The 105,830-nt window shown below is 64.8% G+C and carries 98 protein-coding genes, 3 pseudogenes and 1 riboswitch; of the genes and pseudogenes, 39 read left to right on the forward strand and 62 right to left on the reverse strand.

The window, feature by feature from the left end:
• The 6 genes from LWH48_RS05670 to phnC all read right to left on the reverse strand — a co-directional run.
• On the reverse strand, nt 1-911 hold a 911-nt coding region (locus tag LWH48_RS05670; RefSeq protein ID WP_269816116.1), incomplete at its 3' end, for a transposase.
• A complete protein-coding gene (locus tag LWH48_RS18230) occupies nt 844-1,230 on the reverse strand; it encodes a transposase (RefSeq protein WP_269816117.1) in 387 nt (128 codons plus the stop codon). The genes LWH48_RS05670 and LWH48_RS18230, both read right to left, overlap by 68 nt.
• Before the next feature lie 236 nt (nt 1,231-1,466).
• Complete coding sequence (locus tag LWH48_RS05675) at nt 1,467-2,270, reverse strand: inositol monophosphatase family protein (RefSeq protein WP_232911793.1); 804 nt, start codon at nt 2,268-2,270, stop codon at nt 1,467-1,469.
• A gap of 454 nt (nt 2,271-2,724) precedes the next feature.
• Complete coding sequence (gene phnE, locus LWH48_RS05680; RefSeq protein ID WP_232911794.1) at nt 2,725-3,519, reverse strand: phosphonate ABC transporter, permease protein PhnE; 795 nt, start codon at nt 3,517-3,519, stop codon at nt 2,725-2,727.
• A gap of 59 nt (nt 3,520-3,578) precedes the next feature.
• Complete coding sequence (gene phnD, locus LWH48_RS05685; protein WP_232911795.1) at nt 3,579-4,604, reverse strand: phosphonate ABC transporter substrate-binding protein; 1,026 nt, start codon at nt 4,602-4,604, stop codon at nt 3,579-3,581.
• Between the two features lie 49 nt (nt 4,605-4,653).
• Nucleotides 4,654-5,478 carry a phosphonate ABC transporter ATP-binding protein gene (phnC, locus tag LWH48_RS05690; RefSeq protein WP_232911796.1) on the reverse strand — a complete coding sequence of 275 codons (825 nt, stop codon included), beginning with the start codon at nt 5,476-5,478 and terminating at the stop codon, nt 4,654-4,656.
• 448 nt (nt 5,479-5,926) lie between these two features.
• Between phnC and LWH48_RS05695 the strand changes: the two genes are divergently transcribed.
• The 14 genes and pseudogenes from LWH48_RS05695 (at nt 5,927) to LWH48_RS05765 (ending at nt 17,376) form a co-directional block, all read left to right on the forward strand.
• Nucleotides 5,927-6,964: an IS110 family transposase gene (locus LWH48_RS05695; protein ID WP_232911797.1), complete on the forward strand. Its 1,038-nt coding sequence runs from the start codon at nt 5,927-5,929 to the stop codon at nt 6,962-6,964.
• A 308-nt stretch (nt 6,965-7,272) separates the two neighbouring features.
• On the forward strand, nt 7,273-8,265 hold the full coding sequence (locus LWH48_RS05700; protein ID WP_269816118.1) for an IS30 family transposase: 993 nt from the start codon (nt 7,273-7,275) through the stop codon (nt 8,263-8,265).
• Nucleotides 8,266-8,291: 26 nt separating this feature from the next.
• Nucleotides 8,292-9,059: pseudogene (locus LWH48_RS18430) on the forward strand (TniQ family protein); the annotation flags it as partial.
• Nucleotides 9,060-9,449 (forward strand): hypothetical protein, encoded by a 390-nt coding sequence (locus LWH48_RS18435; RefSeq protein ID WP_232911800.1) that lies wholly within the window; start codon nt 9,060-9,062, stop codon nt 9,447-9,449. It begins immediately after the preceding pseudogene.
• A 132-nt stretch (nt 9,450-9,581) separates the two neighbouring features.
• Complete coding sequence (gene rhtB, locus LWH48_RS05715) at nt 9,582-10,202, forward strand: homoserine/homoserine lactone efflux protein (protein WP_269816119.1); 621 nt, start codon at nt 9,582-9,584, stop codon at nt 10,200-10,202.
• Nucleotides 10,203-10,341: 139 nt separating this feature from the next.
• Entirely contained in the window at nt 10,342-10,959 is a 618-nt protein-coding gene (locus LWH48_RS05720) for a LysE family translocator (protein ID WP_232911801.1), read from the forward strand.
• 356 nt (nt 10,960-11,315) lie between these two features.
• Complete coding sequence (locus tag LWH48_RS05725; RefSeq protein WP_232911802.1) at nt 11,316-11,699, forward strand: hypothetical protein; 384 nt, start codon at nt 11,316-11,318, stop codon at nt 11,697-11,699.
• A 125-nt stretch (nt 11,700-11,824) separates the two neighbouring features.
• Nucleotides 11,825-11,942: riboswitch (TPP riboswitch) on the forward strand.
• Nucleotides 11,943-11,988: 46 nt separating this feature from the next.
• Complete coding sequence (locus LWH48_RS05730; RefSeq protein ID WP_232911803.1) at nt 11,989-12,468, forward strand: NUDIX hydrolase; 480 nt, start codon at nt 11,989-11,991, stop codon at nt 12,466-12,468.
• On the forward strand, nt 12,465-13,262 hold the full coding sequence (gene thiD, locus LWH48_RS05735; protein WP_232911804.1) for a bifunctional hydroxymethylpyrimidine kinase/phosphomethylpyrimidine kinase: 798 nt from the start codon (nt 12,465-12,467) through the stop codon (nt 13,260-13,262). The genes LWH48_RS05730 and thiD overlap by 4 nt, the downstream gene beginning before the upstream one ends.
• A gap of 60 nt (nt 13,263-13,322) precedes the next feature.
• Nucleotides 13,323-14,467, forward strand: a pseudogene (locus LWH48_RS05740) (IS3 family transposase).
• Nucleotides 14,468-14,699: 232 nt separating this feature from the next.
• Nucleotides 14,700-15,227, forward strand: a complete 528-nt coding sequence (locus LWH48_RS05750) for a helix-turn-helix domain-containing protein (RefSeq protein ID WP_232911805.1) — start codon at nt 14,700-14,702, stop codon at nt 15,225-15,227.
• Nucleotides 15,224-15,955, forward strand: coding sequence for an AzlC family ABC transporter permease (locus LWH48_RS05755; RefSeq protein WP_232911806.1), 732 nt, complete (start codon nt 15,224-15,226; stop codon nt 15,953-15,955). The genes LWH48_RS05750 and LWH48_RS05755 overlap by 4 nt, the downstream gene beginning before the upstream one ends.
• Nucleotides 15,948-16,283: an AzlD domain-containing protein gene (locus LWH48_RS05760; protein WP_232911807.1), complete on the forward strand. Its 336-nt coding sequence runs from the start codon at nt 15,948-15,950 to the stop codon at nt 16,281-16,283. The genes LWH48_RS05755 and LWH48_RS05760 overlap by 8 nt, the downstream gene beginning before the upstream one ends.
• A 274-nt stretch (nt 16,284-16,557) precedes the next feature.
• The gene (locus LWH48_RS05765; protein WP_332875615.1) at nt 16,558-17,376 is read left to right on the forward strand and encodes an AraC family transcriptional regulator; all 819 of its coding nucleotides are present in this window, start codon (nt 16,558-16,560) and stop codon (nt 17,374-17,376) included.
• On the opposite strand, the gene LWH48_RS05770 is transcribed toward LWH48_RS05765, so the two are convergent.
• From LWH48_RS05770 to LWH48_RS05785, 4 genes are all read right to left on the reverse strand, one after another.
• Nucleotides 17,335-17,928, reverse strand: coding sequence for a LysE family translocator (locus tag LWH48_RS05770; RefSeq protein ID WP_232911809.1), 594 nt, complete (start codon nt 17,926-17,928; stop codon nt 17,335-17,337). The two genes, LWH48_RS05765 and LWH48_RS05770, sit on opposite strands and share 42 nt — an antisense overlap.
• A 219-nt stretch (nt 17,929-18,147) precedes the next feature.
• Nucleotides 18,148-19,035 (reverse strand): PhzF family phenazine biosynthesis protein, encoded by an 888-nt coding sequence (locus LWH48_RS05775; RefSeq protein ID WP_232911810.1) that lies wholly within the window; start codon nt 19,033-19,035, stop codon nt 18,148-18,150.
• A gap of 186 nt (nt 19,036-19,221) precedes the next feature.
• Entirely contained in the window at nt 19,222-19,881 is a 660-nt protein-coding gene (locus LWH48_RS05780; protein WP_442908298.1) for a TetR/AcrR family transcriptional regulator, read from the reverse strand.
• 27 nt (nt 19,882-19,908) lie between these two features.
• Nucleotides 19,909-20,124 carry a hypothetical protein gene (locus tag LWH48_RS05785; RefSeq protein WP_232911811.1) on the reverse strand — a complete coding sequence of 72 codons (216 nt, stop codon included), beginning with the start codon at nt 20,122-20,124 and terminating at the stop codon, nt 19,909-19,911.
• Between the two features lie 215 nt (nt 20,125-20,339).
• Between LWH48_RS05785 and LWH48_RS05790 the strand changes: the two genes are divergently transcribed.
• The 5 genes from LWH48_RS05790 to LWH48_RS05810 all read left to right on the forward strand — a co-directional run bounded on the left by LWH48_RS05790 (nt 20,340) and on the right by LWH48_RS05810 (nt 25,129).
• Entirely contained in the window at nt 20,340-21,272 is a 933-nt protein-coding gene (locus tag LWH48_RS05790; protein WP_232911812.1) for a 3-keto-5-aminohexanoate cleavage protein, read from the forward strand.
• On the forward strand, nt 21,269-22,225 hold the full coding sequence (locus LWH48_RS05795; protein WP_232911813.1) for an L-carnitine dehydrogenase: 957 nt from the start codon (nt 21,269-21,271) through the stop codon (nt 22,223-22,225). Before LWH48_RS05790 ends, LWH48_RS05795 begins: the two co-directional genes overlap by 4 nt.
• On the forward strand, nt 22,225-22,686 hold the full coding sequence (locus LWH48_RS05800) for a thioesterase family protein (RefSeq protein WP_232911814.1): 462 nt from the start codon (nt 22,225-22,227) through the stop codon (nt 22,684-22,686). Before LWH48_RS05795 ends, LWH48_RS05800 begins: the two co-directional genes overlap by 1 nt.
• Before the next feature lie 140 nt (nt 22,687-22,826).
• Nucleotides 22,827-24,272, forward strand: a complete 1,446-nt coding sequence (locus LWH48_RS05805; RefSeq protein ID WP_232911815.1) for a BCCT family transporter — start codon at nt 22,827-22,829, stop codon at nt 24,270-24,272.
• Nucleotides 24,269-25,129, forward strand: coding sequence for an alpha/beta hydrolase (locus LWH48_RS05810; RefSeq protein ID WP_232911816.1), 861 nt, complete (start codon nt 24,269-24,271; stop codon nt 25,127-25,129). Before LWH48_RS05805 ends, LWH48_RS05810 begins: the two co-directional genes overlap by 4 nt.
• 120 nt (nt 25,130-25,249) lie before the next feature.
• Here LWH48_RS05810 and LWH48_RS05815 read toward each other — a convergent pair whose 3' ends face one another.
• The 12 genes from LWH48_RS05815 to LWH48_RS05870 form a co-directional block, all read right to left on the reverse strand.
• Nucleotides 25,250-26,629 (reverse strand): L-serine ammonia-lyase, encoded by a 1,380-nt coding sequence (locus LWH48_RS05815; RefSeq protein ID WP_232911817.1) that lies wholly within the window; start codon nt 26,627-26,629, stop codon nt 25,250-25,252.
• 48 nt (nt 26,630-26,677) lie between these two features.
• A complete protein-coding gene (gene purU, locus LWH48_RS05820; protein ID WP_161431651.1) occupies nt 26,678-27,544 on the reverse strand; it encodes a formyltetrahydrofolate deformylase in 867 nt (288 codons plus the stop codon).
• Between the two features lie 62 nt (nt 27,545-27,606).
• Nucleotides 27,607-28,257 (reverse strand): sarcosine oxidase subunit gamma, encoded by a 651-nt coding sequence (locus LWH48_RS05825; RefSeq protein ID WP_232911818.1) that lies wholly within the window; start codon nt 28,255-28,257, stop codon nt 27,607-27,609.
• Complete coding sequence (locus LWH48_RS05830; protein ID WP_232911819.1) at nt 28,250-31,288, reverse strand: sarcosine oxidase subunit alpha family protein; 3,039 nt, start codon at nt 31,286-31,288, stop codon at nt 28,250-28,252. Before LWH48_RS05830 ends, LWH48_RS05825 begins: the two co-directional genes overlap by 8 nt.
• On the reverse strand, nt 31,285-31,659 hold the full coding sequence (locus LWH48_RS05835) for a sarcosine oxidase subunit delta (RefSeq protein ID WP_161431654.1): 375 nt from the start codon (nt 31,657-31,659) through the stop codon (nt 31,285-31,287). The genes LWH48_RS05830 and LWH48_RS05835 overlap by 4 nt, the downstream gene beginning before the upstream one ends.
• A gap of 11 nt (nt 31,660-31,670) precedes the next feature.
• The gene (locus tag LWH48_RS05840) at nt 31,671-32,921 is read right to left on the reverse strand and encodes a sarcosine oxidase subunit beta family protein (RefSeq protein WP_232911820.1); all 1,251 of its coding nucleotides are present in this window, start codon (nt 32,919-32,921) and stop codon (nt 31,671-31,673) included.
• A 50-nt stretch (nt 32,922-32,971) separates the two neighbouring features.
• Nucleotides 32,972-34,273: a serine hydroxymethyltransferase gene (glyA, locus tag LWH48_RS05845; protein WP_232911821.1), complete on the reverse strand. Its 1,302-nt coding sequence runs from the start codon at nt 34,271-34,273 to the stop codon at nt 32,972-32,974.
• A gap of 113 nt (nt 34,274-34,386) precedes the next feature.
• A complete protein-coding gene (nhaC, locus tag LWH48_RS05850) occupies nt 34,387-35,901 on the reverse strand; it encodes a Na+/H+ antiporter NhaC (protein WP_232911822.1) in 1,515 nt (504 codons plus the stop codon).
• 202 nt (nt 35,902-36,103) lie between these two features.
• Complete coding sequence (locus LWH48_RS05855; RefSeq protein ID WP_232911823.1) at nt 36,104-37,132, reverse strand: GlxA family transcriptional regulator; 1,029 nt, start codon at nt 37,130-37,132, stop codon at nt 36,104-36,106.
• A gap of 181 nt (nt 37,133-37,313) precedes the next feature.
• The gene (locus LWH48_RS05860; protein WP_232911824.1) at nt 37,314-38,138 is read right to left on the reverse strand and encodes a sodium:solute symporter family transporter; all 825 of its coding nucleotides are present in this window, start codon (nt 38,136-38,138) and stop codon (nt 37,314-37,316) included.
• A 56-nt stretch (nt 38,139-38,194) separates the two neighbouring features.
• Nucleotides 38,195-39,340: an RNA-guided endonuclease InsQ/TnpB family protein gene (locus tag LWH48_RS05865; RefSeq protein ID WP_232911825.1), complete on the reverse strand. Its 1,146-nt coding sequence runs from the start codon at nt 39,338-39,340 to the stop codon at nt 38,195-38,197.
• A gap of 39 nt (nt 39,341-39,379) precedes the next feature.
• A complete protein-coding gene (locus tag LWH48_RS05870) occupies nt 39,380-40,090 on the reverse strand; it encodes a sodium:solute symporter family transporter (RefSeq protein WP_232911826.1) in 711 nt (236 codons plus the stop codon).
• Between the two features lie 268 nt (nt 40,091-40,358).
• On the opposite strand from LWH48_RS05870, the gene LWH48_RS05875 reads away from it, so the two are divergent.
• A complete protein-coding gene (locus LWH48_RS05875) occupies nt 40,359-41,222 on the forward strand; it encodes a LysR family transcriptional regulator (protein ID WP_232911827.1) in 864 nt (287 codons plus the stop codon).
• Nucleotides 41,223-41,338: 116 nt separating this feature from the next.
• On the opposite strand, the gene LWH48_RS05880 is transcribed toward LWH48_RS05875, so the two are convergent.
• From LWH48_RS05880 to LWH48_RS05940, 13 genes are all read right to left on the reverse strand, one after another.
• Nucleotides 41,339-43,027 carry a BCCT family transporter gene (locus LWH48_RS05880; protein WP_232911828.1) on the reverse strand — a complete coding sequence of 563 codons (1,689 nt, stop codon included), beginning with the start codon at nt 43,025-43,027 and terminating at the stop codon, nt 41,339-41,341.
• Nucleotides 43,028-43,110: 83 nt separating this feature from the next.
• Nucleotides 43,111-43,869, reverse strand: a complete 759-nt coding sequence (locus LWH48_RS05885; protein ID WP_232911829.1) for a creatininase — start codon at nt 43,867-43,869, stop codon at nt 43,111-43,113.
• A gap of 66 nt (nt 43,870-43,935) precedes the next feature.
• Nucleotides 43,936-45,144: a M24 family metallopeptidase gene (locus LWH48_RS05890; RefSeq protein WP_232911830.1), complete on the reverse strand. Its 1,209-nt coding sequence runs from the start codon at nt 45,142-45,144 to the stop codon at nt 43,936-43,938.
• Between the two features lie 222 nt (nt 45,145-45,366).
• Nucleotides 45,367-46,344 carry a GlxA family transcriptional regulator gene (locus LWH48_RS05895; RefSeq protein WP_232911831.1) on the reverse strand — a complete coding sequence of 326 codons (978 nt, stop codon included), beginning with the start codon at nt 46,342-46,344 and terminating at the stop codon, nt 45,367-45,369.
• Nucleotides 46,345-46,415: 71 nt separating this feature from the next.
• On the reverse strand, nt 46,416-47,159 hold the full coding sequence (locus LWH48_RS05900) for a Crp/Fnr family transcriptional regulator (protein WP_161431662.1): 744 nt from the start codon (nt 47,157-47,159) through the stop codon (nt 46,416-46,418).
• Nucleotides 47,119-48,369: a molybdopterin molybdotransferase MoeA gene (locus tag LWH48_RS05905; RefSeq protein ID WP_232911832.1), complete on the reverse strand. Its 1,251-nt coding sequence runs from the start codon at nt 48,367-48,369 to the stop codon at nt 47,119-47,121. Before LWH48_RS05905 ends, LWH48_RS05900 begins: the two co-directional genes overlap by 41 nt.
• Nucleotides 48,366-48,971, reverse strand: coding sequence for a molybdenum cofactor biosynthesis protein B (moaB, locus tag LWH48_RS05910; protein WP_232911833.1), 606 nt, complete (start codon nt 48,969-48,971; stop codon nt 48,366-48,368). Before moaB ends, LWH48_RS05905 begins: the two co-directional genes overlap by 4 nt.
• A gap of 104 nt (nt 48,972-49,075) precedes the next feature.
• Nucleotides 49,076-49,900 (reverse strand): peptidylprolyl isomerase, encoded by an 825-nt coding sequence (locus LWH48_RS05915; protein ID WP_232911834.1) that lies wholly within the window; start codon nt 49,898-49,900, stop codon nt 49,076-49,078.
• Between the two features lie 12 nt (nt 49,901-49,912).
• Nucleotides 49,913-50,590 (reverse strand): respiratory nitrate reductase subunit gamma, encoded by a 678-nt coding sequence (narI, locus tag LWH48_RS05920; RefSeq protein ID WP_161431666.1) that lies wholly within the window; start codon nt 50,588-50,590, stop codon nt 49,913-49,915.
• Between the two features lie 13 nt (nt 50,591-50,603).
• Entirely contained in the window at nt 50,604-51,374 is a 771-nt protein-coding gene (narJ, locus tag LWH48_RS05925) for a nitrate reductase molybdenum cofactor assembly chaperone (RefSeq protein WP_232911835.1), read from the reverse strand.
• The gene (gene narH, locus LWH48_RS05930) at nt 51,367-52,950 is read right to left on the reverse strand and encodes a nitrate reductase subunit beta (RefSeq protein ID WP_232911836.1); all 1,584 of its coding nucleotides are present in this window, start codon (nt 52,948-52,950) and stop codon (nt 51,367-51,369) included. The genes narJ and narH overlap by 8 nt, the downstream gene beginning before the upstream one ends.
• Entirely contained in the window at nt 52,947-56,723 is a 3,777-nt protein-coding gene (locus LWH48_RS05935; RefSeq protein ID WP_232911837.1) for a nitrate reductase subunit alpha, read from the reverse strand. Before LWH48_RS05935 ends, narH begins: the two co-directional genes overlap by 4 nt.
• A gap of 209 nt (nt 56,724-56,932) precedes the next feature.
• Entirely contained in the window at nt 56,933-58,207 is a 1,275-nt protein-coding gene (locus LWH48_RS05940; RefSeq protein WP_232911838.1) for an MFS transporter, read from the reverse strand.
• Between the two features lie 156 nt (nt 58,208-58,363).
• On the opposite strand from LWH48_RS05940, the gene LWH48_RS05945 reads away from it, so the two are divergent.
• From LWH48_RS05945 to LWH48_RS05975, 7 genes are all read left to right on the forward strand, one after another.
• Nucleotides 58,364-60,298 (forward strand): type IV pili methyl-accepting chemotaxis transducer N-terminal domain-containing protein, encoded by a 1,935-nt coding sequence (locus LWH48_RS05945; protein ID WP_232911839.1) that lies wholly within the window; start codon nt 58,364-58,366, stop codon nt 60,296-60,298.
• A complete protein-coding gene (gene narL, locus LWH48_RS05950; RefSeq protein ID WP_232911840.1) occupies nt 60,295-60,960 on the forward strand; it encodes a two-component system response regulator NarL in 666 nt (221 codons plus the stop codon). The genes LWH48_RS05945 and narL overlap by 4 nt, the downstream gene beginning before the upstream one ends.
• Nucleotides 60,961-61,250: 290 nt before the next feature.
• Nucleotides 61,251-62,843, forward strand: a complete 1,593-nt coding sequence (locus LWH48_RS05955) for an MFS transporter (protein WP_232911841.1) — start codon at nt 61,251-61,253, stop codon at nt 62,841-62,843.
• Between the two features lie 45 nt (nt 62,844-62,888).
• Entirely contained in the window at nt 62,889-64,202 is a 1,314-nt protein-coding gene (locus tag LWH48_RS05960) for an MFS transporter (RefSeq protein ID WP_232911842.1), read from the forward strand.
• Nucleotides 64,203-64,304: 102 nt separating this feature from the next.
• Nucleotides 64,305-64,766 carry a DUF4870 family protein gene (locus LWH48_RS05965; protein ID WP_232911843.1) on the forward strand — a complete coding sequence of 154 codons (462 nt, stop codon included), beginning with the start codon at nt 64,305-64,307 and terminating at the stop codon, nt 64,764-64,766.
• A complete protein-coding gene (locus LWH48_RS05970; protein WP_232911844.1) occupies nt 64,763-65,332 on the forward strand; it encodes a cytochrome c oxidase subunit 3 family protein in 570 nt (189 codons plus the stop codon). Before LWH48_RS05965 ends, LWH48_RS05970 begins: the two co-directional genes overlap by 4 nt.
• 31 nt (nt 65,333-65,363) lie before the next feature.
• Entirely contained in the window at nt 65,364-65,654 is a 291-nt protein-coding gene (locus LWH48_RS05975; protein WP_161431676.1) for a hypothetical protein, read from the forward strand.
• A 78-nt stretch (nt 65,655-65,732) separates the two neighbouring features.
• On the opposite strand, the gene LWH48_RS05980 is transcribed toward LWH48_RS05975, so the two are convergent.
• From LWH48_RS05980 to LWH48_RS06075, 20 genes and pseudogenes are all read right to left on the reverse strand, one after another.
• The gene (locus tag LWH48_RS05980) at nt 65,733-65,951 is read right to left on the reverse strand and encodes a hypothetical protein (protein ID WP_161431677.1); all 219 of its coding nucleotides are present in this window, start codon (nt 65,949-65,951) and stop codon (nt 65,733-65,735) included.
• Nucleotides 65,952-65,988: 37 nt separating this feature from the next.
• The gene (locus LWH48_RS05985) at nt 65,989-67,935 is read right to left on the reverse strand and encodes a nitric oxide reductase activation protein NorD (RefSeq protein WP_232911845.1); all 1,947 of its coding nucleotides are present in this window, start codon (nt 67,933-67,935) and stop codon (nt 65,989-65,991) included.
• 70 nt (nt 67,936-68,005) lie between these two features.
• On the reverse strand, nt 68,006-68,818 hold the full coding sequence (locus tag LWH48_RS05990; RefSeq protein WP_161431679.1) for a CbbQ/NirQ/NorQ/GpvN family protein: 813 nt from the start codon (nt 68,816-68,818) through the stop codon (nt 68,006-68,008).
• A gap of 55 nt (nt 68,819-68,873) precedes the next feature.
• Nucleotides 68,874-70,229, reverse strand: coding sequence for a cbb3-type cytochrome c oxidase subunit I (locus tag LWH48_RS05995; protein ID WP_232911846.1), 1,356 nt, complete (start codon nt 70,227-70,229; stop codon nt 68,874-68,876).
• Nucleotides 70,230-70,296: 67 nt separating this feature from the next.
• Complete coding sequence (locus LWH48_RS06000) at nt 70,297-70,749, reverse strand: c-type cytochrome (RefSeq protein WP_232911847.1); 453 nt, start codon at nt 70,747-70,749, stop codon at nt 70,297-70,299.
• A gap of 238 nt (nt 70,750-70,987) precedes the next feature.
• Complete coding sequence (locus tag LWH48_RS06005) at nt 70,988-71,716, reverse strand: amino acid ABC transporter ATP-binding protein (protein ID WP_161433050.1); 729 nt, start codon at nt 71,714-71,716, stop codon at nt 70,988-70,990.
• 56 nt (nt 71,717-71,772) lie between these two features.
• The gene (locus LWH48_RS06010) at nt 71,773-72,882 is read right to left on the reverse strand and encodes an amino acid ABC transporter permease (protein ID WP_442908299.1); all 1,110 of its coding nucleotides are present in this window, start codon (nt 72,880-72,882) and stop codon (nt 71,773-71,775) included.
• 1 nt (nt 72,883) lies between these two features.
• Nucleotides 72,884-74,063, reverse strand: a pseudogene (locus tag LWH48_RS06015) (amino acid ABC transporter permease).
• An 81-nt stretch (nt 74,064-74,144) separates the two neighbouring features.
• Nucleotides 74,145-75,173 (reverse strand): amino acid ABC transporter substrate-binding protein, encoded by a 1,029-nt coding sequence (locus tag LWH48_RS06020; protein ID WP_232911848.1) that lies wholly within the window; start codon nt 75,171-75,173, stop codon nt 74,145-74,147.
• A gap of 126 nt (nt 75,174-75,299) precedes the next feature.
• Nucleotides 75,300-75,617, reverse strand: a complete 318-nt coding sequence (locus LWH48_RS06025; RefSeq protein WP_232911849.1) for a carboxymuconolactone decarboxylase family protein — start codon at nt 75,615-75,617, stop codon at nt 75,300-75,302.
• 59 nt (nt 75,618-75,676) lie between these two features.
• Nucleotides 75,677-76,063, reverse strand: coding sequence for a SirB2 family protein (locus tag LWH48_RS06030; RefSeq protein ID WP_232911850.1), 387 nt, complete (start codon nt 76,061-76,063; stop codon nt 75,677-75,679).
• A 21-nt stretch (nt 76,064-76,084) separates the two neighbouring features.
• A complete protein-coding gene (locus LWH48_RS06035; RefSeq protein WP_232911851.1) occupies nt 76,085-77,296 on the reverse strand; it encodes an NnrS family protein in 1,212 nt (403 codons plus the stop codon).
• A gap of 254 nt (nt 77,297-77,550) precedes the next feature.
• The gene (locus LWH48_RS06040; protein ID WP_269816121.1) at nt 77,551-79,110 is read right to left on the reverse strand and encodes a nitrite reductase; all 1,560 of its coding nucleotides are present in this window, start codon (nt 79,108-79,110) and stop codon (nt 77,551-77,553) included.
• 20 nt (nt 79,111-79,130) lie between these two features.
• Entirely contained in the window at nt 79,131-79,967 is an 837-nt protein-coding gene (cobA, locus tag LWH48_RS06045) for a uroporphyrinogen-III C-methyltransferase (RefSeq protein ID WP_161431688.1), read from the reverse strand.
• A 20-nt stretch (nt 79,968-79,987) separates the two neighbouring features.
• A complete protein-coding gene (gene nirJ, locus LWH48_RS06050) occupies nt 79,988-81,205 on the reverse strand; it encodes a heme d1 biosynthesis radical SAM protein NirJ (RefSeq protein WP_232911852.1) in 1,218 nt (405 codons plus the stop codon).
• Between the two features lie 52 nt (nt 81,206-81,257).
• Nucleotides 81,258-81,857 carry a siroheme decarboxylase subunit beta gene (ahbB, locus tag LWH48_RS06055; RefSeq protein ID WP_232911853.1) on the reverse strand — a complete coding sequence of 200 codons (600 nt, stop codon included), beginning with the start codon at nt 81,855-81,857 and terminating at the stop codon, nt 81,258-81,260.
• Nucleotides 81,832-82,290 carry an Lrp/AsnC family transcriptional regulator gene (locus tag LWH48_RS06060; protein WP_232911854.1) on the reverse strand — a complete coding sequence of 153 codons (459 nt, stop codon included), beginning with the start codon at nt 82,288-82,290 and terminating at the stop codon, nt 81,832-81,834. The genes ahbB (LWH48_RS06055) and LWH48_RS06060 overlap by 26 nt, the downstream gene beginning before the upstream one ends.
• Complete coding sequence (gene ahbB / locus LWH48_RS06065) at nt 82,287-82,829, reverse strand: siroheme decarboxylase subunit beta (protein WP_232911855.1); 543 nt, start codon at nt 82,827-82,829, stop codon at nt 82,287-82,289. Before ahbB (LWH48_RS06065) ends, LWH48_RS06060 begins: the two co-directional genes overlap by 4 nt.
• Nucleotides 82,826-83,341 carry an Lrp/AsnC family transcriptional regulator gene (locus LWH48_RS06070; protein WP_232911856.1) on the reverse strand — a complete coding sequence of 172 codons (516 nt, stop codon included), beginning with the start codon at nt 83,339-83,341 and terminating at the stop codon, nt 82,826-82,828. Before LWH48_RS06070 ends, ahbB (LWH48_RS06065) begins: the two co-directional genes overlap by 4 nt.
• A 57-nt stretch (nt 83,342-83,398) precedes the next feature.
• Nucleotides 83,399-85,129: a nitrite reductase gene (locus tag LWH48_RS06075; RefSeq protein WP_023007103.1), complete on the reverse strand. Its 1,731-nt coding sequence runs from the start codon at nt 85,127-85,129 to the stop codon at nt 83,399-83,401.
• Nucleotides 85,130-85,488: 359 nt separating this feature from the next.
• Between LWH48_RS06075 and LWH48_RS06080 the strand changes: the two genes are divergently transcribed.
• Both LWH48_RS06080 and LWH48_RS06085 read left to right on the forward strand, forming a co-directional pair.
• A complete protein-coding gene (locus tag LWH48_RS06080; protein WP_232911857.1) occupies nt 85,489-85,830 on the forward strand; it encodes a c-type cytochrome in 342 nt (113 codons plus the stop codon).
• Nucleotides 85,831-85,857: 27 nt separating this feature from the next.
• On the forward strand, nt 85,858-87,060 hold the full coding sequence (locus tag LWH48_RS06085) for a cytochrome D1 domain-containing protein (RefSeq protein WP_232911858.1): 1,203 nt from the start codon (nt 85,858-85,860) through the stop codon (nt 87,058-87,060).
• A 66-nt stretch (nt 87,061-87,126) separates the two neighbouring features.
• Here LWH48_RS06085 and LWH48_RS06090 read toward each other — a convergent pair whose 3' ends face one another.
• Entirely contained in the window at nt 87,127-88,284 is a 1,158-nt protein-coding gene (locus LWH48_RS06090) for a cytochrome P450 (RefSeq protein WP_232911859.1), read from the reverse strand.
• Nucleotides 88,285-88,382: 98 nt separating this feature from the next.
• Nucleotides 88,383-88,796, reverse strand: a complete 414-nt coding sequence (locus LWH48_RS06095) for a MarR family transcriptional regulator (RefSeq protein ID WP_232911860.1) — start codon at nt 88,794-88,796, stop codon at nt 88,383-88,385.
• 125 nt (nt 88,797-88,921) lie between these two features.
• On the opposite strand from LWH48_RS06095, the gene LWH48_RS06100 reads away from it, so the two are divergent.
• Nucleotides 88,922-89,488: a YIP1 family protein gene (locus LWH48_RS06100; protein WP_232911861.1), complete on the forward strand. Its 567-nt coding sequence runs from the start codon at nt 88,922-88,924 to the stop codon at nt 89,486-89,488.
• Between the two features lie 105 nt (nt 89,489-89,593).
• Nucleotides 89,594-90,763, forward strand: coding sequence for an NO-inducible flavohemoprotein (gene hmpA / locus LWH48_RS06105; protein ID WP_232911862.1), 1,170 nt, complete (start codon nt 89,594-89,596; stop codon nt 90,761-90,763).
• Between the two features lie 82 nt (nt 90,764-90,845).
• Here hmpA and LWH48_RS06110 read toward each other — a convergent pair whose 3' ends face one another.
• From LWH48_RS06110 to LWH48_RS06125, 4 genes are all read right to left on the reverse strand, one after another.
• The gene (locus LWH48_RS06110) at nt 90,846-91,550 is read right to left on the reverse strand and encodes a succinate dehydrogenase iron-sulfur subunit (protein WP_332875616.1); all 705 of its coding nucleotides are present in this window, start codon (nt 91,548-91,550) and stop codon (nt 90,846-90,848) included.
• Nucleotides 91,551-91,671: 121 nt separating this feature from the next.
• The gene (locus tag LWH48_RS06115) at nt 91,672-94,785 is read right to left on the reverse strand and encodes an efflux RND transporter permease subunit (protein WP_232911864.1); all 3,114 of its coding nucleotides are present in this window, start codon (nt 94,783-94,785) and stop codon (nt 91,672-91,674) included.
• Complete coding sequence (locus tag LWH48_RS06120) at nt 94,782-96,185, reverse strand: efflux RND transporter periplasmic adaptor subunit (RefSeq protein ID WP_232911865.1); 1,404 nt, start codon at nt 96,183-96,185, stop codon at nt 94,782-94,784. Before LWH48_RS06120 ends, LWH48_RS06115 begins: the two co-directional genes overlap by 4 nt.
• Entirely contained in the window at nt 96,182-96,799 is a 618-nt protein-coding gene (locus tag LWH48_RS06125) for a TetR/AcrR family transcriptional regulator (RefSeq protein WP_232911866.1), read from the reverse strand. The genes LWH48_RS06120 and LWH48_RS06125 overlap by 4 nt, the downstream gene beginning before the upstream one ends.
• Nucleotides 96,800-97,018: 219 nt before the next feature.
• Here LWH48_RS06125 and LWH48_RS06130 point away from each other — a divergent pair, with 219 nt between their 5' ends.
• Both LWH48_RS06130 and LWH48_RS06135 read left to right on the forward strand, forming a co-directional pair.
• Complete coding sequence (locus LWH48_RS06130; protein ID WP_232911867.1) at nt 97,019-98,221, forward strand: trans-sulfuration enzyme family protein; 1,203 nt, start codon at nt 97,019-97,021, stop codon at nt 98,219-98,221.
• A complete protein-coding gene (locus LWH48_RS06135) occupies nt 98,215-99,270 on the forward strand; it encodes a tellurite resistance/C4-dicarboxylate transporter family protein (RefSeq protein WP_232911868.1) in 1,056 nt (351 codons plus the stop codon). Before LWH48_RS06130 ends, LWH48_RS06135 begins: the two co-directional genes overlap by 7 nt.
• Before the next feature lie 3 nt (nt 99,271-99,273).
• On the opposite strand, the gene norR is transcribed toward LWH48_RS06135, so the two are convergent.
• Nucleotides 99,274-100,797, reverse strand: a complete 1,524-nt coding sequence (gene norR / locus LWH48_RS06140; RefSeq protein WP_232911869.1) for a nitric oxide reductase transcriptional regulator NorR — start codon at nt 100,795-100,797, stop codon at nt 99,274-99,276.
• Between the two features lie 165 nt (nt 100,798-100,962).
• Here norR and ytfE point away from each other — a divergent pair, with 165 nt between their 5' ends.
• The 6 genes from ytfE (at nt 100,963) to LWH48_RS06170 (ending at nt 105,707) form a co-directional block, all read left to right on the forward strand.
• The gene (gene ytfE, locus LWH48_RS06145; RefSeq protein WP_232911870.1) at nt 100,963-101,619 is read left to right on the forward strand and encodes an iron-sulfur cluster repair protein YtfE; all 657 of its coding nucleotides are present in this window, start codon (nt 100,963-100,965) and stop codon (nt 101,617-101,619) included.
• Between the two features lie 60 nt (nt 101,620-101,679).
• Nucleotides 101,680-102,300: a hemerythrin domain-containing protein gene (locus tag LWH48_RS06150; RefSeq protein ID WP_232911871.1), complete on the forward strand. Its 621-nt coding sequence runs from the start codon at nt 101,680-101,682 to the stop codon at nt 102,298-102,300.
• A 68-nt stretch (nt 102,301-102,368) separates the two neighbouring features.
• Nucleotides 102,369-103,364 (forward strand): ubiquinone anaerobic biosynthesis protein UbiU, encoded by a 996-nt coding sequence (ubiU, locus tag LWH48_RS06155; protein WP_023004293.1) that lies wholly within the window; start codon nt 102,369-102,371, stop codon nt 103,362-103,364.
• Between the two features lie 10 nt (nt 103,365-103,374).
• Entirely contained in the window at nt 103,375-104,295 is a 921-nt protein-coding gene (locus LWH48_RS06160) for a U32 family peptidase (RefSeq protein ID WP_232911872.1), read from the forward strand.
• A gap of 5 nt (nt 104,296-104,300) precedes the next feature.
• Nucleotides 104,301-105,041, forward strand: a complete 741-nt coding sequence (locus LWH48_RS06165) for an anaerobic ribonucleoside-triphosphate reductase activating protein (RefSeq protein ID WP_232911873.1) — start codon at nt 104,301-104,303, stop codon at nt 105,039-105,041.
• Between the two features lie 24 nt (nt 105,042-105,065).
• Nucleotides 105,066-105,707: a hypothetical protein gene (locus LWH48_RS06170; protein WP_232911874.1), complete on the forward strand. Its 642-nt coding sequence runs from the start codon at nt 105,066-105,068 to the stop codon at nt 105,705-105,707.
• Nucleotides 105,708-105,830 lie beyond the last annotated feature (123 nt).

Raw genomic sequence — 105,830 nt, forward strand, 5'->3', positions numbered from 1 at the left:
CGCAACTGGACGCCGATCGGTACCGTGTCACTCAACCCGGAGCGGGAGCTCCATGTCACCGTCGCCGAACCAGAAAAGCAGGTGGCGTGAATGATCTCAGAGGCGACAGATTCCTTGACAACTACCGTCGACGAGGGGTGCACGTCGAGCGCCGACTTCACCTCGCCCATATGGGCCTCGGCGCTGCCGCGTTTTGCGGTAAAGCGCCAGGACCTTCTCCGGCGACCAGTCGAACTTGCCGAGGTTGGTGACCAGGAAGAAGGCATGCAGCAGCAGGTCATCGGGGCGTTCCTGCAAGACCAGCACCACGCGTGACGCGGTGCCGGCCAGGAGCTCGCTTGGTACGCCAGATCGTGGCACCACTCGCGAGGCTGTTCGGGTGGCCGGCCCCGTGGCCGCTTCAGAAGTGGCGCCGCCAACTTCTGCAGGCCAGTGTGACTGCGCAGCCGGCCCAGATACTCGATCCCGCGACCTTCCAGAGCCTCCAGCGTCGCGTTGTCGGTGAAACCGGCGTCGATGCGCACGCGAACCTGGGCCCCGCTGCTCTCGTTGAGTCGCAGCACCAGATGCGGGATCCAGGTATCGGCATTCTCGGCCGGGCCAGCGTTGCCCTCGCGCAGCAGGCCGCCGACCATATCGCAGATTTCGGCCAGCGAGGCGGCCAGCGGCGAGTAGATGCGGGCCCAGTAAAGACCATGATAAGCCGACCCGCTCTGGTGGCCATGCACCTCGATCGGCAGGCCGTCGATGTCCAGCGTCAGCTGCTTGGGACGCTCACCGTTCTTCAGCGCGGTCAGGCGCCAGACCACCAGCCGCAGCAGGCCTTCGTTCACAGCATCGATGTTATCGTTGCGCCCGAGGCAGGTCAGCAGCCGCGACAGCGTGGCTTGAGACTGCCGGACCTGGGCCAAAGGGCGTCATCCCCCGTGCATCGCTGCAGGCCAGCTGCCAGAGCGGATCACGGCGCAGCGTGTCGGTATCGCTGAGATCGATCCAGCCCATCGCCCGTTGTAGCACCAGGGTACGCAGCTGGCTGGCCAGAGGGTGGCGGATGCGTAGCGGGTTGCGGAAGTCGACCAGATTGTCTTCCAGTGCCTCGATCACGCCGCTGTTGTCGAGGGCTTCACGCAGCAGCAGAGCGCCGCTGTCGCTGGTGGTGCGCTGGCCGCTCAGCTCGACACGGACAGCGCCGTTGCATGAGGGCGTCCAGGTGGATAGGGTTTCACCCATAGCGGATGGCTCTCTTGGTTCAGGTTCTTGGCGGAACACACTGAATTTTCAAGAGAATACCATCTGCTATCTTCGTTTTCAGGTCGGCCTCATGAATAAGCCGGGGTTATCTGAAAGTTGTGTAGAGCCCCGCTTATAGAGGAAGGACTCTGAATTTTGAGATTAATGAAAGTGGAGAGGGCTTTTTGACGAAAAATGGCTTCTAGACGCACTTTACGCAATGAAGAGTGGTTCGTTTATCCGCAAGGGTTCAAGCACTCGAGCAGTTGCCCATGCCGCGCAGGGTGCGCTGCAAGCAGGCTGCTCCATTGGTCGGGAGTTGGATCACCGTTGAGATCTGTTACCGTGCAGCCTGCCTCTCGCGCAATGACAATTCCTGCGGCGATGTCCCAGAAGTCGAGTCTAGCGCCCTGGGACCAGAATGCATCAAAGCGGCCGAGGCTGGTATAGGCAATTTCAAGTGCTGCAGAGCCCGGGCTGCGAATACCAGCCACCTGGGGCATTAGGGCGGTCAGTTGGTTGAGGGCAGTCGTGTAGTCTCCCTTAGCATGATAGGGTAGGCAGGTGCTTACCAGCATTTCGGAAAGAGGACGGGGGCTCGACATCGTGAGTCGCGTTTCATTGAGAAAGGCCCCAATGCTGTGTCCAGCCCAGAGCATTTCATCAAGTACCGGGTGATAGACAACACCAAGCAGTAGTTCATCTCCCTTGGTGACGGCGATCGATACTGAAAAGTGAGGCACACCGTGCAAAAAGTTATTAGTGCCATCGAGAGGGTCAATAACCACGGTGTAGTCACTGCCCGATCCTTGCGTAGCTCCACTTTCTTCGCCTAAAAAAGCGAATTCGGGAAAATCTCTACTAATGTGTCGGATGATGGCTGCCTCGGCGGCCTTGTCGTAGGAAGTGACGAAGTCGGATGCCCCTTTGTGCTCAAAGGCAACTCGTCCATCTGCCTGATGTCCCTCGCGTAACAATGCTCCGGCTTCATAAGCTGCATGTTTGACCGTTCCCAATATTTTTCCAATATCCTCAAGCATTACGCCTCTCCTTGATAGTTCTGATGATTAATGGTCTGAAGTAGCTCCACTTTTTTCCACCAGACGACGTCGGTAGTTCACACTTCTTCCACTTTATTCCAGCCCAGGCTCTCGATATCCTATCCGAGAATTTTGGCCATGAAACTTATGGTGGCGAAGGCTAAGAGAATCATGCCGTGCTGACGGCGTAATCGCGACGTCGATCAATCACCTGGGCCCCATGACCCTGATGCCGCATGATCATCCTGCCACCAACTCGTCGAACGACCTAGGCATGGTGTGGAGATTGACTGTGAACCGTTTGCACGTGCCATTTGATTGGCAACAGGTCGTCGGGGCCATAATCTACTCGCATCTCATGAGCCATGGGTGTTTGCCAACTCACGATTGCGTGGCGTGCGCAGTATTCGCCTGTACTTGTTCTGAGCTGCCATTAAGGTTGGACGAAAAGGCATCAGATGAAGCGCTTGCGCATCTGTTGCGAGGCCATGTCCAGCAGCGTCACAGAGACGATAATCACCAGCATGATCGTAGCGGTCTCGGTGTACTGGAAACCGCGCATGGTCTCCCATAGCGCCACACCGATCCCGCCACCCCCCACCATGCCGAGCACTGTGGCCGAACGGATATTGGACTCGAATCGATAGAGACTGACTGAGATCCACAGTGGCAGGACCTGGGGAATCAGGCCGAATATGATCTCCTCGATACGCCCCGCACCGGTGACGCGAACACCTTCCATCGGACCAGCGTCGGCAGCTTCGACCGCCTCCGAGAACAGTTTGGCCAATACCCCTGTGGTATGGATGAACAACGCCATGGTGCCGGCAAAGGGCCCGAGGCCGACGGCGACTACGAAAAGCATGGCGAAGACCAATTCGTTGATCGCACGGCAGGCGTCCATCAGTCGGCGCACCGGCTGGTTGATCCACCACGGCGCCAGGTTATCAGAGGAGAGAAGGCCGAACGGGATGGCGAATAGCACCGCCAGCAGGGTGCCCCAGATGGCGATCTGGATCGTCACCAGCATCTGGTCGATGTAGTGCCCAAGGTTGCCGAATCTCGGGGGAAAGAAGTCACCGGTTAGAGTCGTCATATTGCCGGCATTGGCGATCAACTGTCCTGGCGCCATTTCGGCTCCCTGCCAGGCCCAAGAGAGCACTGCGAAGGCAGCGATCCAGCCTAGCAATTGTCGCCAGCTGCGTTTGCTGGCCCGGACCTGGGTGTCGAGCGTGGTGGTCGGGATCATGTGTGGACTCCGAGCAAGTAAGCGATGGGGGCGCAGTTTGCCCCCGATCGATGTAACGGTTACTGAGTCACCATGGCAGTGGAGTTGTCGGTCTGCTCTGCTTCGCGGGCTTCCATACGCTGATTCAGCAATTCGAGCTGGGCGTCTAGCTCAGCCAGACGTGATTGCTTGTCATCGGCATCGAGCGAATCGTCGTCTGCGATCAGAGAACGCTGCCTGAACAATTCTAGCTGCCGGATCGGCAGCAGCTGGTCGTTGTCGGATGCGGCAAAGCCAGACCAGCTCATCGGCTCCAGAGCCGCCTTCTGCTCCGGTGTATCACCGTAGCTCAAAATAAACTGGCGCAGCGCGTCCTTAGTCTCCTGATCCAAATCACTGCGCCAGACCAGCGGGTCGGACGGGATTATTGGGGATTTCCAGATTACCTTGAGCTGGGCGGCTTTATCGGGATGGTTTATTTCCAGGCGCTTCATGCTATCGGTGCTGAAGGTGGCGACATCAACCTGGCCGTTGGCCACGGTCAAGGCGTTGGTCTCGTGGTTGGAGTTTAGCGTGCGCTTGAAGGCCGTTTTGGGGTCGACGTTGTTCTTGGCGAAGACGTAGTATCCTGGCACCAAGTAACCCGACGTGGAGTTTGGGTCGCCGTTGCCGAAGGTCAGCTCGCTCGCGTGTTCGAGTATGTCATTGACCGAGTTGTAGGGACTACTCTTGTTGACGATCATCAAACCCCAGTATCCCTGCGCACCGCTGGTGGCTACTGTTTGGGCGAAGATTTCCCCCCCTGCGCGATCGACCGCTTCCATAGCAGACTTATTGCCGTACCAGGCGAGATCGATCTTGTCGAAACGCATCGCCTGAATCACTGCGGCATAGTCGGTGGCGAAGAAGGGCTCGACTTCGACCCCCAGTGCGTCGGACATGTCGTCCAAGAACGGCTGCCACTGACCGGCTTGGTTCTGGCTCGACTCGGTAGAAGTGATGCCGAAACGCAGCGGCTCGTCGGCGGCCTGGACGAGACCGCTGCTTAATAGACCGAGACTGGCGATCAGCGACAGCGTGGCACGACGAAAACAGATAAGGTTCATGCGGTTCTCCTCAAGAGATGGGTTGGGGTGAGTCAGGGTCGTACGGCGCTCAGCCTAACGCGTGCAGCGGTGCGGCAGGCTCCAGTCGGCTGTTGTGTGAGTTGAGTTCGTCGAGTCCGGCGTTTTCATAGAGCGCTTGCAGACGGGCATCGGTCAGCCCCTCTATCGGGCCGTCGTAATAGAGCCGCCCTTGCTTGAGAGCGATCGCTCGGCGGCAATAGCGGCGTGCCACATCGACCTGATGCAGGGTGACGACAATGGTTCGCCCATCCTCGTGATTGATGCGCTGTAGAATCTCCATCACCTCGCGAGCGCTGCGTGGGTCGAGGGAGGCGATCGGCTCGTCAGCGAAGATCACTTCGGCGTCCTGAACCAGGGTGCGAGCGATGGCGACGCGCTGCATCTGACCGCCGGACAGGGTATTGGCGCGCTGATGCGCCAGACCAACGATGCCAACACGCTCCAACGCCCGCAGGGCCAGATCGCGTTCTTTCTGGTTGAAGCGGCCGGTAAGCGAGCGCCAGCGCGGCATGGCACCAAGGCAACCGATCAAGACATTGGACAGCACGCTGAGGCGACCGACGAGATTGAACTGCTGGAAGATGTAGCCGCTGCGACGGCGCTGATTGCGGCCTGCGGCCAACAAGCGGCCGTAGCGCTGTACGGTCCGGCCTAGCACCTCGACCTGACTGCACGATTGGTGATCGGCACGGCTCAGACCGATAAGATGACGCAATAGTGTCGATTTGCCGGAGCCGGAGGGGCCAATCAGCGTGACCATCTCACCAGCTTCGATGGTGAAATCAATGCCACACAGCGCTGCACGAGGTCCAAAGGATTTGTCAAGCCCCTCTACATGGATGCTGGCAGTCATGCGCTTCGTCTCTTGATTCGGTGTGTTTTCGGCTGGCTCGACGTATTTCTTGGCGTTATGGAATTGGCATCCCATAGCCTCCGGGGACAGCTAATAGCGAACCGCGCTCGGCCAATAATTTAGCTTCCCATTATGACCATGCATGGACAATGCAATGAACTGGTGATGACATTAAGAATTCAGCCGCCCTTGTAGGAATTCAACGGAACTTTATCGTTTCTAGTATGGGGTGAGATAATGGAGTTATCTCTATATAGGGGCACCGCCTCAAGAACCTTAAATGCCTGGATTCATAGAATAACCGCAGCACTTTGGGCCACACGGTAGAGGCAGGAGGGCCAGCGCCGGTACCCTCCCTGCTTTACCAATGGGATGGAGTCCTCCCCACCCTCCCGGCGCCAGTGCGCCAAACTGAGAGGGTGAGGCCCCTGGCAGAGGAGAGCATCCCATGAGCATTTCACGTGTTGGTGTCGATATTGCCAAATCCGTCTTCCATGTCCATGGCGTGGACCGTCACGACCAGGTCGCATGGTGTGGCAAGTACAAGCGCGACAAGTGGCTGGATGCCATCGTCAAACGCGTTCCCGCAGGTGCCGAGATAGGCATGGAAGCCTGCTCTTCATCCCATCACTGGGCACGCGCGCTTCAAGCACGTGGCTATCGCGTCAAGCTGATCGCTGCCCAGTTCGTGAAACCCTACGTCAAGAGCAACAAGAATGACCGGGCGGATGCCGAGGCAATCTGTGAGGCCATGGCGCGTCCTCACATGCGCTTCGTCACCATCAAGACAGTCGCTCAGCAGGACGTGCAGGCGGCGCATCGCATCCGCAGTGAACTGGTCCAGCAACGCACCGCCAAGGCCAACCAGATTCGCGGCCTGGTCAGTGAGTACGGCCTGGTAGCCCCTACCGGTATGGGGCAGTTACGTGCCACCTTGCCGTGCTGGCTGGAGGATGCGGAGAACGGGCTGACGGACGATTTCCGGATCCTGCTGGCAGGCCTCGCAGACGACCTGCGTTACCTCAACGAGCGCATCGCCGCGATGACCGAGCGCATCGAACAGCATGCCCTTACCGACCCAGTAGCCAAGCGCCTGATGACCCTGAGGGGCGTTGGCACGATCACTGCCAGTGCTCTAGCCGGGGCCCTGGGAGATGCCAAGGCCTTCAAATGCGGGCGAGATTTTGCCGCCTCGCTGGGCCTGACGCCGCGCCAACACAGCACCGGCGGGCGCGAGCGCTTGTTGGGAATCAGCAAGCGCGGTGATAGTTATCTGCGCACGTTACTGGTCCATGGTGCCCGAGCGGTGGTGCGCTACACGGGAACAAAGGATGACAACCTGAGCAACTGGCTCCGACATCTGACGGAGCGAAAGCACGTCAACGTGGCAATTGTGGCGTTGGCCAACAAGACGGCTCGAATGGCCTGGGCCATCACGCACCATGATACGTCCTACGATCCTGACATGGCGGCTCAGGCCGCGTAGTCCCGAACTGCTGTACCGAGCCGTTGACACCGTTTCACTTCACTGAGGTCACCACCCGCCACCACGATTGCTGAGCATGCTGGAAGATGGCAAACAGGTCGAACCGACGCCAGGAAACCCCGTTTTGGTCGAAGAGCTTGTAGCTCGCCTCACCAACTGGGACCTGACGTGCGGATAGCCCATTAGGGTCCGATGCCCCTGGCATCACTAGAAAGACCGGATATACGTGTGCAGTCGTACCTTTCAGCCACCGTGCCAGATGCTTGCAAACGGGGAGGACTCCATATACGACCAAAGTGAAGCAGAGCATGGGATACCGACAGCTGACCCAGATCCAACGATACCAGATACACGCCCGCTATGACGTGGGCATGAGCCAGCGGCAGATCGGCAGGGAGCTGGGTCTCCACAGCAGCACGATCAGCCGTGAACTGCGGCGCAACGCCATCTCCGGTGGCTACGATCCCGAGCAGGCCCAGACCCTCAGTGATCGCCGGCGTCGTACCGCCTGGAAACGAACCAAGCGCCTGCCAAGCCTGATTGCTGCAGTTGTCGGCCGGCTGCGTGAGGAGTGGAGCCCACAGCAAATCAGTGGCTTCATCGCGCCCCTGGCAGGCGTAGGCGTCAGTCATCAGTGGATCTACTCCTTGATCTGGGATGACAAGGCACAGGGTGGCGATCTCTGGCGGCATCTCCGCCAGCCCAAACGCCTCAGCAAGCACCGCGCTCAGGCCAAGAGCGCTGGGCTGGGCAAGATCCCTAACCGGGTAGGCATCGAGCACCGCCCGGCTGAGGCTGATGACCGGCGCTTCATCGGCCACTGGGAGGGCGACACCGTAATCCAGGGGCACAAGCAGTCGGGCCTGGTCACGCTGGTCGAGCGTCGTAGTGGCTATCTGCTGGCGGCACGACTGCCCAAGATCTCCGCGGAGCTGACGAGAGCGGCCATGATCCGTCTGTTGAAGCCTCGCCGGGGCGCTGTCCGGACCATCACGCTGGACAATGGCTCGGAATTCGCCGACCACGAAGCCGTGTCCAAGGCGGTGACGGCGGCAACGTACTTCTGTGATCCGTACTGCTCCGGGCAGCGTGGGACCAACGAGAACACGAATGGCCTGATACGGCAGTACTTTCCCAAGGGAACAGACTTCCGCCAGGTCACCGATACGGAGTTGCGCAGGGTGGTCAGGAAGCTGAATGACCGCCCTCGGAAACGGCTCGGCTATCGGACACCGGCACTGGTGTTTCTGGGGGAATACTCAGGAGCCCTGAATACCGCAGGTGCTGCACTTATTGCTTGAATTCAGGCCATTAAGAGGCCCTATCATCATGGCTCCTCCGTGTCGCGGCGTGCTACCAGATGGACGCGCGCGACCTTCTGGAGAATGACCTCGGGCACGGCCAGGTCGATGACCTGGACATCGCACCGCCGCTGTCGCTGCTGTCGCTGCTGTCCCAGCGCAGCGGCATCGAGCTGGACCGGCTGCGTTGCCTGAGCGTGGTCGGTTGGGTGCCGTGGCTGCTGGACAGCCTGGACGACCAGGTTCCGGCAGCGCTGGACACCTATGCGTTCCAGTTCTCGGTACTGCTGCCGAGGCGCACCCGCAAGACAAGAGCGATCAACCGCTGGCGAGCCTGGCTCCCCAGCCAACTGATCCGCCGGGCCTGCCCACTCTGCCTGGACGGTTCGGCGGAACAAGCCATCTTGCTCGCCTGGAAGATGCCCCTGATGCTGAGCTGTCCGCAGCATGGTTGTTGGCTGGATTCCTATTGGGGCGTTCCGGGGCATTATCTTGGCTGGGAGAACGCCGACCCTGCACCTCGCGAAGCCAGCCAAGCGATTACGGCGATGGACCAGCGCAGCTGGCAGGCGCTGACGATGGGCTACGTGGAGCTGCCGCGCCGGCGCCTTCATGCTGGCCTCTGGTTCCGGTTGCTGCGCAGCGTGCTGGATGAGCTGAACACCCCACTCTCATACTGCGGGAGTGATGCTGGCAGCATCCGCTATGTCTGGGAACGCTGTGGCCATCCACTGCGCGCCGGAAAAATCCGATGGCATCCCTTCGAGACTCTTGACCTGGCCGTGCAGCTGTAGATGCTGGAGGCGGCAGCCACCGCCTTTGACCTGCTCGTACCGCAGACTGTGATCCCGCGCGGGGAGCAGGCGGCGTTATTCTTGCCAGCGCTGCAGACTGGCGCCACCAGCGGCCTGCCCGTGAAGGAACGGCAGCAGGAGCCCATTCACGACTGGAAGAGGATGGTCAGGGTGGTCAACGAAGCCTTCACCGAAGCGCGGTACAATCCCGAGACAGCCCGGCCACTGTTCGCGCTGGCGGCCTATGGGAAGCGAGACCCCGACTCCCTCGAGCGTCTGCGTGCCGAGTTTGCCCAGGAAGGCATGCCGCAAGAATTTCTGTCACATTATGAGCCCGATGTACCCTTTGCATGCCGTAAGATAAGTGATTCATTAAGCAGCAAATTTTGACGGCCGTCGTCACCTGGCGAAGTCGGTCAATGACTATAATATCAGACTGGCAATCCAACTGAAAAATAGTACAATAATATCCTGCTTTTACCTGCAAGGTGTCGATCGAACTGTTTTTCAGAGGTGTAATCTATGACATTTTCAATATGGATAACCTTTCTGGTAGCGGCAGTCCTTATCAGTATGTCTCCCGGCGCCGGCGCGGTAAACTCCATGAGTAGCGGGTTGCGCCACGGTGTACGTAAATCTATGCCAACTATTCTTGGGCAACAGTTTGGTTACGGTGTGCAAATCGTGCTGGTCGGTGCTGGGCTGGGGGCTATTGTGGCCTCTTCAAATATCGCACTGTCAGTGATCAAGTGGATGGGAGTGGCCTATCTGGTTTGGTTGGGCATTCAGAAATGGCGAGAGTCACCAGTTGAAGCAACGGGAGAGACCCCGACAGGCATCAGTAAGAAACAGCAGTTCTGGAACGGAGCTCTGGTGAACCTGACTAACCCGAAAGCGACTATTTTTCTGGTCGCTCTGTTTCCCCAGTTTCTTGTGGCAGGGATACCTCATGGCCCACAACTTGCCACCATGGGCGCAACCCTCATTCTGGTGGACATTCTGGTCATGATTGGCTATGCCCTGCTGGCCAGTCAGCTGTTTCGGTTCCTGACTACCCCCTGGCGTCAGCGGCAGATGAACCGGGTATTCGGAGGTCTGTTTGTGACAGCCGCCGTGGCCCTAGCCAGTTTCAAACGCTCTTGATTTCGTTAAAAATTGCAGATTCTGAAAGTCGCTATACAATCAATATCATGGAGAGTCGCAAGGTGTGCGAAGAATGGAATCGTGGTAGTATTTATGCCGAAATTACCTTGAATCATTTTTTCTAATAAGTGGGGATGTCATGCAGTGGGCTGCTTTTTTTATTGCCACGATGGGTTTTGCATTTCTGCCTGGTCCGGCAATGCTGTATACCGCTGCTCAAACAATCGGGCGGGGTAAAAAAGCTGGTTGGTTAGCGGCCGCAGGCGTTCATTTGGGATGTTACGTACATGTGGTCATGGCAGCGCTGGGCTTGGCTCTGCTATTCGCTGCAATACCGGCCGCATATATAACAATGAAAGTCGCTGGTGGTGTTTATTTGCTATGGGTGGGGTTGCGGCTATGGCGAAAAGGCGTTCCTTTGCAAGGGGAAAGCGTTCCGGGAGTCAACACAAAGCGGGTGCTGAGGGATAGTGTTTTGGTAGAAGTTCTCAATCCTAAAACGGCACTCTTCTTCGTTGCATTTTTACCTCAATTTGTTCAGCCAGAAAGTGCTGTGCCTGTTGCCTGGCAGTTGCTATGGTTGGGTATTGCGACTAATCTTCTGTTTTCTATTGCTGACGTTGTTGTAGTGATGTTGGCTAGTCCATTGAGGCGTTGGCTTCAGAGAAAAGGCAATTCTTCTCGGCTTATCCAGCGCATCAGCGGGGGAGTGCTCATGGTGTTAGGGGGAAATACCCTAGCACAAGCAACTCGCTAATGTGGTTGATTATGAACCAAAGCATGAGCAGTTCTTGGCCTCAATAAAGCTATGTTAATCAAGTGTGTATAACGCCACTACCGACGATCACTGCCTGCCCAGCAGTGCGGATCTTTGAAGCCTTATCGTTTCGTTCTGCCTCGGCGAAGGTGAGGCTGGGACGACGCATCTCTATGCCCTTGTTCATGCCGGCCTCTGATTCCGGTTGCTGCGCACCGTGCTGGATGAGCTGAACACCCCACTCTCGTACTGCGGGAGGGGGTCACTTCACCGGCAGCATTCGCTATGTTTGGGAGCACTGTGGCCAGCCGCCACGCGCTGGACAAGACCGATGGCGTCCCTACGCTGGACCGGCGGTGCAGCTGCAAATGCTGGAGGCGGCAGCCACCGCCATCACCATGGTCGAATCGCAGCTCGTAATCCCGCGCGGAGAGCAGGCGATGCTGTTCTGGCCGGAATCGCAGGCCGGCTTCAACAGCGGCCTGCCGGTGAAGGAGCGACAGCAGAAGCCTATTCACAACTGGAAGGAGGTGGTCAGGGCGATCAACGAAGCCTTCACAGAAGCGCGGTACAATCCCGAGACAGCCCGGTCACTGTTCGCGCTGGCGGCCTATGGGAAGCGAGACCCCGGATCCCTGGAGCTTCTGCGCGCGGAGTTTGCCAAGGAGGGCATGCCGCCGGAATTCCTGTCACATTATGAGCCCGATGGACCTTTTGCATGCCGTAAGAAAAGTGACTAATTAAGCAGCAAACTTTGACAGACTCCACCGCCAATACAGCGCTTATCTCGGATCCTCGGCACCTAGCAGTGGGCGCGCTGGCTGGCATGCACTAAACTAACAAGACTCGTTCCTCTGGAACGACCAAATGAACCGAAGGGGCCCCGGCTAGCGGGCTGAGATACTGCCAGGCGTTTTACAACGCAGCTACCCTTTGATCCTGATCCGGGTCATACCGGCGAAGGGACGGATATTCTTCTGCTCGCCGCTTGCTGCTGGATGGCTCTCCTTTGATGAAGGAACCGCCGTCGTGTCTTCCTCGACCAACGATCCTCATGCCGTGGCTCGGCCAGTGGTGGCGACACTTGCGGCCGTGGTCCGCGAGAACCGCATTCTGTTGATACGTCGCTCGAATCCGCCGGACGCGGGGCGATGGGCGTTTCCGGGCGGGAAGATCCGTTTCGGAGAGTCTGCCGCCGACGCAGCGCAACGCGAACTGCTCGAAGAAACCGGCGTTCAGGGCAAACCTGTACAGGTGTTCGATGCAGTCAATGTGTTCGACCAGCGGGCAGACGAAGGCGACGTGCTGCACCAGCACTATATCCTCATTGCCACGCTGTTCGACTGGCACGTCGGCGAGCCGCGTGGCGGCGATGACGCGCTGGACGCGCGCTGGTTCGCCGATGCGGATCTCGATTCGACCGAATTGGCGCAGAGCTTCGACATCGCCGCAGTGGCTCGCCGCGCCTTCCGGCTCGCGCTATCGCTTCGCACGGGAGTCGACTCATGATCGCTAACGTGCTGAGCATTGCTGGCACCGATCCCACAGGGGGCGCCGGCATCCAGGCAGACCTGAAGACATTTTCCGCATTAGGTGCCTATGGCATGAGCGCCATCACGGCCGCGGTGGCGCAGAACACCCAAGGCGTGCGTAGTTTCGTAGCACTGGAGCCCAATTTCATCGCCGACCAGATCGACGCGGTGTTCGATGATGTTCGGGTAGATGCAGTCAAGATCGGCATGGTGGCCAACGCGGGGATAGCCGTGGCCATCGCAGATCGTTTGAGCGGGCGTGCGCAATGCCCGATCGTCCTCGATCCCGTGATGGTTGCAAAGAGCGGGGATCGTCTGTTGGCGCCCGACGCGGTGACTGTCCTTCGTGACACGCTGATACCGCTTTGCACACTGATCACCCCCAATTTGCCGGAAGCCGGTGATTTGCTGCAACAGTCCGAGCCCAAGTCCACGCAAGAAATGCGATTGGCGCTTGAACCACTTCAGGCATTGGGAGCAGACTGGGTGTTACTCAAGGGCGGCCACTTGGATGGACAAAATAGCATCGACCTGCTGCATGGCAAAGGCAGGACGTGTGTACTGGAAGCTCCTCGCATAGTGACGCGTAATACGCATGGCACTGGCTGCACGCTATCAGCCGCCATTATCGCATTGCTGCCGCTCATGGACGTTCCGACTGCCGTGCGCGAGACCAAAGACTACTTGACGGCCGCTTTGGCTGCCGCCGACTCGTTGGAGGTCGGTGATGGCCATGGTCCTGTCCATCACTTCCATGCCATCTGGAATTGAACTGGTCTAATTGGAGCGGACACCCCGGTAAGCCTCATACTGGAGGCATTGGAGGTGTTCATGACCAAGAAGACGCGACGTCGGTACTCCGACGCATTCAAGGCTGAGGCGGTCAACATGGTTCGAGGAGAGGGCTATGCCATCTCCGAGGCTGCCAGGCGGCTGGATATCGATCGCAGCCTGCTGGATCGCTGGTGTCGCCAGCAACGTGATCGGGAGGATGGTGTGACTGACGACCAGGCGGATGAGCGGGATGCCGAGATCAAGAAACTTCGCGAAGAAGTTCGTAAGCTGCGGATTGAAAAGGAAGTTTTAAAAAAGGCCACGGCCTTCTTCGCGAGAGAGTCGAGCTGAGATACCAGTTCATCGAGTCGGAGAAGGCCTCCTTCCCAGTCGTGGTGTTGTGCCGTGTCATGGACGTCAGCCGCAGTGGCTTCTATGCCTGGCGTCAGCGTGAACCCGATGAGCAGCGCCAGTGCCTGCACCGGGAGGTCAAGGACATCCACGATCAGAAACGTGGTAGCTATGGGAGCCGGCGAATGGCCAAGGAACTCCATCGCAGAGGTCATACAGTCGGTCGTTATCAGGCACGTAGCCTGATGCAGGAAGCCGATGTCGCCTGCCGACAGCGTCGCCGCTACCGGCATACGACGGACAGCGACCACGGGTTGCCAGTGGCTCCCAACCTGCTCAAGCGGCAGTTCACGGTGCCTGAGCCCAATCAGGCGTGGGTGGCCGACATTACCGCCATCTGGACCCTGGAAGGCTGGTTGTACCTGGCGGCGGTACTGGACCTCTACGACCGGCAGGTCATCGGCTGGGCCATGGCCGACCATCTGAAGGCGTCACTCACCCTGGACGCCCTGGAGATGGCCATTGGCCGCCGGCGACCTCCCCGGGGCGTGTTACACCACTCAGATCGCGGCAGCCAGTACGCATCTCGTGCGTATCGCGAACGACTGGTTCAGCACGGCTTCCTGGCCTCCATGAGCCGCAAGGGGAACTGTTGGGACAATGCGGTCATGGAGCGCTTCTTCGGTTCTCTGAAGAGCGAATGGCTGGAGGGGCAGCGGTACTGGACCCGCCAGTCAGCGAGGCGCTACGTCGTGACCTATATCTAGATGGAGTACAACAGCTGCCGACTCCACTCGACCCTTGGCTACCACGCGCCGAGGGAGATCGAGAAAATCGCGGAAGCAGCTTAATAAAGTGTCCGCTACGACTTGACCAGAACAGTTTCGGCTGGCTGAAAGAGTTGCGCCGCGTCTGCACCCGTTACGACAAGCTGGCCAGCAGCTTCAAAGCGATGGTATGCCTAGCCTGCATAGACCGCTGCTTGCGTGCTGACTTTTCAGGCAGAACCTAGGGGAGCGGTTGACAGGCCTCTGTTCCTTTTATAGAACGCTCTTTTAAAGGAACAACTCGAGGCCACCCACTATGGACATGCTCTCACTCGGTACCTTGGGCCAGCACCTTCAGGCTCTGCGCCTGGCGCGAGGCCTATCACTGTCGCAATTAGCCGCCGCCGCCGGCATCGCCAAGTCGAACCTGTCACGTCTTGAGCAGGGCAACGGCAACCCCACACTCGACACCATCTGGCGCCTGGCGGTGCAGTTGAAAGTCCCCTTTGGCACTCTAGTAGCACCAATCCGCGTGCCGCTGGGAGAAGACGGCGTGGAGGTGCGCCTGCTTGATCAGGGCCAGGACACGACCCAGGTCGATGCCTACTGGATGCGCTGCGCGCCCCACACTACGCGACACGCCGAGCCCCACACCTCCGGCGCGCGAGAAACCCTTACCCTGATCAGTGGCACCCTAGAGGCCGGGCCGGAGGGTGAGACCCTGCCACTCTCCGCCGGCGACAGCCTCACCTTTGACGCCGACCGGCACCATCTCTACCGAACCGGAGACACCTGGGCCACGTTACTGGTCAGCGTCATCTATCATGAGGAGCCCGCCTCATGAACCTGCAAGCTGCCACCTCGCCGGCCCGCCCTTGGCTGTCCGGCATGCGCGAGGCCATTCCGCTGCTGGGCGGCTATGTGCCGGTGGCCATCTCCTTCGGGCTGGTCGCCACCCAAGCTGGCTTCAATGCCTGGGAGGCAGTGATCATCTCAACGTTATTTTATGCCGGCGCGTCACAGTTCCTGTTCGTCGGCATGATCGCTGCCGGATCTCCGCTGTGGCTGGTGGTGGCAATGACGCTGTTGATCAACCTGCGCCATGTGGTCTACGCCCCCAATCTGGCGCCTTGGCTAACTTCCAGCCGTTGGTGGGGCTGGCTGATGCACACCTTGACCGATCAGGTCTTCGCCCTGGCCCACGCTCGCCTGCCCCAGCTGCCGGAAGCTCAGCGCCTCGGCTGGTTCACCGGTGCCGCCCTGCTGGCCTGGGCGATCTGGGTCGGCGGCACGGCGCTTGGGGCCTTGGCCGGCGGTAAGCTGGTCGCCCGTTGGGCGCTGATGGGCGAGATCCTACCCTTCGCCCTGCCCGCTCTGTTTCTGGTGCTGGTGGCGCCCCGCTTCACCTCCCGGCGCTGGAGCCTGGCGTTGAGCGTTACCATCGCCAGCTCCCTGCTGCTGACGCTCCTGGGTTTGACCAACGCAGCGATTCCCCTCGCCGCCATATGCGGCATGCTGTGTTTCCAGGTCGTGAAATTCGACACTGCCATGCAAGGAGACCACCATGAGTAACGCCCTGTGGATCGCCGTGCTAGCCGCTGCGCTAGGTACCTTGCTGATGCGCCTAATTCCGCTACTGTGGATGCAGCGTCGCCTCAAGCGGCTCGGTGACGACGCCCCCGAGGCCATGCCCCAATGGCTGAGCCTGCTTGGTCCGCTGATGGTCGCCGCTGTGTTTGGAGTCTCGTTGGTGCCGGTGACAGCCGGGCCCCTCGCCTGGTTGGCCACTATCATCGGTATGATAGCGACCCTCGCCGTCTGGTGGCGCACGCGCACCCTGGGCTGGCCGGTCGCAGCCGGGATAGCGACCTACGGGGTGGTCGTGACGTTGTTTGGATAATCTATCATCCATCAGTTGGCCGGACAGTGTGGTTGGCTGTGTGACGCCGATTCGATGGCGTTATGGTCGCTGGTTTCTCATCCAGATTGACGCGCTACAGACCACTCCATTCCATCCGAATTCATGTTGTTATGAAGCCGCCGAATTCGGTTTCACGAAGCGAAAGTTGTTGGCACCTGCTTATTGAAGAATACGGAATGTCGGAGACAAAATATCAGGACAGTTATAATTTATGAGCAGTCAAAGTAAGCCTCTCTTCTGGCGAGAAAGCCGCATGCCCTATGTAGAGTTGCGCAAGGTTGAGGATGGTCGCCAGGTGTGCTACTCCCCTCACAGCCACACCCAGTGGTCGATTGGGGCCATCACCGGGGGTGAAAGTACTTTTCGGTATCGGAACGATCATTATCGGGTGGGTGCTGGCGACCTTGTGCTGATGAATCCGGAGTGGGTCCATGCCTGCAATCCCATCGACAGTCAGCCGTGGGCGTATCTGATGCTGTATGTGGATATCGACTGGCTGACGGATTTGCGGTTTCAGGCGGGTTTACTTCCGGAACGGAAGTGGCAGGACATCCATACGGCAACAGTCTCTAAGCCAATATGGTATGAACGCTATTGCCGCATGGCGGGCTGCCTTCTGGACCCGCAGCGTGAGCTTCTGGAAAAACAGACAGAGACAGTGGGGTTTCTGTCAGACTTGATGCAAGTGTTGGCAACACTACCTGAGATTCAGGATAAAAGGGCACCGCAAGCATTGGTGGTGTTGGCCAATTATCTGGATGATCATGCGGCGGAGGATGTTTCGCTCGATACACTTTGCGAGATTTCCGGTTACAGTGCCGGCCACTTGATTCGTGCGTTCAGGCAGTATTTTGGTCTGACACCCCATGCCTACTTGGTGAACCGGCGTGTTCAACTCGGACGCCGTGAGCTGAAAAACGGCACCCCCATTGTGGAGGCGGCCATGAACGCAGGTTTTGCTGACCAACCGCACTTCCAGCGCACTTTCAAGCGTTTGATGGCCGCAACGCCAAACCAATATCGGAACTCCTCATCCCATCAGCAGATAAATGCAACTGATAGCGAGAAGTAAGGCCAATATACGATTTATAGTGACCAGTATTATAGGTTTATGAACATAGCGGCGCATAAATGCACCGGCATATACCCAGCAGGCGAGTGACAGCCAGCAGATCGGGAGATAAATTATGGCGAATAGCAGGATTTGTTGCAGGTCGTTCGCGCTGGTGTAGGCGCCTATGCCGGAAGCCGAGGCCAGCCAGGCCTTGGGGTTAAGCCACTGCATTAGCGCCCCGGTACCGAAGCCGGGAGCCTTCTCTGTGCCGTTCTCTGGAAGTTGTCCGCTGTCCATGGCCAGTTTTACACTCAGGTACAGTAGGAAGGCTATGCCACCCAATCGCAACAACTTTTCGGCAACAGGCACTACCGTCAGAAGCGAGTAAAGGCCCAATCCCACGGCAATGAACAGCGCAGTAAATCCCAAGGTGGCGCCGGTCACAAAGATCAGGCCTCGGGGAACCGGATAGCGTGTGCCACTGCTTAAGCAAACAAGGTTAACTGGCCCAGGGGATATGGAGCTAGCCAAGGCGTAGGCAGACATGGGTAAAATCAGGGAAAGGCTCATTGATGCTCTCCGCTAAGGTCACACGCAGAGTCTGCCCTGAGCGTCGAACCAGGTATTGAACAAAATTGAGGTTGCGCCGACTATGACTCGGTCTGTTTTCTGGCAATGGCTATGGCCTTCTGGAAGCCGGTATTGATGTGTAGGGATAGGAACGCTGATTGCTCAGCCCCCCAAAAAAACGGATAACTTTCATATTCTTATATCCAATCCCGAGACTCATTAAGGGTTTTTCAACCCGAGATGTAGTGTACCGCTACCGACGATCACTGCTTGTCCAGCGATACGGATCAATGAAGCTTTATCGTTTCGTTCTGCCTCGGCGAAGATGAGGCTGGGACGACGCATTTCTATGCCCTGGTGAATTTTCCATCGATACAGACCAAGACGTGACATGGCTTCTACTAGATATCCTGCCAACGCTGCTGCGGCACTCCCGGTAGCAGGATCTTCACGAACACCGCCTTCTGTCGAGAACATGCGACTGTGTATTGAATGTTCCTGGACGGCAGCCTTGTCGATCACATAGAGATAAATCTGTTCGTAGCCGCTCGGTGATACCCACTCCGACCAGGCTTTGGGCGAGGGTCGGGCCCGGCAGAGAGCTTCCTGTGAATCGAGTTCTATCAGATGGTAAGGGAGTCCACAGGATGCCAGTACTGGTTCGCTAATGACCTCTCCGTCATTGAGGCCAAGCAGTTCCTGTGCGGCTGACTGGTTCAATGTGCTGGCTTGGATGTTTACCGGCGCCGCTGCGGTGAACCTGGCCAAGTTATTGTTGTAGTTCACCACCAAGGCGCCGACACCAGCTTCTAGCGTAAGTGGGCGATCACGCTTGGCCATGTCCAGCTCTGCCAGTAAGTGAGCGGTGCCCACCACTGGATGACCGGCGAAGGGCAGTTCCATGGTCGGCGTAAAGATGCGGATAGGGTAACACGCTGGAGCAATCGCCTCGCCAACGAAGACAGTCTCGGATAGGTTCAATTCGTTGGCTATGGCCTGCATCTTGTTGGAATCTAGTTCGTCGGATTGCGGAAATACTGCGAGCGGGTTTCCAGAAAATGCTCGGTCAGTGAAAGCATCGAGAAGGTAATAATGGTGTTTATTCATTAATCGTCGAGGTCCGTGTGGGTGATTGAAGTGGTCCCAGAAATTCGGGCTAGACGCTAAGCCTGCATCCTTCGGTCACACATAAGCGCTATGTCGGGAAACGTGACAAAGGTAAAATTGCGAATTGGAGCTATCGCTATCCATTGATACAACTCTCTTTTTACCACCAGCTTAACTCTGGTGCCATCAAGGGATCGCCCAGTTCGCCCCGCCTTCATGCGTCAACGGCCGGGTGTCCAGTGCCAGCAATGGCGCAAGCGCCGCCCAGGCATCGTCCACGGCTTCGGAACCGAACAGGTAAGCATTGACTATCATTCCATCCAGCATTATCTGCACGAGGCGAGCCAGGTGCGCATCTGGCTTGCCGCACTGTTCCGCCAAAATTTCCTCGATCAGTCCCCTTACTTCATTTTTGTGCCAACGCGAGAGCAACAGCAAGGAGGCCGGCTCCCGGGCGTGCTCTTCGGTCGCTCTGAGAAACATGCATCCGTGGAACTGCTCGGAGGCGAACCAGCGGGCATGCCAGTCAAAGACGGCACGTAGTCTTTCCTGAATTGTTTCCCGATCCTCCACGGCAGCCTTAAGGGACGCCATGAAGCGCTCATGCCGCTGTTCCAACACCACCTCCACCAGCGCTTCCTTGCTGGCGAAGTGGTTATAGAGCGTCATCTTCGAGACGCCGGCCTCGTCTCGGATTCGATCCACGCCGACTGCCTGATAGCCAAATCGGCTCTTCGACGCCGGGTGTGGAATTCGGGCCACCAGCTCTGTGACACCACTCGACGGAACACTACCTGGCAAATGATCCGAGCAGCCGAACCATACACGTACCTGTAGCTCCCCCACCTAGAGGTACCTGAGCTCCCTATTTTACTAGCGTGTATAGCATGAATAGCATTCTCTAGGTCCTCCTAAGCCCTGAACCGGTATCAACGCCGCCGCCGGCATCACCTGGGCCAGCGCCATGATCAGCAGCAGCCCGCCGCCGACTCCCACCGCTGCGGTGAAGGCCGAGGTGAACACCGAGATCAGGATCAGCAGCAGGTTGATGCCGGCGGAAAGCGGCGAAAGAAGGTCGAGCAGCGTCATCGGGGCTCCCGGCGGGGGTGAATGGCGAAGGGAATGACGCCATAGGGTAGCGAGAGGCCAGCGAGAAATCTCCCCGAGCCTCCTGGTGACAGTGCCAGTCCAGGCCGGCTCCATGAATGACGCATTAAGCCAAACTAATGTCGCTTTGGGTCAATTCTTCCGAGCCAAGGCTGGCCACACTAGGCGGGACAACTCCTCCGCCACAGAGGCAAGACATGAACCGCAACGTGATCCTGACCTGCGCCGTCACCGGCGCCGGCGACACCACCGCCAAGAACCCCAATGTCCCCGTGACCCCGAAGCAGATCGCTGACGACTGCATCGCGGCCGCCAAGGCAGGCGCCAGCGTGGCGCATATCCACGTCCGCGACCCCGAGACCGGCGGCGTCAGCCACTCTGTCGAGCACTTCCGTGAGGTGATGCAGCGGGTGCGCGAGGCGGACGTCGACATCGTCATGAACATCACTGCCGGCGGCGGCGGCGACTGGATCCCCGACGCAGAGGATCCCACCCACGGCGGTCCGGGCAGCGACATCCAGACCCCGCGCCAGCGCCACGAGCCGGTGGGCGAGCTGCTGCCGGAACTCTGCACCCTGGACTGCGGCAGCCTCAACTTCGGCGACATGGTCTACGTGAACCCGGCCGACTGGCTGCGCGAGCACGCCCGCCTGGTGCAGGCCGCCGGCGTCAAGCCGGAGCTCGAGTGCTTCGACCTGGGCCACGTCTGGTTCGCCCGCCAGCTGCAGCAGGAGGGCCTGATCGACGGCGACCCGCTCTACCAGCTCTGCCTGGGCATCCCCTGGGGGGCCGAGGCGGACCCCGAGACCCTGCTGGCGATGCGCAACAAGCTGCCGGAAAACGCCCACTGGGCGGCCTTCGGCATCGGCCGCCAGCAGATGCCCATGGTCGCACAGGCGGTGCTACTGGGCGGCCATGCCCGAGTCGGCCTGGAGGACAACCTCTACCTGAAGAAGGGGGTGCTCGCCACCAACGCCCAACTGGTGGAGCACGCTGTCGGCCTGATCGAGAACCTCGGCTCGCGGGTGATGACGCCGACCGAGACCCGCGCCCAGCTCGGGCTGCGCGACCCGAACACCGGCCATATTGTCGAGAAAGCGATCGAGAACGCCGCAGGGGGTGCAGCATGAGCCAGCAGCTCTCCGTGATCGGCACCGGGGTGATCGGCAACGGCTGGATCGCCCGCGCCCTGGCGCGCGGCTGGGACGTAGTGGCCTTCGACCCGGCCCCCGAAGCCCCGGCGCGTACCCGCGCCTTCGTCGACAATGCCTGGGCCTCGCTCGAGCGCCTGGGCCTGGCCGAGGGCGCTAGCCCCGCACGGCTGACCTTCGTGGATAGCCTCGAGCAGGCGGTGGTCGGCGCCGACCTGATCCAGGAGAACGTGCCGGAGCGCCTGCCCCTCAAGCAGGAGATCCTCGCTGCCATCGATGCCGCGGCGGCACCTGAAGCCATTATTGGCTCGTCGACGTCCGGCTTTAAGCCCAGCGACCTGCAGCAGAATTGCGCCAAGGCACCCGGCCGGGTGATCGTCGCCCACCCCTTCAACCCGGTCTACCTGCTGCCGCTGGTGGAGCTGGTCGGCAGCGCGGCCACCGAGCCCGCGCAGGTCGAGCGTGCCCAGTCGCTCTACCAGGCACTGGGCATGCGCCCGCTGGTGGTGCGCCGCGAGATCGAGGGGCATATCGCCGACCGCCTGATGGAGGCGCTGTGGCGCGAAGCGCTGCACCTGGTCAACGACGGCGTGGCCACCACCGAGGAGATCGACGCCGCCGTGGTCTACGGCTGCGGACTGCGCTGGTCGCTGATGGGCACCTTCCTCACCTTCCACCTGGCCGGTGGCGAGCAGGGCATGCGTCATATGCTCGAGCAGTTCGGCCCGGCGCTGAAGCTGCCCTGGACGAAGCTCGAGGCCCCCGAGCTTACCGACACCCTGATCGACCGGGTCGTCGAGGGCTGCGAGCACCAGGCCGCCGGCCGCCCGGTCGCCGAGCTCGACCGCCGCCGCGATGACTTCCTGGTGGAGCTGCTCGACCTGGTACAGAAGTACTGGCCCGAGGCTGAGGGCCTGGAGGGGCGCATCTGATGGTGATCCTGGAGAGCCGCGTCGCCCCCGAGTGGGTCGACTACAACGGCCACATGAACGACGCCGAATACGCCCGGGTCTTCTCCCTGGGCGTGGAGGCGCTGATGGACCGTATCGGGCTGGATGCCGACGGCCGCGACCGGCACGGGGTTACGATCTACACCCTGGAGACCCACCTCTGCTATCGCCGCGAGGCCCACGAGGAGCAGCCGCTGCGCGTCGCCCTGACCCTGCTGGATCGTGACGCCAAGCGGCTGCACGTCTTCTTCGAGCTTCTCGATGAGGAAGGCAACCTGCTCGCCACCAGCGAGCAGATGCTGATGGGCATGAGCCAGGAGAGCGGCCGCCCCGCACCCTTCCCCGCCGAGATCGAGGCCGTCATCGCCACGCTGCCCCACGCCGCACGGGACGCCTGGCCGACACTCGCCGGGCGCACCATCGGGCTGGCGCCGCGCCGCTAAGCCGACCGTGTCTCACGCGACATCGCCGAGAGCGCCCGGCGTGCGTTCTCGGCGACACCATCATCTCGTTTTCTTCCTGGAGGAAGGCGCCTATCGAAGCCAGCCGAGCTTCACTCCGTCACGAACCTTTAGAGCCGCTTATGAACAAGAACCTCACGACCTCCGTGGCGACCGTCGTCATGGTCATCGCACTGATCGCCTTCGCCGCCCTGGCGCCCGGCCCTTTCGAGTCGTTGTTGACTACCATCCAGACCCGGGTGATAGGCGAGTTCGGCTTCATCTTCACCTATCCGGCTTTCTTCGCCTCACTGCTGTTTGTTGGCATCGCCTTGACACCGCTGGGCCGGCTGCGCTTCGGCGAAGAGTCCCCCGAGTTCTCCACTCTCGCCTGGCTCGGCATGCTGTTCGCCACCGGCATGGGCATCGGCCTGGTTACCTGGGGCGTCCTGGAGCCTCGCTACCACGTGGAAGCCGGCCTGAGCAGGGATCAGGCGCTGCTTTACGCCTTCAATCACTGGGGGCTGCTGGCCTGGGCAGGCTATCTCGCCATCGGCGTGATCTTCGCCCATGCCATGTACAACATGCGGCTCGACAAGCCGGCCGAATCCCTGCTTGGCGGCGGCTTCCTTAGCAAGCTCAACCTGGTCAGCCTGGTGGTCTCAACCGTGATCGGCCTCTCGCTGACCTTCTCCTATGCCGCCGACCCGCTGCAGAAGAGTGCCGCGCAGTTCCTGGGCATCGAGGTCGGCTCGACCACGATCATCGTGGCACTCTCGCTGTTCGCCATCGCCTCCAGCGCCTCGGGGCTCAAGCGCGGCATCAAGTGGCTGAGCAACTACAACGCGCTCCTCGCCTTGGCCCTGATGGCGAGTATCTTCGTGCTGACCGCACCGCTGGAGATTCTCGCCACCTTCGCCCGGCTGATGCCGGACTATGTGCTGCAGTACCCGGCGATGGCCCTGGAGGTCGGCTACAACGACCCCGAGAAAAAGGCCTGGCTGGCCGATTGGCTGTACGCCTTCGAAGCCGCCTGGTACGGCTGGTTCATATTCACCGGAGTGTTCATCGCGCGTATCTCCAAAGGCCGCACGCTGCGCCAGCTGGTGCTCGGCGTGATGCTGGTGCCGAGCCTGTTCTCCTGCTTGTGGTTCACCACCTTCGGAATTGGCGGATTGAACACCGGCGCCGAGGACGTCTTCGCCCTGATGGCCTTTGTGGATGAGCACGGCTTCCTATCGGCGATCCTTGCGCTGAACATTCTGCTGTTCTTCGTCACCAGTGCCGACTCCGCGGGCCTGGTCTGTGAGATGCTCACCGTCCAGCGCTCGCGGGCCTTCTGGATCGTCACCATGGCTGCTCTGGCGGTAGTCATCAACTGGCTGGACGGCGACATCTTCAAGGTCATTCTCTCGCTCATCTCGGTGGCGGCCATTCCGGTTGCCTTCGGCATCTTCGCCCTGGTATCGGCCTTCCTGATACGTTTGAGGCAATACCGCTCGCAGCCATCAACTACTGACTGCGTCGCTATAAACCCACTGGCTTGCCACCACAAGGGCGAATTCCGAACGACAAGGAGGCTCCCGTGAGCGTTGACTTGCCCACGACGCCCGACGATGACGTCTGGCCAATCGGCGACTTCATCGCCCGCTTCGAGGCCGGGCTGGCCAGCATGGACGGCCTCGACTGGCCCGAGGCTCGCGAGCGCTATGATGCGTTATGCAGGACGTTCGCCCCACCCGATCCGTCGGGCATGCATGTCATCGACGAGCGATGCAGCGGCGTTGACGTCCGCCGCTTCGTGTCTGCGGAGGCTCGCTCAGGCAGGGTGCTGTTTGTTCACGGCGGCGGCTTTACCATCGGCTCGGTGCGCAGCCATCACGGCGTCGCTGCCAGCCTCGCCGCGCGCCTGGGTCGCGAGGTGATCAGCGTCGACTACCGCCTGGCCCCCGAGGCGTGCTATGCCGAGATGCTGGCCGACTGCCTTGCCGTGGCCGACGCCTGCGAACCGCTCGCCCTGGTGGGGGACAGTGCCGGTGGTCGGCTGGTACTGGATCTGGCCGTCAAGTTACCCACAGAGGTGCCACTAGGATTGATCTATCCGCCTGTGGATGGAATCGATGGGTCGACTCTGGGCGCATCGGCGCCCTTGCTCTCACGGGAAGAGGTGCTGGGCATCGCCGATTACTGTCCCGAGGCACTCCCCCCCGACACGCAGGCCGAGCCACCCGCGCGACAGATGGAGGTTGTGGCGGTAGCGCATGACCCGCTCACCCGTCCGCTGGAGGCCGCCGTAGCACGTTGGCGGCATGACGGTGCCAGCATCGGCTATCGCTGTGCCGACGTCATGGTTCACGGTGCCCTGCACGCCCATGCGCGACTTCCCGAAATGCACAACGCCTGGCAGGCGTTCTGCCAGGCGCTGAAGGGGCGGCTCGGGGAGTAACGCCGTCGAGCTTACTGGTAGAGGGCGCATACCGCCTCGATGGCGGGCGAGCGTCTCGACAAAGCGCGACTTATTCCTGTCGCAGGCAGACCTTTCTTGCCGACCCAGACCACGCTCCCCTCAACACTCGATCCCGCTGACGGCGAGGCCACCCTTAGAAGTCTCCTTGTACTTCTCCTGCATGTCGGCGCCGGTGTCGCGCATGGTGCGGATCACCTTGTCCAGCGAGATGAAGTGCTGGCCATCGCCGCGCAGGGCCATCTGGGCGGCATTGATCGCCTTCACCGAGGCGATGGCGTTGCGCTCGATGCACGGCACCTGGACGAGGCCGCCTACCGGGTCGCAGGTCAGGCCCAGGTTGTGCTCCAGGCCGATCTCGGCGGCGTTCTCCACCTGATCGATACTGCCGCCCATCACCTCGGTGAGACCGGCGGCGGCCATGGCACAGGCCGAGCCCACCTCGCCCTGGCAGCCCACCTCGGCGCCGGAGATGGAGGCGTTCTTCTTGCACAGGATGCCCACGGCGCCGGCGGCGAGCAGGAAGTCCACCACGTCGCGCTCGCTGGCGCCCTTGCGGAAGTGCATGTAGTAGTGCAGTACCGCCGGGATGATGCCGGCCGCGCCATTGGTGGGGGCGGTGACCATGCGCCCGCCGGCGGCGTTCTCCTCGTTGACCGCCAGGGCGTAGAGGTTGACCCAGTCCATGGCCGACATGGTGGTGGCGATCAGCGAGTCGTCGTCGCTGCTGTCCAGCAGGCGCTGATGCAGCGAGCGGGCGCGACGGCGGACATTGAGCCCGCCGGGCAGCACCCCCTCGGCCTCGAGCCCCTTCTCCACACAAGCCTTCATGGCCTGCCAGATCTCGCAAAGCCCGGTGCGGATCTCTTCCTCGCTGCGCCACGCCTTCTCGTTCGCCAGCATCAGCTCGCTGATCCGCAGCCCGCTCTCGCGACACATGCGCAGCATCTCGTCGCCGGTCTGGAAGTCGTAGGGGATCTCGGTATGGTCGGTGTCCAGCACCCCCTCGGCAGACTGTGCCTCGTCGATCACGAAGCCGCCACCCACCGAGTAGTAGGTGTTGCGATAGAGCTCGCCGGTGTCACCATGGGCAATCAGTCGCATGGCGTTGGGGTGGCGCGGCAGGCTCTCCTCGAGCAGGCGCATATCCCGCGCCCAGACGAAGGGCACGCGGTGGCGGCCGGCCAGACGCAACGTGTCCGAAGTCTTGAGCTCGTCGATGCGCGGGGCGATGACATCGGGATCGATGCGATCGGGACGCTCGCCCATCAGCCCCATGATCACCGCGTGGTCGGTACCGTGGCCGATGCCGGTGGCGGAAAGCGAGCCGTAGAGCTCGACCTCGAGACGCGCGACGTGCTCGGTCAGCTCCCTGGCCTCGAGCTCGGCGACGAAGTTGCAGGCGGCCTGCATCGGACCCACGGTGTGGGAACTGGACGGCCCGACGCCGACCTTGAACAGATCGAAGACGCTGATTGGCATGATGCTATGACCTTGTTGTTGGATTCATCGAGAGGCGCCTGACGGTGCCTATCGATCGAAGACCACGGTGCGTTTGGCGTGCAGGAAGACACGGCGCTCCACGTGCAGGGCCACCGCTCGGGCCAGGGTGAGGCACTCGACGTCACGCCCCTTGGCCACCAGGTCCTCCGGGTAGTCGGCGTGGCTCACCGGCTCCACGCCCTGGGTGATGATCGGCCCCTCGTCCAGGTCATCGTTGATGTAGTGGGCAGTGGCGCCAACCAGCTTGACGCCCTTCTCGTAGGCCTGGTGGTAGGGCCTGGCACCCTTGAAGCCGGGCAGCAGGGAGTGGTGGATATTGATGGCGCGGCCGCTGAGCTTCTCGCACATGTCGCTGGAGAGCACCTGCATGTAGCGGGCCAGGATCACCAGCTCGGCGCCGCTCTCCTGAACCACCTGCCACACCTGCGCCTCCTGCTCGGGCTTGGTCTCGGGGGTGATCGGAAAGTGGTGATAGGGAATGCCGTGCCACTCCGCCAGGTCGGCCAGGTCCGGGTGGTTGGAGACGATGGCGCGTATCTCGATGGGCAGCTGGCCGATGCGATAGCGGTAAAGCAGGTCATTCAGGCAGTGATCCGCCTTGGAGACCATGATCACCACCGGCATGCGCGTGCCGGGGGCGGTGAGTTCGAAGCTCATCTCGAACTCGGCGGCGCGGGCGGCGAACTCGGCCTGGAAGGCCTCGGCGTCGAAGCCTTCAGCCTCCGGCTTGAACTCCGTGCGGATAAAGAAGCGCCCGCTCAGCCGGTCGTCGAAGGAGTGCTGCTCGGTGATGTAGCAGCGGCTCTCCTTGAGGAAACGGGTAACCACGTCCACGGTGCCCAGCCGGCTCGGGCACTGGGCCGCCAGGATCCAGCGATTGTTGTTGTCTTTCATCTCATCTCTCCCGAAAGGGGCCGGCAGATGCCGGCCCTCTCTCTTCTAACAAGCAACAGCTGTTACTCTTCCACGCCGATGGCGTACTCGGCACCGGCATCCAGGATCCAGCGATAGACGTAGTCGGCGAAGCTTCTGCGCAGTACCAGCTCCCAGCGCTCCTCGGTCGGCCGACGCAGGATCAGGTTGGCCTTGGCGAACACCGTGGTCACTCCCTTGCCCACCGGGAAGGCCTCCGGGTGAACGTCATAGGGTGTCGACTTCATCAGGAGCTCCCGTGCCTTCTCGCCCGAGAGCTCGACCAGGGTCTGGCCGCCACTGACATCGACGATGGCATAGTGGGCATCGCCCAGGGCGTCGCGCAGCCGCTGCTCGATGTCGAGCTCCTCGCCACCGGGCACGATCACCAGCCACTCATCCGGCGACAGCCACTGAACGCTGCGCTCGCCGCTGGCATCCAGCGCCAGCCCCAGGGGCTGGCCGGGTAGGCTGATGCCCAGCACCTTGCGCACGGCCTCATCGAGAACGATGGCTCCACCGCGCAGGATCAGATGACCCAGGAAGGCCTGCTCCTTGAGCAGGACCCGGCTGCCGGATGTCGCGGCGGGCACACTGCCCGTGTCGAACGCCACGGACAGCGGTGACTCCATGGGAATCGAGGCGTCCGGATGGGTGTTGAAGGTCGCAACCTTGCCGTAAGTGATATCAGACATGCTGACGCTCTCCCTTGGGATCGATGAATACGGGGCTGACGACCTCGACCTCATGGGCCTGACCGCCCGGCATCGGCACATAGAGCTTCTCGCCCATGCGGTCGCGGCCGCCCTTGATCACTGCCAGGGCAAAGCCGCTCTCCAGGTTCGGGCTGTAATAGCTCGAGGTCACGTGACCCAGCATGTCCATGGGGATGGGCTGGTCCTTGTCGACGACGATATGGGCGCCCTCTTCCAGCACCACCTTCGGGTCGACGGGCTTGAGCCCCACGAACTGCTTGCGGTCCTTGCGCGCCGTATCCGGACGCGTCAGGGCGCGCTTGCCGATCCAGGAGAACGGCTTGTCGTAGCCGATCGCCCAGAACATGCCCAGGTCCTCGGGGGTCACCGAGCCGTCGGTATCCTGACCGGCGATGATCAGCCCCTTCTCGGCACGCAGCACGTGCATGGTCTCGGTGCCGTAGGGCGTCAGGTCATACTTCTTGCCGTGCTCGAACAGGGTCTTCCAGACGTGCATGGCGTAGTTGGCCTGGACGTTGATCTCGTAGGCCAGCTCCCCGGTGAAGGAGATGCGGAACACCCGCGCCGGGACATCGGCCACCTTGCCGTTGCGCCAGTCCATAAACTTGAACTGCTCCTTGTCGAGATCGATATCGGTGATCTCGGACAGCAGCTTGCGCGCATCCGGGCCGGTCACGGTCATGGTCGCCCAGTGATCGGTGACCGAGGTGAAGTACACCTGCAGCTCCGGCCACTCGGTCTGGTGCCACAGCTCCAGCCACTCCATCACGCCGGCGGCGCCGCCGGTGGTGGTGGTCATCAGGAAGTGGTTCTCGCCCAGGCAGCTGGTGGTGCCGTCGTCCATCAGCATGCCGTCGTCCTTGCACATCAGGCCGTAACGCACCCGGCCCGGCGCCAGCTTGGCCCACTTGTTGGTGTAGACACGACCGAGGAACTCCCGGGCGTCCGGTCCCTGGATATCGATCTTGCCCAGGGTGGAGGCATCGAGGATGCCGACGCCGGTACGCACCGCCAGGCTCTCGCGGGCCACCGCCTCGTCCATGGTCTCCAGCTTGCCGTTGACCTTGCGCGGGAAGTACCAGGGACGCTTCCACTGGCCGACATCCTCGAACTCGGCGCCGTTCTCGACATGCCACTGGTGCAGCGCGGTGTAGCGCTCAGGGTCGAACAGCTCGCGGCAATGGCGACCGACGATGGCGCCGAAGGTGACCGGCGTATAGTTGGGCCGGAACACCGTGGTGCCCACCTCGGGAATCGACTTGCCGAGACAGCGCGCGGCGATGGCCATGCCGTTGATGTTGCCGAGCTTGCCCTGGTCGGTGCCGAAGCCCATGGCGGTGTAGCGCTTGACGTGCTCGATGGACTCGAAGCCCTCGCGAGTGGCCAGTTCGATGGCCGCCGCGGTGACGTCGTTCTGCATGTCGACGAACTGCTTGGGCGCACGCAGGGTCGGCTTCTCGTGGGGCACCTGATAGAGGGCACAGGCCTGGCCTTCGCGGATGGCATCGGCCCGGGGCGGCTCGATGGCACTGGCGGACTTGCCCAGCGCGGCAAGGGCCTCGCTCGCCTTGGCCGCTCCATCGGCCAGGCCTCCGGCCAGGTCATGCACGCCACGCGCGCTGCCGGCGGCGTGCACCCCCTTCACCAGGCTGGGCACGAAACCGAGGATCTCATCGTCCCAGGTGGGTCGTGCACCGGTGTGAGAGGCCAGGTGGATCACCGGGCTGTAGCCGCCGGAGCTGGCGATGGTGTCGCACTCCAGGAGCTCGGCCTGACCGGTGACCTTGAAGGCCGCGGCATCGATGGTCGCCACACGGGCGCCGCTGACGCGCTTGTCGCCCTTGGCCTCGAGCACCGCCGCGCCTTCGATGATGCGAATGCCGCGGGCGCGAGCCTGCTCGACCAGCTCGCCATCCGGGTTGCGGCGCGCATCGACGATGGCCACCACCTCGCGGCCGGCCTCATCCCAGTCCAGGGCGGCGCGGTAGGCGTGGTCGTTGCTGACCGAGAGCACCAGCTTGTTGCCCGGCACCACCCCGTAGCGGCGGATATAGGTGGAGACCGCACCGGCCACCAGATTGCCCGGCACATCATTGTTGCCATAGACCAACGGACGCTCATGGGCGCCGGTGGCGAGCAGCACCTGGCCGGCACGCACGCGGTGCATGCGCGAGCGAGTAGGACGGACGCCGTCGATGGTAGGCGCCGTTTCGCCGAGGTGCTCGGTGCGCCGCTCATGCAGGGTCACGAAGTGATGGTCATGGTAGCCATTGGCGGTGGTGCGCGGCAGCAGGGTGACATTGTCGTTCTCGGCCAGCTCGCTGATCACCTGCTCGGCCCACTGGGCGGCGGGGCGGTCGTCGAGCAGCTCGCGGCTGTCGAGCAGCGAGCCCCCCATCTCCTCCTGCTCATCGCACAGGATCACTCGGGCACCCGCCCGGGCGGCTGTCAGCGCGGCGGCCAGACCCGTGGGGCCGGCGCCGACTACCAACAGGTCGCAATGCTGGTTGAGGTGGTCGTAGCTGTCGGGATCGTTTTCCATCGGGCTGCGACCCAGACCCGCTCCCTTGCGGATGTACTTCTCGTAGGTCATCCACATGGAGGCCGGAGCCATGAAGGTCTTGTAGTAGAAACCCGGCGGCATGAAGCGCCCGCCCAGCTTGCCGACCAGGCTCATGACATCACGCTGCACGTTGGGCCAGCCGTTGGTGCTCTGCGCCGTGAGGCCCTCGAACAGCGCCTGCTGGGTGGCACGCACGTTGGGCACCTGGGCCGCCTCGGTGCTGCCCAGCTGGACCAGCGCATTGGGCTCCTCGGCGCCGGCGGCGACGATGCCCCGGGGCCGCGAGTACTTGAAGCTGCGGTTGACGAGATCCACCCCGTTGGCCAGCAGTGCCGAGGCCAGGGTGTCACCGGCATGGCCCTGATAGCGCTTGCCGTTGAAGGTGAAGCTCAGGGTGCGGGCGCGATCGATGCGTCCACCCTGGCGAAGACGATTAACCTGACTCATGCCTTGACTCCTTCCTGACCTGCGACCACTCCCGCCTCGTCGGCGACGTTCACGGCAGCCCCCTGCTCGGCGGACTTGCCCTCGGGGTGCTCGGCGCTGAAGCGAGGCTGCTCACCCATTCGGTAGGTCTCGAGGATCTCGTAGCTCGCCGAATTGCGTGTAATGTTGAAGAACTTGCGGCAGCCGATCGCGTGCACCCACAGCTCATGGTGGATACCCCGCGGGTTGTCACGGAAGAACAGGTAAGCCCCCCACTGCTCATCGGTGCAGGACTCGGGGTCCTCGGGACGGGCGATATGCGCCTGGCCCTTGGGGTGGAACTCCTCTTCATCGCGGTATTCGTCGCAATAAGGGCAATGGATATAGAACATCGTATTTCTCCTTAGTGCGCGACGCCGGCGGCGCCATGTTCATCGATCAGGGCGCCGGTGTTGAAGCGGTCGATGGAGAACGGCGCAGCGATGGGGTGCATCTCGCCCTTGGCGAGGCTCGCCGCGAACACATGCCCGGAGCCGGGTGTCGCCTTGAAGCCACCGGTGCCCCAGCCGCAGTTGAAGAACAGCCCCTTGACCTTGGTCTTGGAGAGGATCGGACAGGCATCCGCACAGGTGTCGACGATGCCGCCCCACTGACGGTTCATGCGCACCCGCGAGAAGATCGGGAACATCTCGACGATGGCCTGCAGGGTGTGCTCCACGGTGGAGTAGCTGCCGCGCTGGCCGTAGCCCAGGTAACCGTCGATACCGGCGCCGATGACCAGGTCACCCTTGTCGGTCTGGCTGATATAGCCATGCACGTGGTTGGACATCACCACGGTATCGAGCACCGGCTTGAGCGGCTCGGAGACCAGCGCCTGCAACGGATGCGACTCCAGCGGTAGCGTGAGGCCAGCCATCTTGGCCACCACGCCGGAGTTGCCCGCCGTGACACAGCCGATGGTCTTGGATTCGATATCGCCGCGATTGGTATGCACGCCATACACCTGGCCATCGCGAATCTTGAAGCCGGTGACCTCGGTATTCTGCAGGATATCCACCCCCAGGGCGTCCGCCGCCCGGGCGTAGCCCCAGGCCACCGCATCGTGGCGCGCGACGCCGGCACTCTTCTGCCAGGAGGCCCCAAGGATCGGATAGCGGGCACGCTTGGAGGTGTCGATGACCGGCACGATCTCCTTGATCTGGTCGGGGTAGATCACCTCACTGTCGACACCGTTCAGCCGGTTGGCATGCACTCGACGCTGGATGTCACGCATGTCCTGCAGGGTGTGCCCCAGGTTCATAACGCCACGCTGGGAGAACATCACGTTGTAGTTGAGGTCCTGGGACAGCCCCTTCCACAGATCCAGCGAGTGGTCATAGAGACGTGCCGCCTCGTCCCACAGATAGTTGGAGCGCACGATGGTGGTGTTGCGCGCGGTATTGCCGCCCCCCAGCCAGCCCTTCTCCAGCACTGCCACGTTGGTGATGCCGTGGTTCTTGGCCAGATAGTAGGCGGTGGCCAGGCCGTGGCCGCCGCCGCCGACGACGATCACGTCGTACTGCTTCTTGGGCGTGGGGTTGCGCCACTGGCGCTGCCAGTTCTCGTGGTGGCTGAGCGCATGTTTCGCCAGCCCGAAGCCTGAATAGCGTTGCATCTTGTTCCTCCTCGGCCGGCCCCGCCTGGCGGGGCCGATCCTTTGCGGGTTCAGGCGGTAGCGGTTTCGCGTACCGCAGCCGGGGCGGCATCGCCGTAGACCGGATGGCGCTCGCAGAGGGCGGCGACCTTCTCGCGCACCTCGGCCTCTACGGCGTCGGTGTTGCCCTGCTCGGCCAGCACATCAAGGATGTCGCAGATCCAGCCCGCCAGGTCGCCGCACTCGCTCTCGTCGAAGCCGCGGGTGGTGACCGCCGGGGTGCCGATACGCAACCCAGAGGTGACGAAGGGGCTCTGCGGGTCGTTGGGCACGGCGTTCTTGTTGACGGTGATATGGGCGCGGCCGAGTGCTGCATCTGCGTCCTTGCCGGTGACTCCCTGCTTGATCAGCGAGACCAGGAAGAGATGGTCGTCGGTGCCGCCGGAGACGACGTCATAGCCACGCTCCAGGAAGACATCGGCCATGGCGCGGGCGTTGTCGATGACACACCGCTGGTACTGCACGAACTCCTGGCTCATGGCCTCCTTGAAGGCCACCGCCTTGGCGGCGATGACATGCATCAGCGGGCCGCCCTGCTGACCGGGGAAGACCGCGCCGTTGAGCTTCTTGTAGAGATCGGCATCGCCGGTGGCGGAGAGGATCAGGCCGCCGCGCGGGCCACGCAGGGTCTTGTGGGTGGTGGTGGTGACCACATGGGCGTGGGGCAGCGGGCTCGGGTAGTGGCCGGCGGCGACCAGGCCTGCCACGTGGGCCATGTCGACCATCAGCCAGGCGCCTACCTCGTCGGCGATGGTGCGGAAACGACGCCAGTCGACGACGCGGGCATAGGCGGAGAAGCCGGCGATGATCATCTTCGGCTTGTGGCTCTTCGCCAGACGCTCGACCTCGGCGTAGTCGATCTCGCCGGTCTCCGGGTTCAGGCCGTACTGCACGGCGTGGTAGTGCTTGCCGGAGAAGTTCGGCGCCGCCCCATGGGTCAGGTGGCCACCGTGGGCCAGGCTCATGCCCAGCACGGTATCGCCGGGCTTGACCAGGGCCATGAAGGCCGCGGCGTTGGCCTGGGCGCCGGAGTGGGGCTGGACGTTGGCGTAGTCGGCACCGAACAGGTCGCAGGCGCGGTCGATGGCCAGTTGCTCCACCACGTCGACGTGTTCGCAGCCGCCGTAGTAGCGCTTGCCCGGGTAGCCTTCGGCATACTTGTTGGTGAGCTGGGTGCCCTGAGCCTCCATCACCGCACGGCTGGCGTAGTTCTCGGAGGCGATCAGCTCGACGTGGGCCTCCTGGCGGGCCACCTCGTCGGCGATGGCGGCGGCGACCTGGGAATCGTAGCTGGTGAGAGAGGCGTGATTCATGAGTTTCTCCTGTTGTTGTCGCTCATTGTTCGTTTTTCAAAACCCCATGACCGGAATCTATCGGTACGCCTGTCATGGGGAAAATTTGAAATCCCAATGTCCGGATAAGGCGCTCAGTTGACCCGGTAAATGTCCGCGTTGAAGCGCTCGCTCTGCTTGCCCCAGGAGTCGAACTCCATGACCTCTTCCCCTTGCTCGGCCCAGGACTGCTTTTCCTTGTCACTCGCCAGGGGCGAGAACCATCCGGTCCATCCATAGAGGATGCCGATCAGGGGGGAGAGCCAGCAGGCGAAGGCCAGGGGGATGTAGAGAAGGTCAACAGGGTTTCCGCTATAGACACCGAGCCCCAGCGAGGTGATGACCACGGCGCCGCCGGCATTCCACGGCACCAGCGGGGAGACCAGAGTGCCGCCCTCCTCGGTGGCACGGGACAGGTTGAGCATCGAGTAGCCCATGCCACGATAGGCCGGCCCGAACATGCGCCCCGTCAACGCGATGGAGAGGTAGGGGTCACCGGCGACCACGTTGGTCACCATGGAACTGCCGATCGCCGAGGTCTGCAGGCCACCGAAGCTCCTGATGCGCTTGACGACCGCATCGAGGATCGCCCGCATGGACCCCGTGCTTTCCAGGACGCCACCGAAGGAGAGGGCGATCAGCAGCAGGGTAATTACCCAGGTCATGGACTGGATGCCGCCGCGATTGAGCAGCCCGTCGATCTCTGCCACCCCTGTCGCGATCTCGTAACCGGAGAAGGCGTAGGCGAAGAGGTGCTTCACCTCGGCCCCCTGGAAGCCCATGGCCGCCAGGCCACCCAGGATGACGCCGGCAAACAGCACCGGAATCGCCGGCAAGCGCATCACGGCCATGCCGATGACCAGCACGACCGGCAGCACCGTCCACCAGGAGAGCATGAAGTGTTCGGACAAGCCGTTGTTGATGGAAGCGATCCGGGCGAGGGAAGCCGACTCGTCGCCCACCAGGTTGAAGCCGGCCAGCAGGTAGATCACCAGGGCGATCAGCATGGCGGGCAGGGTGGTGGGGGCCAGGTTGCGAATGTGATCGAAGAGATTCACGCCGGTGACCGCTGGCGCCAGATTGGTGGTATCCGACAGCGGGGAGACCTTGTCGCCGAAGAAGGCGCCCGAGACCACGGCGCCGGCTGTCCAGTAGACTGGGATGTCGAACCCGGCGCCGATCCCCATCAGGGCCAGGCCCACCGTGCCGACGGTGCCCCAGGAGGTGCCGAGTGACACGGACACGACGGCACACAGCAGGGCCGCCGCCGCCAGGAAGAACTGGGGGCTGATCAGTTCGAGGCCGAAGTAGATCAGCGAGGGTACCGTGCCGCTGGCGATCCACACGCCGGTCAGCATGCCGACCAGGATCAGGATACCGATGGCCGGCAGGCCAACGCTGACCACATGCAGCATGCCCTCCTCCATGTCCTTCCAGGAGGTGCCGTTCAAGCGCCCGACCAGGGCGGCAAACCCGATGCCCAGTACCAGAGGGACGTGCGGGGTAAAGGTATCAAACACGAACAGCTGGATACCCAGCACGATAAAAGTCAAAAGAATGGGCAGCAGGGCCCATTGCAGCCCGATGCGGGGCTTGGTTGTGTCCATCATCTCGCCTTCTCCGGATGGTTATTCTTGTCGGCGGCTCGCAGCAGGCATCACGACGGCCGCCACCGCTAGCCATTAATAGCCAATGGAGGCGAGATATAATTGAACGTATGCGACATGATCCAAGAACGAAGTCACCGAAACGGCATCGAATCGGTGCTTCAAGGAGCCGAATCACCCTTTAGTCGTACAGATATGGCGGGCATCAGGCGTCGCTGATATGCAGGAAGAAGGGGTCGACCGGATCGCTTCCCGGCGAAGCGGCTCGCTTGCGCATTTCCGACGGCGTGGCACCGAAGGTGCTGCGGAAGTGGCGCGAGAAGTGGGCAGTATCGGCGAAACCGCAGCGTTCGCCGATCTCGGTGATGCTCTTGCCGGTGTAGTGAAGCAGCCAGAGGCCATAGCGCAGGCGCAGCTCCCTGGCGAACTTCTGGGGACCGACGCCCAGGGTCGCTCGGAAGCGGCGCTCCAGGTGGCGACGCGAAGTGCCGACCCGCTCGGCCAGCACCTCCATTGGTATCGCCTCCCCCAGGTGTTGCTCGAGCACGGTGATGGCACGCCGCACCAGGCGGTCCTCGATCTTGCCGAACACCACCGGCTGGGGCTGTGGGTGGGTTCCCGCCCGCGCCTCATCGAGGAGCATGATGTTGAGGCTCTTCATGGCCCAGGCCTTGCCGAGGTGGCGCTCGACCAGGTACGCCGCCAGGTCGGCCGCTGCCGCGCCGCCGGCACAGGTGAGGCGATCCCCATCATCGATGAACAGCCGATCGGCCACCGGCTCGATGGCCGGGAAACGCTGGGCCATGTCGCGATGGTGGTACCAGCTAACGCAGCAGCGCCTCCCCTTCATCACCCCGGCCTGGATCAGGGCGAACACGCCGGTACACAGCCCCACCAGCGTCACCCCGGCCTCGGTTGCCTGGCGCAGGTAGGCCAGGGCCGCGGTGTCACGCGGATCACCCTCGTGCTGGACGCCTCCGACGACCACCAGATAGTCGAACTCGGCGGGATCCCGGAACCGCTCGCAGGGAGAGATGGCGGCACCGCTGCTGGAGAGCACCGACTCGCCGGCGCTGCTCATGAAGGTCCAGTGGCAGCGCACCTGGCGGCTACGATCCCCCTCATCGGCCGCCAGGCGCAGGCAGTCGACGAAGGCGGCGAATGGCATCAACGTGAAGCGATGCAGCAGGACGAAGCCGACCGAGAGGGGTTCGTCCTCCAAGTGTGTGCTCATTAACTTTGTCCGGATCTGGGTGGCGAAACAAGCCGCCAGGATGATCAAGGCCCAGGCTCCACTCTACCCCGCCAGGTCCTGAGGCAACCATCCAGTCGGCCCGTCCCGCATCTACACCTACACCACAAACAGCGGCGCCCGCAGACTCTGCGGGCGCCGCCATGGTATCGAACAAACGGGCTTAGGAGTGCACCGCCGAGCCATTGAACCGGGAACGGGGCGTCACCAGCGATACCCCCACATAGCAGATCGAGGATACCACACAGCCTGTCAGCGGCCCGATCAACCAGCCCACATCGGCGAACAGCATCATGTAGCCGCTGGTGCCGAAGCCAGCCAGCATGGCAACCAGGGCGCCCCAGGCGCTACCCTGCCAGAAGGTGGAGATAAATACCGGACCGATCATACTGGCCAGCAGGGTGCCGGTGCCGAGGATGCCCAGCCAGGAGAGCATGAAGGGCGGCGCGTAGAGCATCATCAACAAGGCGACGATACCCAGGACCACGACGGCCAGACGATTGACCCACAGCACCAGCCGCTGGCTATGGAGAAGGTTGCTGAACAGGGCAAGCCGCAGATCATGGGAAGTCGCCGAGGCCACGGTATGCAGCAGCGAGTTCGCAGTGGACTTTATGGCGAACAGGATAAACAGGGTGATAAAGCCCTGAAGTGCCGGATGCATGAAGTGTTCGAGATAGGCCGGCATGGCATTGTCAGGGTCGGCCAGGTCCGGCATCTGTGCCCGCATATAGAGGCCGACAAGCGGCACCAGGCTCAACAGGGCCCCCAGGATCGCCACATAGACGCCCGCCTTGTGCAGCTTGACGTCCGGCTTGAAGGCCAGGAAGCGTATTGCCATGAACGGCAGGACCGCGGCGAACAGGAAGGCATAGGGCAGCACCAGGAACACCGTCGCCGTGCTGTCGCCATAATGGGCCCCGGTGGTAGGATTCAGAAGCTCAGGATCGATGGCGTTGAGGGAGGTCTCCCAGGTTCCGAGATCCACCGAGGTAAAGATCTGGATCTTGACTGCCCCCGCCCTGAAGGACGGAGATTCCCAATTCACCGAGAATCGGACACGGAAGCTGGCTCCATGCCGCTTACATTCTCTCCAAGGGCTAACACCGCCAGCCCGGCGGCTTTGATGTTGACCGCGGCGTTGATATCGCGGTCGTGTTCGGCTGCGCATTCGGGGCACATCCAGGCACGAACCTGCAACGGCATCTCGGGCATCACATGCCCGCAGCCGGAACAGCGCTTGCTGGAGGGATACCACGGGTCGATCGCCGACACCTGCCGGCCCGCCCAGGCTGCTTTGTACTCCAGCTGCCGGACGAACTCGCCCCAGCCGGCATCGCTGATCGATTTGGCCAGCGAGCGGTTGTGCAGCATGTTCTTCACCTTGAGGGACTCGACGCAGATCACTTGGTTCTCGTTGACAATCTGGCGGGACAGCTTGTGCAAGCGGTCCATCCGGCAATCGGAGATTTTGGCGTGAAGGCGAGCGACCTTCTGCCTGGCCTTGGCACGGTTCTTCGAGCCGAGCATCTTCTTGCTCAGCCGACGTTGGGCCTTGGCCAGACGGGTCGCGTACTTCGCCGTGTGGCGGGGATTGCCGATTCGATGCCCGTCGCTGGTGACGAACAAGTCTTTCAAACCGAGGTCGATGCCCACCATTTTCGCGGTCACGGGCAGCGACTCGGCGTCGAACTCGCACAGGCACGCGACGAAGTAGCGGCCTGCCGAGTCCTTGGACACGGTGATGGTAGTCGGTTCGCTGGGCAGCTCGCGACTCCAACGCACCGGGAGCGGCTCCTTGCACTTGGCAATAAACAGCTTTCCGTCACGGTACTTGAACGCCGAGCGCGTAAATTCCGCCGACTGGCGGTGCCGCTTGCTCTTGAAGTTCGGGTACTTGGCACGACCCTCAAAAAAGTTCTTGAAGGCCGTCTGTTGGTGGCGAAGGCACTGCTGAAGTGGCACCGAGCTGACCTCGTTGAGAAACGCGGTCTCGCTGGACTTCTTCATCCGCGACAGCTCAGCGTTCGCGGCCACATAGCCAATTCTTTCGCGCCGCTCATGGAAGACATCGGTGCGGTAGCGAAGCACCGCGTTGTAGACGAAACGCACACAGCCAAACGTCCGAGCAAGAAGCTGTTCTTGCTCAGGCGTCGGATAGAAGCGGTATCGGTAAGCGCGTTTTGTCATACGCATACTGTATAAACAACCATGCACAGATAGCAACCATCAAAGAAGGAGGCAGCGAGAACAGGGTCGTCCTTGCGGACGACGCGCTATCCCTCCCGGCACTAGAAGTACCGGGTATCTCGCGCAAAACCTGATGATGATCACGGCCGCAAGTGCCATGCCGCAGACCATCACCGTATCGGTCCAGGCCACCGCGGCCAGGCCGCCCAGCATGGTATAGATGATGATTACCGATACCATCAGGAAGGCGCTCTGGTTGAGCTCGATGCCCAGCCAGCTGGCACCCAGGAGACCCACGGCCTTGATCTGACTGGTCAGGAAGACCAACAGCAGCAGGATGGTGATGAACCCCGCCACCCCCTGCAGCGCCCGCCCCATGGCACCGCCGCCATGGCTCTGGGCGATATACTCGGGAATGGTGTTGCTGCCCATCTCGATTGCCCGGCGCTGCAGGAATCGCGCAAAGTAGAGCACCGCGATCATCATTGCCGGGGCGAAGAAGAAGTTGCCCAGCACCTCGATGGCACCGAACTGGTAGGTGACGCCGGGTGACCCCATGAAGCCCCAGCCGCTGAAACCGGTGGCGACGATGGTACCGGCCGCAACGAAGGCACCCAACGAACGCCCCGCGACCAGAAATCCCCCTTCGTCGCTCTTGTTCATGTATTTCGAGGAGAGAAAGCCGAGGTAGATCAGCAGGCCGAAGGTGAGGATCAATAGCCCCCAGTTGAACATCTTGTAGGCATCCATGGTCACTTCCTCACCTGCTGAGCCGCCGACTTTCTCTTCAGCTCCCTGCGGAGATAGGCGGCCCCGGAGTGAATTAACATATAGCATGTCAATATAAGAAAAGTGGTCAATACCCAGGAATTCATCTGCTTAGCCTCTTGTTTTTGACTTGCCATAAAGGAGGGACTGGATCGTTGTTTTTAAGCCAGCATTACCAAGGTATTTCAGATAAAGTAGAGCGCCAATTTGTAAAGCTGATGTCCCGATCAAATAATGAAATGGCCCTGCAATGACCAATATTCCCACTGACCTGTTGAGGACCTTCGTCACCATCAAGGACCTGGGCGGCTTTACCAGCGCGGGCGAGCTGCTGGGCCGGTCTCAGCCGGCCATCAGCCTGCAGGTCAAGAAGCTGGAAGAGATCCTCGACACCAAGATCTTCCTCAGGGGCTCCAGCCTGGAGCTGACCGAGGATGGCGAATATCTCTACCGTGCCGCCAGGCAGATGCTGGAGATCAATGACCAGATCATCGCCAAGGTAAGGGGTGACAACATTTCGGGTAAGGTACGCCTCGGCATCCCCAACGACTTCGAGCTGGCGTTCCTGGCCAAGGCGCTGAGAAACCTGTCGCGGGTCTACCCCAATATCATCGTCGAGGTGGATTGCGAGATCAGCAAGGTGATACTACAGCGCTATCAGAAGGGACATTACGACATCGCCCTGGCCATGGAGCGGGCCAAGGCGAGCGAGGACAGGGACGCGCGGGACTACCGACTCGAGAGCCTCGAGTGGGTCTTCAAGGAGGGCTATCAGGCCAGCTGCGACGACGAGCCGATTCCCCTGATCGCCTACCCCCAGGGGTGTGTCTATCGCTCGATCATGGAGGAGGCACTGCAGGCCCAGCAGCACCCCTATCGCTTCATGTACACCAGCACCAGCCTGCTCGGCATCTTCTCCGCCGTGGAAGAGGGGCTCGGCATCACCGCCATGGCACGCTCCGTCATACCGGACCATCTCAGGCATGCCGAAAGCACGGCGGCCCTGCCGGCCCTGGAGCGCGTCTGCATCGGCCTCTACTACAAGGAAGCCGAGCTCAACATCGCCTCGCGCCACGTGCTGGACTTCCTGAGATCCGGGATCGCCAACCTGTAAGCGGCGACCGGCGCAACGCAAGCAGGCCTGCCGGTCAGGGGGATGACCGGCAGGCCTGCTGTCTTAAGTGAGCACGCCGCCTCGAGCGTGCCCCCTGGCGGGTGGGGACAGGGCCGTCAGGTGCCTGAAACGCTGGGCTTCAGGTTGTCGCCGGAGACTGCCTGTACCTCCCCTTCGCCGTCGACCTCGAGTTTCACATTGGGGTCGGGATCATTGACCACCTTCTCGAGTTCCCTGGTCGCCTGGTCGCGATTGAGCAGGCGGCGAATGGTGTTGATGATCATCAGCAGGATCACGATGGAGAACGGGAAGGCGCCGATGATGGTGCCGGTCTGGACCGTATCGACCACTCCACTGCCACCGAGGGTCAGCAGCACCGTGGCCACGGCGCCGATGCTGAGCACCAGCACCACGCGGAACCAGGCACCCGCCCGCTTGGGCGCCGAGACGAAGTCCGCCAGGGCGTAGGTACCGGCGTCCAGGGAGGTCACGTAGTAGGTCGCCACCAGCACCGTCGCCACCACCAGCAGCAGGCTGCCCACCACCGGGATGGATTCCAGCATGGCGAAGAGGCCGCTGGCGACATCCGCATTCACCGCATCGGTGATGCCGCGTCCGCTCTTGTCGTCGTAGTAGATGGCCGCGGAGCCCAGCACACCGATCCACAGCATCACGATCAGGGAGGGGATCACGGTGACGCCGATGACGAACTCGCGCAGCGTACGCCCCCGGGAGATACGGGCGATGAAGCCGGCCACGAAGGGCGAGAAGGCGATCACCCAGCACCAGATGAACACCGTCCACCAGCCATTCCAGCTCTGCTGCCAGGAGGTCAGCGGCTCGGCGGTGCTCGGTGCATCCGTCCAGAAGCTCATGGGCACGAAGTTGGCGAAGTAGGAGCCGAAGGTCTGGGTGACATTGGAGATGATGAACAGCGTGGGGCCGAAGATGAAGGCGGCCACCACCAGCACGACGCTGAGGATGGAGTTCGTCTCGCTGATCAGGCGCATCCCCTTGCTGATGCCGAAGAACGCCGAGATCGCGGCGGCGGTACCGAGGCCCACGATGACGAACAGCCAGATGGTCGGCCCGGAGGTCACGCCGGTGAATGACGTCAGGCCCGCAGTAAACTGCATGGCGGCGAAGGCGAAGGAGGTGGAGAGGCCCAGGATAGTCGCCATGATCGCCAGCAGTTCCACCACCACGCCGGCTCCGCCCCGCGCCCAGCGCGGCAGCAGGTCCACCGTCGCCTCGCGGAAGGTCAGGGTCTTGCCCAGGTTGTGGTGAGAATAGGCGAGACACACCGCGACGACGCAGTACATGGCCCAGGCGGTGAAGCCCCAGTGGAAATAGGCCCAGACGATGCCGCCGCCCGCCACGTTGCCTTCCATCGCCTGGAAGACCGGACTCTCGTCACGCAGCATGATCGGCTCGGCCACCGACCAGAAGATCAGGCCGATGCCCTGGCCACAGGCGAAGAGCATGGAGTACCAGGCGAAGTTGCTGTATTCGGGTTTCGCCTTGGGGCCACCCAGCCTGACCCGGTTGCCCACCTTGCTGAATACCAGCCAGCCGCACACCGCCACGGCGAACAGCGAGTAGAGGATGAACAGCCAGGTGAAGCCACCCGTGACATAGGTGCGCAGGTCGAAGATGACCGAGGCGACGCCATCGGGGTTGCGCAGCACCATCACGATCAGCGCGATGATGGCGATGGGCGGGGCAAACTGGATGACCAGTCGCCCGACGGGGGGCAGGTCTCGCCCCGTGAATCGCGGGACCGCGACCGGTTCTTTCTTAGGCATCTTTGTACCTCACTATTGTTGTACTTGGCATCGTCCTTGATATCTCGGGCCCCGAGGCTCTCTCGAGGCGCCTGACCAGTGATTCAGTTCAAGTGCGATACGATTCCCGAGATGCACTCTTCAAGGATCAGCTCCCCCTTTTCGGCCGTTGCCTTCAGCGGCGATGAGAGGGTGCCGGAGGGCGCCACCCAGCTCGGGTCAGGAGGAAAGACGTCGTAGGGAGGGAAGCTGGCCGGTTCCACGTCGACGGCCTTGGACATGTCGACGAGTTCGGGATGAATCTTCAGCATGATCGAGGTTTCCAGCACCCCACCATGCTCCACGGCCCAGCCGGTGAAGCCATCCGGGAATACCTTGGCAACGGTCTCGTCGCTGATGAAGTCCCAGTAGGAGAGCAGGTAGATCCTGATCGAGATTCCCTCCGCCCGGCACTTGTTGACCAGCCGGTCGGCCGCCTCGCAGAGGTGCATGGAGTTCTCGAAGTGGCCGTTGATCAGGATGAATTCACGGTTGCCGTGATTGACATAGGCCTGCAGCACATCGAAGACATAGTTCTCGAGTGAAGCCCCCGAGACACAGGTCGTTCCCGGGAAGAAGTTGCCGCCGCCGGACTTCACCTGTGACTTGTAGCCGTAGCTGATGGGGGGTGCGACCAGCATGTTGTCGCCGCGCGACGCCACCTGCTCGCCGATATGGCTGGGGATCAGCACATCGGGATTGAGCGACATGTGTGGGCCATGCTGCTCGATGGCACCCACCGGCAGGATGATCCGGCACTGCCCATCTTCAGTCAGGGCCTTGTAGGTCATCCAGTCCAGGTTCTCTATCTTGACACTGTTCATCTCGTTGCTCCCGGCACGCTATCGTCAAGAAAGGGGGAGCCAAGCTCCCCCTTTATATTCAACATCTTACTTGATGATATTGTGCTCCGGGCCATACGGGAAGCCGGTGATGTTCTCGGCCCCGTGCTCGTTGACCACCAGAATGTCGTGCTCGCGATAGCCGCCGGCACCCGGCTGGCCTTCCGGCACCATGATCATCGGCTCCATGGAGACCACCATGTTGGGCTCGAGCACGGTCTCGATATCCTCGCGCAGCTCCAGGCCCGCCTCGCGGCCGTAGTAGTGGCTCAGGGTGCCGAATGAGTGGCCGTAGCCGAAGGTGCGGTACTTGAGCAGGTCATGCTTGGCGAAGATCTCGTTGAGCTCGTGGGCGATGTCGCAGCAGCGCACACCGGGCTTGATCAGCTCCTGGCCGCGGCGGTGGACCTCGCAGTTCACTTCCCACAGGCGCAGGTGCTCATCGGAGGCGTGACCGAGGAACAGGGTACGCTCCAGGGCGGTGTAGTAGCCGGAGATCATCGGGAAGGTGTTGAGGCTGAGGATATCGCCGGGCTGAACGCGGCGGCTGGTCACCGGGTTGTGGGCACCGTCGGTGTTGATACCGGACTGGAACCATACCCAGGTGTCCATCAGTTCGCTGTTGGGGTAGGTCTTGGCGATCTCGCGCACCATGGCTGCCTGACCGGCCAGCGACACCTCGTACTCCGGCACGCCGGCGTAGATCGCATCGCGCACGGCCACACCACCCACGTCGGCGATGCGTGCGCCCTGGCGGATCAGCGCGATCTCCTCGTCGGACTTGATCATGCGCATCTTCATGGTGGGCGCGCCGGCATCGACCAGTTCCACGTCGCCCAGCACATCCACCAGCTTCTGCTTGTTCTGCAGCGTCATGTGGTCGAACTCGACCGCGACCCGGCGCTTGCCTTCGCACAGCTGCTTGACGGCCTTGAAGAAGTTGTCCTTCTGCCAGTCGGTGTAGACGATATTGTCGCCCAGGCGGTTGCGACGATAGGGCTGGCCGCCGTCGATGTTGGCGGTCACCGTGGTGAAGCGATCCTGGGTCACCACCAGGCCGTAGTCGCGGCCGAACTTGCAGTAGACGAAGTCACTGAAGTAGTTGATGTTGTGGTAGGAGGTCAGCACCACCGCATCGACATCGTTCTGGGCCATGTAGTCGCGCAGGCGCGCCAGGCGGCCCTGCATCTCGGCGTCGGAGAAGGTCGGGACGACCTTGTCGCCGTTGGGAATCTCGATCAGTGACGGCAGTTGCATGTTGTTGTCTCCTCTGGGTCCGTGGGATCGACTCACCAGCCGGGGCGTCCGCGGCCCTGTCGGTGTCGGCCGCTCTCCCCTTCACTTGTCAGTGTTGTGTCGACTGCTGGTGATTCGAATATGGCCAGAGGCACCCCGCGGGACCAATGACTAGTGCAAATGCATGCATTGGCGCGGTCAATACGCTTTTATTTCAGTAAGTTATATTTTCGACAAATGCCGTCAGGGGCGGTGACCCGCGCGCCGCCGCGCCTCCCCAGGCGGATAACCGTAGCGCTCGCGGAAGGCGCGGGAGAAGCTGGTGCCGGAGGCGAAGCCGCAGGCCAGGCCGATGGCGAGCACCTCCATGTCGGTCTCGGTCAGCAGGTGATAGGCGCGCTCCAGGCGCAGGCCGAGGTACCAGCGGCGCGGCGTGGTGGAGAGATGCTGCTCGAACAGCCGCTGCAGCTGGCGGGGCGAGACCCCGCAGCGCGCGGCGATCTCCGCCAGCGGCAGCGGCGCTTCCAGGTAGCGCTCCATCAGCGCCACCGCCTGTACCAGACGGCGGTTGTGGGTGCCCAGGCGACGGGCCAGCGTCATGCGCTGCTGGTCGCTGCGGCTGCGCAGGCGCTCGTGGATCAGCTGTTCGGAGACATCCACGGCCAGTCGGGTGCCGTGGCGGCGGGCGATCACTTCCAGCGCCATGTCCATGGCGGCGGCCCCACCGGCACAGGAGAAGCGCCGCGGACCGAGCTCGAACAGTTCATCGCTGGTGGGGATGGCGGGAAAGCGCTCGTGGAAGGCGGGCAGGCTCTCCCAGTGAAGGGTGACCCGCTCCCCCTCCAGCAGGCCGGCGGCGGCGAGCAGGAAGCAGCCGGTATCGAGCCCGCCCAGGGTGCAGCCGGCCTGGTCCAGGCGGTGCAGCCAGGCCATGAGCGGCCGGGTAAGCAGCGCCTCGGGCGCGAAGCCGCTGCATACCGCCAGCGAGGGAAGATGGTGAACCGCGTCGATGGCACGGTCGGCGAGCAGGGTCATGCCGTTGCTGGCGGTGACAGGCTCACCGTCGACGCTGATCAGGGTCCAGTCGAATAGTGGCCGACCGCTGATGCGGTTGGCGATGCGCAGCGGCTCCACCGCGGCGAAGAAGGCCATCATCGAGAACTGTGGCAGCAGCAGAAAACCCACTTGCTCGGGCAGCGGGCCCGTGTAGTCCAGTCGCACGCCGTCTCGCTCCCCGTCCGTCAGCCTGCGATCACGCGCCTGATGCTTCCCGCCACGGGCAGTGCCATGGCTCAGTCGTCGGTCATCATCAGGTCGCGCATCTTCTGCTCATCGAGCACCACCAGCCGCTGGCGGTCGATATTGATGGCGCCGCTGTCGCGCAGCTTGGCCAGCAGGCGCGAGAGGGTCTCCGGAGTCATGGCCAGCTGAGCGGCTAGCCAGCGCTTGGGAATGGTCAGGCGCACCACCCGGGGCTCCTTGCCACGCCCCGACGGCAGCTGGCGCAGCACATAGCTGACCAGCCGCGACATGGCGTCGCCCTGGGTCAGCAGCGCCAGGTCCTCGAGCCGGTCGGTGAGTTCCAGCGCCAGACGGCTCATGAACTCGGCGCGGCACTCGGGGTGGCGATCCATGGCCTCGCGGCAGCGTTCGGCGGGAATCGACAGCACATGGGTGCGGCGCAGCGCCTCGGAGGAGTAGAGGTAGATGCCCTCCCGGGAGACCATGCTCAGCTCGCCCAGGGTGCCGCCACGCTCCACGCAGCGGATGGTAGCCAGGCGTCCGTCCCCGGCACTGCGTACCAGGCGCACCGCACCACTGATCACGATATGCAGCCACTCGGCAGGGGTATCCTGGCGGAACAGCCATTCACGGCTGGCCAGGGTGCGCGGCTCGCAGTCCTCGAGCAGCGCCTCGATCTCCTCGTCGGAGAGCGCACCCAGCCACGGCACGCCGCGCACCAGGTCACGCAGCTGGCGCGGCTTGAACAGCAGGTCAGCGGCCGAACTGGGCGGCTGGGCAGTATCCATAGGCATGTTGTTCCTCCACATCGGTGTCGGCGTCGACCAGCAGGTAGCCATGGGCCTGGCTGGCGGCACTCAGCATATGTGATCCCTGGCCGCCGGCCAGGCGTGCCACCGGCGTGCCGTCGCTCCAGTCGAGCACGACCCGCAGCAGTTCACGGCGACCACGCGGCCCGCGCCGCGAAAAGCCGGCGGTGACCGGAAAGCGCTGCAGTGCCGGCGGCGTCATCCCCTGGCGGCCTTGCACCAGGGGCAGGGCGAGGAACTGCCAGCCCACCAGCGAAGCCACCGGATTACCCGGCAGGGCAATCAGCGGTGTTCCGGCGGCGAGCGAATCGCCCAGGAAGCCAAGGGCGAAGGGCTTGCCGGGCTTGATGCCCACGCCATGGAAGGCGATGCCACCCAGCCGTTCGATGGCGGGGCGTACATGATCCTCCTCACCCACCGATACACCGCCGCTACAGACTACCAGATCGGCCTCGTCCCGGGCCCGGCCCAGGGCCTGATGCAGGTCAAGCGGATCGTCAAGAAGCACGCCCTGGTCGATGAGCTCGACGCCCGGGTGGGCCATCAGCGCCTTGAGCATCGCCCGGTTGCTGTCGAAGATCTGGCCCGGCGCACGGCGCTCGCCCGGCTCGATCAGCTCGTCGCCGGTGGAGAACAGCGCGATCTTCACGCGGCGCCTCACCGTCACCTCGGCGATACCGTGGCTGGCCAGCAGGGCGATGGCAGCGGCCTCGAGGCGCGTGCCGGCGGAGAGCAGCGGCGTGCCAGCGCGGCTCTCCTCGCCCCGGCGGCGGATATTGGCCCCCTCGGCGAATTCTCCCTCGACGTGCACCCGGCCTTCGGCATCCAGACGCACCTTTTCCTGGGGCACCACGGCGTCGGCGCCGATGGGCACCGGGGCGCCGGTGAAGATACGCGCGCAGCCGCCTTCGGGCAGGTGCATCACCCCGGCACCGGCCGGCACGCGCAGCATCACCGGCAGGCCCGCGGGGCAAAGCTCGGCCAGGCGCAGGGCATAGCCGTCCATGGCGCTGTTGTCGACGCCGGGCAGGTCCAGGGCCGCGGCAACATCATCGGCCAGCACCCGCCCCTCGGCGTCACCCAGCGCCACCCGCTCGTGCCCTTCCACCGGACGGGCGGCGGCGATCATGCGTTCACGGGCATCGAAAAGGTCGAGCAGACCGGAAGTGACCACCTCCGCGCAGCCACAGTTCATGCATCGACCTCCTCGTCGCTTTCCGTCTCGATCAGCGCCTCGCTGGTCGACGGCTCCTGCTGGCGGCTGGCACAGCCCGCACTCTGGGGCAGCACCATGGCCACGAAGTTGCAGGGCCGGGTACGCGCATCGAGCTGCTCGGCGAGGATGCCATCCCAGGCGGTGGCACAGGCCTTGGGCGAGCCGGGCATGGCAAAGACCAGGGTACGGTCGATCAGCCCGGCCACCGCCCGGGACTGCACGGTGGAGGTGCCGATGCTCTGGAACGACAGGTGGCGGAACAGCTCGCCGTAGCCGTCGATGGCCTTGTCGAACAGCGGCGCCAGCGCCTCCGGAGTGGTATCGCGGAGGGTGAAGCCGGTGCCGCCGTTGACCAGTACCACCTGGATGTCGTCGCGCACGACCCACTTCGAGACCACCGCACGGATGCGGTAGACGTCGTCGGGGACGATGCGCCGCTCGACCAGGGCATGGCCGGCCTCGGTGAGACGCGCGGAGAGCAGGTCGCCGCTGCCGTCCTCGTCGAAACCGCGGGTGTCGGAGACGGTCAGCACGGCGATGCCCAGCGGGGCGAAGGGAGTATTGGCGTGAACGTGAGCCATGGGGTCCTCCTCACCGCCCGCCGGCGGGCGAGCGGTGCATGAATGGCGAGGAAAGGAAAAGGCGAGAACACCGAAAAGGGGGCCAGGCGGCCCCCTTCATCCGGCTACTGCATCAGGGCGCTGCCACTTTCGTCGTCGAGACTGATCCCCTCGACGCCGATCTCGGCCTGCAGCGCCATCAGGTAGTGGCGCAGGGCACGACGGGTGGACTGCTCGCGCAGGCTGTGGCGCACATACTCGGCCACCTGCTCGTAGGGGCGCTCGCGACCCTCGACACGCTGGTCGATGCTGACCACATGCCAGCCGTAGCGCGAGGCGAGCGGCCGGTCGTGGAGCCCCTCGGGCAGGTGCTGCAGGGCACCGTCGAGCTCGGCCACGGTCTGCCCCGGCGCCAGCCAGCCCAGCTCACCGCCCTCCTCCTTCGAGGGACAGGCGGAGTGACGCTGGGCGAACTCGGTAAAGCGCTCGGGGTGTTCGCCCAGCTGCTTGATGAGCTTCTCGCCCAGGCGATAGCCGGCATCCCGGGCCTCGGCGTCGTCCGGCGCCGCGGCCAGCAGGATATGGCGCACCTGCAGCTGCGTGGGTTCGCTGAAGCGCTCGGCGTGGGTGGCATGGAAGCGCCGACAGTCCTCCTCGGAGGGCTCGGGCACGTCCAGCTCCTGCTCAAGCAGGGCAGCGATGGCGGCATCGTTCTCGTCGAGATCGGTGCCGTCGGCATCGGCCAGGCCCAGGGCGGCGGCGCGCTGGTGCAGCAGTTCGCGCACCACCAGCGCACGGGCGGCCTTGAGCTGGGCGGTGCCGGCGCTGTCCGCCGGGTGGTACTGCATCTCCTGGGCGATGTCGGCCTCCGCGATGGTGGCCTCGCCGACCCGGATGGGCGGGGGCGTGGTAGCCCCCCCCGGGATCATCTCGATATCGATCTTCTGCATGGTGATGACTCCTCAACCCCGCTTGCGAACCAGCTGGTAACGACGGGTCACGTAGCCGAAGGGCACGCTCCAGACATGAACCAGGCGGGTGAAGGGGAAGACCAGGATGATGGTCAGGCCCACCAGGATGTGCAGCTTGTAGATGAAGCCCACGCCCTCGAGGTAGGTGGCCGCACCGCCCTGGAAGAAGACGATGGACTGTGCCCAGTGGGCGAGCTGGATCATCACGCCGCCGTCCAGGTGACCCAGCGCGGGGATGATGGTCAGCAGACCCAGCGAGACCTGCACCACCAGCAACACGATGATGAAGGTATCCATCGGGCTCGAGGAGGCGCGCACCCGCGGGTTGGTGATGCGGCGATGGGCCAGCATCACGCCACCCACCAGGCACATCACCCCGGCGATGCCGCCGATCAGGATGGCGATCACCTGCTTGGTTCCGGCACTCATGAAGGGCGAATAGACCCAGTGCGGGGTCAGCAGGCCCACCAGGTGGCCGAAGAAGATCACGATGATGCCGACATGGAACAGGTTGCTGGCCCGACGCATGTTCTTCGAGGTCAGCATCTGGCTCGAGCCGGTCTTCCAGGTGTACTGGCCGTGGTCGAAGCGCAGCAGGCTACCGATCAGGAAGACGGTACCGGCCAGGTAGGGGTAGAGCCCGAACAGCAGCGTGTTGAAGTAGTTCATGACGGGTCTCCGTTCAGTGTTTCCGGGCGGGAGCGGCGGGGTCGAGGACCCGTACAGCTTCGCTCTGGGTAACGTTCTTGCGCTCGGCCAGTCGCCGTCCCTCGGCGGACTGCAGGGCACAATCCTGGTCGGAATCGGCGGTAAAGCGCACCGCCTCCTCTTCCCATACCTCGTCCAGGGCCTCCGGCGTGTAGTCGGGCGCCTCCTCCTTCGCCGTCTGGCGATGCGCGGCGACATCCTCCTCCGCGCCGATCAGTGCCAGCAGTGCCAGGGGCACCAGGGCGTGATCGGCCTCGCGCTCCTCGAGGCGTGCGGTGAGCAGCGCCAGGATATGGCGGATCTCGCCCAGCCAGCGACCGATCTCGGCCTCGGAGCGGGTGGAGAGGTACTCCAGGAACAGCGGCAGATAGTCCGGCAGTTCATGGGCGTCGAGTTCGAAACCCGCGGCGCTGTACTCGGCCATCAGGTCGACCATGGCCTGGCCACGGTCGCGGGACTCGCCGTGCACGTGCTCGAACAGCAGCAGCGAGGTGTTGCGGCCACGATCGAACAGCGCCACGTACTCCGCCTGCAGCTCCATGATGTCGGCCTCCATCATGCGCTGGCACCAGTCCATCAGGGCGGTGCGTCGCGCCGCCGACAGGCGGCGCTCGGCATTCAGGATCTCGATCATCTCGGGGGCGGCGGCCTGGAGCTCCTCGCTGGGGTAGTCCAGCAGCCGTGCCAGCACGCGCAGGCTCAGCATGCCACCGACGGGTTCCAGCTGTTGTGCTGCGTCAGCCATGACGGGCCTCCTCGGTTTTCTCATCGCGCCGCCCCTCGCTCTGCGCCTGCGGGTCGAAGGTCACCGGCTGGACCAGGGTCGCATTGTTCTTGCGTCCGCCGAACAGGCTCTCGCTGCTGTCGCCGTGGCAGCCATCGCCGAAGCTGAAGCCACAGCCGCCGCGCTCCGGGAAGGCCTCGGTGGCCATCTCGCGGTGGCTGGTGGGGATCACAAAGCGATCCTCGTAGTTGGCGATGGCCAGGTAGCGGTACATGTCCTCCACCTGCTGCTCGGTCAGGTCGACGCTCTCCAGCACCTCGGCGTTGGCCTGGCCTTCCACGTGCTTGCCGCGCATGTAGAGGCGCATGGCCATCAGCCGCTTGAGCGCCAGCACCACGGGCTCCTCCTCACCGGCGGTGAGCATGTTGGCCAGGTACTTGACCGGGATACGCAGCGACTCGATCTTGGGCATCACGCCATCGAACTCGACCTTGCCGGCCTCGGCGGCGGACTGGATCGGCGACAGCGGCGGCACGTACCAGACCATCGGCAGGGTGCGGTACTCGGGGTGCAGCGGCAGCGCCAGGCCCCAGTCCATGGCCAGCTTGTAGACCGGCGAGGCCTGGGCGGCGGCGATCACGTTGTCGGTGATGCCGTCCTTCTTGGCCTGGGCGATGACCTCGGGATCATTGGGATCCAGGAAGATCTCGCGCTGGCGGTGGTAGAGGTCGCGCACGTCCGGCGAGCTGGCCACTTCCTCGATGCGGTCGGCATCGTAGAGCAGCACGCCGAGATAGCGGATGCGGCCCACGCAGGTCTCGGAGCAGATGGTGGGCTGACCGGCCTCGATGCGCGGGTAGCAGAAGATGCACTTCTCGGACTTCCCGGTCTTCCAGTTGTAGTAGATCTTCTTGTAGGGGCAGCCGGAGATGCACATCCGCCAGCCGCGGCACTTGTCCTGGTCGATCAGGACGATGCCGTCCTCCTCGCGCTTGTAGATGGCGCCGGAGGGGCAGCTCGCCACGCAGGTCGGGTTCAGGCAGTGCTCGCACAGCCGCGGCAGGTACATCATGAAGGTGTTCTCGAACTGGCCGTAGATATCGGCCTGCACCTTCTCGAAGTTCATGTCCTTGCGACGCTTGGCGAACTCGGTGCCGAGGATCTCCTCCCAGTTCGGGCCCCACTCGATCTTGTTCATGCGCTGGCCGGAGATCAGCGAGCGCGGACGCGCGGTGGGCTGGTGCTCACCCTGCTTGGCGGTATGCAGGTGCTCGTAGTCGAAGGTGAACGGCTCGTAGTAGTCGTCGATCTCCGGCAGGTCGGGGTTGGCGAAGATGTTCGCCAGCACCCGCCACTTGCCGCCGATGCGTGGCTCGATCTTGCCGTCCTTGCGACGCATCCAGCCGCCCTTCCACTTGCCCTGGTTCTCCCACTCCTTGGGATAGCCGATGCCGGGCTTGGTCTCGACGTTGTTGAACCAGGCGTACTCGACGCCCTCGCGGCTGGTCCAGACGTTCTTGCAGGTCACCGAGCAGGTGTGGCAGCCGATGCACTTGTCTAGGTTGAGGACCATGCCTACCTGGGAACGAATCTTCATTTCACGGCCTCCTGCTCGTAGTCGTTGCCTTCGCCATCCAGCCAGTCGATCTTCTTCATCTTGCGTACGATGACGAACTCATCGCGGTTGGAGCCGACGGTGCCGTAGTAGTTGAAGCTGTAGGACAGCTGCGCGTAGCCACCGATCATGTGGGTCGGCTTGGGACACACGCGAGTCACCGAGTTGTGGATACCGCCGCGGGTACCGGTCATCTCGGAGCCCGGCATGTTCAGGATGCGCTCCTGGGCGTGATACATCATCGCCATGCCGTTCTTGACCCGCTGGCTGACCACCGCACGGGCCGCGATGGCGCCGTTGGCGTTGTAGAGTTCGATCCAGTCGTTGTCCTCGACGCCGATGGACTTGGCATCGTCCTCGGACATCCACACGATCGGGCCACCCCGCGACAGGGTCTGCATCAGCAGGTTGTCGCTGTAGGTGGAGTGGATGCCCCACTTCTGGTGCGGAGTGATCCAGTTCAGGGCGATCTCCGGGTTGCCGTTGCCCTTGGGCTCGGCCACGCTCACCGCCGCCTTGGTGTCGATGGGCGGACGGTAGACCAGCAGGCTCTCGCCGAAGGCGCGCATCCAGGGATGGTCCTGGTAGAACTGCTGGCGACCGCTGACGGTGCGCCACGGGATCAGCTCATGGACGTTGGTGTAGCCGGCGTTGTAGGAGACGTGCTCGTCCTCGAGGCCGGACCAGGTCGGACTGGAGATGATCTTGCGCGGCTGGGCGACGATGTCGCGGAAGCGGATCTTCTCCTCCTCCTTGGGATGCGCCAGGTGGGTATGGTCCCGCCCAGTGATCTTGGAGAGCGCGTCCCACGCCTTCACCGCCACCTGGCCGTTGGTCTCCGGCGCCAGGGTCAGGATCATCTCGGCGGCGTCCACGGCGCTGTCGAGACGCGGACGACCCTTGTGCGGTCCCTCGGTCTTGCGGTGGTTGAGCTTGCCGAGCAGGTCCACTTCGGACTCGGTCTTCCAGCTGATGCCCTTGCCGCCGTTGCCGATGCTCTCGAGCAGCGGGCCGATGGAGGTGAAGCGCTCGTAGGTCTCGGGGTAGTTGCGCTTGACCTCGATCAGCGCCGGCATGGTCTTGCCGGGGATCGGTTCGCACTCACCCTTTTTCCAGTCCTTGACCTCGACCTGGGCCAGTTCGGCCGGGGAGTCGTGCTGGTGCGGCAGGGTGACCAGATCGGTCTCCTCGCCCAGGTGCCCCTCGGAGGCCTCGGAGAAGGACTTGGCGATGCCCTTGAAGATCTCCCAGTCGCTGCGCGACTCCCACGCCGGGTCGGTGGCCGCGGTCAGCGGGTGGATGAAGGGGTGCATGTCGGACGTGTTGAGGTCGTCCTTCTCGTACCAGGTCGCCGTGGGCAGCACGACATCCGAGTAGAGGCAGGTGGTGGACATGCGGAAGTCCAGGGTCACCAGCAGGTCGACCTTGCCCTCCGGGGCGTCGTCATGCCACTTGACCTCTTCCGGCTTCTGGCCGCCGAAGTCACCCAGATCCTTGCCCTGGATGCCGTGGCGGGTGCCCAGCAGGTACTTAAGCATGTACTCGTGGCCCTTGCCGGAGCTGCCCAGCAGGTTGGAGCGCCAGATGAACATGTTGCGCGGGAAGTTCTGGGGGTTGTCCGGATCTTCCGCGGCGAAGGCGAGCTTGCCCTCCTTGAGCTGCTGCACGGCGTAGTCCTGGGTGGACATGCCGGCATCCTTGGCCGCACCGGCCAGGCGCAGCGGGTTGGTACCCAGCTGAGGGGCGGAGGGCAGCCAGCCCATGCGCTCGGCGCGCACGTTGAAGTCGATCAGGCTGCCGGGGTAGTCCTCGGCCTTGGCCAGCGGCGAGAGGATCTCCTTGATCTCCAGCTTCTCGTAGCGCCACTGGGAGGAGTGGTTGTAGAAGAAGGAGGTACCGTTCATGTGGCGCGGCGGACGCTGCCAGTCGAGGCCGAAGGCCAGCGGGGTCCAGCCGGTCTGCGGGCGCAGCTTCTCCTGGCCGACGTAGTGGGCCCAGCCGCCGCCGCTCTGACCGATACAGCCGCACATGACCAGCATGTTGATCAGGCCGCGGTAGTTCATGTCCATGTGGTACCAGTGGTTCATGCCGGCACCGACGATGATCATGCTGCGACCCTGGGTCTTGTCGGCGTTCTCGGCGAACTCACGGGCGATGCGGGTGGCCTGCTCGGCGGGCACACCGGTGATCTTCTCCTGCCAGGCCGGCGTGTAGGGCTTGACCTGGTCGAAAGAAGTGGCGCCGTCATCCTCACCCTCTTTACCAAACCCTCGATCGATGCCGTAGTTGGCACACATCAGGTCGAAGACGGTGACCGCCAGCGCATCAGAGCCATCGGCCTTCTTCAGGCGCTTGACGGGCAGGCTGTGGAACAGCAGCTCGTCGCTGGCCCCGCCGCTCTTGACGTGGTCGAAGTGCTCGTGGGCGATGCCGCCGAAGTAGGGGAAGGCGACCTTGGCGACCTCGTCATGCTTGTCGGCCAGGGTCAGCAGCGGCTTGATCTCGGCGCCTTCGGCATCCAGCGGCTCGAGGTTCCACTTGCCCACCTCGTCGCCGGTCTCGCCCCAGCGGAAACCGATGGAGCCACGCGGCACCACCAGCTGGTCGCGGGTCTCGTCCCAGGCCACGGTCTTCCACTCGGGGTTGTTGCCCTGGCCCAGGCTCGCCTCGAAGTCGCTGGCGCGCATCTGGCGACCCGGCGCATAGCTGCCGTCCTCGCGTGCTTCCAGCTCGACCAGGAACGGCATGTCGCTGTAGCGCCGCACGTAGTCGGTGAAGTAGCTGCTGGGATTGTCGAGGTGGAACTCCTTGAGGATCACATGCCCCATGGCCATGGCCAGGGCGGCATCGGTGCCCTGCTTGGCGGAGAGCCACTCGTCGGTGAGCTTGGAGACCTCGGCGTAGTCCGGGGTGACCGAGACGGTCTTGGTGCCCTTGTAGCGCACCTCGGTGAAGAAGTGGGCATCCGGAGTACGCGTCTGGGGCACGTTGGAACCCCAAGCGATGATGTAGCCGGAGTTGTACCAGTCGGCGGACTCGGGCACGTCGGTCTGCTCGCCCCAGGTCTGGGGGCTGGCCGGGGGCAGGTCGCAGTACCAGTCGTAGAACGACAGGCAGACACCACCGATCAGCGACAGGTAGCGGGCGCCGGAGGCGTAGCTGACCATGGACATGGCGGGGATCGGCGAGAAGCCGATGATGCGGTCCGGACCGTACTGCTTGGTGGTATAGACGTTGGAGGCGCCGATCAGCGCATTGAGCTCGTTCCAGTCGGCGCGCACGAAGCCGCCCATGCCACGGGCACGCTTGTACTGCTTGGCCTTGGCCGGGTCCTCGACGATGGAGGCCCACGCCTCGACCGGATCCTTCTTCTCGTTCAGCGCCTCACGCCACAGCTTTAGCAGCGGCTTGCGGATCAGCGGGTACTTGAGGCGGTTGGCACTGTACATGTACCAGGAGTAGCTGGCGCCGCGCGGGCAGCCACGGGGCTCGTGGTTGGGCAGGTCGGGCCGGGTGCGCGGGTAGTCGGTCTGCTGGGTCTCCCAGGTAACCAGGCCGTTCTTGACATAGATCTTCCAACTGCACGAACCGGTGCAGTTCACCCCGTGGGTGGAGCGCACGACCTTGTCGTGCTGCCAGCGCTGCCGGTAGCCGTTCTCCCAGCCGCGAGACTCGTCGCGAAGCTCGCCGTGGTCGTTGGCGAAGGGCTCGCGGGCCTTGCGGAAGAAGTTCAGCCGATCGATGAAGTGACTCATGGTCGCTCTCCAGGCTCCTGAAAAGATGCGTGGCCCCGCCGGGCCACCCGGTCAGCCTTGGTCGAGTGCGCTCCAGCGCGGACCAGGGCCGATGACATGCAGGCAATTCTGGGCGATAGCCGCCGCGATTACTGCCCGGTTACCTCCATATCCCCCCCCAACTACCTCCAAGGGGATAGATCCCCACGATGCCGGAGTGATAGCCGTCGTCACGGCCTCAGCCGCCCCGCCCCGCTGGCGTGGTCCCAGACCATCACCAGCATGCACACCACCAGCGAGGCGTAGAGGAACATGAACCCAGCGGTGCGGATGCCGACCCAGAGATTGCCCAGAGCGAACATCACCGGCAGCAGGGCGCCGAACAGTCCCCCCAGGGTCAACGCCAGCCCGCCCACCAGTGCCAGCTGGCTGCCGTGATCACGGTGGATCATGCGCATCAGGCTGCCCTGGCCCAGCCCCATGACCAGGCCCATGGCCACCAGCAGCGCCAGGAAACCCCACAGCGGCGCGGCATAGCGCAGCGTCAGCACCCGCTCTACCCCCTCGATCTGCATGGTGAAGGGGGGGTAGCAGAGCAGGAACAGACAGACCAGCACGAAGGCCGTGACCCACCAGCGCAGGGCACGAAAGTCGCGCACATCCCCCCAGGCGCCGCCCACCACCTGGCCCAGGCCCACCGCCAGCGGAAAGGGCAGCGCCAGCAGCGCGGCGTCGCGCAGTCCCAGGCCATACTGGGCGCCGAGGTAAGCCGGCAGCCACAGCGTCAGCGCCACGAAGGCGCCGTAGAAGAAGCTGTAGACCAATGCCAGTCGCCAGGGGCGCCAATGCTGTAGGGGTGCCAGCCACCCGGGGCTGGCTGCCATGCCGTCATCGTCGGACTCACTGGAGACGGCAGGCGGCTCCGGGTCGTCGGCGAACAGCCACAGCAGCGCAGCCACCGCCAGTACCGGCAGCAGATAGAGCATCGGCGCGCTGCGCCAGCCGTAGGCCTGACTGATCAATGGCAGCAGCAGGTAACTCAGGCCGGCGCCCATCATGCCGGCACCATAGAGGCCCAGCGCCAGGCCGGCGTGGCGGCGCGGACAGAGCTCCCCCACATAGACCAGCCCCGCCGCCAGGGACCCGGCGCCCAGCCCCAGGCCCGCGCCAGACAGCAGGAAGTGCACATAGTCGCTGGAGTGGGCCACCGCCCACAGGAAGGGACAGATCAGCAGCAGGCAGGCGATCATCACCCGCCGCCCCCCATGACGCCGGGCCAGGGCCGCCATGGGCAGCGCCGCCAGGGCCCCGGTCACCATGGGCGTGGCCAGCAGCAGGGCGAAGTCGAGTTCGTCCAGCCCCAGCATCTCGCGCAGCTCCACCCCCAACACCGCGAAGATGGTCCAGCTGGCGAACACCAGCGCGAAGGCCAGCGGTGACAGCATCACCACCACCAGTGGGCGGTAGCCGACAACGACAGCATCGCGGTCAGACGGGAGTGACATCATGGGGCCAGGGAACGGTGAAGTATCGTCCAAGTCTCAGTAGGACTCCCACCGGGGTCAAAGGGGCAGTGGAGGTATCCGCCCTACCCCCTTGGGTGTAGTAGACTCCCCACAGCACCACGCATTGCGCCACTCCCCCGACGGCCTGCGAGTCCTATGAAACTGCTGCAACGCTCCCTGGTGGCACGCATCATCGCCTCGCTGCTCGCCATCAGCGCCATGGCCCTGGTCAGCATCGTGGTCACCATGACGGTGGCCAACGACAGCCGCGGTGACGCCGGCGCCATCAACGTGGCCGGTTCCCTGCGCATGAACACCTACCAGATCGTCGCTGCCCTGCAGCGCTACGAGCAGCAGCCCACAGTGGCGCAGCGCTCACGGGTAGAGGAGTTGATGGAGCAGTTCGAGTCGCGCCTGGCCAGTCCCGCACTGACCCGTGCGCTGCCCGGGGCCGAGGATCACTCCCTGCACGAACAGTACCGAATGCTTCAGGGGCGCTGGGAGGAGGCGCTGGCCCCCCAGGTGACCCGCGCCATCGACGGCGGCGGGCTCGAGGTCGAGGCACTGCGCCAGACGCTGGATGGCCTGGTCGGCGATATCGACGCCATGGTCACCCTGCTCGAGCAGAACAGCGAGTCGAAGATCCAGCTGCTCAGCGCCCTGCAGATCCTGTTCCTGGCACTGACCGCGGTGGTGGTGGCCATCGCCCTCTACGATATCCGCCACAACCTGGTGGGGCCGCTGCGCCAGCTGGTGGTATTGGCCCGCGAGGCCGCCCAGCGCAACTTCGGCTACCGTACGCATCTCACCGGCAACGATGAACTTGCCCTGCTCGGGCGCACCTTCGACGGCATGGCCGAGGAGCTGGCGGAGAGCTACGCCGAGCTGGAGGAGCGCGCCTCGCGCAAGAAGGTGGAGCTCGAGCGCAGCAATCGGGCCATGCAGGTGATGCACGACGGCAGCCGTGCCCTCTACGGCGGCGGCAACGACCTGTGTGCCAGCGCCGCACCCATGCTGCGGGAGCTCGAGCAGCTGCTCGAGGTGGGCCCGATCCGGCTGTCGCTGAACGACCCCTACGACGACCGCCAGATCCCGATACTCGCCACCCACTCGCCACGCCGCCCCGAGTACTGTCGTGATCACGACTGTCACGCCTGCCTGCTCGACCCCCAGCCGCTTCGCCTGGAGCAGACCGAGCAGGGCGAGTGCCTGCTGCTGCCGGTGAGCGTGGGCGAGCTGATGCTCGGCACCCTGGAGGTGTGGCATCCCCGGCGCCAGCCGCTCTCCGACAGCGTCCGCCGCCTGCTCAACGCCCTGGCCGACCAGCTGGCCACCGCGGTCTACCTGCAGCGCCGCATCGAGGAGCAGCAGCAGGTCACGCTGATGAACGAGCGCGCCATCATCGCCCGGGAGCTGCACGACTCCCTGGCCCAGTCGCTCTCCTATCTCAAGATGCAGGTGGCCAGGCTCGAGCGCATGCAGCAGAAGGAGGCCCCGCGGGAGAGCCAGGCGGCGGTATTCGACGAGCTGCGCACCGGGCTCGACAGCGCCTATCGCCAGCTGCGCGAGCTGCTCACCACCTTCCGCCTCAAGCTGGAGGGCCCGGGGCTGGCCAGCGCCCTGCGCCAGACCACCCGGGAGTTCAGCGACCGACTGGGGTTCCCGGTGGCGCTGGATGTCGACGTGCCGCCCCACCTGCTCAACCCCAACGAGGAGATCCACGTGCTGCAGGTGGTTCGCGAGGCGCTGGCCAATGTCCTCAAGCACGCCAACGCCCACTGGGCCGCCGTCACCATCGGCTTTCAGGCGGCGCAGCTGCACGTCGCCATCGAGGATGATGGCGTGGGTCTCGCAGACGACAGCTCGCCGCCGATGCACTACGGCCTGGTGATCATGCGCGACCGCGCCGACACCCTGGGCGGGCAGATGACGCTGGGCAACCGCCCCGGCGGCGGCACCCGGGTCGAGCTGACGTTCACGCCACAGACCGCGCGACTGATCCACCAGCAGGTGGCTCCCAGCCCGGGCGGCGTCGCCCCCGCTGCCGACGAGGTGGCCGATATCCCCCATGGCAACAGGAGCCCAGGATGACCGACACGACGACCGAGCACCCCGCCACCATCCTGATCATCGATGACCATCCGCTGCTGCGTCGCGGCGTCTCCCAGCTGCTGGAGCTGGAGGATGACCTGCTGCTCGCCGGCGAGGCCGGCGATCCCCGGGAGGGCATCCGCCTGGCCCTGGAGCTCGACCCCGACATGGTGCTGCTCGACCTCAACATGCCGCAGATGGACGGCATCGAGACGCTCAAGCGTCTGCGCGACGGCGGCTTCGCCGGCCGCGTGGTGATGTTCACGGTCTCCGACCATGAGGAGGACGTGGTCAACGCCCTGCGGTCGGGGGCCGACGGCTACCTGCTCAAGGACATGGACCCCGACGAGATGGTGCGCCAGCTGCGCCAGGCCTCCCTGGGGCGCATGGTGATCAGCGAGAGCCTCACCGCGCTGCTCGCCGAGGCGCTGCGCAGCCAGCGCAGCCAGCCGGCGGCGCCGGATATCCACAGCCTGACCCAGCGCGAGCGCGAGATCCTTCGCGAGCTGGCCGCGGGGCTCTCCAACAAGATGATCGCCCGCAAGCTTGAGATCACCGAGGGCACGGTGAAGGTGCACGTCAAGCACCTGCTCAAGAAGCTCAACCTGCGCTCGCGGGTCGAGGCCGCGGTGTGGGCCGTGCAGGAAGGGATCGAGCGCTAGCCGAGACCCGGTTCTGTGTAGATGGTTCTGTGTGGATACCTCCAAATACCCTCGGGGCGCCGATGCGCCCCCACCACCCCCTTCCCGAAACTCGATAATTCTTTATAAACAATTAATTAAAGATTAGCCCCCTCTACCCCCCTGGAGGTATACCCGCCCGACGTGGCGTCGTTTGCCACGTTTCCCGATTCCGCCATGCGGCGTATCTTTCCCCCATCTTCGCGCGCCTTGATATCGATCAATCGCTTCGGGGCCGATGCGAGCACCGCTAGACCTCAAGGGGAAACGCCATGACCAGAAAGAATGCCGACATCGAACAGTGGGATGTCGAGAACGAGGAGTTCTGGGAGTCGGAGGGCAAGAAGGTTGCCAACCGCAACCTGTGGATCTCCATTCCCAGCCTGTTGCTGGGCTTCGCCGTCTGGCTGATGTGGGGCATGATCACCACCCAGATGCAGAATCTGGGCTTCCCGTTCACGGTGGATCAGCTGTTCACCCTGACCGCGATCGCCGGTCTGGCCGGTGCCACCCTGCGCATCCCCGCCTCCTTCATGATCCGCATCGCCGGCGGGCGCAACACCATCTTCCTGACCACCGCCCTGCTGATGATCCCCGCCATGGGCACCGGCATCGCGCTGATGAACCCCGGGACCCCTTTCTGGGTGTTCCAGGCCCTGGCGCTGCTCTCCGGCATCGGCGGCGGCAACTTCGCCAACTCGATGAGCAACATCTCCAACTTCTTCCCCAAGAAGCAGCAGGGCTATGCCCTGGGGATGAACGCCGGGCTGGGCAACTTCGGCGTCACCTCCATGCAGATCCTGATCCCGCTGGTGATGACCGTGGGCCTGTTCGGCGCCCTGGGCGGCGACCCCATGGAGCTGCAGAAAGCCAGCGGCACCCTGATCGGACGCATCGAGGCGGGCACCCAGACCTGGATCCAGAACGCCGGTTTCGTATGGATGCTGTTCCTGATCCCGCTGGCCTTCGCAGGCTGGTTCGGCATGAACAACCTGCGCACCATCACCCCCAACCCGGGCACACCGCTGCAGGCCTTCGGCAAGATCCTCGGGCTCTACGGGGTCGGTGTCGTGACCTCCATCGTCGGCGTGGTGGCGCTGGGCTATCTCAACATGTGGCTCGCCCTGCCGCTGACCATCGTGCTCACCGTGGTGCTGCTGCGCCTGATTCCCGGTGACATCAAGCCCGGTATCAAGAAGCAGTTCGAGATCTTCTCCAACAAGCACACCTGGTCGATGACCGTGCTCTACATCGCCACCTTCGGCTCCTTCATCGGCTTCTCCGCGGCACTGCCGCTCTCCATCTCGGTGATCTTCGGCAACATGATGGAGGTCGCCGCCGACGGCAGCATGACCCGCGTGGCCAACCCCGAGGCTCCCAGCGCCCTGACCTGGGCCTGGATGGGACCCTTCGTGGGCGCCCTGATCCGTCCGGTGGGCGGCTGGATCTCCGACAAGCTGGGCGGTTCCATCGTCACCCAGGTGATCACCGCCATCATGGTGGTGGGCTCGGTGGGCGCCGGCTACGTGATGATGCTGGCCTACAACTCTACCGACCCCAACCAGTACTTCTGGATGTTCCTGCTGCTGTTCATCGTGCTGTTCGCCGCCAGCGGCATCGGCAACGGCTCCACCTTCCGCAGCATCGGCTTCATCTTCGACCCGCAGCAGAAGGGCCCGGCACTGGGCTGGACCTCCGCCATCGCCGCCTATGGCTCCTTCATCGCCCCGCGGGTGATGGGCGAGCAGATCAAGGCCGGCACCCCGGAACTCGCCATGTACGGCTTCGCGGTCTTCTACGCGCTCTGCCTGGTGGTCAACTGGTGGTTCTACCTGCGCAAGAACGCCTACGTGAAGAATCCCTGACATATCCTGACACCATCCATTCAACCGGCAGACTCGGAGGGTCTTATGGCCTCTGAACGCTTCAAGCAAACCTCGGTGCTGATAGCCAACACCTTCGCCTTCACCATGTGCTTCATGGTGTGGACGATGTTCGGCGAGATCGGCGTACCGATCGCAGAGCAGCTCGACCTCAACGGCACCCAGTTCGGCATCCTCACCGCGGTACCCATCCTCACTGGCGCCCTGTCGCGGCTGCCGCTGGGCTCGCTGACCGACCGCTACGGCGGCCGCCCGGTGTTCTTCATTATCCTGTTGCTTATCGTGCCGGCCATCTGGCTGGTGCAGTTCGCCACCGCCTACTGGCAGCTGCTGGTACTCGGCGCCTTCGTCGGCCTCGCCGGCGGCTCCTTCTCGGTAGGCATCACCTACACCGCCAAGTGGTTCGAGAAGGATCGCCAGGGCCTGGCCATGGGGATCTTCGGCGCCGGCAACGCCGGGGCCGCGGTCACCAAGTTCATCGCCCCCACCGTGATCGTGGTGCTGGGCTGGCAAGCCGTGCCCAACATCTACGCCGGCATCATGCTGGTCACCGCGGTGCTGTTCTGGTTCTTCACCTACTCCAACCCCGCCCACCGCACCGCCAGCAGCGTCTCGCTGCGCGACCAGCTCAGGGTCCTCAACGACCCCAAGGTGTGGAAGTACTGCCAGTACTACTCGGTAGTGTTCGGCGGCTATGTCGGCGTCTCGCTGTGGCTGACCCGCTACTACATGGGCGAATACGGTTTCGGCATCCAGGTCGCGGCGCTGATCGCCACCATCTTCGTGCTGCCTTCCGGGGTGATCCGCGCCTTCGGTGGCTGGCTCTCCGACCGCTTCGGCGCCCACACCGTCACCTGGACCTGCCTGTGGGCCAGTCTGATCGCGCTGTTCATCATGTCCTATCCCGAGACCCAGTACCGCGTGGCCGGTGCCGGCGGCGAAGGGATGGTGGAGTTCGGTTTCGGCATCCCGGTATGGCTGTTCACCACCGCCCTGTTCGTGGTGGGCATCGCCTGGGGCATCGGCAAGGCCTCGGTGTTCAAGTACCTCTCCAACGAGTACCACGAGAACCTCGGCCTGGTCTCCGGCATCGTCGGCCTGGCCGGCGGTATCGGCGGCTTCCTGCTGCCGATCATGTTCGGCGCCCTGGTGGATATCACCGGCGTGGCCACCACCGTATGGATGCTCTGCTTCGGTGTGACCCTGGTCTCGATCATCTGGATGTGGTGGACCGAGCGTCGCGTGCCGATGCTGACCCGCGACGAGAAGCATCCGGGCAAGCCCGCCGAGACCCAGTCCGCCGAAGCCCAGTCTGCCGAAAACAGGCCGGCCGAGAGTTGATCCAGGCCAAGGCTTTCCGCAAGGTCTCGCGCTATAGTAGCATCCTGAATACATCTTAGGCCGGCCCGCCAGGGCCGGTCGCCTGCCAAGCGAGGACCCGTCATGTCCACCCCTCAGGCCTTCCCTGCCGCTTCCGGCGACCACTTCGACGATGCGAATCCCGGCAAGCAGTCCCGCGGGCGCGGCGCCGCCATCATCGTCTACATGCTGTTCCTGGGCAGCGTGCTGGCGGTGGTCACCGCCCCCATCGCCGTGCTGATCGCCCATTTCAAGCGTCCCGGTGCCGAGCCCTGGGTGCAGAGCCACCTGCAGTTCCAGATCCGCACCTTCTGGCTCGGCGTGCTGGGCGGCGCCGCCTTCATCGCCACCTGGCAGCTGCTGGGGCTGGCCGGCATCCCGCCCATGGCGCCCTGGGCAATGGGTTACCTCTACTTCACCGCCTGCATGATCTGGATGGTGGGGCGCTGCGCCGTGGGCATCGCCCGGCTGACCTCCAACCGCCCGATAGACAACCCGCGCAGCCTGGCCTTCGGCGGCTCCCGGGTAACCCTGACCGACGCATGAGGGAACAGGAGCTTCCCAACCCCGGGTGGGGGCCGCTCTCCGCCTTGCCCGGCAACCCGCTGATGTGGGTGCTGATCCTCAGCGAGTTGCTGGTGTTCATGGCGTTCTTCGCCCTCTATGCCGCCGAGCGTGCCGCCCAGGTGGCGCTGTTCGACGCTTCACAGCAGGACCTCGACCCGCTGATGGGTGGGCTCAACACCCTGGTGCTGCTGACCAGCGGCCTGTGCGTGGCGCTGGCCGTGGAGGCCAGTGCCGCGGAGCGTATCCGCCGTACCCGCCAGTGGCTGGCCGCCGCCATGGGGCTGGGCGTGCTGTTCGGGGTGATCAAGGTGGTCGAGTATTCGAGCAAGTTCGCCGTGGGGATCACCCCGGACACCAATACCTTCTTCGGCTTTTACTACGGCCTGACCGCCTTCCATTTCGCCCACGTGCTGTTCGGCCTGGCGCTGCTGGCCCTGGTCAGCTGGCGCACCAGCCTCGAGAACGTGGAGACCGCCGCCGCCTTCTGGCACATGGTCGACCTGATCTGGATCCTGCTCTACCCGCTGCTCTATTTGTTGCGCTGAGGGCTCCTATTGCGCTGACACGGAGGATGGCATGACCTCGCTGCCCGGCACCCGCCGCCTGTTGACCACCTGGGCGATCCTGATGGGACTGACCCTGGTGTCCATGGTTTCGGCGCTCTTCGACGCCAACGACTGGCAGGCGCTGCCGCTATGGTCGGCGGCCCTGGTGATCCTGGCCACCGGCTTCAAGGCCCAGCGCCTGCTGATGGTCTACCTCAACCTGCGCATGGCCACCCCGGCCTGGAAGGGCGCCTTCGTGGGCCTGGTGGCGCTGACCCTGGCGCTGATCGGCGCCGGCTACCTGGTGGCACGGCTGACCTGACACTCGCTTCCCACAATGCCGAAGGGCCTGCATTGGCAGGCCCTTCGTCGTCATGCGGTGCTGTTTCCTGAGGGGTGGCTAGCGCCGCTGCGGGTGATCGGGTGGCGTGCTTGCCCGGGCCCAGTTCTCCAGGGCGCGGCCCAGGCGCATCAGGGCATAGACCATGACCGGGGTCAGCAGCATCAGGCCGATGCCCCAGTCGCGGTTATTGATCAACCAAACCAGCGGCAGCACCAGCGCCACGGCGACCAGGCACCAGGCCGCCACGGCAAGGATCAGTCGGGTTTGAACGGTCATGGCGCGCTCCTCGGCGATGGTTCGACGGTCAGTAAACTCAGGTGGCGATGATCTGGCGGTAGATGCCCGGCAGGGCCAGTGACAGGTGCTCCGGGCGCTGCACGATGGCGTAGCCGCCGCGACCGAAGAGGTGGGGGATATACTGCCCCGCCTCACGGTCGATGGTCACCCCGAACACCCGCACCTCCTGGCGCCGCGCTTCCAGCACCGCCTTGCGGGTATCCTCGATGCCGTAGCGCCCCTCGTAGTAGTCATTGTCGTTGGGCTTGCCGTCGGTAAGCATCAGCAGCAGCCGGTGCCGATTGGGGCGTTCGCTCAGCTGCTTGGTCAGGTGACGAATGGCCGGCCCCATGCGGGTATAGCTGCCAGGACGCAGCGCCGAGATGCGCCGGGTCACTCGATCCCCCATGGGCTCGTCGAACTCCTTCAGGGTGTTGACCCACACCTTGTGGCGGCGCTGGGAGGTGAAGCTGTGGATCGAATAGTCGTCGCCACAGCCGGCCAGGCCATGGCCCAGCACCAGCAGCGCCTCCTTGGCCACGTCGAGCACCCGGCGGTCCTGCAGCCACGCCTCGGTGGAGAGCGAGACGTCCACCAGGATCGATACCGCCAGGTCACGGGCCTGGGTGCGGCTGGCCATGTAGAGGCGATCGCTGGCCTCGCCGGTGGCGGCCAGGTCGCAGCGCGAGCGGATGACCGCATCCATGTCGAGTTCGCTGCCATCCAGCTGGCCGCGCAGGATCTCGCGGCGCGGGCGCAGCGCCTCGAATTCACGACGCACGCGGCGGATACGCCGGCGGGTCGCCTCGTCGGGCGCCCAGTCCTCGCCTTCCTCGCTCTGCACGTCGCTGCGCACCACACAGTGATCAGGCAGGTAGGCCTGCTTGCGGTGGTTCCACTCGGGATAGAGATGCTTGCCCTTGAGGCGGTCGCCAACAGCCTCGTCAGGGGCGAGGTCGAGGTCGAGCTTGAGCCGGGAGGAGGCCTTCTTGCGGTTGGAGCTGAGCACGATCTCGTCCATCTGATCGGCCGCCTGGCGTGCCTCCTCCTCTTCCTCGTCATCCACATGGCGATTGAGATTCACCATCTCCGCCCAGGAGAGCATCTTCTCCATGTTGTTGAGCATCAACGGATCGTCACGATCGGCCTGGTCCTGCTCGCGGCGATCGGCCTGGCGCTTGCCGTGGTCATCGTCGGGCGAGGCGGCGGCGCTGGCCAGCTCCTCGTCATCGTCCACGCTCTGCTCGCGAGCGCCGTCGCGGGTACCCAGGGTGACCGCCTGTCCCCACAGCGGCACCGGCAGCGGCGGGCGATAGCCGCGTGGCGCGCGGAACTCCTCCAGCGGGAAGTCGCTCTCGCGGATGGCGCGCTGCATGGCCACGGCCCAGGCCTCCTCGGGGTCGGGAGCACCCAGCTCGGCGCATATTGCCGCCTCCAGGGCCGCCTCCATGGGCGGCAGGCGCTTGCGCTGCGGCCGGATGGCCAGCAGCTCGCCGCACAGACGGACATAGCGCTCGGCGAGCCCGGGGAAGCGGGCCAGCGCGGCACGGGCAGTACGCCGCGCCTCGCGCAGCCGCGCCAGATCGGCCTGCAGAGGATCCTGGGGATATGTCAGCGGACGTGCCTCGGCCAGGTAGGCGGTCAGCCACAGATAGAGGTCGCGGTTGAGAGCGGCCTCGGGGTAGAGCGCCAGGCGTGGCGGCAACAGCAGGTTTTCCTCGTCACGGCGGGCCTGGTCCAGGGCCTCCTCGTCGAGGCCCAGGCGCTGACGCAGACTCAGCCGGTGAGCCGAGGCGCGCCGGGCGATGGCCGCCACCTCGATACCCTGCTCCCCACCGCCGGCGCGGAAGAACACGCCAAGCATGGGGCGCAGGCTCTCCAGGCTGACCGCCGCCTCGGGGTGATCGGGATAGCTCGCCGCCCCGGAGGCCCAGCGGTGCCAGAAACGGCCGACGGTCTCCTCGACCTCAAGAAAGTCCAGCATGATCAAGCTCCCGGGTATCGAAAGGGGTTGATTACGCCCCCTTTCTCCCTCGTTTCCATATGATATCTGATTAACCGAAGGTGGCCTGGATGGCCTCCATCAGGCCCTCCTGGACGTCCGCATCGTCGGAGAGCGGCTCCACCAGGGTGGCGCGGGCGGCATCGCGGATCGGCATGCCGGCCTGGATCAGGGTGGCACAGTAGACCAGCAGACGAGTGGAGACACCCTCCTCCAGGTCCTGGCCCTTCATGGCACGCAGGCTGGCCGCCAGGTTGACCAGTGCGCTGCAGCGCTCGGGGTCCAGGCCACTCTCGCGGGCGACGATATCGCGCTCCACCCTGGGCGGCGGAAAATCGAAGGACATCGCCACGAACCGCTGGCGGGTACTGGGCTTCAGTGACTTGAGAATGTGCTGGTAGCCGGGGTTATAGGAGACCACCAGCATGAAGTCGTCCGGTGCCTCGAGCAGTTCGCCGGTACGCTCCAGCGGCAGCAGGCGGCGGTCGTCGGTGAGCGGGTGCAGCACCACGGTGACGTCCTTGCGCGCCTCGACCACCTCGTCGAGGTAACAGATGCCGCCCTCGCGCACCGCGCGGGTCAGCGGGCCGTCGACCCAGCGTGTCTCGCCACCCTGCAGCAGGTAGCGGCCGGTCAGGTCGGCGGCGGTGAGGTCATCGTGGCAGGAGACGGTGAACAGTGGCTTGCCCAGCTTGGCGGCCATATGGCTGACGAAGCGGGTCTTGCCGCAGCCGGTGGGGCCCTTGAGCAGCAGCGGCAGGCGCTGCTCGTAGGCATGCTCGAACATGGCGCACTCGTTGCCCACGCTGTCGTAGTAGGGAATCTCCTGGTCGGCGGGCTGCGCCGCCGCGGGGGAGAGGGTCATGGCGAAACTCCGTGTGGGTCAATCGAAGAGGGCCCCTGGCGGGGCCCTCGGGTGATCAGGCGCGGTCGGCGCCAGCGGTGAGCTGAGTCCCGCCTGCGGGAACCTGCTCACGGGCAGGGCCGAAGAAGGCGTAGAGCAGCAGGCCGCTACCGATGGCCACGGCGATGCCGGAGCCCAGGCGCATGCCATAGAACAGCACCAGCTGGTCCTGCACCTCCATGAAGTTCATGCCCAGCACGCGCTGCAGGTGGGTCTGGACGACGCCTGCAAAGGTCAGCGTGAAGGTCATGAAGCACATGGCGCCGGTCACGATCCAGAAGCCCCACATGTTCATCACCTGGTTGTAGGGCTGCACGCGGCGCAGCTGCGGCATGGCGAAGCTGATGATACCGAGCATCAGCATCACGTAGGCCCCGTAGAAGGCCAGGTGGCCGTGGGCCGCGGTGACCTGGGTGCCGTGGCTGTAGTAGTTGACCCAGTGCAGGGTATGCATGAAGCCCCATACGCCGGCACCGAAGAAGGCCACGGTCGGGCAACCGAGCGCCCACAGCATGGCGGCCTTGTTGGGGTGGTTACGGCTGCCCTTCCAGAACATGGTGAAGGCGAATACCACCATGGCGAAGAAGGGGATCACCTCCAGGGTGGAGAAGATGCTGCCGATGGGCTGCCAGTAGCTCGGCGCACCGATCCAGTAGTAGTGGTGACCGGTACCCAGCAGGCCGGAGAAGAGCGACAGGCCGACGATGATATAGAGCCACTTCTCGATCACCTCGCGGTCGACGCCGGTCATCTTGATCAGCAGGTAGCCGAGCAGGGAGGCCATGATCAGCTCCCACACGCCCTCGACCCAGAGGTGCACCACCCACCACCAGTAGAGCTTGTCCACGGCGAGGTTGGAGGGGTTGTAGAAGGCGAACAGCCAGAATACCGCGGCCAGCCACAGGCCCAGCATCAGCACCAGGTTGATGGCGGTACGCCGCCCCTTGAGCAGGGTCATGCTGGTGTTGAACAGGAACATCAGGAAGGAGATCGTGATCAGCACCTTGACCCAGAACGGCTGCTCGAGGAATTCGCGCCCCTCGTGGATACCGAACTGGTAGCCGACCAGCGCCGCGGCACCGGCGAAGGCGAAGATCGCCAGCTGGATATAGGCGATGGTGGGGCTATGAATCTCGCGCTCCGCCTCTTCCGGCATCAGGTAGTAGGTAGCGCCCATGAAGCCGATCAGCAGCCACACGATCAGCAGGTTGGTATGGCTGACCCGCATGATGTTGAAGGGCATCAGCTCGGCCATGAAGTTCGGCCACACATAGACAGAGGCGGCCAGCAGCCCGAAGACGATCTGCAGCGCGAAGAGCGCCATGGCCACCATGAAGAATGGCAATGCCACCTTCTGGGTTTCATATTTCATTGGTGTCGTTCTCCTTGATTCATCCGCCGGGTCTTAGAGCCGGGTCTTAGAGAAAGTGGCAGGCGGCTCAACCGGCGGGGGTCGGCGGCCAGTCCTGGTCGTCGATGCCGTCGGTCCACTCGAGGAAGTCGATCAGCGCGCTCATCTCCTCGTCGCTGAAGTCGTAGGCCGGCATCTGGCGGCGGCCCTGGGTGCCCAGCGGCTGGGCGCGGATCCACGCGGCCAGGCCGGCACGCGCCGCCTCGGGGTTCTGGTGGCCCCCGTAGCGCTCCCAGACGTTACCCAGCTCCGGCGCGAAATAGGCGCCCTCACCCATGATGCTGTGGCAGTTGATGCACATGTTCTTTTCCCAGATGTGCTTGCCTTCCACGACAGACTCGGTGAGCCCCTCCTTGTCGGTGGACGTGTTGACCATGTACCAGTGGCTGTGTGCCGTCAGGGCGGCAAACAGCAGAAAGAAGAACAGCGACCCGCCATAGAAGATATTGCGGGCCGCCGACTTGGTGAGACCGTCGGCCATGAATCTTTCCCCCTTGCTCGTCTGGTAGGCGCATCGCGGAATCCACGGGTTACGCCTGGCGATTTCTTAATATGCATTGCTGATGCATGTTAAGCCTACCAGAAGAGAGTGGCTCAAGGCTTTGACGCTGGTCAAATAGTGCAGGAAGGTAGCAAATCGCGAGCGGCCAGGACCCGAAAGAACGCCGCCCGCGTGGGGATAAAGGGCTTGTCGGCAAGCCTAGCACAGCCTGGCCACCTCAGTGGCCGAGAATCTGGCTGAGGAACAGCTGGGTACGCTCGGACTGCGGGTGGTTGAAGAACTGTTCGGGGGGTGCCTGCTCGATGATCTGCCCCTGATCCATGAAGATCACCCGATCGGCGACGGTCTTGGCGAAGCCCATCTCGTGGGTGACACAGAGCATGGTCATGCCCTCGCGGGCCAGTTCGACCATGACATCGAGCACCTCCTTGATCATCTCGGGGTCCAGCGCCGACGTGGGCTCGTCGAAGAGCATCACCTCGGGCTGCATGCACAGCGCCCGGGCGATGGCCACCCGCTGCTGCTGGCCACCGGAGAGCTGGCCAGGGTACTTGCGGGCCTGGTCGGCGATCTGCACCCGCTCGAGGATCTCCATCGACGTGCGCTCGGCCTCGGCGCGCGGCTTCTTCTGCACCCAGGTCTGGGAGATGCAGCAGTTGTCCAGCACGCTCAGGTGGGGGAAGAGGTTGAAGTGCTGGAACACCATGCCGACATTGCGGCGGATCTGCTCGATGCGTTTCACGTCCCTGGTCATGGGCATGCCATTGACCACGATGCGCCCCTCCTGATGCTCCTCGAGGTGGTTGATACAGCGGATCAGGGTCGATTTGCCCGAGCCCGAGGGGCCGCAGATGACGATGCGCTCGCCGCGGGCCACCGTCAGGTCGATATCGCGCAGCACGTGGAAGTCGCCATACCACTTGTTGAGCCCGGCAATCTCGATCATCGGTGAGTCGGCCTGGGCGGCATTTGCCTGGTTCATGTCGGGTCGAATCCTTGTTGTCAGTTGCGATGGCCGGTGTGCAGGCGGCGCTCGATGTACTGGCTGTAGCGCGACATGCTGAAGCAGAACACCCAGAACACCAGGGCGGCGAAGACATAGCCCTCGGTGGCGAAGCCCAGCCAGTCACTGTCGGTCAGCCCCGCCCGGATGATCGCCAGCAGGTCGAAGAGGCCGATGATCAGCACCAGTGAGGTATCCTTGAACAACGCGATGAAGGTGTTGACGATGCCGGGGATCACCAGCTTGAGCGCCTGGGGCAGCACGATCAGCGCCATGCGCTGCCAGTAGCCCATGCCCAGCGCCTTGGCGGCCTCCTCCTGGCCGCGGGGGATCGCCTGGAGTCCACCACGCACCACTTCGGCCATGTAGGCACTCCAGAACAGCATGATGCCCACCAGGGCACGCAGCAGCTTGTCGAACTCCACCTGGGTCGGCACGAACAGCGGCAGCATCACCGAGGCCATGAAGAGCACGGTGATCAGCGGCACGCCGCGCCAGAACTCGATGAATACCACGCAGAAGCCACGCACCAGCGGCATCTTCGAACGCCGCCCCAGGGCCAGCACCACGCCGATGGGCAGGGAGCCGACGATCCCCACGGTGGCGATGGTCAGGGTCAGCATCAGACCGCCCCAATCGCGAGTCGGTACGTGTTCGAGGCCAAAGCTGCCACCCACCAGCAGGAAGAAGGCCACCATCGGGAAGCCCACCAGGGCGAACAGTCCCACCCAGCGCTTGGCGGGCAGGCGCGGAATGGCCAGCCAGGCCACCAGCACCGCCATCAGTAGGAACACCAGGTCCACCCGCCAGCGCTCGGCCTCGGGGTAGAAGCCATAGACGATGGATTCGAAGCGGGCGCTGATGAACACCCAGCAGGCCCCCTCGCCGCTGCATGCCTCTCGTGAGCTGCCGATCCAGTCGGCCTGCAGCACCGCCCACTGCAGCGCCGGCCACAGCAGCCAGGCCAGCAGGGCGGCGGTGACCACCGTCACGGCACCGTTGAGCGGCGTATTGAAGAGGTTGGCCCTGAGCCAGCCCGCAGCCCCCCGGCGCATGTCGGGCGCGCGGCGCTCGGGAATCATCTCGGTTCGGGTCGAGGTCGGTTCCATGTCACCGCTCCTTGAGCAGGGTGCGCGCGTTGTAGAGGTTCATCAGCGCGGACACCACCAGGTTGATCAGCAGGTAGACGGCCATGGTCATGGCGACGATCTCGATGGCCTGCCCGGTCTGGTTCAGCGCCGTGCCAGAGAACACCGCCACCAGGTCCGGGTAGCCGATCGCGGTGGCCAGCGAGGAGTTCTTGATCAGGTTGAGGTGCTGGCTGGTCAGCTGCGGCACGATGACCCGCATTGCCTGGGGAATCACCACCTTGCGCAGGATGATGCCGGCGGGCAGGCTCAGTGCCTTGGCCGCCTCCACCTGCCCCTGGGGTACCGACTGGATTCCCGAACGCACGATCTCGGCGATGAAGGAGGCGGTGTAGATGGAGAGCGCCAGCCATAGCGCGATCAGCTCGGGAAGCACCGTCACGCCACCCTGGAAGTTGAAGCCCTTGAGCGTCGGGATGGACCACTCCAGCGGCATGCCGGTGAACAGGAAGGTGGCCAGTGGCAGGCCGACCAGCAGCAGGGCGCCCAGCCTGAACACCGGCAGCGGCCGGCCGGTTTCGGCCTGGCGACGCTTGGCGAAACGCACCATCCCCCCAGGTGGCGAGAACCGCGACCAGCAGCGCCCAGGGAGTGGCGGCGAAGCCGGCCAGCGGCTGGGGGTCGGGCAGTACCACGCCGCGCACGTTGAGGAAGATCACCTCGAACAGCGAGAGGCTGTCGCGCGGGCTGGGCAGGGCCTGCAGCACGGCGAAGTACCAGAACAGGATCTGCACCAGCAGCGGGATGTTGCGGAAGATCTCCACGTAGGCGGTGGCCAACCGGGCCAGCAGCCAGTTGGGCGACAGCCGGGCGATGCCCACGGCGAAGCCGATCAGGGTCGCCGCCACGATGCCCATGGCGGAGACCAGCAGGGTATTGAGCAGCCCCACCACGAAGGTGCGGGCATAGGTGCTGTCGCCGGAGTACTCGATCAGCGTCTGGGGAATGGAGAAGCCGGCCCGCTCCTGGAGGAAGCCGAAGCCGGTGGTGATGCCCCGGGCCTCGAGGTTGGCCAGGGTGTTGGACACCACCATGGCGAAGAACGCCCCCAGCGCCAGCAGCAGGATGCCCTGCACCAGCAGGGCGCGGAAGGTGGGGTCACGCCATAGCGACCCCCTCTCCCGTGAGGAAGAACGCAGCATAACGAGCCTCGCAGACGTACCCGAAACGGCACCACGCATGTCGCCATGCGTGGTGCCCGGTCATTGGACGTTCAGGATGGGTCAGCGGATCGGCGGTGCGTAGAGGATGCCGCCCTCGTTCCACAGCGCATTCACCCCGCGGCTGATCTGCATGGGAGAATCCTCGCCCACGGTGCTGGCGAACACCTCGCCATAGTTGCCCACGTGCTTGACGATGTTGTAAGCCCAGTCATTGCCGATACCCAGCTGCTCGCCATAGTTTCCGTCAACGCCCAACAGGCGCGCTACCTGGGGGTTGGGGGCATCGTCGCGCATCTCGTCGACGTTCCCGGAGGTCACGCCCAGCTCCTCTGCGTTGACCATGGCGAAGATCGACCACTGCACGATATCGAACCACTGGTCATCACCCTGGCGCACCACGGGCCCCAGCGGCTCCTTGGAGATCAGCGTCTCGAGGATCTCGACACTGTCCGGCTCCGGCAGCTGCAGGCGCAGGGCACTGAGCTGGGAAGTGTCGGAGGTGAGGATGTCGCAGCGGCCGCTGGCGAAGCCCTGGGCGGTCTGGTCGGGGGTGTCGAAGGTGACGGTCTGGATCTCGATGCCGCGGGAGGGGAAGTAGTCGGCCAGGTTGAGCTCGTGGGTGGTGCCGGACTGGATGCAGATCGAGGCGCCATCGAACTGCTCTGGCCCCTCGATGCCCAGATCCTTGGCCACCATGAAGCCCTGGCCATCGTAGAAGGTAGTGGCGGTGAAGTTCAGGCCCAGCGAGTTGTCGCGGGTCGCCGTCCAGGTGGTGTTGCGCGAGAGCACGTCGATCTCGCCGGACTGCAGCGCGGTGAAGCGCTCCTTGGCGGTCAGCGGGGTGAAGGAGACCGCTTCCGGATCGCCCAACACGGCGGCGGCGATACCGCGGCAGGTCTCCACATCGAGCCCCTGCCAGGTGCCATTCTCGTCGGGGGAGGAGAAGCCGGAAAGGCCGACGTTGACGCCGCAGCGCAGCTCGCCGCGTTCCTGGACCTCGTCCAGGGTGGCGGCAGAGGCCTGGGCGGAAAGCCCCACGCCGAGGGCCAGGGCAGGAAGGGACCACAGCATCTTGTTGTTGTAACGCATGAAAGACTCCCGGTCTGTTATGTATTGATCTGCTGATGCAGCAGCCTCGAACCTAGCAGAGCCGGGAGTTCCGATGCCAATATGGCGATTAAACGCTTGTCCCAGCGGCCCGGAGGGCCGCCGTAGTCAGGAGTCGGTGATGTCCTCGATCCAGGTCAGCGCCGCGACACCGCGGGGCAGGCCCAGGGTGGGGATGGAAAGCATGGCCACCTGCTTGAGGGCCTCCGCGGTCTCCCCCTCCTCCAGTGCGCGGCGGGCATGGGAGTGCACGGCGCCCTCGGAGCGTGCGCCCACGGCCAGGGCCAGCTTCACCAGTCGGCGGGTACGCGCGTCCAGCGGGCCACTCTCGGCACAAGCCCTGCCCAGCTCGGCGTAGGCGCCCCACACCTCGGGGTACTGCTCGGCCACCTGACCGGCACCGGAGGGAAGATCCTGTTTCGACATGCCAAGTTCCTTCTGCGGATGAATGTGGCGTCAGTATAGGCCACTCGACCGGGGCCGCGTCACGCCAGCCAGGAGAGCGCGCTCTTGGTGATGGCCGCGCCCAGCATGTACAGGAACACCAGTACCGCCGCCACGCCGGCCACACCACGCACCGCCGGGCTTCGCCCGCGCTTGATCGCCAGCGTGCCCAGACCGATGTAGACCAGCAGGGCAATCAGCTTGGCGGCCAGCCAGGGATGCTGGTGGGGCCACAGCGAGAGCATCACCATCAGCACCACACCCAGCGTCAGCAGCAGCGTGTCGATGACATGGGGGGCGATCCTCACCCAGCGCGCCTGCAGCACCGGCGCCTCGCGCACCGACCAGATGGCGCGCAGCACGAAGAACAGGATGCTCAGGGTGGCGGCGGTGATATGCAGGTGCTTGATCAGGAAATAGTGTTCCATCGAGTCGCTCCGGGTAGGTGGTTATCCATCCTTGCCATCGGGGCGGGCCGACAGCAACGGCGCCGTATAGTGGAACAGGAAGACGCCATAGGCCAGGCACCAGAAGATGATCCCCAGGTTGTAGGTCCAGTGGGTGATCTGCGGGAACAGCACCAGCACCGGCGAGCGCAAGAGCGCAGCGGCCACCATCAGCGCGAGGGCCACGCCGATGCCGGGCAGGGTGCGGATGGGGCGTGCGGTATGGCCCAGCGAGACTCGCGCCATCATCGACAGCATCATGGTGCCCATGCCACCGATGGTCAGGGCGTGCAGCGCGGCATCCGCGCGGCTGCCGGCGAGCAGCGCCAGTGCCCACATGACCAGACCCACAGGGATGAAGGCATAGCTCAGGTGCAGCCCCCACAGCAGCGGCTCGCGCCAGCTGTGCTGGCCGCCCCAGCGCGACAGGCGTACGGCGTTGGCCAGCGCCGCCAGCAGCATCAGGCCGGCCAGCAGCGCCGGCGGCAGCGCCACGCCCAGGGCGAGGAGCAACTGGCCCAGCACCACCGCCATCACGCTGCCCAGGCTCGCGTACTCCAGGGTCGGAATCGGCGGCTTGCGGGTCAGCCCCAGGCGGTTGGCGGTGAACATGGCGATCACCCGACCGCCCACCACCACCATCAGCAGGGTGATCAGCAGCACCGCCAGGTGCGCGGCCGGGCGGATCAGCTCCGCCTCGCCGGAGAGCACGCCCAGGTGCATCAGCAGGTTGGCCAGGGTCAGCAGTCCCAGGGCCGGCAGGAAGATCAGGTTGCGCCAGCGCCGCGCACGGATCACCAGGCTCGCCATCACCGCCGCCACCACTGGCAGGAAGGCGATATCCACTGCCGCCACCAGCCAGCCTGGCAGCCCCATGGGAAAAGCCATCAGCACACGCGCCGCCAGCCACAGGGCGACCAGCCCCAGCAGCGGCCCGCCCTTGAGGCTGGGCAGCCCGGTCCAGTTCTGCACCGCGGTGAGCAGGAAGCCCGCCACCACGGCAACGGCAAAACCGAACAGCATCTCGTGCTGGTGCCAGAACATCAGTCCACCCTGCGGGCGCAGCAGGATATCGCCGTGCCAGAAGGCGAACCACACCACCAGGGAGAGGATGCTGAACAGCGCGGCGAGTAGGAAGAAGGGACGGAAGGCCAGGCGCGCCACCGCTAGCTGGGTCGGTGCGAAGGCGGTCTGGCTGGTGCGGGAGGAGGACATGTCGCGATACCCGTATGAGACGCTTGGATGGTGCCATTGTGCGCCGACGGGCTCGCGACTTCCATGACAGGTATCAAGAATGCTTCTTATGACGAGAGCCGTTCAATCCTGTCGCGAGCGAAGAGAGGCTGACCGCCGCCGGAACGCAGCAACCGGAGTTGACTGGCGGCTCAATGAGGATTCGACCGGGCCGGCGTTCCGGTACCGCCGGCGGCCAGGATATCGAGCGCAGCAAGGATTGTCGGCTTTTGTCCTCAGTGGCTGGTGCCCTCCTCGTACCTAGTCTTGTTCCAGACGTTGTACTTGCCGGAGGGCTTGCTCATCGGGATGCGCTTCTCCTCCTCGAGGGTCTCGGCGTCATAGACGATCACCGCGCCATCGTCTTCCCACAGGCTGAGCAGCAGCTTCTCGCCGTAGCGATCGAACTCCACGTGGGCGGCGGTCTTGCCGGGCTCGGGAATCAGCGTCTCGACGATCTCGAGGCTCTGCTTGTCGATGACATGCACCCGGTCGCGGTTGGGGCCGAAGAAGACGTCCGCCCAGACATAGGGCGAGTTGGCATGGCTGCGCATGAAGAAGCCGGGGCCATCGGTCTCGAGGGTCTTGATGACCTCCCAGCTGGTCATGTCGATGATCGATACCGCCGCCCGGGTCAGGTGGGGCGTCGCCATCACCCGACGCCCCTCGTGTTCCCAGGTGATGCCCGAGCCGAGGTGGGGCATCCCCTCCAGGGGCAGGTCGGCCACCTTCTCGCCGCTGTCCAGATTGACCACCATGCCGCCCTGGCCGCCCCGTGAGGCGCCGATGACGTGCTCGTAGTCGAGGTCGAAGAAGAAGTCATCGAGGTAGTCCGGGACCGGGATCCGCCGCACCCGGAAGTTGGGCGTGTCGTGGCCGCGTCGTGGCGCCAGCGGCGTCGCCATATGGCCGGTGGAGACCACCGGCTCGGTGGGCAGCGGCCAGGGAATCTCCCACACCTCCTCGATATCCTTCAGCGCGGCGATGAAGCTGCCCCGCGGCGGGGCGGCGTAGACGGCGCTGACCCGCGAGCTCTCGCCGTTCTCGCCCACCGCCGGATAGACCTTCATCAGGTCGAGGTTGTGAGCATCGAACAGCACCAGGCTGTGGGGCAGGTAGTTGGCGGCCATCACGTAGCGGCCATCCCCCGAGACGGCAATATTGCGCATGTTGATACCGGCGCGCACCTCGGCCACCACCTGCATGTTGTAGATGTCGTACTTGGTCACCCAGCCGTCCCGGGAGCCGAAGAACACGTAGCGTCCATCCGGGGTGTACTTGGGACCGCCGTGCAGGGCATAGCGGGTGGCGAAGCGATGAATCGGCTCGAAGGTATCGCCGTCGAGCAGGGTGGCGTGGTGGTCACCGGTCTCCACCACGATGAACAGGTTGAGCGGGTCGGCGTCGAAGCGCGGTTCGTCGGGCAGGCTGCCATCGGGATGGTGCACCAGCTGGCTGGCCAGGATCTCGTCGCGCCCCCAGCTCGGCTCCACCTCGGGCTCGCGGTAGATCCACTCGGCCAGCGAGGTGACCTGATCCTCTTCGAGCTGATCGGCAAATCCCGGCATCTGGCTGGCCGCACGGCCGTCACGGATCACCGCCTCGGCGGCCGCCGACTTGAGACGTGACAGGTTGCCCGGCAGCAGCGCCGGGCCGATACCACCCAGGCGGTCGGCACCGTGGCAGGAGGCACAGTGGGTCTGGTAGAGCGCCTCGGTATCCGCACCACCCCCGGCCAGGACGGCCGCGGGCAGCAGCATGGCAGCAGCCAGCAGCGGCAGGAGTCGCGGGATCATTGCGAGTCTTCCATGAACTGTCACAGGGCAATCCGCTCCAGGGCGGCACCCTCGATGAAGGAGGCCTCCTCCGGCGCGGGCTGGGCCAGGGTATCGGCCAGGCGCACCACCTCACCCACCACGATCAGGGTGGGCGGACGCAGCCCTTCCCTGGCGATGGTCTCGACCAGCTCGCCCAGGCAGGTGATGACCTGGCGCTGCTCGGGGGTGGTGCCACGCTCGACCAGGGCCACCGGGTGCTCGGCCGGCAGGCCGTGGCGCTGCAGCTCGCGGCGAATCAGCTCGGCATTGGCCAGGCCCATGTAGAACACCGTGGTCTGGTGCGGGGCGGCCAGCGAGGCCCAGTTCAGGGCCAGGTCGCCATCCCCCTTGCAGTGACCGGTGACGAAGGTGACGCTCTGGGCGTAGTCGCGATGGGTCAGCGGGAAGCCACCGTAGGCGGCACACCCCTGGGCCGAGGTGATGCCCGGCACCACGCGGAAGCCCACGCCATGCTCGATCAGCACCTCGGCCTCCTCGCCGCCGCGACCGAAGATGTAGGGGTCACCCCCCTTGAGGCGCACCACGCGGCGGCCCTCCCGGGCCAGGCGCACCAGCAGGGCATTGGTCTCGTCCTGGGTCAGGGCATGGCAGCGTGACGCCTTGCCCACGTAGAAGCGCCGCGCCCTGGGGCTGGCCAGGGCCAGCACCTCGCGGGAGACCAGGCGGTCATAGACCAGGCAGTCGGCCTGCTCGATCAGCGACAGGGCCCGCAGGGTCAGCAGGCCGGGATCGCCGGGCCCGGCGCCGATGATGGCCACTTCGCCGGACGCCAGCGGCGCCTCGGCCAGGTCATAGGAAACACGGTGTGACGGCATGGCGGTACTCCTCGCTAGCCTCAGCTGATCTCGACGGCCTGGATGGCCTCATGGGGTGGGGAGGAATAGGGTGCCGCCACCCGACGCTCGCCCCCCTCGGCGACGCCGATCTCGGCGTTGGTCAGGTAGCAGCCGGGATCCTCTTCCCAGGGATCTCCACTGACCTTCCAGGCACGCACCCGGGTATTGCCGTTGCAGATCGACAGGTAACGGCACTCGGCGCAGCGCCCCTTGAGCGGCCGCGGCCGCTGGCGGAAGCCGACCATCAGCGGGTCCTGCGTATCACGCCAGATCGTGGAGAAGGGGCGTTCGCGGACACTGCCCAGGTCGTGGTCCCACCAGAAGGTATCCGGGTGGACGTGGCCCAGGTTGTCGATATTGGCGATATGCTCGCCTGAGGCGTTGCCGCCCCAGTTGAGCAGCCGCTGCTCCAGGGCCTCGGCCTGGTCGGGGAAATGCTCCCGGGCCCACATCAGCAGGAAGGGGCCATCGGCATCGTTGTTGCCGGTGACGTACTCGCGCTCCACGCCGCGTTCGAGCTCATCGCGGCAGTGGTCGAAGAGCCGGGTCATGGCGTCGCGGGTCATCTGGTGCCAGGCGTCCTGCTTGCTGTGGCGCCGGCCGCGGCCGCCGTAGTTGAGGTGCGAGAGGTAGAACTTGTCGACATCATGCTCGTCGAGCAGGGCCAGGATATCGCCGAGCTGCTCGTAGTTCTCGCGGGTCAGGGTGAAGCGCAGGCCGACCTTGATGCCGCGCTCCTTGCACAGCTTCACCGCATGCATGGACTCGCGGAAGGCACCCTTCCGCTGGCGGATGACGTCGTGGGTCTCCTCGAGGCCATCGATGCTGATGCCCACGTAGTCGTAGCCGACGTCGGCGATCTCGTCGATGTTCTCCTCGGTAATCAGGGTGCCGTTGGTGGAGAGTCCGGTGTAGATCCCGAGCTCCCGGGAGCGGCGCGACAGCTCGAAGATGTCGGGCCGCATCAGCGGCTCGCCGCCGGAGAGGATCAGCGCCGGCACCCGGAAGGCAGCGAGGTCGTCGAGAACCGCATGGGCCTCGGCGTTGGAGAGTTCGCCGGCGAAGTCGATATCCGCCGAGGTGGTGTAGCAGTGCTTGCAGGTCAGGTTGCAGCGACGGATCAGGTTCCAGATCACCACCGGGCCGGGCGGCTTGCGCGCCGGAGGGATGGGACCCGGTTCCATCAGGCTCTTGATATAGCGGGTGACGCGGAACATGGCGTTCTCCTGCTGGGATTTGCTGTGCTGAGCCGCCGCGGCGGCGCGCGACTCAGCCCCGACGTTGGGTGTCCGTGGACGCATCGCTCGGCCGGCTGCCGGCCAGACGCAGCCCGGTCTTCTTGAGAATACGCGTGCTGTAGAGGATGCGGTGATCGCGACACGCCTCGCCCAGGCGCTCGCGCAGCACCGCGGCCTGGCGCTCGACCTCCTCCCGGCTGCGGCCATGCAGCATGGCGAACAGGTTGTAGGGCCAGTGCGGCAGGTGGCGCGGGCGACGATAGCAGTGGCTGACGCCCTCGATGGCGGCCACCTCGCGGCCCAGGCGGTCGATCTGGGCGTCGTCGACGTCCCACACCGTCATGCCATTGGCCACGTAGCCGAGCCGATAGTGGTTGGGCACCGCAGCGACCCGGCGGATCACCCCGCTTTCCTGCATGGCCTGCATGCGCTCGAGCACCTCGGCACCGCTCATGCCCACCTCACGACCCACCGCGCCCCAGGGGTCGGGGACCAGCGGCAGGCCGGCCTGGGTGGCCAGCACGATGGCACGATCAGCGGCATCGAGCCCCCCGGTATCCGGCGGCGGGGCAGCAGCCTCGATGGCTTCGCGGCGCGGCGCCGGCCTAGACGGGCAGGTGGAGACGGACATGGAACTCCTCCTCCTTGGGCATGTTGTAGACCGGCAGGCCGGTGGCCGCTTCGATCCCGGCGATGGTCTCGGAGATGCGTTCCCGCGTCTCGGTGGCCAGCACGAACCACATGTTGAGCTCGTGCTCGCGACGATAGTTGTGGGCCACCTCGGGGAAGGCATTGACGGTCGCGACGACCTCATCATAGTCGGATTCGGGTACCGCCAGCGCGGCCAGGGTCAGGCCGCCGCCCAGGCGCTCGGCGTGGTACATCGGGCCGAAGCGGCTGAGCACACCGCCCTCACGCAGGCGCTCCAGGCGATAGAGCAGGTCGCCCTCGGCGATGTCCAGCTCCTTGGCCACCGCCGCGAAGGGGCGTGCCACCAACGGCAGGCCATCCTGCAAACGGTTGATCAGGCGACGATCGACGCCGTCCAGGTCATCGAGGGTCATGCTGCCCCCTCACGCACGTAGCGGCCACCGCACTGGCGATAGGCATGGGTACTGAACAGCACGCGGTGCTCCAGGTCTCCCAGGCCCAGGCGCTCGACGATGGCCGCAAGCTCCGCCTCGACCCGCTCGCGACGGGCACCATGGATCATGCAGAAAAGGTTGTAGGGCCAGTCGGGCAGCCGCCGGGGACGACGGTAGCAGAGTGTCACGGCGGTCTCGTGGGCCAGGCGTCGGCCCACTTCGGCGACCCGCTCGTCGGGCACGTTCCATACCACCATGGCATTGGCCTGGATGCCCAGGCGGCGATGCTTCACCACCAGCCCCAGGCGCTTGATCATGCCGTCAGCCTGCCAGCGGCGGACGCAGGCCATCACTTGATCCTCGGCCATGCCGGCCTGTTCGGCCAGGGTGCGCCAGGGGCGCGGGACAAGCGGCAGCCCCTGCTCGAGCAGGCCGCGCAGGCGGCGCTCGGCCTCGGCCGAGGGCGCATGGCGGGCGGCGCCGGTGGCGGCGAACTCCAGGTCGTCGGTGGTCTTCATGCGCGCTCCAGCTCGGCCCAGGGAATGGGGAACGACAGGTCGATATGGTAGCCCTCGAGCATCGGCAGCCGCAGGATCGGCACGCCCAGGCATGCCTCCAGGGCGTCGAGCCGCGCCTCGAGCTCGGATTCGTCCGGTGCGGTCATCACGAACCACAGATTGAAGTCGTGTTCGCGGGCATAGTTGTGGTTGACGCCGGGGGCGGCGTTGATGAGCTCTGCGAAGGCATCGCGTTCGGCCTCGGGTACGGCCACGGCGGCCAGCAGGCTGGCGCCGGCCCGGGCATGGTCGAACACCGGCCCCACCCGGCTCAGCACGCCCATGTCCTGCAGGCGCTCGAGGCGTGAGATCACCTCGTCCTCACTGCTGCCCAGGCGTTCGGCAATGGTGTGGAAGGGGCGGGTACAGACCGGCAGGCCACGCTGATAGCTGTCGATCAGACGACGGTCCAGCGCATCGAGGTTTCGGGCCTGGTGAGTCGGGTCTTGGCTGTTCGGTGCTTGGCAATGCATTGGCACAGCTCACTTGCGGCGGGTGGCGGCGGGCTTGCGCCCGCCGCCGGGTCCCGATCAGTAGATGTCTTTCTGAGTGTTGATCACGTTGAACTTGCCGGTCGGGGTGACCAGCCGCTCGTCCTTGATCACGTGCTTCAGCTCGCGGGTCTCGTCGTCGACCACCACGATCGCGGAGGTGTCATCCATGGTGTTCCACACGGAGAACCACACCTCGTCGCCGGCCTGGTTGTACTCCGGCTGCACTACGCGCTTGGGCCCCTCACCCACATCGGCCCACTCGGCGATCGGCAGCACATCGTAGCCGGCCTCCAGGTCGTTGATGTCGTAGACCGCCACGCTCTGGCTGATCGCCTCGTTGGGGTTGAGCGCGGTGTCGACGTAGAGGTTGTCGGACTCCGGATGGGTCTTGATGAACAGCGAGCCGCCGCCCTGGCCTTCCAGGGTGCGTACCACCTTCCAGGCGTTGTCCGGATGCCCTTCCGGGTCGGTGCCGATCAGCTGGATGGTGGCGTCGCCCAGGTGGCTGGTGGCCCACACCGGCCCATGCTCGGGGTCGACGAAGTTGGCGCCGCGGCCCGGGTGCGGGATCTTGCCCACGTCGACGATCGCCTCGAGCTCACGCTCCTGGGCGTCGATGACCACGATCTGGTTGGACTCGTTGGCCGCGGTGAGGAAGTAGCGACCCGAGGCGTCCCAGCCGCCGTCGTGCAGGAAGCGCGAGGTGTCGATCTCGACGGTGGAGAGGGCGTCCAGGTTCTCGTAGTTCACCAGGCGGACCTTGCCGGTCTCCTTGATGTTGACGATGAACTCCGGGTGCTGGTGGGAGGCCACGATGGCCGCCACGCGGGGCTCCGGGTGGTACTCCTGCTCGCCGACGGTCATGCCGCGGGTGGCCACGATCTTCTTCGGCTCCAGGGTCTGGCCATCCATGATCACGTACTGGGGCGGCCAGTAGGCGCCGGCGATGGCCAGGTCATCCTCGTAGCCCTCGAACTTGGAGGTCTCGACGGAGCGCGCCTCCATGCCGATCTTGATGGTGGCGACGATGCTCGGGTCTTCCATCCACAGGTCGATCATGTCGATCTTGGCGTCGCGACCGATGACGAACAGATAGCGGCCGGAGGCGGACATGCGCGAGATGTGCACCGCATAGCCGGTGTCGAGGATCTTGACGATCTCCTTGGAGGCGCCATCGATCAGGGCGATCTGGCCGGCGTCACGCAGGGTGACCGAGAACAGGTTCTCGATGTCCAGGTCGTTCATCTGCTCGGTGGGGCGATCCTCGGGGGCGACCAGCACCTCCCAGGTCTCCTTCATGTCGGCCATGCCGAATTCGGGAGGCTGCGGCGGCTCGTGCATGATGTACTTGGCCATCAGCTCGACCTCATCCTCGGTCAGGTCGCCCGAGGTGCCCCAGTTGGGCATGCCGGCCGGAGAGCCGTAGTGGATGAACGCCTTGAGGTACTCGATACCACGCTCCTGGGTGATATCGGTGGTCAGCGGCTTGCCGGTGGCGCCCTTGCGCAGCACGCCGTGGCAGCCGGCGCAACGTTGGAAGTAGATCTCCTTGGCCTTCTCGAACTCCGCATCGGTCAGGTCCGGCGCACCGGGGGTGCGAACCACCTTCGCCGAGCCCGGATCCACGGCGGACTCGGTGCCCTGATAGGCGGCCTGGGTCTCGTCGAGATCCTTCTTGCCATCCTGGGCGTAAGCCGCGGTAATACCCAGCGCGACGGTGGTTACCGCCACGGCCAGGGGCTTGAGATACCAGTCTTTCTTCATCATCGTTCCACCTCTGTCATGATCCTTGAGTGCGCTGTCGCCAGGACATGGGCGAGTCATTGTTGTACTTCTCAATGGTGTACTTCGCCGGACGGCCAGCCGGCATCACACGGCCGATGACCTTCCTGCGCAGAGAGTGGCCCAATAACGCGCATAATTCATGCTCCTTTAATGCTCTCAGGCCCTCTATCCGGGGAGATATTGACCTGTATCAAAGCGCGGAACGGCTACCCACAAAGGGAAATTGAGCGCTTTTGGCTTAGCTGATAAGCACAGGCCTAGGAGACTTTCGTTGACGCCAATCAATGCGCGCCGACGCCCGGGCAGGGACACTCTCCCCAGCCCTTACCTCAGGAGTCGCCATGTTGCCGCCCCTTAACCTACGCTTCGCGCTGCTGGCCATGACCTGTGCACTGCCTCTCGTCGTCCAGGCCGAGACGCCACTCTCCGCCGAACGCGAGGCCGAGCTCGAGACCCTGCTCTATCAGGACTGCGGCTCCTGCCACGGCATGACCCTGCGCGGTGGCCTGGGCCCTGAACTGCCCAGGTCGCGCATGAATGCCTACAGCCAAGACGGCCTGGCCGCGCTGATCCTCCACGGCGTCGAGGGCACCGCCATGCCGGGCTGGGAGGGGCTTCTCACCGAGCAGGAGGCCCTGTGGCTCGCCGACCACCTGCAGAACGACAACCCCCTGGATGAGTAACGTCCTTCCCGATCACAAGGAGTGACCATGATCGCCCCTGCCCTTCTCAAGCCCCTCGCCGCCGTCTCGCTGCTCGCCCTGCTGGCCGGCTGCCAGGCGACCCCGACCGCCGAGCTGCGCGGCACCGGCGACCTCGGCGTGGTGGTGGAGCGCGCCACCGGCAGCCTCGCGGTGGTGGATACCAGCGAACGCCGCATCCTCGACCGGGTCGAGGGCCTCGGGGACCTCTCCCACGCCTCGGTGAAGTTCTCCCGTGACGCCCGCTACGCCTTCGTGTTCGGCCGCGATGGCGGCCTCAGCCGAGTCGACCTGCTTACCGGCGAGATCACCCACCGGGTGATCCAGTCGGGCAACAGCATCGGCGGCGCCGTCTCCCAGGATGGCTCGCAGGTGGCGGTCGCCAACTATGAGCCGGGCGGCGTGAAGATCTTCGACAGCGAGACCCTGGAGGAAGTCGCCGATATCCCCGCCACCTGGACCGACGAGAATGGCGAGGAGCAACGCTCCAAGGTGGTGGGCCTGGTGGATGCCCCCGGCAACCGCTTCGTCTACAGCCTGTTCGAGGCCGGCGAGATCCACCTGGTCGACATGCACGGCGATACCCCCGAGGTGACGCGCTTCACCGATATCGGCAAGGAGCCCTACGACGCCCTGATCGGCCCCAACGGGCGCTACTATATCGCCGGGCTGTTCGGCGAGGATGGCCTGGCGATGCTCGACCTGTGGCACCCGGAGCAGGGCGTCACGCGCATCCTGCCCGACTATGGCCGCGGCGAGGAGCGCCTGCCGGTCTACAAGATGCCCCACCTGGAGGGCTGGACCCTGGCCGGCGACGAGGCCTGGCTGCCGGCGGTAGGCCGCCACGAGGTGCTGGTCGCCGACAGCGACGACTGGTCACTGGTCGACCGTATCCCGGTCCATGGCCAGCCGATCTTCGTGATGCGCCGCCCCGACGAGCGCCAGATCTGGGTGAACTTCGCCCACCCCGACAACGACGTGGTGCAGGTGATCGATACCGAGTCCCGCGAGGTCGTCGCCACCCTCACGCCCGGTGAGGCTGTTCTGCACATGGAGTTCACACCCAAGGGAGAGCAGGCCTGGGTCTCGGCCCGGGACAGCGACCGGGTGGTGGTCTACGACACCCGCACCCTGGAGGAGGTCGCACGGCTCGACAGCGAGTCGCCAAGCGGCATCTTCTTTACCGACCGGGCGCACCGTATCGGGCTCTGAGGACCCGGCCACCCGAAGCAAGGAAGGCGCCCCGCGGGGCGCCTTCCGTCATCATGGCCTATGCGGCTAGCGCCGCACGTGCAGCGGCACCTCGGAGTAGCCGCCGGCGGGGTAAAAGGCGCGCACCGCGGGACGTGCCGGCAGCAGGGCGATATCGACGGTGGCGTCGAGCAGCGCGTCCATGAAGTCGTGAAGCTCCATTCGCGCCAGGGGCGCCCCGGGGCAGACGTGGATGCCGGCCCCGTAGAGCAGGTTGTCCTTGGGGTCGCGATCCAGACGCACCTCGTCGGGGTCGCCGAACACCGCCTCATCGCGGTTGGCCGAGCCCCACAGGAGCGTCAGGCGATCGCCGGCCTCGAGACGGCGGCCGCCGATCTCCACCGGACGGGTAGCAATGCGCCGGTTGGACATCAGAGGCGCATCGAGGCGCAGGATCTCGTCGATGGCCGCCGGCAGCAGGCGGCGATCGGCACGCAGCCGCCCCTGAAGCTCCGGATCGGCGGCCAGGTAGCGCATCAGGATGCCGATGCTTGCCGAGATGGTGCCGAGTTCCCCCACCGTCCAGTTGCGCAGGATGCTGACGATTTCCTCGTCGGCGAGCGCACGCTCCTCCACCGTCTCGTTCATGATCCGGGTGGTGACGTCGTCCGGCGCGTCATCGCCAGCCGCTCGGCGGAGTTCCAACTGTTCGCGGATCACGCCATCGAATTCCAGCGCCAGCTCGCCCAGCGCCTCGCGGTCCTGGGCCAGGGTGGCGGCCTGCTGGCGCTTCACCCAGGCGCGCAGCGGCTCGTGGAGCGCGGCGGGCCAGCCCATGAAGGCGCACTGGATCTCCAGGGCGAAGTCCTGTCCCATCTCGGCCATCGCTTCTACCTCACCGTCGGCGGGCAGACGGTCGACCACGGCCTCGGCGATAGCACGGCATTGCGGCGCAAACTCGGCCATGGCCTCGGGGCCGAAGTAGGGCTCGATGAGTCGCCGGAAGCGAGTGTGCTCGGGCGGGTCCATGGCGTTGGGCACCGACAGGTGGCGGCTCGCCGCGTTGCTGAAGGTCTCGTGGTCCTCGAGCACGCGCATCACGTCCGCATGGCGGAACAGCGACCACTGCAGGTAGTCGCTGAAGGCCACCGGGCAACGGTGGCGCATCTCGTCATAGGCGCTGATCTGGTCGTTCAGCGCATCCGCGGCGCGCGGGTCCCAGTCCTGCTGGTGCGTATCGCTCATGTCATCTCCTGAAAGGAAGGGGGGGCGTCGAATCGATTCATAGGAGCAAAAAACCGCGAAGGTCGCATTGACCCAGGTCAGCGGGCTCTGTTCACGGCTCAGGGCAGTTCGGGCCAGCCCGGCAGGCGAAACTCCTCCTGCAGGTGACGCAGCTCCGGCTGATGCAGCTCGGCGATGCTGCTGGCCAGCTCGGCACCGCGCGCCAGCAGGTGTACCTCGATGCGCCGCCGATCGCCGCGGCTCGGCCGACGTTCCACCAGCCCCAGTTGCTCGCAGCGATCCACCAGCGCCACGGTGCCGTGGTGCTTTGCCTGGAGCCGCTCGGCCAGTTCGCCGATGGAGGCCCACTCGCGCCCCGCGAAGCCCAGCAGGTGCAACAGCAGCTGGTACTGCAGCGGGGTCAGGCCGTGTTCGCGACAGATGTCATCGCTCTGGCGAAGGAAGCAGCGCAGCTGATAACGAAAGTGCGAAAGGCGCTGGAAGTCCTGCTTGGTGAGGGCGTCATCGCTCATGAAAAGTATCCGGCGTGTGTCTGGACCGCGTATCGCCCACCGCTTGACAGCAGGCAGGGCGAGGCCTAAAGGTTAAGTCACAATATCATATTATGATACTTATGCCCGCCGACGAGGAGACCTCCATGAACCCCCTGACCGTCATCAAGCTACCCTTTACCCGCCAGGCAGGCTGGAAGAGCCTGCAGCAACGCAAGCCTTCGATCCCGGTGCTTGCCTGGGGCCTGGTGCTGCCCATGTCGCTGCTGCCGCCGGTGCTGCTCTACTATGCCGGCACTCACTACGGTGATGGTTTCGTCATGGGCTTTGCCGACCGGGAGTGGCGCTTCATCACCACCATCCTGTTCCTGGCCGAGTTGCTCACCTTCTTCGTGATGGGCTGGCTGATTCACGCCGTGGTCAACGGCACGCGGGAACTGTCCATCGACTACCACGATGCCTACCTGCTGGCAGCCCTCGCACCGCTGCCGCTGTGGTCCTCGGCGATCGTGCTGCTGATCCCCAGCCTGCTGCTCAATACCCTGGCGGTACTGGTGGCCCTGGGTATCTCCTGCAGTCTGGTCTACCACGGTCTCCAGGCGCTCTGCGAACGCAGCGACAACGACGTCAACACCATGTCGGCGGCCTACACCATCATGGCGGCCGGGGTACTGGCCTGGGGCCTGTTGATGGCAATCGTCTGGGCCTATTGAGCCGCACCCTCCGGTGCAGCGCAGCATCGAGGGTCTGGCCTTGTCGGGAATGAACATGTAGTTTACATGCACCTTAAAAAAATCCCCCCGACATGGAGCCCCTCGATGCTGACTCAGGAGCAGGAACAGCTGATCGCCGCCACAGCCCCGGTAGTGGCCGAACATCTCGACGCCATCACCCAGCGCTTCTACCCGCTGCTGTTCGAGCGCTATCCGCAGGTAAAGCCGCTTTTCAACCAGGCACACCAGGCAGACGGCGGCCAGCCGCGGGCATTGGCCGGCGCCGTGCTGGCCTATGTGCAGTTGCGTCACGATCGCGAGAAGGTGCGCGAGACCCTGGCCACGGTGGTCGGCAAGCATGTCTCCCTGGACATCCGCCCCGAGCACTACCCCCTGGTCGGCGAATGCCTGATGGCGGCCATCGGCGAGGTGCTGGGTGACGCCGTGACGCCGGAGATCGCCGCCGCCTGGGAGGGCGTCTACGAGGAGCTGGCCGGACTGCTGATCGAGCTGGAGGCGCACCGCTACCGCGAGTTCGAGAGCCTGCCCGGCGGCTGGAGTGGCCCCCGCGAATTCCGGATCGCGACAACGCACCAGGAGAGCGCGGTGATCCGCTCCTTCGTGCTCGAGCCGGTGGACGGTGGCCCGGTCGCCGACCATGCGCCCGGCCAGTACATCGGCGTCAGGCTCACCATCGATGGCGAACCGGTCTATCGGCACTACAGCCTCTCGGACCTGCCCAACGGCGAGAGCTACCGGATCTCGGTGAAGCGCGAGCCCCAAGGGCGCGCCAGCCGTCACCTGCATGACGCCATGGGCGTCGGTGACACCCTCTCGCTGCTGCCACCGGCCGGCGAGTTGACCCTGCACGAGGGGGGCGAGCCGCTGCTGCTGGCAAGCGGCGGTGTCGGCCAGACCCCGCTGCTGCCCATGGCGCGCCAGGCGCTGGCCCAGGGTCGCCGGGTGGTCTACCTGCACGCCGCCCTGGATGCCGAGCATCACGCCTTCCGCGACGAGGTAACGGCCCTGGCCGAGGCGCACCCGGAGCGGCTGCGCTTGGTGACCGTCCATGAGAGCGGCTCAGCCGCCGATCATACCGGCCGCGTGAATCGCGACCTGCTGGCAAGCTACCTGCCCGAGGGCGGCCGCTGCTACTTTGTCGGCCCCCAGGGGTTCATGACCGCCGTTGACCGGGCCCTGGCCGAACTCGGCGTGCCCGCCGAACGCCGTCATTTCGAGCACTTCGGCCCCTCGCGTCCCCTCGACGCCGCCTGAGTCTCGACCGCTCCGCACGACAAGACGACGCCCCGGCCTGGCCGGGGCGTCGTCACTGCGTTTGTGGCGATCGGGATAGGTCTCAGCTGCCGCGTGCCAGCAGCATCGCCTTGATATGGTCGATGGCCCGCATCGGGTTGAGCCCCTTGGGACATACCCAGGTGCAGTTGGCAATCTGTCGGCAGCGGAACACGCTGAAGGGGTCGTCGAGCTCCGCCAGCCGCTCGTCGGTGACGGTATCACGGCTGTCGATCAGGAACCGATAGGCCTGGATGAGGCCGGCCGGACCGATGTACTTGTCGGGGTTCCACCACCAGGAGGGGCAGGCCGAGCTGCAGCAGGCGCACAGGATGCATTCGTAGAGGCCATCGAGCTTCTCGCGATCCGCCGGACTCTGGCGTCGCTCGATGGTGGTGGGTGGCTCGTCGTTGATCAGCCAGGGGCGGATCTTCTCGAACTGGCGGAAGAACAGCGTCTGGTCGACGACCAGATCACGGATCACCGGCATGCCCGGCAGCGGACGCAGGGTCAGGGTATCGCCGCTACCCAGCACCTCCGCCACCGGCGTGATACAGGCCAGGCCGTTCTTGCCGTTGATGTTCATGCCGTCGGAGCCGCATACCCCCTCGCGACACGAGCGCCGATAGGCCAGGGTGGCATCCTGCTGCTTCAGGTGTTCGAGCACGTCGAGCACCATCGCCTTGCGGAAACGCTCCTCGACTTCCAGGCTTTCCATCCGCGGCAGGTCGTCCCTCTCGGGGTGATAGCGATAGAGCCGTACCTTGATCATCACGCCCCCAGTTCGGCCTCGACTCGACTAAAAGATTTATTGTGAATACATCTTTCAGGCTAGCCCCGATGCCGCTGCCGTCAAGGGCGTGACCTCGGGACCACTACGGCACGCTGCATTACGTCCCACTCTCCGACCTGCGGGTCCAGCCCCAGTCGTCGAACAGCACATAGAGTGCCGGGATCACCAGCAGCACCAGCAGGGTGGAGCTGAGCAGGCCGAACACCACGGCGATGACCAGCGGCTTGATGGCATCCGCCTGACTGCTGGTCTCGGCCAGCAGCGGCGCGAGGCCTGCGATGGTGGTGGTGGAGGAGATCAGGATGGCCCGCAGCCGGTCGCGGCTGGCCTGCCCCGCGGCGGCCGCCGCGTCCATGCCTCGCTCGCGGTGCGTCTTGATGAAGTGGATCAGCAGGATCGCGTTGTTGACCACGATGCCGGCCAGCGAGGCGGCGCCGATCAGCGAGGGCATCGAGAGGTAGTAGCCCATGATCACGTGCCCCCAGATGGCGCCGATAAAGGCCAGCGGGATCGAGAGCATGACGATCAGCGGCTCCACATAGCTGCGGAACTGGAAGGAGAGAATCACGAAGATCCCTACCAGGCCGATCAGCAGGCCGCGGGCGATGGAGCCGCCGGTCTCGGCGGAGCTGGCCACCTGCCCCTCGAAGGTGACCGCCACCTCGGGATGGCGCGCCTCGAAGTCGGCCAGCCAGCCGCTGCCGACGAGGTCGTCGACGATGGCCTGGCCACTGGCCTGGCGGGCGTCCACGTTGGCCTCGACGGTGACGGTGCGCCGCCCGTCGATGCGGGTGATGCGCGCCCAGTCGCGGCGTTCGGCCACCTCGGTCACCACCGAGAGCGGCACCCGGCTGCCGTCGGGGAGCAGCAGGGTCTGGTCGGCCAGGTCATCGAGACCGTCGCGGTCGGCCTCGGCCTGACGCACCAGCACCTCGATCTCCTGCTCGCCGATGCGCTGGGTATCGGCGATCTCGCCGAGCAGGCCGGCACGCAGCTGGCTCGCCACCTCCTCGGCGCTGAGCCCCAGGCCATGGGCGCCCGAGGCCAGCGAGTAGGCGCGCTGGGGCTTGCCCAGGCGCTGGTCATCCATGACGTTGTAGACCGCCGAATAGCCCTCGAGGCGCGTGGCAAGCTCCCGTGCCGCCGCCTTCATGGCCGCGAGGTCCTCACCCGCCAGGCGCACCTCCACGGGCACCCCGGCGGGGCCGAACCCCGGTTCCTGGATGATCAGGCGCTGCACCCCCGGGATGTCACCGATCGCTTCCCGCCACTCGGCGGTCAGCGCATCCAGGGTCATGGTGCGCCGCTCGGCGGTGAGCAGGTCGACACTGACCGTGGCCACATGGGGCCCCGCCTCCCGGGCGCTGAGGTTGTGGTTGAAGCGCACCTGGATCGCCTCGACCAGCGCCGCGCCCTCCGGCTGCCCGGGCGAATGGCGTTCATCGAGCTCGCGCATCGCCGTCTCGATGCGCTCGGCCACCGCCTCGGTGCGCTCGAGTGGTGTGCCCTGGGGCATCAGGATGCGCGCCTCGAGCACATCGCCGTCGATGTCGGGCATCGCCTCGCTGCCGACATGGCCACCGGCCATGAAACCGACGGAGGCCAGCATCACGGCCAGCACCGCCCCCAGCACCAGATGGCGGAAGCGGATCGCCCGATCGGCCAGCCGCCCCACGCCTTCACGGAAGCGCTCGAAGCCGCGGTCGAAGGTGGTGCGAAAACGGGAATCATGGCCCTGCTGCAGGTGCGCCACGCTGCCCTTGAGACTTCCCTTGAGATGGTGTGGCAGGATCCAGAATGCCTCGACAAGGCTCGCCGCCAGCGCGGCGATCAGCACCACCGGCAGCACCTCCAGCACCGCCCCCAGCTCGCCGGCCAGGAAGGAGAGCGGCACGAACACCGCAGCAGTGGTCAGGAACGACGAGAGCACCCCGGGCAGTACCTGTCGAGTCCCCGCCACCACCGCCTCCAGTGGTGTGGCGCTCTCACCGGCGTGGGCGGCGATGTTGTCGGTGATCACGATGGCGTCGTCCATGACGATACCGATGGCCATCAGCAGCGCCACCAGGGTGATCATGTTCAGCGAGAGACCGGCAAGCCCCATGACCAGGAAGGCCCCCATGAAGGCCGCGGGCAGCCCAAGCACCGCCCACAGCGCCAGGCGCGGGCGGAAGAACAGGCTCATCACCAGCACCACCAGTGCCAGCCCCATGACACCGTTGCCCACCAGCATCTGCAGGCGATCGCGCACGATGCTGGTCATGTCCTGGGTCAGGGTCAGCGTGATGCCATCATCGAAGCGGCGGCGCTCTTCCTCGATCAGCCCCTCGAGGCGCTCCTTCACTGTCAGGGAGTCGTCGCGCAGGCTCTTGCTCACCTCCAGCACCAGCGCCGGTTCACCGTTGAAACGAAGCTTCTCCTCCTCGCGTTCACCGGCCTCGCTCAGGCTGGCGATGTCACCCAGGGTCAGCTCGCCGCCGGCCGGATCGGAGATCACCACCAGGCGCGAAAGCTCGGCAAGCGAGCGGCGCTGGTCGGTGAAGCGCAGCAGGAGTTCGCGCTCGGGGGTCTCCAGGGTGCCCAGCGGCAGGTCCAGGCTTTGAGCCGAGATCCGCCGCGCCAGCTCGCGGGCCGAGAGGCCGTGCTGGCCGAGCACCTCGCCGGGCACCTCCACCTGCCACTGGCGCTGGGACATGCCGTGGATCGCCACGTCCGCCACGCCGGGCAGCGCCATGATGCGCTCTTCCAGGCGCAGGGCGTACTCCTCAAGCTGGCCTGCGGGCATGTCGGCCGACACCGCGACCGCCGCCACCGCGTCACTGCGATGCATCTCGCGTACCACCGGCGGATCGGCACGCGCCGGCAGCTCGGTGATGGCGGAGACCTCGGTATCGATCTCGCCGAGAAAGCGCAGGGGATCGCCACCAGCCTGCATGGTGGCGGTGGCGCTGGCCAGGTTGTCCTGGGCCACACAGATGAACTCGTCGAGGAGCTCCACCCCCTTCACCGCCTCATGCAGGCGGCGGCAGATGGCATCCTCCACGTCGGCGGCGCTGGCCCCGCGGTAGACCACCTCGACGCTCACCTCCACCGGGCGGTAGTCGGGGAAGGTCTCGCGCTTGAGCGACGGGGCGGTGAAGAGGCCGGCGGCGAGCAGCAGTACCAACAGCAGGTTGGCGGCGGTGGGGTGGGCGGCGAACCAGCGGATCATGGTCGCGCTTCCTCATGTCCCTGGCCCAGCGCCTGCTCGGCGACTCGCGCCTCCAGGGCCTCGTCGCGACGCGGGTCGAGGGCCATCCCGGCGATCGCCGCGGGCAGGTCATCAACCACCAACTGCTCGCCGGGCCTGAGGCCGTCCGTGATCACCGCCAGGTTGCCTTGCTCGAAGGCCACGCTCACCGCGCGCCGTTCGAGGCGACCCTCGTTATCCACCAGCCACACCTCACCCTGATGCACCGCACTGGCCGGTATCACCAGGCGAGGCTCGGGGCTGGACGCGCTGAGCCGCGTGCGCACGTACATGTCGCGCTGCAGCGGCGGGTGATCCGGCGGCCGGGCATCGCGATAGGGGTGCTCGACCCGCACCACGGCACGCACGGTGCGGGTGGCGGGATCCAGGCCGCTGGCCACCCGTACCAGCGTCCCCGACCAGCCCACGCCCTCGGCGCCAGCCAGGAAGAGGTCGGCCTGCACCGCCGGGAAGTCCAGCCGCTCCGCAAGATCCAGCCCCTCGGCCAGGACCGGGGCCGCGTCGCTGGCTCCCGCCGGCATGGCTGCGGCCAGCAGGCGGCGCATCATGGCGATGGGTATATGGGCCTCCACCTCGGCAGCGGCCAGGCTCTCGGCTTGGAAAAGCCGCTGCCCGGTGCCGACGAACTGGTGCAACTCCACCTCGACATCGGCCAGGCGCAGATCGTAGGGAGCCTCGAAACGCGTATCGGCGAGGTCCTCCCGGGCCTGGGCCAGGCGCACCGCGGCCCGCTCGCGCTGCGCCTCGAGTACCTCGCGCCGCGTGGGCAGCAGTGCCAGGCTGTTCTCCAGCGAGGCGACCGCCTGACGCTGACCCAGGGTGCTGCGGCGCTGCTCGTCGCGTCGTGAGCTGGAGACTGAACCGCTGGCCGCCAGGCGCTCGATGCGTGTCAGCTCCTGCTCGGCCAGGGCAAGTGCCTGTTGCTCCAGCCCCAGTAGGCGACGGGTGTTCTTTTCCTCGGCCTCGAGCTGAGCCAGCTCGCCGGCCAGGCTGGCGAGCTCCGCCTCGGCCTCGGCGATGGCCAGCTCATAGCGGCTGGGATCCAGGGCCACCAGCAGGGTGCCCTCGGGGAGCAGGGTGCCGCTCTCCAGTTCCGGGTGACGCTCGACGACCCGCCCCGCCACGCTGGCTGTCGCCTGCCAGGTCTCGGCGGGGCGCGCCACGCCGTGGCCGCGCGCCTCCAGGCGCAGCTCCAGGGGACGAATCTCGACGAACCTGACCGGAGTGGCGGAGGCCGACGCCTCCTCCTCGCGCTCGGGGGACTGACGGTTGGCCACGAAGAAGACCAGCAGCGCCACACCCACGGCGACGCCGATCAGCACCGCCAAGCCCCGCCCCAGTCGCCGTGTCCAGGGTCTCATGCGTCACCTTCCGCATCCGCGCGAATGCCGTGTCGATAGAGATCGAAGGCCGCCGGCGCCCGGTCGACGATGCCTGCCACGTCGGCGGCGATCAGCGACTGCAGCACCAGCCCCTGGACGCAGCCGATGAACTGGGTCGCCGCCGCATCCAGGTCGAGCCCGGGACGCAGCTGTCCGCGCCTCCCGGCCTCCTCGAGCAGGCCCAGCAGGCGCCGCCGATAGCGCTCCATCAGCTCGCGCACCAGGCGACCGGCAGCGGTGGGCCGCGGGTGCTGCAGCTGCCCCATCAGCAGCCGTGGCACCCCCGGATGCTCGGCGATGAAGGCCACGTGGGCCAGGAACATCGCCTCCAGGGCAAGGAGGGGTTCCTCGACGCCTTCGGCGGCGGCGGTGACCCTCGCCATCACCCGTTCGGCGACCCAGGCCACCGCCGCCTCCCAGATGGCCTCCTTGCTGGCGAAGTGGCGAAACAGCGCCCCCTGGGTGACACCCATGCGTCGGGCGATGCGCCCGGTGGTCAGGGTGGCGGGCTCCTCTCGGCCGCAGAGCTCGATGACGGCCTCCACGGTGCGCTCCCGGCGCTCGTCGGCGGGGAGATGCTGACGCTGCGACATGCTCGAGCCTCTAAAGATAGTAATTGGTTACTATCCTAGGCGTGAACCCTCCTCTCTGCCAGGCGTGATTAGCATACTTCTGATCACGATCAAGTTAGCCGAGAAAGCGACTGAAAATCCGGACAACAAGAAACCGGATGACAATATAACTTATTGAAAATAAATGAATAGATTGAAAAAAGAGACTAACGTTAAGGGAAGCTCGTTCGGAGATCCGCCATGTCCCAGTCGCAATCGCCACACTACGGTCCCGCCACCCTGGCCATACATGGCCAGCAGCAACGCGATGCCTTCGGCAGCCCCCACATGCCGATCTACGACACCACCACCTTCGCCTTCCCGGATACCGCCGCCCTGCTGGAGGTAGCCGAAGGACGTCGGCGAGGCCCTCTCTACTCCCGCTATGGCCATAACCCCACGATATTTGCCCTTGAAGAGACACTGGCCGCGCTGGAGGGTGCCGAGGCGGCATGGGCCTTCTCGTCCGGCATGGCCGCCATCAGCACCCTGTTCCTGAGCCACGGCCGTCGCGGTATCGCCTGCCTGGGCGAGGTATATGGCGGCACCCTGGGCCTGCTCGAGCAGCAGCTTCCCGAACTGGGCATCGAGACACATTTCATGCTCGAGGGGTACGCCCCCGACGCCCTGGAAAGGCTGCTGGCGTCGGGCATCGGGCTGGTCTATCTGGAGACACCGACCAACCCGACACTGCGCCTGATCGACATCGCGGCAGTGGCCGAGCAGGCCCATCGCCACGGCGCCCTGGTGGCGGTGGACGGCACCTTCGCCACCCCGATCAACCAGCGGCCGCTGGCGCTAGGCGCCGACCTGGTGGTACACAGCGCCACCAAGTACCTGGGTGGACACAGTGACCTCACGGCCGGTGCCGTCATGGGGTCGGCCGAGTTGCTCGCCCCACTGTGGCGCTGGCGACAGAATCTGGGCAGCGTGCTATCTCCTCAGGTGGCGTCACTGCTGTCGCGCAGCCTGCGTACCCTGCCGCTGCGCATGCAACGCCACAACGCTTCGGCCCAGAGCCTCGCCGAGGCGCTGCGGGAACACCCCGCCATCGAGCGGGTTCTTTATCCCGGTCTTGACTCACACCCCGGTCATGCCCTGGCGCAGCGCCAGATGAGTGGCTTCGGCGGCATGCTCACCCTGGAGATTACCGGCGGGCGCGATGCCGCCACAGGCGTCGCCGACCGACTGGAACTCTTCACCCTGGCCCCCAGCCTCGGTGGCGCCGAAAGCCTGGTCACTCAGCCCTGTACCACCTCCCATGCAGAACTCACCGCCGAGGCGCGGCAACGGCGCGGCATCACCGACAGCATGTTGCGCCTATCGATCGGCCTGGAGGATGTCGAAGACCTGCTGAATGACCTGAAACGCGCCCTGGCTCCCCTCGAATCAGGCCGATGCTGAAGCGTCTTGCGCACGGCGCCGGTATCATCGACCGCGCCGCGGCCGAGCTCTTTCCGGGCTACTTCGCGGTGATCATGGCCACCGGCGCCACCTCCATCGCCTGCCATCTGCTGGGGCTGACGCTGGTATCCTGGGCACTGCTGGGCGCCAACCTGCTGGCTTATATTGCACTGTGGTTGCTGACCCTGATCCGCCTGGTGCGCTACCCCGAACGCCTGGCCGGCGACATGGTCGACCACGCCCGCGGGCCCGGCTTCTTCACCATCGTCGCCGGGACCTGCATCCTTGGCACCCAGTTTCATATCGTAGCCGACAGCGACGCCATCGCCGCCGAATTCTGGTGGGTGGGCCTGACGCTGTGGGGCCTCATCATGTACCTGTTCTTCATCGCCGTGACGACGCGTGCCGAGAAGCCCAACCTCACTTCAGGCATCAACGGTGCCTGGCTGCTGGCAGCGGTCAGCACCCACTCGGTATCGATTCTCACCGCGCTGCTGCCCTGGGAAGGACCGGCCGACCTGCGCCTGTTCTTTGCGCTGTGCATGTTCCTGATCGGTTGCATGCTCTATCTGGCGATCATCACCCTGATCTTCTATCGCCTCACTTTCCTCAAGGTGACGGTAGAGAACCTGACCCCGCCCTACTGGATCAACATGGGGGCGGTGGCGATCGCTACCCTCGCGGGTTCGACGCTGATCCTGCGGGCCGGCGAAGGTGGGATAATCGCCGACTTCCAGCCATTCCTGCTCGGGTTCACCGTGTTCTTCTGGGCCACCGCCAGCTGGTGGTTTCCCCTGCTGGTGGGACTGATGCTCTGGCGTCACTTGATCCACCGCCATCGCATCGCCTATGAGCCCCAACTGTGGAGCATGGTCTTCCCGCTGGCCATGTACACCACCGGCACCCTGCGCCTCTCGGCGGCTCTCGACACGCCCTTCCTGGTGCGCATTCCCGAACTGCTGATCTGGCTGGTACTGCTTGCCTGGGGCGTCACCAGTGCGGGAATGTTCCACCATCTCTGGCGGCTGGCCCGGGCGTCACGGGCCTGAGACCTACTTGAGCCCCAGCCGCCTGGCCAGCTTGTGCAGGTTGCTGGGATCGAGCTCCAGGCGCCGAGCGGCCGCCGCCCAGCGACCGTTGCAGGCCGCCAGGGCGTCACGGATCGCCCGTCGCTGGGCCCACTCCACGCACTCACGCAGGCTCGCTGCGCCACCCTCATCGGCGTACTCCATCTGCGGGGTGCGGCTCCCTTTCCCTTCGGGGACGGGCAGGTCGAGCCAGGCCGGCGCCAGGGTGATGATCTCGTCGCGACGTGCACCCTGGCTCAAGGCCTTGATCGCCGCGCGGCTGATTACATGCTCCAGTTCACGAACGTTGCCCGGCCAGGCGTAGGCCAGCAGCGCCTCCTCGGCCGCGGGGGAGAGACGCAGGCTGCGCACGCCGAGTCGGGTACGGTTGATCTCCAGGAAGTGGCCGGCCAGCACCAGCACGTCACTGCCCCGCTCGCGCAGCGGCGGGATGACCACCGGGTAGACCGACAGGCGGTGGTAGAGGTCGGCACGAAAGCTGCCCTCGCGCACCGCCTCGGCCAGCTGCCGGTTGGTGGCGGCGATGATGCGCACGTCGACACGCCGCGGGACATCCTCGCCCAGGCGCTGCACCTCGCCCTCCTGCAGGGCGCGCAACAGCTTGGCCTGGACCGGCAGCGACAGCTCGCCTACCTCGTCGAGCAGCAGGGTGCCACCGTCGGCGGCCTCGAACCGCCCCGCGCGCTCGGCGATGGCGCCGGAGAAGGCCCCCTTCACATGACCGAACAGCTCGCTCTCGGCCAGGGACTCCGGCAGGGCGGCGCAGTTGACCTGCACCAGCGGCGCGGCGTGGCGGGCGGAGCGACGATGGAGACGGCGGGCGAAGAGCTCCTTGCCCACCCCGGTCTCGCCGCTGAGCAGCACCGGCAGGTCCGATGCGGCCACCACATCGAGCTCACGCAGCAGCCGCTGGAGTTCCGCACTGTGGCCGAGGATATCGCGCGCCTCGGGGGCCGCCAGCGGCAGGCCGCTCTCCTGCTGGGACATGCGCAGGGCCCGCAGGTCACGCTCCAGGCGGCTGACCCGCACCGCCGCCTCGACCAGCAGCGCATAGCGCTCCAGGGCCGCCCGGTCGGTGGCATCGAAGGTCCCCGCTTCGAGCGCATCCAGGGTCAGAGCTCCCCAGGGTTCGCCCTCCACGTGCAGGCTGATACCCATGCAGTCGTGGACATGCAGCGGCTGTCCGGGCTGCTGCTCCACCAGCCCATCATAGGGATCGGGCAGGTCGGCATCGGGCGGGAAGAGGGTCGTGCGCCGACTGGTGAGGATAGTGGCCAGGCGTGGATGCTGGGCCACCTCGAAGCGCCGTCCCAGCGCCTCGCGCACCAGGCCGTCTACGGCCAGCGGAACCAGGGCGCCCTCCTCCAGGCGCAGCAGGCAGACGGCGCCGCAGCGAAAACCTTCGCGCAGGGTCCGCACCAGGCGCTGCAGGCGCACCGCGCTGGGCAGGTCGGCGACCAGGTCAGCCAGCAGGGTCTCGTCGAGCATGGTGATATTCACCTTGAAGGGTTCAATCTACCCTAAACGATCCGGGTATTTTTCACCAGAATGGCCTCGATACCCGGCAAAACAGGCCGTCAGGAACTGGCATGCCACTTGCTTGTGATGAGGTACCACCCTTTTCTGCCATCATCCGACCAAGGAGCTCCTGCCATGAGCCTGATCGAACAGACCGTCGGCCGCACCGCCCTCACCCTGCCCGGCGCCACCCGGGTGTTCCGCGACCACAATATCGACTTCTGCTGCGGCGGCCGCATCAGCCTGCGCGAGGCCGCCGAGCGCGTCGGCCTCGCCCCCCAGGCGCTAATCGACGAGCTCGAGGCGCTGCCCGCCGGCGCAAGCGACGAACGCGACTGGCAGTCCGCCAGCAACGACGAGCTCATCGACCATATCCTGACCCGCTACCACGATGTCCACCGTCAGCAGCTGCCCGAACTGGTGCGCATGGCGCGTCGCGTCGAGCAGGTCCACGGCGAGCGTGACACCTGCCCCAACGGCCTGGCCGACCTGCTCACCACGATCTACCAGGAGATGGAGAGCCACATGCAGAAGGAGGAGCAGATCCTCTTTCCGATGCTGCGCCGGGGCATGGGCGCCCAGGCCCAGGGACCCATCGCGGTAATGCGCCACGAGCACGACGACCACGGCGAACACCTCGAACAGCTGGCGGCGCTGACCGACGACATCACTCCGCCCAAGGGCGCCTGCACCACCTGGCGTGCCCTCTATACCGGGCTGCGCGAGTTCCGCGACGACCTGATGCAGCACATCCATCTGGAGAACAACCTGCTGTTCGAACGCGCCGGCTGAATCCAGTTCGGCGCCCAATCATGACGCACCGTCGCCCGACGGTGCGTCAGGGAGGCCACCATGAAAGCCATCATTCTGGAGCGCCTGCATGCCGACCACCATCGCTACGCGGCGCTGCTCTGCATCCTCGACCGCCAGCTGCATATCGCCGCCTGCGAGGAGGTCCCCGACTATCGACTGCTGGCCAGGCTCTGCCACTACCTGACCCACCAGCCCGAGGAGTGGCACCATCCGGTGGAGGAGGCCCTCTTCGCCCGCCTCACCGGCTGCCATGCACAGAGCGTTGAGCTGCTCGCGGTGCTCTCCGAGGAGCACCGGCGGATCACCCGCGATGGAAACGAGCTCGAGGCGACCTTCCGCCGCCAGGCGAATGAGATGCCCGAGGCCGAGCTCGATCCCGGCCAACTCAACCTGGCTCGCGGCTTCAGTGAGCTCTATCACCATCACCTGCACAGCGAGAACCGGCATATCTACCCGCTGATCGAGCGCTGCCTGCAGGCCGCTGAACTGGATGAGCTGGCGCCCTCTCTTTCGCTGGCCAGTCCCTCCGAGGGCAGCCCCAGCTTCCAGCTGCTGTACCGGCAGATCGCTGACCACCGCACGGGACTGCGTCTGGGTCACGGCGAGCAGGCCGACTTTTGTCCGCTCTGCGACGCCAGAGCCGACTACGCCTCCTTATGACCCGCGTCAAAAGGCCAGGCGGGATAGTCGACTAGCATGGTCGGGATTCCCACGACAGGAGGCTCACCATGGAGCTCGTCTGCCCCGCCGGCAACCTGCCTGCCCTTAAGCGCGCCGTGGATGAAGGGGCCGATGCCGTCTACTTCGGCTTTCAGAACACCACCAACGCCCGCCAGTTCGCCGGCCTCAACTTCACCGACAAGCGCGCCAGGGAGGGCATCGACTACGCCCACGCCCGCGGCAAGCGGGTCTTCTGCGCCATCAACACCTACCCTCAGCCGGATGGCTGGGCCATGTGGACCCGCGCCGTGGACCAGGCCGCCGACCTCGGCGTCGATGCCCTGATCATGGCCGACATGGGGCTGCTCGACTACGCCGCCCGCCGCCACCCCGACCTCGCCCGCCATCTCTCGGTACAGGGCTCGGCCACCAGCCACGAGGCGCTGCGCTTCTATCACGACCAGTTCGGCATCAAGCGCGCCGTGCTGCCCCGGGTGCTCTCCATCACCCAGGTGCGCGACCTGGCCAAGCAGAGCCCCGTGGAGCTGGAGGTATTCGCCTTCGGCAGCCTGTGCATCATGGCCGAGGGGCGCTGCTACCTGTCGTCGTATCTCACCGGTGAATCGCCCAACACCCGCGGCGTCTGCTCGCCGGCGGCCCATGTGCGCTGGGAGGAAACCCCGGAGGGCCTGGAGTCGCGCCTCAACGGCGTGCTGATCGACCGCTACGGCGAGGGCGAGAACGCCGGCTATCCCACCCTGTGCAAGGGGCGCTTCGAGGTGGGCGGCGAGACCTACCACGCCATCGAGGAGCCCACCAGCCTGAACACCCTGGAGCTGTTGCCGGAGCTCAAGGAACTGGGCATCGCGGCCGTCAAGATCGAGGGGCGCCAGCGCAGCCCGGCCTATGTATCAAAGGTCGCCGGCATCTGGCGCCAGGCCCTGGATCGCCTGGAGCGCGCCCCGGGCCGCTTCCATACCGAACCCGCCTGGATGACCGGCCTCGGCGAGGTCTCAGAAGGCAGCACCACCACCTTGGGCGCCTACGAGCGCCGCTGGAAATAGGAGAGAGCCCATGTCCGCTACCCCCACGCTCCAGCTGTCGCTCGGCCCGGTACTCTTCTACTGGACCCGCGAGCACTACGCCGACTTCTATCGCGAGGCCGCCGACTGGCCGGTGGAGATTGTCCACCTGGGCGAGTCGGTCTGCTCGCGGCGTCGTGACATGAAGCTCGACGACTGGCTTGGCATCGGCCGCGAGCTGACCCAGAGCGGCAAGCAGGTGGTGCTCTCGAGCCAGACCCTGATCGAGTCTGAGGCCGACCTGCGCGACCTGCGCAAGCTGTGCGACAACGACGAGTTCCTGGTCGAGGCCAATGACCAGAGCGCCCTGCAACGCCTTTCGGCGGCGGGCCAGCCCTTCGTGGCCGGTGCCGCGCTGAACCTCTACAACCCGGCCACCCTTGCCGTGCTCTCCCGCGCCGGTATGCAGCGCTGGCAGGCGCCGGTGGAGATGTCTCGGGACGACCTCGCCCGCCTGCTGGAGGACTGCCGCGAACAGGGGATCGAGGCCCCCTGCGAGGTGTTTGCCTACGGCCACCTGCCGCTGGCCTGGTCATCGCGCTGCTTCACCGCGCGGCGCTACCAGAAACCCAAGGACCGCTGCCAGTTCGTCTGCCAGAAGCACCCGGAGGGCCTGGCCCTGCGCTCCCAGGAGTCCCAGCAGGTATTCACCCTGAACGGCATCCAGACCCTCTCGGGGGCCTGCCAGGACCTGCGCCACGAGGTGCCGGACATGGCCGGGATGGGCGTCGGCGTGGCACGCCTGAGCCCGCGCCCCGAGGGCATGGCGGAGGTGGTCGCGGCCTTCGATGCCGCCCGCCGCGGCAAGTTGCCCACCCCCGACCCTCTCAGCCTGGTCGATGTCGAGATCTGCGATGGCTACTGGCACGGCCGTCCCGGCATGGACCACAGCCGAGCCGCCAGCCTGGGGTGAGCGCCATGGTGATCCCCCTGGCCCCCGAGCCCGGTGCCGTGATCCGTCTGCCCATTGCCGGCTTCGACGCCCGGGACGACCTCGCCTTCCCGGGGCGTCGGGCGGCGGTGGTCTACCTGCAGGGCTGTCCGCTGGCGTGCGGCTACTGCGAGACGGCGAGCAGCATGGGGCCGGCCCGCCGCGCCGCCCCGGGGGAGTGGCCGGCCATGGAGGCGCTGCTCGCCACCCGGCTGGATGAGCTCGATGCCGTGGTCTTCAGCGGCGGCGAGCCCACCCTGCATCCTGATCTGCCCGCCGCCGCCGACGCCTGCCGGTCACTCGGCCTGGCGGTGGGGCTGCACACCGCCGGCCCCTACCCGGAGCGCCTGGAGCGGCTGCTGCCGCGGCTCGACTGGGTGGCCCTGGACACCAAGGGGCGCGGCGCCGACTTCGACCGCGTCAGTGGGCGAACCGGCATCTGGCGCCAGCACGCCCTGAGCCTCTCGCTGCTGCTGGAGGCCGGGGTGCCCTTCGAGTGTCGCACCACGCTGCACTGGCGCGACTTCAGCCTCGACGATCTCGAGCGGTTGGCCATGACCCTGTCCGACTGCGGCGTGCGCCGCTACGCCATCCAGCTCGCCCGCCTGGAGCGCTGCCTGGATCCCGCCTACCGCGACCCCGTCGAGGACGCCCCACCCCGGGAGGCGCTGGAGACCCTGGTCAGGCGGCTTAGGCACCACTTCGACGCCGTCGAGCTGCGGGGCTGACGCGAAACATCAAGGCGAGCCATCATGTATCTGACGCTGGTCGATCTGCTGCTGGCCACCAGCATCATTCAGTCGCTGGGTCTGGCTGCCTTCCTGCTGTTGCCCGAGACGTTCCGGCTGACCAGCAACCGCCTGCTGGCGGCCAGCGTCCTGGCATTCGCGGCCAGTCTGAGCGAGGTTTTCCTTTATTCCACCGGCCTGGCTATTCAGCACCCTAACCTGGCCTATCTGGGCAGCCTGATCGGTCTGCTCCAGGCAAGCCTGCTCTACCTCTACGCCCAATCGCTGATGTATCGTGACTTTCGCCTGCTGCCCCGGCACGCCCTGCACACCCTACTGTTCTGGGTCGTATCGGCGATCTTCCTGGTGGAATACTACCTGCAGTCCGGCGAGGTGAAGCTGCAGATCCTGCAGAGTCGCGACCATCCAAGCGTACTCACCTCTCCCCTGCTGGCTGCCGTCATCCACCTGGTCTTCCTGGGCTATCTCTGGGCCACCATTCGCGCCCTCGGCCGGTTTGGTACCACGCTACGCCGGCTCTTCTCCAATCTGGAGAACAAGCAGCTGGCCTGGCTACGCACGCTGCTAATCGGCTATGCCTGTGTCTGGACCCTCAGCCTGTTCTACTGTCTCTCCGCCCATGTCTTCAAGAGCAGCGCCAGGTAACCGGTCATTCCAGGACGTGCCGATTTCCGCTTGCCTTACACGTCGCGTAGTGGCTGGATCAGCGCTACCCCGACCTTCCATTGCCGGTTGCCTTCTGACTGCACGAGAACAGTCTTGCGGTTG

Origin of the sequence: Halomonas sp. G15 (genome assembly GCF_021282295.1) — a bacterium.
GTDB classification, from domain to species: domain Bacteria; phylum Pseudomonadota; class Gammaproteobacteria; order Pseudomonadales; family Halomonadaceae; genus Halomonas; species Halomonas alimentaria.

What these genes read in the sequence shown, in the direction of transcription:
- LWH48_RS18230 (WP_269816117.1), bottom strand. Translation starts at nt 1,230, where the DNA reads ATGGGTGAAACCCTATCCACCTGGACGCCCTCATGCAACGGCGCTGTC.
- LWH48_RS05675 (WP_232911793.1), bottom strand. Translation starts at nt 2,270, where the DNA reads ATGCTTGAGGATATTGGAAAAATATTGGGAACGGTCAAACATGCAGCT.
- phnE (WP_232911794.1), bottom strand. Translation starts at nt 3,519, where the DNA reads ATGATCCCGACCACCACGCTCGACACCCAGGTCCGGGCCAGCAAACGC.
- phnD (WP_232911795.1), bottom strand. Translation starts at nt 4,604, where the DNA reads ATGAACCTTATCTGTTTTCGTCGTGCCACGCTGTCGCTGATCGCCAGT.
- phnC (WP_232911796.1), bottom strand. Translation starts at nt 5,478, where the DNA reads ATGACTGCCAGCATCCATGTAGAGGGGCTTGACAAATCCTTTGGACCT.
- LWH48_RS05695 (WP_232911797.1), top strand. Translation starts at nt 5,927, where the DNA reads ATGAGCATTTCACGTGTTGGTGTCGATATTGCCAAATCCGTCTTCCAT.
- LWH48_RS05700 (WP_269816118.1), top strand. Translation starts at nt 7,273, where the DNA reads ATGGGATACCGACAGCTGACCCAGATCCAACGATACCAGATACACGCC.
- LWH48_RS18435 (WP_232911800.1), top strand. Translation starts at nt 9,060, where the DNA reads ATGCTGGAGGCGGCAGCCACCGCCTTTGACCTGCTCGTACCGCAGACT.
- rhtB (WP_269816119.1), top strand. Translation starts at nt 9,582, where the DNA reads ATGACATTTTCAATATGGATAACCTTTCTGGTAGCGGCAGTCCTTATC.
- LWH48_RS05720 (WP_232911801.1), top strand. Translation starts at nt 10,342, where the DNA reads ATGCAGTGGGCTGCTTTTTTTATTGCCACGATGGGTTTTGCATTTCTG.
- thiD (WP_232911804.1), top strand. Translation starts at nt 12,465, where the DNA reads ATGATCGCTAACGTGCTGAGCATTGCTGGCACCGATCCCACAGGGGGC.
- LWH48_RS05750 (WP_232911805.1), top strand. Translation starts at nt 14,700, where the DNA reads ATGGACATGCTCTCACTCGGTACCTTGGGCCAGCACCTTCAGGCTCTG.
- LWH48_RS05755 (WP_232911806.1), top strand. Translation starts at nt 15,224, where the DNA reads ATGAACCTGCAAGCTGCCACCTCGCCGGCCCGCCCTTGGCTGTCCGGC.
- LWH48_RS05760 (WP_232911807.1), top strand. Translation starts at nt 15,948, where the DNA reads ATGAGTAACGCCCTGTGGATCGCCGTGCTAGCCGCTGCGCTAGGTACC.
- LWH48_RS05765 (WP_332875615.1), top strand. Translation starts at nt 16,558, where the DNA reads ATGCCCTATGTAGAGTTGCGCAAGGTTGAGGATGGTCGCCAGGTGTGC.
- LWH48_RS05770 (WP_232911809.1), bottom strand. Translation starts at nt 17,928, where the DNA reads ATGAGCCTTTCCCTGATTTTACCCATGTCTGCCTACGCCTTGGCTAGC.
- LWH48_RS05775 (WP_232911810.1), bottom strand. Translation starts at nt 19,035, where the DNA reads ATGAATAAACACCATTATTACCTTCTCGATGCTTTCACTGACCGAGCA.
- LWH48_RS05785 (WP_232911811.1), bottom strand. Translation starts at nt 20,124, where the DNA reads ATGACGCTGCTCGACCTTCTTTCGCCGCTTTCCGCCGGCATCAACCTG.
- LWH48_RS05790 (WP_232911812.1), top strand. Translation starts at nt 20,340, where the DNA reads ATGAACCGCAACGTGATCCTGACCTGCGCCGTCACCGGCGCCGGCGAC.
- LWH48_RS05795 (WP_232911813.1), top strand. Translation starts at nt 21,269, where the DNA reads ATGAGCCAGCAGCTCTCCGTGATCGGCACCGGGGTGATCGGCAACGGC.
- LWH48_RS05800 (WP_232911814.1), top strand. Translation starts at nt 22,225, where the DNA reads ATGGTGATCCTGGAGAGCCGCGTCGCCCCCGAGTGGGTCGACTACAAC.
- LWH48_RS05805 (WP_232911815.1), top strand. Translation starts at nt 22,827, where the DNA reads ATGAACAAGAACCTCACGACCTCCGTGGCGACCGTCGTCATGGTCATC.
- LWH48_RS05815 (WP_232911817.1), bottom strand. Translation starts at nt 26,629, where the DNA reads ATGCCAATCAGCGTCTTCGATCTGTTCAAGGTCGGCGTCGGGCCGTCC.
- purU (WP_161431651.1), bottom strand. Translation starts at nt 27,544, where the DNA reads ATGAAAGACAACAACAATCGCTGGATCCTGGCGGCCCAGTGCCCGAGC.
- LWH48_RS05825 (WP_232911818.1), bottom strand. Translation starts at nt 28,257, where the DNA reads ATGTCTGATATCACTTACGGCAAGGTTGCGACCTTCAACACCCATCCG.
- LWH48_RS05830 (WP_232911819.1), bottom strand. Translation starts at nt 31,288, where the DNA reads ATGAGTCAGGTTAATCGTCTTCGCCAGGGTGGACGCATCGATCGCGCC.
- LWH48_RS05835 (WP_161431654.1), bottom strand. Translation starts at nt 31,659, where the DNA reads ATGTTCTATATCCATTGCCCTTATTGCGACGAATACCGCGATGAAGAG.
- LWH48_RS05840 (WP_232911820.1), bottom strand. Translation starts at nt 32,921, where the DNA reads ATGCAACGCTATTCAGGCTTCGGGCTGGCGAAACATGCGCTCAGCCAC.
- glyA (WP_232911821.1), bottom strand. Translation starts at nt 34,273, where the DNA reads ATGAATCACGCCTCTCTCACCAGCTACGATTCCCAGGTCGCCGCCGCC.
- nhaC (WP_232911822.1), bottom strand. Translation starts at nt 35,901, where the DNA reads ATGATGGACACAACCAAGCCCCGCATCGGGCTGCAATGGGCCCTGCTG.
- LWH48_RS05855 (WP_232911823.1), bottom strand. Translation starts at nt 37,132, where the DNA reads ATGAGCACACACTTGGAGGACGAACCCCTCTCGGTCGGCTTCGTCCTG.
- LWH48_RS05865 (WP_232911825.1), bottom strand. Translation starts at nt 39,340, where the DNA reads ATGACAAAACGCGCTTACCGATACCGCTTCTATCCGACGCCTGAGCAA.
- LWH48_RS05870 (WP_232911826.1), bottom strand. Translation starts at nt 40,090, where the DNA reads ATGGATGCCTACAAGATGTTCAACTGGGGGCTATTGATCCTCACCTTC.
- LWH48_RS05875 (WP_232911827.1), top strand. Translation starts at nt 40,359, where the DNA reads ATGACCAATATTCCCACTGACCTGTTGAGGACCTTCGTCACCATCAAG.
- LWH48_RS05880 (WP_232911828.1), bottom strand. Translation starts at nt 43,027, where the DNA reads ATGCCTAAGAAAGAACCGGTCGCGGTCCCGCGATTCACGGGGCGAGAC.
- LWH48_RS05885 (WP_232911829.1), bottom strand. Translation starts at nt 43,869, where the DNA reads ATGAACAGTGTCAAGATAGAGAACCTGGACTGGATGACCTACAAGGCC.
- LWH48_RS05890 (WP_232911830.1), bottom strand. Translation starts at nt 45,144, where the DNA reads ATGCAACTGCCGTCACTGATCGAGATTCCCAACGGCGACAAGGTCGTC.
- LWH48_RS05900 (WP_161431662.1), bottom strand. Translation starts at nt 47,159, where the DNA reads ATGCCTATGGATACTGCCCAGCCGCCCAGTTCGGCCGCTGACCTGCTG.
- LWH48_RS05905 (WP_232911832.1), bottom strand. Translation starts at nt 48,369, where the DNA reads ATGAACTGTGGCTGCGCGGAGGTGGTCACTTCCGGTCTGCTCGACCTT.
- moaB (WP_232911833.1), bottom strand. Translation starts at nt 48,971, where the DNA reads ATGGCTCACGTTCACGCCAATACTCCCTTCGCCCCGCTGGGCATCGCC.
- LWH48_RS05915 (WP_232911834.1), bottom strand. Translation starts at nt 49,900, where the DNA reads ATGCAGAAGATCGATATCGAGATGATCCCGGGGGGGGCTACCACGCCC.
- narI (WP_161431666.1), bottom strand. Translation starts at nt 50,590, where the DNA reads ATGAACTACTTCAACACGCTGCTGTTCGGGCTCTACCCCTACCTGGCC.
- narJ (WP_232911835.1), bottom strand. Translation starts at nt 51,374, where the DNA reads ATGGCTGACGCAGCACAACAGCTGGAACCCGTCGGTGGCATGCTGAGC.
- narH (WP_232911836.1), bottom strand. Translation starts at nt 52,950, where the DNA reads ATGAAGATTCGTTCCCAGGTAGGCATGGTCCTCAACCTAGACAAGTGC.
- LWH48_RS05935 (WP_232911837.1), bottom strand. Translation starts at nt 56,723, where the DNA reads ATGAGTCACTTCATCGATCGGCTGAACTTCTTCCGCAAGGCCCGCGAG.
- LWH48_RS05940 (WP_232911838.1), bottom strand. Translation starts at nt 58,207, where the DNA reads ATGTCACTCCCGTCTGACCGCGATGCTGTCGTTGTCGGCTACCGCCCA.
- LWH48_RS05945 (WP_232911839.1), top strand. Translation starts at nt 58,364, where the DNA reads ATGAAACTGCTGCAACGCTCCCTGGTGGCACGCATCATCGCCTCGCTG.
- narL (WP_232911840.1), top strand. Translation starts at nt 60,295, where the DNA reads ATGACCGACACGACGACCGAGCACCCCGCCACCATCCTGATCATCGAT.
- LWH48_RS05955 (WP_232911841.1), top strand. Translation starts at nt 61,251, where the DNA reads ATGACCAGAAAGAATGCCGACATCGAACAGTGGGATGTCGAGAACGAG.
- LWH48_RS05960 (WP_232911842.1), top strand. Translation starts at nt 62,889, where the DNA reads ATGGCCTCTGAACGCTTCAAGCAAACCTCGGTGCTGATAGCCAACACC.
- LWH48_RS05965 (WP_232911843.1), top strand. Translation starts at nt 64,305, where the DNA reads ATGTCCACCCCTCAGGCCTTCCCTGCCGCTTCCGGCGACCACTTCGAC.
- LWH48_RS05970 (WP_232911844.1), top strand. Translation starts at nt 64,763, where the DNA reads ATGAGGGAACAGGAGCTTCCCAACCCCGGGTGGGGGCCGCTCTCCGCC.
- LWH48_RS05975 (WP_161431676.1), top strand. Translation starts at nt 65,364, where the DNA reads ATGACCTCGCTGCCCGGCACCCGCCGCCTGTTGACCACCTGGGCGATC.
- LWH48_RS05980 (WP_161431677.1), bottom strand. Translation starts at nt 65,951, where the DNA reads ATGACCGTTCAAACCCGACTGATCCTTGCCGTGGCGGCCTGGTGCCTG.
- LWH48_RS05985 (WP_232911845.1), bottom strand. Translation starts at nt 67,935, where the DNA reads ATGCTGGACTTTCTTGAGGTCGAGGAGACCGTCGGCCGTTTCTGGCAC.
- LWH48_RS05990 (WP_161431679.1), bottom strand. Translation starts at nt 68,818, where the DNA reads ATGACCCTCTCCCCCGCGGCGGCGCAGCCCGCCGACCAGGAGATTCCC.
- LWH48_RS05995 (WP_232911846.1), bottom strand. Translation starts at nt 70,229, where the DNA reads ATGAAATATGAAACCCAGAAGGTGGCATTGCCATTCTTCATGGTGGCC.
- LWH48_RS06000 (WP_232911847.1), bottom strand. Translation starts at nt 70,749, where the DNA reads ATGGCCGACGGTCTCACCAAGTCGGCGGCCCGCAATATCTTCTATGGC.
- LWH48_RS06005 (WP_161433050.1), bottom strand. Translation starts at nt 71,716, where the DNA reads ATGATCGAGATTGCCGGGCTCAACAAGTGGTATGGCGACTTCCACGTG.
- LWH48_RS06010 (WP_442908299.1), bottom strand. Translation starts at nt 72,882, where the DNA reads ATGGAACCGACCTCGACCCGAACCGAGATGATTCCCGAGCGCCGCGCG.
- LWH48_RS06020 (WP_232911848.1), bottom strand. Translation starts at nt 75,173, where the DNA reads ATGCGTTACAACAACAAGATGCTGTGGTCCCTTCCTGCCCTGGCCCTC.
- LWH48_RS06025 (WP_232911849.1), bottom strand. Translation starts at nt 75,617, where the DNA reads ATGTCGAAACAGGATCTTCCCTCCGGTGCCGGTCAGGTGGCCGAGCAG.
- LWH48_RS06030 (WP_232911850.1), bottom strand. Translation starts at nt 76,063, where the DNA reads ATGGAACACTATTTCCTGATCAAGCACCTGCATATCACCGCCGCCACC.
- LWH48_RS06035 (WP_232911851.1), bottom strand. Translation starts at nt 77,296, where the DNA reads ATGTCCTCCTCCCGCACCAGCCAGACCGCCTTCGCACCGACCCAGCTA.
- LWH48_RS06040 (WP_269816121.1), bottom strand. Translation starts at nt 79,110, where the DNA reads ATGATCCCGCGACTCCTGCCGCTGCTGGCTGCTGCCATGCTGCTGCCC.
- cobA (WP_161431688.1), bottom strand. Translation starts at nt 79,967, where the DNA reads ATGCCGTCACACCGTGTTTCCTATGACCTGGCCGAGGCGCCGCTGGCG.
- nirJ (WP_232911852.1), bottom strand. Translation starts at nt 81,205, where the DNA reads ATGTTCCGCGTCACCCGCTATATCAAGAGCCTGATGGAACCGGGTCCC.
- ahbB (WP_232911853.1), bottom strand. Translation starts at nt 81,857, where the DNA reads ATGTCCGTCTCCACCTGCCCGTCTAGGCCGGCGCCGCGCCGCGAAGCC.
- LWH48_RS06060 (WP_232911854.1), bottom strand. Translation starts at nt 82,290, where the DNA reads ATGACCCTCGATGACCTGGACGGCGTCGATCGTCGCCTGATCAACCGT.
- ahbB (WP_232911855.1), bottom strand. Translation starts at nt 82,829, where the DNA reads ATGAAGACCACCGACGACCTGGAGTTCGCCGCCACCGGCGCCGCCCGC.
- LWH48_RS06070 (WP_232911856.1), bottom strand. Translation starts at nt 83,341, where the DNA reads ATGCATTGCCAAGCACCGAACAGCCAAGACCCGACTCACCAGGCCCGA.
- LWH48_RS06075 (WP_023007103.1), bottom strand. Translation starts at nt 85,129, where the DNA reads ATGATGAAGAAAGACTGGTATCTCAAGCCCCTGGCCGTGGCGGTAACC.
- LWH48_RS06080 (WP_232911857.1), top strand. Translation starts at nt 85,489, where the DNA reads ATGTTGCCGCCCCTTAACCTACGCTTCGCGCTGCTGGCCATGACCTGT.
- LWH48_RS06085 (WP_232911858.1), top strand. Translation starts at nt 85,858, where the DNA reads ATGATCGCCCCTGCCCTTCTCAAGCCCCTCGCCGCCGTCTCGCTGCTC.
- LWH48_RS06090 (WP_232911859.1), bottom strand. Translation starts at nt 88,284, where the DNA reads ATGAGCGATACGCACCAGCAGGACTGGGACCCGCGCGCCGCGGATGCG.
- LWH48_RS06095 (WP_232911860.1), bottom strand. Translation starts at nt 88,796, where the DNA reads ATGAGCGATGACGCCCTCACCAAGCAGGACTTCCAGCGCCTTTCGCAC.
- LWH48_RS06100 (WP_232911861.1), top strand. Translation starts at nt 88,922, where the DNA reads ATGAACCCCCTGACCGTCATCAAGCTACCCTTTACCCGCCAGGCAGGC.
- hmpA (WP_232911862.1), top strand. Translation starts at nt 89,594, where the DNA reads ATGCTGACTCAGGAGCAGGAACAGCTGATCGCCGCCACAGCCCCGGTA.
- LWH48_RS06115 (WP_232911864.1), bottom strand. Translation starts at nt 94,785, where the DNA reads ATGATCCGCTGGTTCGCCGCCCACCCCACCGCCGCCAACCTGCTGTTG.
- LWH48_RS06120 (WP_232911865.1), bottom strand. Translation starts at nt 96,185, where the DNA reads ATGAGACCCTGGACACGGCGACTGGGGCGGGGCTTGGCGGTGCTGATC.
- LWH48_RS06125 (WP_232911866.1), bottom strand. Translation starts at nt 96,799, where the DNA reads ATGTCGCAGCGTCAGCATCTCCCCGCCGACGAGCGCCGGGAGCGCACC.
- LWH48_RS06130 (WP_232911867.1), top strand. Translation starts at nt 97,019, where the DNA reads ATGTCCCAGTCGCAATCGCCACACTACGGTCCCGCCACCCTGGCCATA.
- LWH48_RS06135 (WP_232911868.1), top strand. Translation starts at nt 98,215, where the DNA reads ATGCTGAAGCGTCTTGCGCACGGCGCCGGTATCATCGACCGCGCCGCG.
- norR (WP_232911869.1), bottom strand. Translation starts at nt 100,797, where the DNA reads ATGCTCGACGAGACCCTGCTGGCTGACCTGGTCGCCGACCTGCCCAGC.
- ytfE (WP_232911870.1), top strand. Translation starts at nt 100,963, where the DNA reads ATGAGCCTGATCGAACAGACCGTCGGCCGCACCGCCCTCACCCTGCCC.
- LWH48_RS06150 (WP_232911871.1), top strand. Translation starts at nt 101,680, where the DNA reads ATGAAAGCCATCATTCTGGAGCGCCTGCATGCCGACCACCATCGCTAC.
- ubiU (WP_023004293.1), top strand. Translation starts at nt 102,369, where the DNA reads ATGGAGCTCGTCTGCCCCGCCGGCAACCTGCCTGCCCTTAAGCGCGCC.
- LWH48_RS06160 (WP_232911872.1), top strand. Translation starts at nt 103,375, where the DNA reads ATGTCCGCTACCCCCACGCTCCAGCTGTCGCTCGGCCCGGTACTCTTC.
- LWH48_RS06165 (WP_232911873.1), top strand. Translation starts at nt 104,301, where the DNA reads ATGGTGATCCCCCTGGCCCCCGAGCCCGGTGCCGTGATCCGTCTGCCC.
- LWH48_RS06170 (WP_232911874.1), top strand. Translation starts at nt 105,066, where the DNA reads ATGTATCTGACGCTGGTCGATCTGCTGCTGGCCACCAGCATCATTCAG.